We start from the raw sequence: 115,343 nt of genomic DNA on the forward strand, positions 1-115,343 counted from the left end.
AATTTCGCTACCTTAGGACGATTATAGTTATCGCCGGCGTTCGTCAGCGCTTCGGATCAAGGCTTGCACCTCTCCCCTTAACGTTCTGACACTGGCCAGGCATCAGCCCCTATACGTTGCCTTTCGGCTTTGCAGGGACCTAAGTTTTTGGTAAACAGTCACTTGATATCATTCGCTGCGGCCTCCTACGCTCCTCGCTGCCGCTCGAGCTCCGGAGGCCAGGACCCCATTGTTGCACCAGATGGCGCGGGGACTTGGCCTTCGAAGTTCCGAACGTAGTGAGGAACGTAGAAGGCAGGCCATATACCGAAGGTACGGCCGCTTTTTTGCCGAGTTCCTAAACCAGGGTTCTCTCGTTCACCTTGGCGCATTTACGCCGATCCACCTGTGTCGGTTTCCGGTACGGTCACGTCGTGACGTAAGTAGGAGACTTTTCTAGGCGGCGGCTGCAGTATGTCTTGCGGTTGTCTTGCGACTTCCACTTGCCCTTGCGGGGCGCGCGTAACCAAATCACGCACATACCTTGCCACCGCGTCCTCCCCTGAGTAATCACCCCGTGGTGCGGGAATCTTGACCCGCTGCCCATCATCTACGCCTTTCGGCCTCGACTTAGGACCGACTAACCCTGGGACGATTTGCGTTGCCCAGGAAACCTTGGATTTTCGGTGTGCAGGGTTCTCACCTGCATTTGTGTTACTTATACCAACATTCGCACTTCCCAACGCTCCACAGACGTTTCCACGTCTGCTTCGTTGCGGTTGGGAACGCTCCTCTACCACGTCCTCCGACTCGCGTCAGAGGACATCCTCATCTTCGGTAGACCGCTTGAGCCCCGATACATTTTCGGCGCAGAGCAATTCGACGAGTGAGCTATTACGCTTTCTTGAAAGGATGGCTGCTTCTAAGCCAACCTCCTCGTTGTCTGCATCGCGCCACCACCTTTACCACTGAGCGGTCATTTCGGGACCTTAGATGGAGGTCATGGGTTCTTCCCCTTTCGTCCTGTGAAGCTTGGACCTCACGGACTGACTCCTGAGATTGATGTCCTGCGGTATTCGGAGTTTGGTTGGACCATGTAGGCTTTCGCCATCATAATCCATTCAGTAGCTCTACCCCCGCAGGGGAACTCTCAAGGCTAGCCCAAAAGCTATTTCGAGGAGAACCAGCTATCGCCGAGTTCGATTGGAATTTCTCCTCTACCCACAACTCATCCCAGAGTTTTGCACAGCTCACGGGTTCGGTCCTCCTCCCGACTTTCGTCGGGACTCAACCTGGTCATGGGTAGCTCACCCGGCTTCGGGTCTTGTCGATAGAATGTTTAAAAAGTGAAATGCGTCCCGCTTTCGCGGGAAACATTTCAAATTTCAGATCGCGCTTGCGCACTCGCTTTCGCTCTGGCTCCGCCCTTCTCGGGCTTGGCCCACTCCACCGAACAAACTCGTTGGTTCATTCTTCAATAGGCACGCCGTGACCCCGCCGAAGCGAGGCTACGACTGTTTGTAAGCATACGGTTTCAGATACTATTTCATCCCCCTTCCGGGGTGCTTTTCACCTTTCCCTCACGGTACTTGTTCACTATCGGTCACAATGTGTATTTAGCCTTGGGACGGTAGTCGTCCCGGATTCCCGTAGGATTTCACGTGTCCCACGGTACTCGAGAGAAATGTCGTAGAGCTTCATGCGTTTCGTTTACCGGGCTATCACCGTCTATGGCCCGCCGTTCCAGGCGGTTCAACTACGCACAACGAAGAAATGCTCACTGCGCCCGCTTTGCAGCGGACACACCGAGCACCACTCCGCGTGGTCTCTACCTCGGAGTCGTAAGCTCCAAATAACACCATCTCGCAACACCCTTCTGGCAGCCGCTTACGCGTCTCTCCCAGCCTTGCGGCTGAGTGCACCAAAAAGGTTTTGGCTGATCCCGTTTCGCTCGCCACTACTCAGGGAATGACCACAGCGGTATGCACGATTCCGCCAAAGGCGAAACCGAACATACTGCTGCAATATTTATTTCTTTTCCTCTAGGTACTAAGATGTTTCAGTTCCCTAGGTTCGCTCACTGGCCCTATGTATTCAGACCAGCGTCTTTGCCCATACCGGCAAAGGGGTTTCCCCATTCGGACATCTCCGGATCAAAGGTTGCTTGCCACCTCCCCGAAGCTTTTCGCAGGCTGCTACGTCCTTCATCGCCACATTGTACCAAGGCATCCACCGTACGCCCTTGTGCGGCAACCATGGCACGGCTCTTGCCGTTCTCGCATTGCTGCGAGAGTGCCACAGTTGTCATCATCCGCCCCCAGCAACGGTCCGTCACTGGAAGCACTAACTTGCTTACTTACAAAAGATGCACATTCGTTACCACTTTTTTCACTTGCATATGCAATTGTCAACGATCGTGCCATTTGCTGCAGGGGAGAGAGTCGGAAGAAGATTCGGCACTCAGCCTCTGGAGGAAACGAAAATCCCGCTTCTGGCGGGACTACACCGCACGCATAGTCAATGAGTGGTACGGTCTAGCCGCCTTGGGTTTAGGACATTACGTACTGGTTACTCATGCGAGATGGGGTGAAAAACGAAGTTTTACTAGCAAATCGAAGTATAACCAAGACAGCGGTGGGTGTCAAGGGCGGCTGAGGTATGGGTTATGGTGTGGCGGCGAGTATGGTTGGAAGGTGGATAGGGAGCGCGTGATGCAGGGATTTATGACCCGTTTGCATTCTGTGGTTTTTGCGGTAAGGTGGGTGCAAAGAATAAAGAAAAGAGATTTTTTCAACGCTACTCATTGAGGAGGACTATGCCGTCACTCTGGCAGCAGTTCGGGGCACTCGTGCTATTCGTGCCCACGTTCATTGCGGCGATGTACTTTTGCATTGGTTTGGTCTACCTGCCTTTTGGAGTCTGGCAAGCTTTCCGCGCTCCCTTGCGCTTGTGGTACAGCCGGTCCCTAAGTACTTGTCTGTACATTGGCGCAGAATGGACATCGCTGATGATGCTTGCGGCTGTTTGGTACCATCTCTTTTTTGAAAGTTGGGATCCAATACTTACCGTTCCGGCGTACCTAACCCTGCTATGCATGTGGTTGCTGCGTCAACGGTTTCCGATCAACGGATTGGTATCCAGTGCAGCAGAGAGTACCTGAACATTGGTTCGGTAACAATGCAACATACCAACCGTCTGGCACATGCTGGGCGGTTTTTTCGACGAGTAAAAAAGATCCACGGGTATGCATCCAGAGTGAGTTGTATCACTATCATTGACCGGTGATGCCGCGGAGTTTTTCACGCTGAAGTTTGTTTGGAGAATGGGGCTATTGCCGAGAACCAAATGATTGAGGTAAGGTTGGGAAAAGAAATTAAAAAGTTCATTGAAAGGAGTTCATATGTCGTTGATTCCGGGTATTGTTGAGCGTTCCGGCTTAGCGCTATTCCCTAGCAAGACGCATTTGTGGACAATGGGTATTCCACTATGCATTGGAACGTGCTTGGTCAGTTTCTACTTTGCCCATGCAGGCCTTGGTTATGTCGTGCCGTCTACTCGGGTATTGTGCGGGCTTATGGGAGTAAGTATTTTTGCGTACATGTCTGCATGGCTTGCCGGAGTTACATTCTGGCGAGATTCTTTGAGCCGACTTGGGTTCACTCTCTACTGGGCAGCTGCAGCAGGACTTGGCGGAGGGTATGTACTCGGGCCAGTCTATGCATTAGGTGTAGGCTCCATATTTTTTGTGGCCCTGTATGTTATGGAGCACCTCCTCAAGCGATCCGGATTTATTGGCGGTATCTTTGATGGGGTATATAGTGGCTTTAGCATTGCGTTTTCTTTCATAGTCACCTCCGTGGTTCTTAGCCTCATTGTGTACCAGAAGCTAATGCACCCGCTCGCACTTGCTGGTGTCAGTATTTTCATCATTGGCGTGCGAATGCTTGCGAAGAGGTACTATCGAATCACTGATAAAAAACGGAAACACAGAATGGCGCAGACGTTGGGGTACCGATGCGCTTTTCAAGTCGCGCAATCGTCGGTATTTATGGGTTTGGTGGTGCTACTGTTTCTGGATACTACATATTTTGTTCACGGGGTTTTGTTCAGTGCACTATTTTACGTCCTTGAGTTCATTCCTGGTGTGAGAGAGCCAATTGAAATGGAACGTCCACATTCTGATATGGATATTATTGATTAGAACATTTTCCGCCTGGCATACGCTGGGCGGTTTTTTCGACGAGTAAAAAAGATCCACGGGTATGCATTCAGGATGAGTTGTATCACTATCATTGACCGGTGATGCCATGAAGTTTTTAGGCTGAAGTTTGTTTGGAGAATGGGGCTATTGCAAGCGACTAACCGTTTAGGTAAGGTTGGGAAAAGAAATTAAAAAGTTCATTGAAAGGAGTCTTTATGTCATTCGGCATTTCCGGCTTATCCGATCGTTCCGGCGGTTTGCTGCTTTTTCCGAAAAAATTCCACTTATGGTTAGTGGGCATTCTGCTTTGCATTGGGACGTGCTTCGTGAGTCTCTACTTTTGCTATACAGGGGTGACGTACATTCCGGAAGATGTGCGAATCCTTGGCGGGCTTATTGGGGTGAGCATTTTCACCTACCTGACTGCACCGTTGGTGGGTTATATCATGTGGGTGCACCCGCAGACCCGATTGGGTTTCTCTCTGTACTGGGCTTTGATGGCTGGACTTGGAGTCGGATGGGTATTTGGCCCTACTACTGGTCTTGGGGCAGGAGTGATTATGATTGCCGGTCTATACGGTATGGAGCATTTGCTCAGACGGTCTGGGTTTATTGGCGGGATTTTTGATGGTCTGTACGTTGCCTTTGGTATGGCCGCGCTGTATCTTGGTCTGGTATCGATAGTAAGTTTACTGGCCTTTCATCAAGTGTTGCACCCACGAGTCCTGTTGATTGCCTGTGCATTTCGTGTCGTCGCTCGATTATTGGGGAAGATGTTCACACGATTGACCGGTAAGAAGCAGAAGCGAAAATTAGAGGAGACGTGGGGGTACAAGCTTACTCATGAAGTATCTCGAACTGTTGCGTATGCTAGCTTGTCCGTACTTATCTTCGTTGATAAAGGTATATTGCAGAGGGCATCTGTATCGCGCTACTCTTGATGGTTGTTGAGTTCGCACCAACAGTACGAAGACCGATTGAGATTGATGATACGATAATCAATCCACCGAACGATCTTTAGGAATATACCGCCTGGCATACGCTGGGCGGTTTTTTCGACAAGTAAAAAAAGACGCACCCGGTGTGCGTCCTTGAAGTGGAAACTATTTTAGCTTGAGAAGTTCCAGTAGTCGACGTTTGAAATTCTGGAAGGAGGCGTATGGTTTTGGAGCATTGCTTGAGGCATTATTTCGTTCAGCCTGGATGTATGCTCCAAGCCGTTCAAATGCAGCCATAGTCTTTTGAGTTTCGTGATCAATTGCTTGCTGGCAACCGTCACAATGGTCAAGGTGCGTCAGGTACTCTTCTGTCGCATCCCCACTATCGATGAAGCTTTGGAAGTCAGTTTGCCGGTCTGCGCACACACCCTCAGGAAGTGGCAAAGATTCAGCCGGTAGAGAGACGGTAAAGAACCCCAGTCGACGTTGAATTTCTTCACGGAGATTAGACGCCTCCAAATTCCAAGCGGAGAAAGAATCAACGCCTTTTGTTTGTCCAGAATTTCTCTCTAGGCAGGCCTCAAAAGTCGTTAACAATTCCTCATTTTCCATTTGCGTTACATTCTTTTCCATTTTTTTCTCCATTTGTGTACTTTTGTTTTCCTCACCTTAGTTCTACCATTCCTGCTTGTCAATGATACTTGAGGTGGTAGGCTATGAATATGCCGCCGTGGTGAAATTGGTATACACGCAAGGTTTAGGTCCTTGTGGGAGTAATCCCGTGTCGGTTCGAGTCCGACCGGCGGCACCATAGAATACAAAACCACCCCAGCGGGAGCCAGGGCGGTTTTTTCGAAATTCGGAAAAACTTAGGCAGTGACGTTCACCGTGCTCTTCACGACGAAGTTCACGATTGCCCAGGAGATCAGGATGACTACCAAGCCGACAGCGGCGGAGGAGATGATCTTCTTTGCGGTATCCACTTTGTCTTCGTTGCCACCGGCCGTGAGCCAGATGAAGCCGCCGTAGAGAATCATAATGACGGCGATGAGCCCGAGGAGGCCCAAGACAAAGGTAATAATGTTCAGGACAGTCTGCTTCAAATCAGCGGAACCGAGGGTGAGCGTGGCGCCCACGTTTTCAATCGTCAAGGCTGAAGCAGCCAAGGGGAGGGCGAGGACGCCAACGGAGATGACGCCTGCCAGGAGTTTGCGGTTGAGTTTCATTGTTGTACACCTCCTTCCAATTGCATGGAGAATATCCACAGACACTACTTAGAATCTACCAGATTATGGCAGAAATGACAATGAATGTTTGCTATCCGGGCAAGGCGGGACACGGTCGTCATCCGCAGCTGCCTGGCTCTTTGAAGGGGGTCCCCACGGATGTGGCGCAGACCCTGAGCGAGTCTGACGAGTCGAAGGGGAGCACGCATCCGTGGGGCAGAGGGGCAACCTTCCAGAGGGTGGAGTGGGCCCCGAATGCTCCGAGGGGCACACGGAACTCGATGGAAGGATTGACCCGAGAGCCGTCGCGACGGCGCTGTTTTTTCGTGGATAACTAGGCCAAAAATTACTGCGAGGCCATGGTAGCCTAGAAGTGAAATAAACACCGAGGTCGTGCTCATGCGTTCTGGAAAGGCCAGGAGCATACCTCACCCAAACAATACCGTTACCGGACCGTTCTTTGAGAAAGGAGTGAGGTGAAACATTCTGAACGGCTGCGCTAACCACCCATAGTCAACGCACGAAAAAATCGTGCACAAGTGTAACCCAACAACTCCCAGGTCAGAAGGGCCTGGAAGGAGTGTATATGAAGACGAGATTTTTCCTCGTCCTGGCCCTCCTGGCCATTGCCGCTGCATTTTTCGCCCAAGGGTGCAGCAATACGGAGCAACCGGTCCAGCCGGCGCCTGTTCCAAGTTTGGATGAACTTTCTGCGGTGCTTGAGGTTCAACCATATCCATATGGTGAAATCTCAGCTGATTCCGTTCATGCTCTTGGACAAGTTGCTTATCAAGCAGTACTGAGCAGTAAGGGTCAGTCTTCCTCGCAAGCTCTTGCTTCGCCAAACGCCTGCATTTCTCTGAATGTCCCTTATTACAGCCAGCGTGATGGCGCATGGCGTTGGGACAAACTAGGATTTTCGACGAGCTCGACGATTGACCGTTACGGTTGCCATCTTTCCTGCATTTCTATGCTCTACGCGTGGTGGGGAACATGGAACATGAGCCCAAAGAACCTGAACATATGGGCGAAGGATAATGGCGCATTTAGCAATGATCTCATTATTCCTAGCAAGGCGATTCAATATAACGCATGCCGTCAGGTACGGAATATCGCTGCATCCGAGATCTTCTCCTACCTGGCTAACCGAAAGCCTGTTATCGCTCAGACGAGTCAGTACGGTGGGCACTTTGTGCTCATCTACGGTTTTGATGGAACTCGGTTTTGGGTGAAAGACCCATACCAAACCAGTGCCGCGAGTCAGAATCAAGTACTCTCGGGTACTATCTGGTCACTTCGGGTTTACGGAGCGTAAAAGTTCGTTGATCCTCACTTCGATTGAATGGCTCAACTATTCAATCAACATCGGTAGGGGTACGCTTCATAGAGCGTATCCCTACCTAATTTATTATTTACATTTCTCCACAATGAAAAAAGTTATTCCATTTTTGTTTGCAGGCATACTTCTTCTTGGTATTTATTATCTCCTAATAAATCAAAATGCTTTTGAAAGAGAAAATAATAATACGCAGATGACGAATGAGACTACGCAAACAGTATACGAAAATGCAATTGGAAAATTTTTCCTCACTCTTCCTTTCGGATGGAAATCAGAACCATTAGCATTGGCCACAGGTGGGACCATTCAGCAAAATGAATCTAGAGTTGCCTTTACCACCCCAAAATTTTCAACAAAAATACTTCTCTCTTTACAATTCAGCGTTGAGAAATATTCGTCCACAGAGTCTTATGTAAGAGCGCTTCTCGAAAAAAATCGCGCTGATGTACAACGAGGAGATGAGCCGTATGTGTGGGAATATGAAAGTCTAGAGAAACTCCCCTCTACAATTTTTGATGGGCATATCATGCATCGCCTGAAGACACCTGCTGGATATGTATCCCATGTCTATATCCTGCATAAGGATTTGCTATTAGATTTTATGGTTTACCATGAGACTGACCAGCAGATTTTCGATGTTGATAGAACAGATATCCAAATTTCTAGCGGAGTAATCAATTCTCTACAATGGAAGCAATGATAAAAAGTAGTTGAAACGCAAACCGAATACCCGGGTCTTGGAAAGGAGACACCCGCGTATTCGGAGATTTTGTCCGGATAGTCCAAGCAACCTGCGCTGCTTTTCGTACCCAAAAAAGAGTATGAACCCCTACCCATCATTGGTCAAGGGCAATTCTCTCGCCAAATAATCCATGCATTTTAAACCGAAGGGAGGTGATATGCAATGAATCTCAACAAAGCCACAATTCTTGGCAACCTCACGCACGATCCAGAAGTCCGCACTTTTGGAACGGGTCAGTCCGTCACCACCTTCTCGGTGGCAACGAACGCAGCCTGGCGTGATGCGCGGTCCAAGACCCTGAAGCAGAGCACGGAGTTTACCCCCGTGGTTGCCTGGGGCAAGCTTGGCAGCATCGTTGGACAGTACGCCCGTAAGGGTGACCGCTTGTACATCGAAGGTCGCCTGGCTACTCGACAGTGGGAAGGGAAAGACAATGTGAAGCGTTCACGAACGGAAGTGGTTGCGCAGAATGTGATCTTCCTGGGCTCCGCACGGAAAGGCGCGAAGCCCACAGCAGTCAGTGCGACAGAAGCACCGGTGGAGGGCGACCTCTCCCGCGTGCCAGTAGCGGCAGTGTAGGCATTCGTTCTTTACAATTCGCCCTCTTGTCAGCCCGTCGTCTGCACTTCGCGTTCAGGCGGCGGGGAATGAGCGGGTGAAGGGGTGGGGGGGGTAGAAGGTTTGGGTTTTGGTAGAGGTATAGGTAGAAGGTGGTGGTCGGAAGTTTAATAACCATTTCTATGTTAAAAAGTTTTCGAGATCTTGAAGTCTATCAAAATTTATACCAAGCCGGCTTAGCGGTGATTCGAGAAGTGATCCCTGCTTTACCAGCGATGGAGCGGTATGACTTGAGTGATCAACTTCGACGTGCCGCAAAAGCCGCGCCGCGATTAGTAGCAGAAGGTTACGCAAAAAAGCATCAAAAGTTTGGATTCCAAAAGTATCTCGATGACGCAATGGGTGAGTGCAACGAATGTATTGTGTGCCTCGAACAGGCACGGGATTTATACAAAGTGAGTGATTTGACCTGCAAGGATTTAGTAATGATCTATGACAAAAGTGTACGTCAGTTGTACAGACTTTCTGTAGCATGGACCCAGTTCAAACTCCGCAGCCGCCAACCCTAACCCTTTATCCATACCTCTATCTAAAACAAAACCCCCAACCTCACACTGATAATTACTTTATGAGAAAATTCATTATTTTTCACGACCCCTTTCACCGTTAGCCGAACTTGTATCACATATGAAATTCCTCCAATACCTGTGTCTCTGTACCATCATCTTCCAAGTCACATTTCTGGCTCACGCCTCCCCAGCCCCGCACCTCCTCATCAGCGAAATCCAAATCAGTGGCGCGTCTGGGTTCAGCACGGATGAGTTTGTGGAACTGTACAACCCCACGGATGCGGTGATAACCATCACCGGTTGGCAACTGCTGAAGCGAACAGCAACCGGGACAGTTTTCCCACTCGTGGAGCAATTTGAGGCAGCAACTGTACCAGCGCATGGGTATTTCCTCATTGCACATCCAACCGGGTACACCGGTAGCGTTGTACCGGATGCTCGTTATTCCACAGCTAATTCACTTTCATCTGACAACAGCGTGGAGCTCGTGAACCCACTTGGGATTGTTGATCTGGTTGGGTGGGGGACAGCCACGCATATGGAGACTGCACCAGCGCCAACACCGGGGATCGCAAAGAGCATTGAGCGAAAAGCCCTGAGTACCTCCACCAAGGAAACCATGCGGGTGGACGGTGCAGATTCCTTCCGCGGCAATGGTGAGGATACTCAAAATAATAGCTTGGATTTTCTGGGCCGAGATGTGCCGCAACCACAAAGCACTACCAACGAGCTGGAATTTGTGACGGCCCCAGCGCCGGTTGTGCCGTCCGCTCCGCCACCCAGCTCCTCAAACCAGAATACCAATACTGCTCCACCACCAGCGGCACCAATCGTCGCTGCGCCAATCACCGTACCCACGCACGAGGTGCTCATCTCCGAACTCCTGCCTGACCCCAAAGGTATAGATCTCCCCGGGGAGTGGATTGAAATCTACAACCGAAGCACCAGCGTTGTCCCACTGGCCGGTTGGATTTTGGCTGATGCTTCAAAAACCACCTACACGTTTCCCACAAAAGAGTTGAAGCCAGGAAGTTGGCTAGTGGTGCCGCGTACCGACAGTGGTATTGCCTTGAATAACACTGGTGGTGAAACCGTGACACTCACGGCACCTGATGGTATGGTCACCTCCACCGTCAAATGGACGGGCGTGGCTCTTGAAGCGCAGGCGTACGCGTTGGTGGGCGAGGCTTGGATGTGGACCGGGAAAGCTACGCCGGGCGCGGCGAATGTTTTTGCTGATACGAATCAAGCGCCGCGGGTGGCAATTCGGGAAGTGGAGGCCGAAGTGTGGGTTGGGACAGAGGTAAAATTCACTGCCGACGTGAGTGATCCAGATGGGGATGATGTGGAGTCCAGCTGGCAATTTAGCGATGGCGGGAAAGCCACCGGCGCCAAAGTAACCCACGTGTTTCCAAAGTCCGGGATTTTCAGCGTGACGGTGACCGCAAAAGACACCAAGGGGAAGGTGGCAACGGCAAAGGTGCAGGTGAAAGTGCGGGACTACCAGCGGAGCGCGGACATACGGATTGTGCGGCTGTTGCCCAATCCCACAGACGGGGAAGAGTGGGTGGAAATTGAGAACACTGGGACCAAAGCTGTTGATCTGACGGGCTGGGTGCTGCGTTCAAGCACGCGGCAGCTGAAGTTGCAGCTGCTGGTGGCCCCCAAGGCGGTGCTGAAGCTCACAGCCGATGACTTACCTTTTGCCTTGCGCAACGATGGCGGCACCCTGGAACTTGTGGATCCGGATGCAAAGGTGGTCAGCGTTGCTACATACCCCAAAGCCAAACCCGGGGAAGTGCTCACTCGGAATGCGGACGGCGCCTTTGCGTTGGAAGCTGCCGCTACATCCCCGCTGAATACGGGGATCAACGCAAACCAAGCCGCCACTCCGCGGGTAGCAGGGGAGAGTACGAATGGAAACGTCAATGGTAAACCGGTAAACCTTTCTGGCGCATCACCGAAAGGTGGCGTTCCGTCCTGGGTCTGGGCAGTCATTGCTGGGGTTGGTGGGGCAGCCTGGCTTGGGTATGAGCTTGTGCGGCTGTACCAGCGCCGGAAAAAGAGCAAAACCCAGGTTGGTTGACCAAGTGATTCCTTCCTTCTATCATACTTTTACCCCTTATCTTATGTCCCAAGAGAAGCAACCCATCACCCTTGAAGATCTCGCCCGCATGATCAAGATGGAGTTTGACCATAATGGCGAAGAGTTTACTGGTATTCGTCAGCAATTTCATGATCTACATGGTGAAATTCAGGAGCTGAAGGACGGTCAGCATGCAATACTGGTTCGATTGGATAATGTTGCCTATCGTTTTGAAGTTACTGAACTGGAGCGCCGGGTGGGTATTTTGGAAAAGCGAGCCGGCCTCCGGGCGTAGGTATTTCGGAATCCTTGCGGCATACGGTATAGTTACTGCATGAGCCTTGCTGGATATACCGCGAAGCAAACGAAGACCAGTCCAATCATTCTGGTGGTGGAGGATGAGCTTTCAGTTGCCACCAGTTTGTCCGAAGCCCTGGAAGACCGCGGCTACCAGGTGGTGAATGCGAAGGATGGAATTTCCGCGGTTACCACAGCGCGCCAAGTGAAACCCGCGGCGGTGATTTTGGATTTAGGTTTACCCAAGCAGAGCGGGTTGGATGTGCTGGACCGCTTCCGCAATGACAAAGCACTCTTTGCGATTCCCGTGATTGTGCTCTCAGAAGTGGAAAGCAGTGTAGTGCTCCAGCGCTGTACAGAATTGGGTATGTCCTGCTACTTAGCCAAGTCGCACTCCTCCTTACCCAAGGTCTTGGAGAAGCTGGCGAAGATTGTGCCCCCGCCAAAAAAGTAATCACCATGCGCCGGTTTGGCATACTCTGCATCCTCCTCGTTATTGTGGGGTCATTTGGGTTTTCTTTCCTCCGGTACCAGGCGAACCAGGCTGATGCAGATAACTGGTTCAACCTGCATTGGCGGTCATCATTTGCACAGCACATATGGCTCCAAACGGCTTTTGGTTTGCATCGAGATGGTGACAACCGTGCGGCCTACCTTTCGAACAATCGTCCAACACTGCACGTCGTTGTGCACGCGTTGCGGGTAAAGCGCTTACCACCCAGACTCAAAATGAACTCGCTTCCGCACTGACGGTAGCAACGCAGAAGTCTAATGGTGTAACCTTTTCCATTGGGGATGTTGTACCAGCCCAACCCGAAGGTTATTCCCGTGCGCAGATTCGGGCTTTGGCGAGTGTGGAAGGCAACCACGGAGCCGTGCAGGACGCACCTACCGTGCACGTTTTTCTGCTTAATACTTTTTTTGATTCGCCAACGAACATTGGCATGACTGTACGCGAAGACGGCACTGTCCTTTTCTTGGACGCTATAGCAGACCTGGCGCGCAATGATCCCTCAACGACAAACGCCTACATCCTCTCCACCCTCCTCCACGAGTTTGGCCACCAGCTAGGGCTGGAGAATATTACTTCTGCGGACTGCATCATGGCCGCTTCGGTGGAAGAACCCACACCCCTGGAGGGACGTCGCATTGCCACACCCACCGAATATTGCCAACAGGAATTACAGCTGATAGAGGCAACACGACAGATTGTGAAATAACAAAAGCCCCATATGAGAATAGGGGCTTTAGAATGAAAGGACGAGTGAGCTTGAGTGTCGCTATCGAGCGATAACGTTATCAACTGAGAAACGAGTCGCGCCCACAATATGGGCAAATTTTTTTACGGCTGCTTGCAATCCCTCCGTAAGTGTTTTGTTGTAGACACGGCATTCAAGTTTTTGCCCCTCTTGAATGCCACGGGAACCCCCGTACACAATAAACTGCAGCCGCGCATGAACCTTTGGAAAAATTCCAAAGTGTTTTTCATGCACTGCTACACCCCAGAAAGACCGCAATCCTTCATCATCGACATAAAAATTCGCGGAAGAGCTAAATGGACTAACAAAGCGGATGATCGCTTTTTTGCCATTTGTGCAAGCAATATGCACGCGTTGCTCTTCGAGGAATCGGTAAAATGCCAAATTTTTCTTTTTGAGTTGTGCAAGATCAACTCTCGGCTCAATAAACGAGCTGTAGATGAAAAAGATGGAATAAACGAAAGCCGCGAAGAAGAAGATAAAATCCATATTTCCTCCTGATGCAATATTTTAACCACGTATTCTGTTGTAAAAGATGTTCCCCACCTTACTACGTGGGTTCTTGGGTGTCAACCGCAGCGTCGTGCATAGCTTTCTTGTATCTGTAGACAAAAAAAGCTCACTGCACGTGCAGTGAGCTTGCTCACAGTTACTATTCTGCAACTGCAATCACTGTGCCTCCGCAGCGAGAACATGCCCCATCGATCATGGGGTGACCACAGTAGTAGCAAAAACTATCTTCCACAATTCCTCCTTGGAAAAGGGTACTATTTTGAATGCCCCCACTTTACCGTAGGCGTTTCATGATGTCAAACGTTGTCAGTGCAACCTTTCCCAGCTAACCTGTAGGCATGCCCACCCCCACTGTCCTCCTCGTTGACGGCAACGCTATTATCCACCGGAGTTTCCATGCCCTACCGCCGCTGACGGCGAAGGATGGCACCATGGTGAACGCCGTGTACGGTTTTGCCACGGCGCTGCTGAAAGCCTTGAAAGACATCAAGCCCACGCACGTGGCGGTGGCTTTTGATATGAAGGGGCCCACCTTCCGTGACGCTATGTACGATCAGTACAAAGCTACGCGCGTCCAAGCCGCCCAAGAGCTGTACGATCAAATTCCTTTAGCCCATGAGCTCGTGGCGGGTTTTGGTTTTCCCGTTGTGGAAGTCCGAGGCGTGGAAGCGGATGACGTGATTGGCACCCTGAGCCAGCGCTTGGCAAAGGAGAAGGCAAAGGTTGTTATTCTTACCGGTGATATGGATACGATGCAACTGGTCTCGTCGCACGTCTCGGTCTACAGTCTGCGGAAAGGTTTGAATGACACCGTGCTGTACACCCCCAAGCAGGTGGTGGAGCGGTACGGTTTTGGACCTGAGCACATCATTGATTACAAAGCGCTACGCGGCGATCCGTCCGACAACATTCCTGGGGTGAAGGGCGTGGGCGAGAAAACCGCCACGGACCTCATTCTCCGGTTCAAGAATATTGAAGCCATGTACCGGACGTTGGAGCACACACCACAGCAAGCCGCGGATATGTCGGAGAAGCTCAAGCTGAAGTTGATGCAAGAGAAGGACAATGCGTACCTGAGCAAAAAGTTAGCCACAATTAAACTAGATGTGTCCATTCCTTTTGATTTGGATAAGGCAAAGATTCACTCAGCTGATGCCACAAAGCTGCACGAACTTTTCGTGCAATGGGGTTTCAAGAGTTTGGTGGCGAAGATTCCGCAGTTGAGTGGAGAAGGGGAAGCCGTAAGCCTTAAAGCTGTAAGCCGTAGAGACCAAGAGGACGGCGAGGGAAGTCGCCCCACACTATTTGGTGAAAAGAGTGATAAACATTCGTACACGCTGGTGGATGATGAGAAAAGTTTCAAGGTATTTTTGGCTGAGTTGGAGCAGCAAAAGAGCTTTGTCTTTGACACGGAGACCACAAGCTTAAATCCGTACGAAGCAAAACTCCTCGGCATCAGTTTTTCCTGGAAAGCCGGCGCCGCGTCCTATGTTAACGTGCATAAGCATGCGTCTTGGCTGAAAAAACTCAAACCATTTTTTGCTGATTCGAAAGTAGCGAAGTGGGGTCACAACCTGAAGTACGATTCCCAAATTTTGGAACTGGCGGGGCAGGTGGTCACGCCCTTGTCCTTTGATTCGATGCTAGCTAGCTACTTGCTCAATTCCAGTTCCCGGAGCCATAACCTGGATACCTTGGCCTTTGCAGAGTTTGGGCACCAGATGATTCCCATTGAGGAGCTGATTGGGAAGAAGGGGAAGGACCAGGTGACCATGGAGCACGTGGACGTGGAAAAAATCGCGGAGTACTCCGGGGAAGATGCAGACTACACGTACCGGCTGGTCAAGAAGTTCCAACCTCAGCTAAAAGTCGCAAAACTGGAAAAGTTGTTTACCGATATTGAAATGCCGCTCATCCCCGTGCTCAGCCGGATGGAATTGGCTGGGGTGAAGTTGGATACCAAAGTCCTGGCCAAGCTTGGGGCAGAGCTGCACACGTCTATCCGCCGTTTGGAAAAGCAAATACACGGCTACGCAAAGTCAGACTTCAACATTAGTTCCCCGCTGCAGTTGAAGGTTGTCCTGTTTGAAACGCTGAAACTGCCCACGGAAGGCATTAAGAAAACCAAGACCGGCATTTCCACGGCTGTGGATGAATTGGAGAAACTTCAGGGCAAACATCCTATCATTGACGCCATTATGGAGTACCGGGAAGTGACCAAGTTGCTGAATACGTACGTCGAAGCGCTGCCTGAGCTGGTCCAGAAGCAAACCGGGCGGGTGCATACGGATTTCAACCAGACCGTGGCAGCCACGGGCCGGCTCTCCAGCAATAATCCAAACTTGCAGAACATTCCCATTCGTACCGAACTGGGCCGAGAAATCCGCAAGGCCTTCATTGCGGAAAAAGGTTTTCAGCTAGTCTCCGTGGACTACTCGCAGATTGAGCTCCGGGTTGTGGCTAGCTTAGCAAAAGAAGAGAAGATGATTGACGCATTCAAGCATGGGGCAGACATTCACCAAGCCACTGCCGCGGATATCTTTAATATACCGGTGGAGCAAGTGACCAAAGACCAGCGCAGCGCTGCCAAGGAAGTGAACTTCGGCGTGCTGTACGGCATGGGCGCCTGGGGCTTGGCGAGCCGCAAGAAGATTAGCCGCGAGCAGGCGCAGGACTTCATTGAGCGATACTTTGCCAGCCGGCCCAAAGTAGCTAAGTACTTGGAAGAGGTTAAGGAGCAGGCGCGGAAAGTGGGCTACGTGGAAACCTTGTTTGGCCGGCGACGGAATTTGCCTGAACTAAACTCTTCCAACGGCCAGATTCGCAGCCAGGCAGAGCGCATTGCTGTGAACTTGCCGGTGCAGGGGACGGCGGCGGATATTCTGAAGTTGGCCATGATTGCCTGCGATGCGGGTTTACCCAAAGTCAGTCCCAAGGCTCGCATGATTCTCACCGTGCATGACGAACTGGTGTTCGAAGTGCCGGACAAGGATGTGCAAAAAGTGTCCGCCTTCGTGAAGAAAACTATGGAAGGAGTGTACGATCTGGCCGCCCCACTCGTGGCTGACGTGAAGGTTGGGGATAATTGGGGGGAGATGGAGGAGGCTAAGTCGTAGGTAGCTCACCAATGTGGCAGAGCACAGCAAGCTGTGCACCTACATTGAATGCAATAAAGGCGAACTGGGTAGCTTCCTCTGGTTGACTAAATTCTTTGAAGTACTACACTTTCCCTTTACTCGTATTCGCTGACCGGATTTCTTTGTTCGTCACTTTACCATTAACATCCAGGGCGTAGCAGTGCACTTCGCCGGTACCAATTTCCAGGTCGCAGACCTCATCTTCGGTCATACCTTCAACGTGCTTGGCAAGTGCGCGCAGGGAATTCCCGTGCGCGACGATGAGTACGTTGTGCCCAGCCGCGAGTTCCGGGGCAATGTACTCGTCAAAGTACTTTGCCACCCGATCGTACACATCCTTGAGGGTTTCACCCTCAGGAATTTTCACGTCCCAGCCGCGCCGAATGTTTTTGAATTGCTCGTCTCCGACTTCCTCCTTGACCTGCCATTTATTCTTACCGGTGTAGATGCCGTAGTGCCGTTCTTTCAAGGCATGGTGGGAGGTGTGCGGCACATGTTCGATACCCAAAGTTTTCTTCACCTCATGCAGGGTTTGGTGCGCACGGCGTAGATCTGACACGTGAATCCGGTGAATGACAATATCACGCATGGCTTCCGCAGCGGCACGCGCTTCATCACGTCCCTCTGCAATTAAATCAATATCCGTGTGCCCGGTCCACAAACCTTTGGCATTCCATTCAGATTTTCCATGACGGAGGAGAATGAGGTGTGGCATAGGAAGTAATCTTTTCGTTGGCAGTACAGTATTGCATAGGAGGGCAAAAATGCAATCGTCGCAATGTACGTATTATTGGTTAGATCAAAAAAAAGATAGGTTGACATCTCATCCATCTGGTGCTAGAGTGATTTGAAATTACACAAAAAGTTTTGGAGGACAGAAAAATGCGAAGATGGATTGCCGTCGTGGTTCTTCTGATCGTCGCGGGGATCACCGTAGGTATCTCCTTTTACAAACCAAACCCGTTTACGCAGGCGTATGGGACACTCACATTCCCACCTGGAGTGGAAGTTCCCGACACGGAGAAGGCATTTTTTTTGGTTATTGATACGCTACCTAGTCGATATTGTGCGGAGCAACAGAGCGTCTTCATTTTACCCTTGGGAGCTTTCATAACCGATATCATTTCTATGTCCCCCAGGTCTGACCCGCCGGCTATTTCTTGGGCGCAACGAGTAGAAGTGTCTCGGTACCCTGAGGTTCTTCTACCCAGAAATATCGTTTCCCTCATACAGGTGCCTATTATTTCTCGGGTCCAAGAAGAAGCACTTTTTCAAGGAACGGTGACTTGGTTTATCCAAGCAACCCCGTCGTACAAGGCAGTCCTGATGGCTCTCCATCGCTCGAAGGATTACGAACAAGCCCTTTCCGCCGACCTGTAAAAAGGTCGGCTTTTGGTAATAAAAAAGGCGAACTGGGTAAGCACTTTTTTGTAATCAATTGACTTGCAAGGCATAGAGCAGGCTGGTAGGATGCAGCTGCTCTTTGAAAGGAGGAAACATGAGCTGGAATCGACCAGCAGAAATAGTGCTCATTCGACATGGGGAATCGTTACGAAATTTGCTTATGGAAGGGAAGGCCTGCATTCCTAATGAGACTGCGAGGCGGGGACTGGAGGGCTACCATGACCACACTATCCCGCTCACGGCACGTGGGGAAGTGCAGGCGCGTGATGCTGGACCGAAGATCATTGCGGACATTGGACTGCCAGATTGTGTGTACCACTCTGGGTATGTACGCGCCAAGCGAACGTTGGAGGGCATGCTCGAGCATCTCCCTGAGGAGGTTCGATCCAAAATTCGGATCTACTGGAAGTTCGAACTTCGCGAACGAAGTTCCGGCGCACGTTGGCTGATGACGCAGGAGGAGTATGACAAACACTTCCCCTGGGCTGAAGCTCAGTATCGTACTATTGGGCCGTTTCTCTTTCAACCACCTGGTGGTGGGGAGAGTATCGCCGATTTGGTTTGCGGGCGCGTCCATAGCGCCGTTGATACGATTTTTCGAGATCGGCCTGGTCAACGCGTGTGGTTGGTGTGCCACGGCCAAGTCATGCGAGCCGCGCGCGTCCTCTTTGAGCGGACGCCGCTGGAAGCACTTGATGCAGTCATGGCAAGCCATGCACCGAACCTCGGCCTCATCCGCTACGTCTACGAGGAGGGGAGTGAGACGCCCACGCGTACACACCTCTACAGCACGTACACTGATCTTTAAGTTCGTTCTATGGGGCGAGTCGTTATGCGATTCGCCCCCTTTTTTTGTCGAAAGAAAAAAGGCGAACCGGGGTGGGTTCGCCTGACCATGATTCATGCGTGAAGCATGTTCAAAAGCGTATCATTGAAGGAAACTGCCTGATTGATCACGGCCTCGCTTAGACGATAGATCTTCAGTACCTTGCCCTGTAAGTCGTTCAATCCAAAGTCAATGCAGATGTGCGCAACTGAGAAATTCTCAGGGATAGAAGACTCTTTAACGTTTTGTGGATTTGGTAGCTGTAGATGTTTGTAAATGCCTGCAACAATGTGAGTGGCAAATGACTGAGTGCGTTCGCGTCCATCCACTGGTATTTGAATGACCGCTTCTTCTGTTTGCTCTTTCGAAGTTTGATGAATGCAGTGAAGCCAGTACACCTTCGGGCTAAAATAGGTGTTGTCCAAGAAATTCTGGCAGAAATCAGTGTAAGCCCAATGTTTCAGGCGGAGGTCTCGCACCTGAATTTGTGCTGCACTTGGATTAAATTTTCCACGTTGGTCCGCAGCTATGACAAACCACAGCCACGGAAAATCACGGATTAATTCATTTACATTCGAAGCATAATACATGTTTCCTCCTGCGCGTCCGCGCTTTGATCCGTCCGGATCTGGAAGGGGTTGTTTGGTTTTTGCCCAGCTATCTAGCGAGGCAGTTGTCAAAGAATAGTCTAGGTTAGTTTACAGCTCAGTATTTGTCAATGATTGAGAGCATTGTTTTTCCATTGCGCGGGCACAGAGACCCGCGCTAGGTTCTTTTGTTGGTCATTCGATCTTTCGGCTTTACGGCGTACGGCTCTACGGCTATCCTTCCCCCATGGACCTCCTGATTCTTCACGGCGATGACACGTTTTCCTCCCGCCAGCGGCTGCGTACCCTGGTGGCTGGCTTTCAGAAGAAGTACGACCCCACGGGTGGGAACATTGTTCGGTTTTCCCCGCCGTTTGAGCTGGGGCAGATGCGGAACGCCATTGCTCAAGTGGGGATGTTCGCCAAGAAGCGGCTGGTGGTGTTGAACGATTTCTTACGCACAGCATCAGTCGCGGACAGCACGCAGTTCAACTCGTGGTTTGCAGACCCCACCGCGTTCCCAGATGCCGTGGTGATTTGCTGGGAGGGGAAAGATTTGGGAAAGCCCACGGTTCCCAAAAAACCAGCAAAACCCAAGAAGGCTACAGCGAAGAAAGCTCCCCCCAAGGCGCCAACGAAAGTCAGTTGGCCAGAGCACGCCAAGGTGGAACTCTTCTTACCCTTGGCTGAAGCGCAACTGGCTGGGTGGATTCGGAAAGAAGTGCAGCGCTTGGGTGGGCTCATTGAGCCCAATGCAGTGCATTTGCTCATGGCCAATGTTGGGGCTGACCTGTGGCGCTTGTCGAACATCATCGCCCAGTTGGTAGCCGCCGCTGGGAAGGCACCCATTGACGTGCACCTTATCAACCAGTGGACCCAAGCTCCGCATGATGACAACATGTTTCACTTTACGGATGCGCTGGCAGCCCGGAACTTACCAGCTGCACTCAAGCTCATGCACGGGCAAATCCTTTTGGGTGTGCATCCGCTCGTCCTGCACGCCATGCTGGTGCGGCAAATCCGGATTCTGCTGATGGTCGCAGACTGCGTGGAACGGGGGAGTGCTCCAGGCGCCATTGCCGAAGAAACTGACCTTCACCCATTCGTGGCACAGAAAGCCGTGGCCGCGGTTCGGCAATTCCCCAAAGGCCGGTTAGCACAGCTCTTCCAAGACGTAGTGCAGCTGGAAGTCGACATGAAAACCGGGAAGGTAGACCCAGAAATTGGTCTGACACACTTTTTGACCAAAGTCTGCGCGGGGTAGAGAGATTTCCTTGCATACCACAAACGCACCTTGGAGAAGGTGCGTTTGGAATAGATAAAACAACGTAATTACTTCGCTTTGTTCAGCGCTTTCATCAACCGGGACTTCTTGCGGCTGGCGGTGTTCTTCTTGATCACACCTTTGCGAGCCGCCTTGTCCAAGAGCTGAATTGCCGCCAGGACGCTGGCTTTGGATTCAGCGGTTTTGCCCGTAATAGATTTACGTGCAGACTGGACGGCCTGTTTGGTGGTGCGTTTCACGTTGAGGTTCCGGGCGCCCCGGGAAATGGTCTGGCGGACGTGCTTGGCTGACGCTTTCTTGATTGGCATACGAAAGTAAAGTGTAAACGTTGAGGTGACTTTTACGCTACCATGGACAAAAGCCGGGTGCAAGTCTCCGGCTCAGGAAGGCCTTGCTGGCTCGCATCTGCGGCGTATACTTACAGCATAGTTTACCCCCCGTTCTTTTACCCCAAACAGGAGGCTGGTGATGACAGGAAGTTCTCACCCCACAGTCGCGGAGCGTACATTCGCAGACAAATTCATCACTTGCATAGACTGCAAGGAAGAGTTTGCCTTCACCGTATCTGCTCAGGAGTACTTTGCCGAAAAAGGTTTCACAGGAGACCCAAAACGATGCCGCACGTGTTACGCTGCGTACAAACAGCAACACCCGAAGGGAAGCAGCAAAACAATGAAGGGACCATTCACTGTCCCGCCAGGAGGTGAGCACCTTCTGAACCTCGACTTTGAGTAGAAGCCTTCCCCACAGCCTTTTGCCGAGCATTGAAACCCCGCCTTACCGTGGGGTTTTTCTTATAGCTCAACAGCTTTGACGCAAGAAAACCACAGTGGTAAGCTGGCCGCTCAGAAACAGAAAAAAAGTAAATTTACAATAGAACAAAGGAGAATACATGTGTGGCATCCTCTACTTACATGACCCATCAAAAAAGATCCCCGGTTTGGTCATGGCGAAACGTGCGTTTATGGCCTTGGCCATGCAGCAGCACCGTGGATACCAAGGGGGCGGCGTTGGGTATGTTGCTGGTGTTCAGGGTGATCGGAAGCGGGTTTGGCTGGATAAATTTTTTGGTCCTGTGTCATCACAGTACGATACGCATGGCGCAAAAAAAAGTCCGCCTGAACCGTTCTGCGATGGACTTGGGAAGATGGTGCATCGGAATCCCTATAAAGTCATTGGACATGGGCGTTATGCAACCGCCGGACCAGCAGATGACCTCATTCACTACCAACCAAACTTCGTTGAGGATATCATCGACGGTCGGGTTATTTATGCGGCGAATGGTGACATCCCTCGTTTGGACTTCTACCGTGAAGCCCTAGAAGAAGTTGCTGACGACGTGCCTTCGCAGAATGATGGCGACTTTACGCTTCGTCAGATTGCGTACTACCGTCGTAAGGAAGGCTTGTCTTGGGTAGCAGCAATGCAACGTTTTATGCAAGAGATTCCGGGCGCATACTCGGGCATTTTGATGACGAAGAAGCGGACATTTTTCATGCGGGATCCGCATGGCATTCGACCTTTCCTCGTCGGTCGTACAGAAGATGGCATGATCGTTGCCGCCTCCGAGTCTTGCGTTTTTCCCATTCTCAAAGCTTCACTTATCTTCGAAGTAGAACGGGGTTCGATTGTAGAAATTACCGATGATGGCACAATGACAGTCCATGCTTATCCCGGGGTACTTCCAAAGCATTCAGCTCATTGCGTTGTCTGCCTCGCGTACTTTGCACGCCCAGATAGCCACGTTTTCATTGACGGTAAGAACCCTGCTGATGTTCACCAGAAAGGATCGTACGCGTATAGATTTGGAGTGGAGCTTGCAGTTGAACATCCAGTAAAAGCAGACTTTGTTGCATCTATTCGAAATTCTGGTGATCTAGCCACGAAGGGCTACTCAAAAAGATCTGGCCTACCAGATAAAGAGTTACTCATTCGGAATTTTTCCATTCCCCGCACCTTCCTAGCTTCAGAGCAGGAAGAGCGAGAATTTATGGTGATGCTCAAGTTTGGCTTAATGACGGACATGTTTCGGGATGCGGACATGCGTCGGGTTTGCCTGATTGATGACACGATAATCCGTGCCACTACCATGCGCGGGATTGTCTCATTACTTCGTGCTGGAGGCGCAGAAGAAGTGCACATTCGGACCGCTTTTCCGCCAATCACGAATCCTTGTTTCATGGGTATTGCCATGCCTACCCGTGCCGAACTTGTTGCTTCCTCACGAACCATTGAAGAAATTAAAGATTTCATTCAAGCTGACTCCCTGGGGTACCTTTCGATAGATGGCCTCAGTAGAGCTATGGTAGAACGCAATGATAGTTTGCAGAACTATTGCACCGCCTGCTTCACTGGCCACTATCCCATTCCAGTAACTGCGTAGTACATTTCCACGGCCTCTCCCTTGAGAGGTCGTTTTGTTGCAAAGAAAAACCCGAGATATGGTATCTCGGGTTCGTACAAATACTTTCGTCGAGTCAATTTTTGTACGTGTACCAGCGTTTGTACATGTCGGCAAATGTTTTGGTAGCCTGTTCCACATTACTCCAATCGTCCTCGGCGCCATACTTTTCAAAGTAGTCTCGGCTGGCCTTTGCATCACGTTCCACTTCGTAGCACTGGAGTCGCCCGCCGACTGGCATACTCAGCACGCTTGCCGCCACCAGGGAAGAGAGCACTTCTTCTAGCTCAGCTGAAATCACATGTTTGCCTGAACAATCGAAAGTAATGCCAGCGAACATTTCCGGCCACGTGCCAACGAGTTTCCACAGCGCTTCATGCAGATCACGAATGCCAATGCGCTTGGGTCCAGTTTGCTGCTCAGCCCACAGGGTGAGAATGGCCTGAATGTAGTGATAGGGAAAGAGCTGCTGGTTTGTGGTTTTTTCTGTGGTCATGCAACCTCCTCATGGTTTTTTTATTTCTTTCTACTCGAACCCTAGCTAGGGCTGCGCGTCGTGTCAACGTTTGCCCAAAAAAAAGAAGGCCCGAGCCCCTTTGAGGTATGTGTTTTTGAAGTGAACACAATGTCTCCGGTGCTGCAGGCCAATCCGTGGCTGATCGCTCGCGTGGTACTCAAACGTACGATCTTCCTTTTGATAGCTTCAGCCTAGCATGCTTGCAAAACTCCGCAAGTGCCTTGTGAGTTTCAAAAAAATGCCACCGGTGGGGTTCGGTGGCATATGAGAAGAGCTTAGTCTAGTTGTAAATTTGGGAATACGTGCGCAATGAACACGCACACAAGTTTTGGGTCCAGGCGTTCACCTGCCAGTTTTCGCAACTGCGTGACGGCATCCTTGGGGGTTAATTTCTTTTGGTACGTACGTTGTGAGGTCATGGCGTCAAAGGTGTCAGCTATTGCCACAATCCGACCGGCGATGGGAATTTCCTTTCCTGCAAGTCCCCGTGGGTAGCCCTGCATGTTGCCAGCGTGATTACCATCCCATGATTCATGGTGGGAGAAGACACAGTCGTAAATAATTCTTGGGAACTCCACCCCAGATTTTCGAAGGATTTGTTCGCCCTCGTATGGGTGATCTTCAAGATCTCGAATTTGATCAGTCGTTAGGAATCGATTTGGATTGTCTAAAGTTGTTTCTCCAACGGTGATCTTCCCAATGTCATGTAGCAAGGCGCCAATTCGAATGAACTCGATGTCTTCTTTCGATAGCTTGAGTTCTAGCTCTCTGTTTGCCGCTAATGCCAATTTGTAGGCAATGACGCTGATTCGCTGCGAATGTCCCTTGGTGTACGGGTGCATTCTTTCTAAGGCCGCTACCAGGACTCCTGCAGCAATGAGGATGTGTTCTAAGACGTAGCGTTTCTTTTTCAAAGTTCCTCCTGTGTTATTGTTTTCACATCAAAGTAGCACCCAGCTGGGGGAGTGTCAACCCAGCGTTGGTTTTTGGGAAAAAGAAAAACCGCCCCAGGTGGAGCGGCTAAGAGAACTTGGATTTTTGGGACTAGATGATGCAGGTTAATTTTTGATCCTTCTGTTTCGCAAGTTGTTGAAGGGCTTCATACAGTGGTGTCAGCTGCAAACACTTGTCCGGAAACGATTGTTTCGCAACTTTGCCGTTGATCGTAGCAAGTACCGGCTGTAGTTCTTGTGCGCACTCCTGTTCAAAGTCGGCAAAGAATATTTCTGGCTTCCCGTACTTCCGAAAAAGGTCAGCGGCGTCTCCTTCGTACCAAACACTCACGCTGATAGTTTCTCCATCAGAAGTTTGCAGCCGCAGGTAGGCATGTTTTTGTACGTCAAACGGGGATTGAATGTCACTTGTCCACGGAGCAGCAATGAGTGCTTCATACCTACCTAAAGTAAAGGCTTTCGCCGGATCACCGTTTGGTAACACAACCGCACCATCATATGCCGGCATATATACGAATGATGAAATGCTTAGTCCGATGGCGAGTATGAAGCCGCTACATCCAAAAGCTAGTGTGGCAAGTGAATGAGATTCGCCCTTGTCCTCTCGGAGGATGAGCCCTACGACTCCAATCAGGACACCAAGGGCCAAAGGAATTGTCGCCACCATATTCGACACTAACGGCCTGGAGCCTGGTAGCATGATGAGTGCGGCAATGACGAAACAGAGCGCGGCGAAGGTGTACGTTGGCCAGCGACTTGACCGAAAAAATGAAGCAAGATTGGCAAAGGACATATTTCCTCCTAATGTTGAGTTTTTGGTTTCATTTTTTACTTTCACGTCAAAGTAGCACCCGGCTGGGGGAGTGTCAATCTTGTAAAGCAGACTTTACCGTCGGCGTTTGCGCGCCTTTATTTTTGTTGGTGGCTGGTTGCCCTTGAGGAGGGTGATTTGATCCCGCAGGTGCGCGGCTTTTTCAAACTGTAAATTTTGGGCGGCGATTTCCATTTGCTGCTCCAAATCGCGCAGGAGGTGGGGGAGCTCCTCTTTGGGAATGATGCTGGGGTCAAAGTCAGGCCTCTCCGCCTGCTCTGCCAGTTTCTTTCCGGCCAAGCGAGATTCCTTTATTGCTTTGATGATTGATTGGGGAGTGATGCCATGCGCTTGGTTGTACGCCTCCTGAATTTTGCGGCGGCGTTCGGTCTCGGCAATGGCGCGCTGCATGGAGCCGGTCATGCGGTCCGCGTACATTATGACTTGGCCTTCCAGGTGTCGCGCAGCGCGACCCATGGTTTGCATCAGGGCAGTTTCAGAACGGAGGTAGCCTTCCTTATCTGCATCCAGAATGGCCACCAGGCTCACCTCAGGTAAGTCCAAGCCTTCGCGGAGCAAGTTAATACCCACGACCACGTCAAATTCACCTGTTCGCAGGCTCCGCAGAATTTCCAAGCGGTCAAAGGTGTCCACGTCTGAGTGCAGGTACTGGACTTTTATATCCAAGTCTTTCAGGTAATCCGTCAGGTCTTCAGCAATGCGCTTGGTGAGTGTGGTCACCAGCACGCGTTGGTTCTTCTCCGTGCGGAGTTTGATTTGCTCCACTAGGTCATCCACCTGATCCTTGGTGGGCTTCACCGTCACTTTGGGATCCAGCAAGCCCGTGGGCCGGATGAGCTGCTCCGCCACCTGCTTGCTGTGGGTTTTTTCGTACACGGCTGGGGTGGCAGAAACGTAGATGGCTTGGTTGATTTTTTGCTCGAATTCCGGGAAGGTGAGCGGCCGGTTGTCGTAGGCCGCGGGGAGGCGGAAGCCATAGTCAATCAACGAGGTCTTCCGGGATTTGTCACCTTCGTACATGCCGCCAATTTGCGGCACGGTCATGTGGGACTCGTCAATGACCAGGAGGAAATCTTTGGGGAAGAAGTCAATGAGCGTGTACGGCGGGGTGCCGGGTTTGCGACCGTCAAAGTACCGCGAGTAGTTTTCAATGCCGCTGGTGAAACCCGTGGTGCGGATCATCTCAATGTCAAAGCGGGAGCGTTGCTCCATGCGTTCGGCTTCCAGGGGTTTGTCATGCGCCTTGAACCAGGCCACGCGCTCTTTGGCGTCACGTTCCATTTGCTTCAGAGCATCCTCGGTGCCGCTGGGATCGGTCACGTACTGCGTCGCAGGGTAAATGTCCACGGTTTCCATCATCGATGCATTTTTGCCGGTGAGCGCGTCCACTTCCTCAATCTTCTCCACGGTATCACCAAAGAAGTGCACGCGGATGAGTCGGTCTTCGCTGAAGGTGGGGAAGATTTCCAGGGTCTCACCCAGGACGCGGAAGGAGCCGCGCCAGAGGTCCATTTGCTTCCGGTCAAACTGCATTTTGATGAGCTTGTCCAAGATTTTTTTCCGGGGGAGGTTTTGGCCTTGCCGAATAGTGGTCACCCCGCTCTTGTACGACTCGGGTGAACCCAGGCCGTAGATGCAGGACACCGAGGCGACGATAATGACATCACGGCGCGAGAGAATGGCCTGGGTGGAGGCGTGGCGGAGCCGGTCAATTTCCTCGTTGATGTTCGTCTCTTTTTCAATGTACGTGTCGGACTTGGCAATGTACGCCTCAGGTTGGTAGTAGTCGTAGTAGGAGACGAAGTAGTGCACGGCGTTCTCCGGGAAGAAGTCCGCAAACTCGCTGGCCAGCTGCGCGGCCAAAGTTTTGTTATGGGAAATGACCAAGGTGGGCCGCTGCACCTGCTGGATGACGTTGGCTATGGTAAAGGTTTTGCCCGAGCCCGTTACACCCAGCAGGGTTTGGTCGTGGTAGCCTTTTTCCAAGCCAGCAACCAGCTTTTTTATTGCTGCGGGTTGGTCGCCGGTTGGCTTGAAGGGGGAGCGGAGGGTGAAGGGCATATGGAGTTCACTGAGTATACCTGTGACCACCCATTGTCTCAAGCATGAAAAAGCCGCTCACATGGGTGAGCGGCTTGAAGGTGCAATTACATAAACGGAGTAAAGTACTGCAGGAAAGAATTCTCAAAAACCTTCAGAAAGTGTTCTCGGACATTTGCGTTGTCCTCGGAGAGGGCTGTTAATTCTTTCACAATGTGCAGTTGGACATACTCCTGGAGCGTCTTCGTACCCGCCGTGTCAGCTCGGATCCAATCTTCATGACTAAGATTGAAAATGAGTATTCCACCCTGAATGCGGGTTCTCCATTTAAAACCCGTTTTCTCGGTAGCTTCCTCGTACGTAACCGTGAGGCCAAATTGACCTTGGATCAAATGGCGCGGTCGCCCACTTGGATGCTTCACAGAACTGTGTGGAAGTTTCGTGCGTTCTTGCGTCGGCGACGAGTGCTTTCGATCTTGGTTCTGCGTTTTTCGACGTTCCCGAACTTCTGCAATAGTGGGCAGGGTTCGGAAGCGTTCGGGGGTTCGTTCACCGGCGCTGGCAGCAGTGTGATTACTGGATACCAGACCGACCAATTGATGGAGCCTACCTTGCAAGCTAAGCTGTGGGTGCTCTTTGAAGAATTTATCCAGCTGTTCAACAGTGCCACGGATAATGTCCGCATACTTTTTGAACCGACTGGTGTCCTTCAGTTCTTCCAAGTACAGAATCAGCGATTCCTCTTGGTAGGTAAGAATCGCCTCTGCCAGGGCATCATATAGCTCATCTTCAGCCATGCGTGAACGATCACTCACAAGGTTCCCCCAATTAATTCGGAAGTACCCTTGGAAGTGTCCGCTGCCAAGAATTGCCCGCGCGTCCTTCCATAAACCTCGCATGTTCTGCAGGTCAAAAGGCCAGTTGTTGCACTCCACAATGAGTTTTGGACTTTTAACCGGCTGGATTGTTGTGTAGAGTTCGATGTCGACATCCCCAAAGGTTGTCTTGATCGTTTCCACTTTTTGCTTGGTCCCAGGAAACTCTCGGGCTTTTGCCTGTACACGCTGGGGCTCCTCCCGGTTCGCAGAAAAAAGGATTTGAATCACCACATTTCGTCTCCGAATCGCTGTGGCAAATTTCTCACCCACTGTATCCGCAATTTCCTGGATATCCTGCAGTTCACGTATGGCGCTGGAACTCAGGCCTTTCAGCAGTACTCTGGTTGTCGCCTTGAATTTTACGTACTCATGATTAACACCAAAACCCGGCTCCTCATGAACGAAACCCATCTTTGGTGCTTCATTTTCACGAAGCTCGGATTTCTTCAGCTTCATGGTGAAGTAGCCACTGCCTTTGATTTTCAACGGCCGAGTGGTGAAGTTGTATTCCTCAGCGATGCTTAGGCCGGCCAGTTTTGCAATACCTTTCTGACCAATTTTGTCTGCACGTCCACGCTTGGTTGACGTACCTACATTTGACCACAGGTTTTGCATTTCCTGAAAGGTCGTCCCATAACCATCATCGAAGGCTAGGAGGGTTTCCTTGGCCTTATTGATGCTGATGAGAATTCGAGTGGCTCCTTCATCCACGGCATTCTGCACCAGTTCAACGATGACATCTTCAGCACTCTTGTGCGCATGCGCCAACTCCCAGAGTACATTGCCGGTATGCACATGGATGCCGAAAGTTCCTGTGCGTTGCTGCGGGTTGGTTTTAGTTACCATGCGTTCCTCCTTGGAGCTTTTCTAGTTCTCCATCTTCAAGGAGTTTCTGCAACGTCGTTTCAGAAGAAAGTGCCCGAGTGGCCACAGAAAGTTGGAAGAGTTGATCCGATCCAACTTTTTTCCGGATGGCAGCCCGAAGGCGCCCAGCCGGTGACGTGACAATTGCAATGAGATCTGGCAGAATTGCCGGAATCAGGTGACCCACCCGATCCGCAGCAACATCCATACTATCTATTTTTCCAGGCTGCTCTTCAATCGGTGAAGCTAGGAGTTTCTGCTTCACTTCCTTGGTTAAGAAACCTTGGAAAAGTTCATGGGGTATGAGCTTGTAGAGCGCATCCCGGTGCACCATTTTTGACGGTACCGTTATCCCATGCCACCAGTCATACACAGTGGCTCGCGGGAAACCAAAGCGGGCTGCAAATTCTACCAAAGATGAGATCCCTTTACTTTCCGCGAAGTTTCGAAGGAGTTGGCTGCAGAGTGTGACCCGCTGCTGCTTCGCTGTCTCTTTCATGGCCTACCCTCTTTTCTTTAATTGATGTTTTTTGCCCCAGCGGTAAAGACGCGAGAGCTGTGACTGATGCACGTTCTTTCCCGTTAGCTCAAGAATGACTCTCTGGAGGTCTGGCCAGGAGTACGTTTTCTTGAGTTTCAGAATGAGGTTCGCCAACGTCATGCCGCGTTTTTCCAGAGTGATGTCGTTTGCGTCTTTGAGTTTACCAGTCGCGAAAGGATATGCTGCAGTTTTGGCGACATCCCTTTTGGAATGGTGGCGTTTCGGTGACTGATTGGTGTTGTCAACTGGGATGGATAAAAATTTCATCCAGTTGCTGAGGGTGCGTTGTGCATTCTTGCGTTTCAGCAGCTTTGGGTACTTCCGGCTGAGGGCCAGCGCGGCTTTTCCCTGGGAACCCTTCTTAGCGTACATGTCCGAAATGATTTTTCGGGCAGCAGCTTCGCCACCAACCGCATCGCAAAACGTTTTCAGATTGCCAACGAGCGTTTTGGATTCCTTCGATGGTGCAGGCGGCATGGCCTGTGGGGTAGGCGGTTTCTTGGTTTCTCCCCGTGGGGTCACATCTTGAATGGGCCAGCCAAAGGTGCGGGCGGAGACAACAATCCAAACGGCAAATTGGCGCGCAGCCTCAATGAGCTTGAGCGCCAGCTCGCCAGTAGTGCCTTTGCCCAGCTGTTCAGTAACAACTCCTGCGTTCAGACTGAGGATAGCTTTCGTTACCACTCTCGATCGATCAGCTTGCGCTAAGAAACCGAGGAGTTGCGGATGCTTTTTGAGGTATGCCAGCCACTCGTTGTCGGTGAGCTGTTCATTCTTCACCAGGTGAAGTTGCTGCATTAATAGGGTTACATATTCATTCATGATTCATGTCCTTACTTCTTTTGGCAGATAGCGTTGAACGCCTCTACACCGTAATCACGTTTAATGGTCGCCAGCCAGCGAGTGGCTTTGGCGAGCGTGGAATCACCGGTAATTTGCTTGGCCAGGTCGAATGCGGCCGTAGGGCTGCTCGTCTCCTGCACAATGCGAACAAGATCATCACGTGCGAGCGCAATGCTTGCCCGTGCTGTGAGCTCGCCTAAAGGGCGAGGTGGATTTCTCCTCATAGCGTGGGTCTCTCTTTCTCCGTTTTGTCAACGGGCTTGGTTTTCCTATGCTGTTCTCGTTTCGTCTTTGAGAAACAACATCCAGACACCTTATGGGAAAACTCTGGGGCTGTCAATGTTGCTTGACAAAGTCCATATTTGTGGTACGCTCACGGACTAAAAATACAAACTCAAAACCGCGGAGGATGAGTGTTCGATCTCACCGCATATTTGCTCCTTCCAGATTGGCAGTTTGTCATCATCATCAATCAGCTCGTAGAGTTGCCTTTTTGGAGGATTGTCATGAGCCAGATCCTGGGGGTGCCAGATTGGTGCATCGTGTATCCTGCAGTCGTCCTTCATTCTGGTTTGTGGCTCACATTGAAAATTAGCCTCGTGCATGGGGTAACCGTCATTGTGCAAAAGCAGAAGGCACGACGCCAGCATCGGCTTGCAGAAAGCCAAATGGTTGGAGTTTGGCCGCCGACCTTACCCCGACGCATTTTTCAGATGTCTGGACGCGCACTCAAATACCTCACTCATCAGATGTATGAGGGTGCTCGGCAAATGGCTCATGGGAAAGTCGTTACGCCAGTTTTTCTGCTCTGGTTGGCAGCGGTGCCATTTATGCAAAAGGTCGGCATAGCCATTGTGGGGATAAGTTGGATCAGATTTGGTTGGCGTGGCGCTGTCGCACTTTTCTTTGGAACAGTGTTGCAAGTGGTTCCTTTTTGCTTCCTCTATACCCTCTATGGGAAGGAGACCGCAGAACGGTTCATCATGTGGGCAATGATTTCTCTGGGCATCATCATGCTGTTTGGCTGGTTGCGGAAGAATGGAAGACGTTCCTTATGAAAACCGATACTGTCAAAAGTGTCGGTTTTTCATACTTACGAATAAAGTTACGAATTACGAAAAGAGACTACAAAATTACGAAATACGAATGAGGATTGAGAGGACAGGGAACGAAGAATAAGGAACCAGAATGGTGGCGGGAAATTACGAATGGATGGGTAGAGGTATAGAGGCTTGTTAGGTTAAAAGGTGAGGGCGTGGGTTGAAGAAATGGCGCGCCTTCCTTCTATACCGTATACCCTAATGAGCATCCATGTCTTTGCCTCACCCGCATTCGTTCCTCAGATCCCATACATCTACTGCCAACTGAGTACTCTAGTCGTAAGATATAAAAATCCCCAAAGACCTCTAAAGCTTTACCGCTCTACGGCTTACCCCGACGATCCCGCTGCGGGATGTCGGGGCTCCGACCGCAGCGTCGGAGTAGCTCTATACCTTTATACCTTCCTACTTCCCCGCTATACTATTCCCATGATCGCTTTTCTTCGTGGCACGGTTGCAAGTATTACAGTGAAATCTATTGTCCTGGATATCCATGGCGTGGGGTATCAAGTTTTTGTGACGCCCAAAGTGTTGGGTCAGGTGGAGGTGGGGCAGGAGCAGACCTTCCACACCTACCACAATGTGCGGGAGGATGGGGAAGAGCTTTACGGCTTTTTGGCCATGGACGAGCGGGATATGTTTGAGCAGCTTCTACGGGTGAACGGGGTAGGCCCCAAGTCAGCCCTGGGCGTGCTTTCCCGCGCGACTGTTCAAGATATTCTCCAAGCCATTACGAATGAAGAGACTAGTCTGCTCACCAAAGTCTCGGGCATTGGCGCCAAGACGGCGGAACGTATTGTGCGCGAACTAGCTGGCAAAGTTGCGGCTCCCACGGTCGCAGGGAAAACCTCGGTGCAGTCTGATGACGCAGATACCCTGGCTGCCTTGGAGCAACTTGGCTACTCCGCGGCGGAAGCGCGGAAAGCCTTGAGCCAAGTTGAGGCTAGCATTACCAAACCCGCCGAGCGCATTCGGGCCGTGCTCCGCAATCGAGGGAGCCGCGTATGACCGTGCAGGAATGGACTGACCAACAATCCTGGGAACAGTTTTTGGACACGCAGCCGCACGCGTCGTTCCAGCAGCGGTGGGCGTGGGGTGCTTTTCGGGAAAAAATTGGCACCGTCGTTTCCCGATACGCCGCAGTAGAGGGCGACAAGCTCATTGGTGTGGTGCAGGTACTAGCAGACCAGTGGCGCTTTGGTTTGGTGACGCATACGGTGTTCAGTGGGCCAGTGGCTACTACACCAGAGGCATACCAGAAGTTGCTGGCACATGTGGCGGAGGTCGCGCAGAAACAACGTGTGCTCTTTGCGCACGTAGAATCGCCGGCCTTGCTCAGTGACCATGCAGCGCAGGACACCGCAACCAAACTTGGTTTCCGTCTGGCAAAGGCCTTGCAGCCCACGGACACCCAACTCCTTGATCTGACCCATGCCGAAGCGCAGCTGCTCCAGGGCATGCATGAGAAAACTCGGTACAACATTCGCTTAGCGGAGAAACGGGGAGTCCACGTTACGGTGCACGCTGGTGCTACTGCCCGTGATGCCGCGCAGACCTTTGCGGATATCCAAAAGCAAACCACGACGCGAGATCGGTTTTCTGCACATGGCGCGGCATACTACCAAGCCATGGTTGAGTATTTACCAACGGGGATGGTGAAAATCTACGTGGCCATGTACGAAGGGCAGCCGATAGCCGCAAACCTCATTATCCACTCTGGTGATACCGCCACCTACCTGCACGGGGCCTCTGCAGATGCCCATCGGAATGTGATGGCACCGCACCTCCTGCAATGGCGGCAGATTGTGGACGCTAAACTGGCTGGACTGCACTGGTATGACTTCTTTGGCATTGAGACCCCGGAACGCCCCCGCCAGAGTCGGGCCGGCGCCAGTTGGGCTGGGATTACCCGCTTCAAACTGGGGTTTGGTGGACAGACTGTGTCCTCCGCCAACGCGGTGGAGTTGCCAGTTCGAAAAGGTTGGTATAGGATTCTGAACATTCGCCGCTCATTACGCTAATCCATATGGAAGGTGAACCCCAACCGGAGCCAGGCTCATTGCTACGGGTTGAACTCAGTGAAGATAATAAGATTCTTCACAAGCAGTGTTCGTGTGGTGAGGAATTCAGTACTGCCATCCCTCGAAAGTTTTTCAAGCACCCAAATGATACTTCGCTAGAGCTGGCAAAGAGTGGTGGTGCAATTTCTGGTTTTCCAAGCATCAGCGCAGATGCCCTCCAAGCGCGGATTGAGAAAGTTGAGTGTGGCGTGAAAGAACGCCACCCCGAAGCCTAATTATTCTTTTTCTATGATCGACACCGTTGTCATTTCCGCCGCGGGGAAAGGCACCCGCATGAAGGAACTTGCCAAAGACAAACCCAAGCACATGATTGAAGTGAATGGGAAACCTTTCCTGTGGTACCTCTTGGAAAACCTCCGTGCGGTTGGGTACGAGAAGATTGTGGTGGTGGTTGGCCACCTGAGCCAGCACATTGAGCAATTTGCTGAATCGTACCCGCATCCAATTACCATCGTGAATCAGTATGCGGTCATGGGGGAAGACGTGTACGGTACAGCGGTGCCCGTCCTCGCTGCGGAAAAAGCGGTGAACGGAAAGCCGTTTTGTGCGCTGTACGGTGATAACCTGTACTCAGTTCGTGACCTCAAGTCTATGATCCATGAGGATGGGTTCTGCTACGTGGGCGGCCTGCCGCATGATGATTGGCAGAAGTACGGCGTGCTCATTCCCGGGGAAAATGATCAGTTGAAGGAAATTATAGAAAAACCTGATCACGATGTTGGCTCTACGCTCATTAACACTGGGCTCTTTACCTTCACGCACGACATTTTTGACGCGTGCCGCCGGGTAAAGCCAACGCCGCCGAAGAATGAACTGTACCTCACCGATGCGGTCACGGAGCTGGCCAAGGCGGGCAAGTTCCGCATCCAGCGCATCCAAGACTACTGGAAAGACTTTGGCTCACCAGAAGATGTGGGCACGGTGAGCTCATTCCTCCAACAACGAACATGAGTAGCCTCGTTGAATCATTCTCAGGGATCCGTGGCACGTGGGGTGAGAGCTTCACCCCAGAGGTCTGTCGGCGGTACGGTTACGCCTTTGGCCAAATGCTTCTGGCCAAACATGCTGATGCAAACGTGGTGATTGGCCGAGATACGCGGCCATCCGGACCTGGCGTGTTTGCTGCTTTGGTGCAGGGTTTGGCAGCGGCTGGGGTACGGCGGGTCATTGATCTGGGCATTAGCTCCACACCCATGACCGAGCACGGAGTACGGCACTTCCGCGCAGCTGGTGGAGTTATCCTCACTGCTTCCCACAACCAGCCAGAAGATAATGGCTTGAAGTTTTTGCAAGCCACGGGTGGCATTCTCTCTGCCGGTGACGCCGCCATCCTCATCCACGAAGCAGGCAGCGAAGAAGTGCTGGCTGTGAGCGAAGCCATGGAGGGCGCCACAGCCTCCGTTGGGTTGGAAATTATTGATGGTCAGCAAGAAGCCATGGATGCGTACCTCCAGTTTGTGCTGGATTCGTCTGGCTGTACTCCTGCCCACGTCCAAAAGGCAAAAGTGAAAGTGCTGCTGGATATCAATGGCGGGGCAAACGGCGAAGTTGCACCAGCGTTGGCCAAGAAACTCGGATTAGATGTTGTCGTGAAAGGTCAGGAGCCAGGAATTTTTTGGCGTTTGGTGGAACCGAAGGCAGAATCCCTTGCGCCCCTTGCTACCGAGTTACACGAGGGTATGTTCGCCTGTGCGTTTGACTGCGATGCTGACCGCATGGAAATCGTCCTGCCGACTTCAAGCCAATTTGCCTTACAGTATGGCCCATTGGTCTCTGGCCAGTACGTCGTTGGTCTGGTTGTGCAGGCAATCCTCAGTATCGATCCAAAGGCAAAGGAGCATCCGGTGATTACCAATGATGCGACGAGTCAGATGGTGAAGCGCATTGCCGAACATGCTGGGACAACGGTGGAAGAAGTGGAGGTTGGGGAAACGAATGTTGTGTCCATGATGCACGAGCGGGGGAGCAAGGTCGGTGGTGAAGGATCTAATGGTGGCAGCATTGTGGCTCCTGGGCAGTGCCGTGACGGCTTGCAGGCGCTCGCTGTTATCATTCGGTATCTGGCTGAGCACCAGACAACTTTGGATGAGACTTTACTCCACTTACCACATTTCCACACCGTGGCGGTCAAGGCGCAATGCCTGGGGAGCCAGCAAGCCCGGGCGCGGCAGGGGATGATCGAGCACTATCGCGTCGCGGGCGCGCGGGTAACGACCACTGGCGGACAGGACGGCGGGGTGAAGGCATGGGTCCACTCTGATGCTTGGGTTTGGTGGCGTGCCTCCAAGACTGAAGCCGGCGTCTTCCGCATCATCGCGGACGCCAAAGACCGGCACACCGCAGAGCAGCTGCTGAAAGAAGCTAATGAGGTCTTTGCTCGGGTGAGTAAAGTGTAGGAGAAGCCATAGGCCGTAAAGCCATAAAGCCGTAAGCCAATGCAACTACCCAGAGCGGCCTTTCTAGGCCGCGATATTTGGAGCACGTCTCTCCGATAAGGGTTCCTCCCGCACTCCAGAGAACGTGTTGGTCCTGGGTAGAACAAGTATCTTCCACACTCCTTCATCTTGCCCCCAAGCGTGTGCCGTGCTACCTTTTTTGCGCATCTGTTTGCGCCCGTAGCTCAATGGATAGAGCGTTGGCCTCCCTCCGGGCCGGAGGCCGAAGCCAAAAATTAGTATGTTTTACGTCTATCTTTTACGAAGTAAGAAGGATCAGTCATACTATATTGGACAAACTGAAGATGTGGATGCAAGACTGCAACGCCATAACAATGGCTATGTTTCTTCAACACGTAGAAGAGTTCCTTGGGTACTAGTAGGATTTGAGACATACCCAACTCGATCAGCAGCTCGGTGGAGAGAGTTTGAATTGAAAAACTCTTCAGTGAAAAGAAGGGAGTTTATCAAAAACGTTCGAATAGGTCCCCATAGCTCAACGGATAGAGCGTAGGCCTCCGAAGCCTGAGATTGAGGTTCAATTCCTCATGGGGACACCAATGAGCTTTTGTTTCCACGTTAGATTTCTAGCCTCCGGAAGATTTTTTTGCGTATAAAAAAAGCTGCCGAAGGGATTCGGCAGCTAGATGATTAATCGTCAACGAGCATTTCGTTAAATTGCTTCACAATAAGCGGTGCCAGAGAAAGCTGCTCGATTTTGTCGGTGCGCTTTTCCCACGGCAGGTAAATGGAGTCAGTCGTGTAGATTTTTGATATGATCTCCGCCCGATTGAGCGTCTGAATTGCACCTCCGGCCAGCACGCCATGGGTGGCCATGACGATAATATTCTCTCCGCCAACTTTCCGCACCTCTCGTTCGGTAGCTGCAATCGTGCCGGCAGTGCTGATTTCATCTTCTCGGATAATTGCGGTAATACCCCGCAAGCTGCCTTGGATACCATGTGACTCCGAAATATCATGCTCCGGCCGACTTTTGATCAGCGAGATCATTGGAATGCCTAGAGTTTTGGCAAAAGCTTCAGTGGTTTTCGATCTGCCTTTATCCGGACTCAAAGCCCGAACGTTGCTGAGGTCTCGATCTCTCAGCACATCCACGAAGAGTGGATTTGCATCAATGACCCAGGTGCGCAAACCTGCATCTTGGAAGTACTGAACATTCTTTGGTGAATGCGGGTCGCAGAGCATCACGTCGGTTGCACCAGCAGCTGCAAGTAATTTAGCCACGAGCTCCGCAGTAACTGCTTCGCCACCATCCTTGTCTCGCTCCTGCCGTCGGAAACCCATGAAGGGCATGACCGCAATGAGTCGCGAAGGATTGTACCGTTTGACAGCACTAACAATCGCAAAGAGATCAAAGTACGTCTTCGGAGCGTACTCACCAGTCGATTGCACCACCGCACACGGTTGACCCACTATCACAGCAGGGTGGGTAATCTTGTACCATGGCTCAGAATCTGCAAACTCTCGTATACCCACCTCACTGAGGGGTTGTCCAAGTAGTTCACAGACTCCTCGTGCCATTTTATGACTCGCTCGACCGCAAAAAATGAGTGGTTTTACCATTACACTTCTCCTATTTGGAATGTACGTTTCTGTGTTAGCCTCTTACCCTAGCTCCTTCGGGCGGAATTCGTCAACCACCCCTTGACGCTCAGCCGCAGGGCTTTATACTTTACTCTCCGTTTCTTAAAAATTCGCTTTAACGCTTGCTGAGTATTCGGCTGATGCGGTGCGATGCTAACTCCGCCCCCTCGACTTGCCCTCTCGATTGTCCTCGAGGGCTTCGCTCGGGACGGAGAACCCCGAACCTATGAATCAGGGTCCGTTAGGTTCATCAAGCGCAACAAAGGAGGGCACGCACATGCCCCACACGTCTGTCGCCGAAGCCCCAGTGGTTGCTGCCACTGCCGAATCGGCAATTCCCTTCGGTTCGCACCTCACCCTGGATGGGTACGGGTGCAGTGAGGAGAAGCTCGCAGACATGGACCTCGTGTTTGAGGTTCTGGAACGCTTGCCTGGGCACCTGGGCATGCACAAGATCATTACGCCGTACGTGGTGAAGGCCGCCGGCAACGATAAGAAGGATCCGGGTGGCTACTCAGGGTTCGTCATGATTGCGGAGAGTCACATCTCCATTCATACCTTCCCCAAGAAGCGGTTCGTCTCCATTGATGTGTACACCTGCCAAGGGGATCTGGACACGGCCAAGGCGAAAGCTTTTTTCCAAGAGGCTTTCCAGATTGAAGAGTTTGAAGAGCATCGGATTACCCGCGGCACGAAGTACGACATCTACCCACTCTAGTCTGAGTCCAATGCAGCTCCTCAATGGAGCTGTTTTTGGTTGCTGAACTGTGCCAGACGCGGTACGCTGCAGGTAGCGCATTAACCCCCAAACCTATGCCAACCATCCATAATCACACTGTTGACGGCGACACCGAAGCCCTGCGGGCGTTTCGGCAGCTTGATGAAGACGAAGCAAAGGTACTTTTGGAATATGTAAAACGACATGACGAAGCGGATTTTGAAACCACGGTGAATGGGAAGCGGATGAACTTCAAACTCATCCGGGAGTCAGACGGCACGTACCATGTGGAAAATGAAGGGAAGGAAAAGTCTTCCAGTGGTTGGTTTTAAGGTATGATGCAACGCTTTGGTCCTTGGACGCGACTTTCATCAAAGGTGAAGTATAAGAATTCTTGGATAAGCATCCAAGAAGATAGAGTTATTCAACCGGATGGCAGTAAAGGAGTCTATGCGTATCTGAGAAAAGTTCCTGGAATTTTTGTTGTGGCTTTCACTGGTACGGAAGTCTACCTACTCCGCCAATTCCGATACGTCCTAAGGAAGTCTATTTATGAAATACCAGCAGGCACTGTAAACTCAAAGAATTTTTTGCAGGTTGCAAAACGAGAATTATTTGAGGAAACTGGAATGCATGCAAAGCAGTGGACTCGCCTCGGGAAGCACTACATTGCCCCTGGGCATGAGTCGACGTGTATTATCACGTATCTAGCTGAAGGGCTTGATGAAAAATCGGTAAGTATTGATGGGCAAGAAGGCGACGAAAGCATCCAAGCGGTTATGAAAGTGTCGTTACCAAAGCTCTGGAAAATGATCCATGAGGGGAAAATTGAGTGCGGATTAACCTTAGCTGCATTGAATTACTTTTTTTCCTACCTCCGTGTCGTCAGAAAGCAAAAAATATGAAATTTTTTACCAAACTCCACAAAGACTTAGCTCGCCAACGTCGTTTGCGGGAGCAAACCTTTGGCATTACTCGCCAAGCGCAGCAAGCAGCCAAGCTCGCTATCTTCGCCGTGCATCGGGACAACCCCAAAGAAGCGGAAGAGTTTTTGACCCGTGCCCAGAAGCAACTGGCAGGTGTGCAGCATAATTTGCGCAAAGAACCCCGTGCGCTCAACGACGGAAATCTCCTTGCTGCCTTGGAAGAGTTTGGCGAAGCCTGGCTCACTTTCATGTTCACCCAGAATAAGAAGTTAGCGTTCCCCAAGAAGCCCGTCCTAGCGGCTGATCAGCAAGTTGGAGCGGCAGCGGATTTTACTGGCGAGTTAGTCCGGCGCGTTGTGCTGGCCGCGACTGATGGAGACCGGAAAACCGTGGACCGGGCATACAAGACTGTCCGGGAAGTGGTTGACCATCTGGCCAAGGCTGATCTCACCGGCCACCTGCGCCAAAAGTTTGACGAAGCCAAACGGAACCTGAAGCGCCTGGAAGAAATTCGATACGATTTGAAAGTGCGGGGGAGATAGAAGCAGGGGTGGAGGGTTTTGGTGTGGCGGCGAGTATGGATGGAGGGTGTGGATTGAGGGTAAGAGCAAGAAGTCCGTTTTTTGTCATTGCGAGCTCCAGCAGGAGCGTGGCAATCCCGCAGTAGTATGGGATCAAGTTTTTTTGCCGATAAAAAAACCGGACTCCCTGGGGAATCCGGTTGTCGGTGCTATTACTTTACTACTGCCAGGACGAGGTCGCCATCGCGCTCGATGAGCACGCCGTGCGGGTGCTCGGTCCAGGCATCCCACGGACCATCGTAAACGATTTTCTCATCAAGGGTTTGAAAGACTTTACCCTCAAGAGTGATGATTTGCCCTCCCTGCGTAACGAACCAAACCGTTGGAGATGTTGTGCTTTTTTGTAGCACATTGCTCCCGGTCCATTCCCATAGTCCGTCTGTTTCTGCGGTGTAGAAAACGCACGATTTTGATGTGCGCCAGTGCATCAGTCCGCGTTTTTGCAAACACCCAGGGAAATGCTTTTGCTGCCCAATAATTTTGAGCATTGTACCACATTGCACAATGCAACCAAGATTATTTACTGACCAGGCATCGAATGGTTCGTTCACAATGACCTGTTCAGTGGATTTGGTTATTCGGACTATCTCATTTCCATATCGAATGTAGATGGTCTTCCTCCATTCCTGCACTTCAAAGGGGTCAGTTTTACTGACAGCCGCACGGAGTGGATGCAATGTGCCATTGCACTCGAAAATATTTCGAAGATTATTCATGCTTTTGGCAAAGAGTGCCGTCTGTCCGAATGGGAAGAAGTTTTCACACGTCCCTGTGAAAACCGGATGTTTCACATTGTCATTCCAGAAGATTTCTCTTCCGCATTGCACCAGGACGCCGTGCAATCCTGGGACATGCGCATCGGATGCTTCACCTTGGTACAGAATAATGCGGTCACCAGTTTTGGCAGCAGCTAATAAATCTTCGTAGGCCACCTCCCTATTTGCTTGGGGGTGGTATCTTTTGTAAAGATGCATTCTTTTCCTCCTTGGTTTGTTCATCTGGTTTTCCGCTTACCTTACGGAAATGGCGCTCTGTCGTCAAGTATAAAAAACCGGACTCCCTGGGGAATCCGGTTATATGAACGTTCAATACAACGCGCTATGGAATAAGTTGGAAGAGCGTATCACCGGCCTCAATAATTAGGCCGTAATCATTCTCCTCGAACCTTTCACAGGGACCCGCGTATACATAGCGTATCCCGTTATGGATGCCATCTTCACGCTTGCTATAGCGTGATGGCGATGACTCGGTGAAAGGAAAACTTTGCATACGGCCTGAAGATGTATCTACAAGCCAGGATGTTTTTTTGCCCTCATGCGTTTGCGTGAAGGCAATTGTGTTCGTTCCAACAGTGGAAAAGTTATCACACTTGCCTCCAGGTAGGACGCAGCACTTTTTGCCGTTCAGTAGTAAGTCCTGACCCTGGAAGTCCAACACTCCCAGCGTTATTGCCAACCAATCATCTGTAGCCTCGAAGGTCCCAATTTCTTGGTGGTGGACGGTCAATGAAAATGGCGCTTTTCCAGAAACAATGTGGCGGCAGAATGTATTCCCGCGTCGAGTCAGAATTCCATTTGGAAGTGCCTGCCATCCTTCGATAGTCTGGATGAGGTGTGGCACTTCGCCAGGCAGCGCAGGGCTGCCGTCTTTTCGAAAGTACAAATCACGGTCAGGATCTTGGTCTTCCGGCTCAGTGAGGATGTACTGGCCATTCTGAATGATTTGGCCATGGTCCACCACCACGAAACCAAAGTCGTTTGTATGCCAGCTGTCACGTGAATACACAGACTGCCGAAAAACATTTCCACGTTCATCCGTGACCATTGCACCATTGAGAAAGTACCATACGTCTTTCTCGAAGTCTGTTCCTTCCACAACGACTCCGCCGGGGAATGCTCTCCAGTCCAACCCTGCTTCGCAGTACTCTGCATTCCCATTAGGATGAACAGGGATGATGTCTCCACTCCTAGCTTCCTGGAGAAGTTCATGGAATGGACCAATCTTTTTCAACGTACAGAGAAATAAATCGTTCATTTTTTACCTCCTCAAGGTATTTTTCGTTTTCACCTGACCCTACCAAAGTGGGTATAAGATGTCAACAAGAAAAAAACCGGACTCCCTGGGGGAATCCGGTTGTATTCGGTCAAAATCTGTCATCACCGAATAATAATGAGCAGTGTCTCTTTCCCGCGGTTAATCAGTACGCCCTTAGGATGTTCCCTTGGCACGTCGCCACATTTTGGGGAAAAACCATTTAGCAGTAATTCGTCATTCCAGAAGAGATTACTGCCAATGAGATACACGTTTCCTCCAGGCAGGAGGGTATAGTTATCAACCGGTGCTTCATGAATGATTTGAGAACCATTTTTCAAGACGCGGCCGTCCGGCAAAGAAATTCCTATGCCAGAAGAAAAACGTCGCCAATTTTTCATTTCTCCTTCGTATAGTGTGGTAGAAAAGTTCAGTATGAGTCGTTTGTACGCACTGTGCAGTATTCCAGGATACTCCACGACAACACCATCTGGATGCAGATCCCAGTCAATGCGGACATCACGAACCCCCCGGCTGTTAAGAATATCAAGTTCTACATAATCACCCAGTGGCATTTCAGCTATGGGCACCTCATCATTTAGGAGAAATTGGTTTCCTCGCCGAATGATAATTTCACCCTCGTACGTTACCTTATAGCTATCGTGAAAATGCAAAAAGGGTACGCGTGTGTCATTCATGAAATAGGAATCCCCAACAGAAGTTAGGCGCCATCCGCCAAAGCTACGCCGTACGAATCCGGGAATAGGCTGACTTTCGTCACCATTGATTGCCCAGTAAAAATTACGTTCTAGGCCAATGCAGGTGTATACACCCGCATCTGCTGGGTAAGTACAGGCGCGATATTCCTCGTCGAGGAGAATGCAATCAAACGGCTCAGCTTCCTGAATAGCTCGTGGGATATCGGCCTTTGCATACTTTTGTACTTTTGCAACGAGCATTTTTTTCCTTTCATTTTTAGCATTTTTAACTTTTTACAGTATCAAAAGTAGAGATCTTGTCAAGTATAAAAAAACCGGACTCCCTGGGGAATCCGGTTGCATTGAATGAGTGGTCTATCGATAGTCAACGAGCTGGAAGATCAATCCGTTTGCCTCGATGATGAGACCGTAGGCATTTGGTTCGAATCGGACGCATGCTCCGTTGAACACTTTCCGATTACTACAGTAAATACCATCCTCGCGTTGGTCGTACAGTTGGATGTTTGGTGATTGTTTGTAGACATCGATACTTTTCGTTCTTGCGCTAATGTGCCAATACTCTTTGAGTTCATCGTAACGTCGAGTGAAGCATACAGCTACGCCACCATCAGTTCGGAAGTCCCTACACTCACCGTCTGGCAGTACGCATAATCTTTCCCCATTCAGGAAAAGACACCCCTCCCGTACGTCAAGGACCCCAAGATCCGTGCCTATCCAATCGTGCGTTACTTCGAATTCCCCCAGAACTTTGTGATCAACCTCTAGTTCATTTGGCCAAGTCCCGACGAACGTGTGTTGGGTAAAAGTACGGCCTTTTCGGGTTATGAAACCATAGGGGAATGCCTGCCATGCCGGAACAATCCTAATTATTTCCGGCCGCTCACTGGTATCTGGGGTGCCGTCCTTATGCGTTGCAATTTCAGCATCTGGATCGAAATCTTTGCAGATTACCAGGCCGGCATTTTGAAGTAGTAGCCCACCAATGCAGACGTAGAAGCCATAGTGATTCGTCCCCCAAGAGTCTATAGTGCCATACATTGTTGGCCTATATGGATTTTCAGGTGACTCGCAAACAAGTTCACCGTTTATGTGGAACCAACTATCCTGGTCATCATTCTCCTCCACGACGACCACACCATCATTGAAAGCTTTCCATGTCGGCATATCCACGCTATCGAATTTTGGCGTGGGGAAGACCGTAATCATATCTCCAGGTTTCGCCTGGGAGATAAGCTCATCAAATGATCCAAATTTTTTCAACGTACTCAACAGTAGATTTGTCATATTTCCTCCATAGCGTTTGTTTTTGATTTTCACGTGACAGTAGAACATTTCTTGAAATGCGTCAAGCATAAACCGTCTCTACTTGTCAGTCGTGCGTTATTTATCGTCCGTTGTTTGCTACACTACTCCTACCTATGTCCACTGTGATTCTCCACCGCCGGCCAGCCAAGGACCTTAAAATTGACTACGCCAAAGAGCTAAATGCTGAGCAATTTGTCGTGGTGGAAAATGGCGATGGACATGTGCTGGTTTTAGCCGGTGCCGGGTCGGGTAAGACGCGGACCATTGTCTACCGCGTGGCCTGGCTCCTGGAGCATGGCATTAGCCCAGACCGGATTTTGCTGGTCACGTTTACCAACAAAGCCGCTCGGGAAATGCTCACCCGCATTCAAGAGCGCTTGGGCGGCGTTCCGAGTCCCATTTGGGGTGGGACGTTCCACCACGTGGCCAACCGGATTCTGCGCCGCTACGCCGACCGGGTGGGCCGCACCCCCAGCTTTAGCATTCTGGACCAGGAAGACAGCCGGAGTCTGATCAACGCGTGCATTGCAGATTTAAATATTGATACCAAGCAGCGACGCTTTCCCACGGCGAATGTTTTGAAGAACCTCATTTCCTTTTCGCGAAACACACGGCAGGATATTGCCGACATTGCTGTAGAGAAACTGCCCAACGCGCATGCAATTGTGGACCAAGTGGTCGGCGTGGCTCGGCGGTACGCCGAGCGGAAGGCGAAGCAGAACCTCATGGACTTCGATGACCTGCTCGTCCTCATGGTGGAGCTTCTGGCCAACCATGCCGATGTCCGCACCAAGCTCCAAGAGCAGTTCCAGTACGTCCTGGTAGACGAATTTCAAGATACGAACTCTTTACAAGGCGAGCTAGTGCGCAATCTTGCCAGCAAGCACGGGAATTTGCTGGTCGTGGGGGATGACAGCCAGAGCATTTACGCCTTCCGCGGCGCAGACATAAGTAATATTTTGCAGTTCCCCAAGACCTTTCCCGAAACCAAGCAGTTTCGCCTGGAGTCCAATTACCGTTCCACCCCGCAGATCCTCAAATTGGCCAACGCAGTTATCCGGCACAACCTTGAGCAGTTCCCCAAAGAGCTCCATGCCATGCGCCCAGCCGGGGATTTGCCGCAGCTCATTCCCTGCCGGGATGATGGGCAGGAAGCCACGTTCATTGCTCAGCGCATTTTAGAATTGCAAACGAACGGCACTGCGTTTCGCGAGATGGCCGTGCTCGTGCGCGCGATTAGCCACACCCAAGCTTTGGAATTTGAGCTCGCCCAGCGGGACATTCCATACATTGTGCGTGGCGGCTTGCGGTTCTTTGAGCGCGCGCACATCAAGGACGTGCTGGCCTACGTGAAGTTCATTGCCAACCCAGCAGATGAAGTTGCGTGGTTACGCGCCACCACCTTACACGTCGGTGTTGGACCCAAGACCGCGGGAGAACTTTTCAACCGCGTGCAGAGCTTGGGATCGGATACTGATCTGAAGACCATCAATTTTGTGTCGTTGGTGGACAAGCGGGGGATGAAGGGGATAGCCATGTTCCAGGCGGTGATTCGGAAGATGTTGGACACCGGAGTCATGGATGAAAAAAAGGAAAAAGTAGTGTACCTTCCGCAGGAGCTCATTCGTGTTGTGGCAACCGGGGAGTACATTGATTACCTGCGCACGCAGTACCCAGATGCGGATGAGCGTTTGCAGGACTTGGAACAGCTGGCCTTGTTTGCCAGCAAGTACAAATCCCTTAGCTCATTTCTGTCCGACGTGAGTTTGCAAGAAGCGTTCAGCGTGGGTGCGGTGAGCAGCGAGAATGATGACGCCATTGTGCTGTCCACCATCCACCAAGCCAAAGGCTTGGAATGGGAAGCAGTTTTTGTCCCTCGTCTGGTGGAAGGGAGCTTCCCCAATGGACGCGCCACGGAGGAGCGAAACGGCATTGAAGAAGAGCGACGGCTATTCTACGTGGCCACCACGCGGGCCAAGACCCACTTAGCGTTGTCCTACCCATTGGTCATCAATCCCACGGGCGCCATGCTCCTCACCCGGCCATCACGTTTCTTGGACGAAATTCCATCCAACGCCCTGGATCGGGTTGAGCTGCAGGAAGAAGGATTGGGGAATTGGGACGGGAGCGAAAGAATCATTCAGATATAACACCAAGTTTGATTTGCATGTCCCTCCCCCGGTTCCACGAAGATAGCTATGGACATTTTGTAACGACGAAGACCTTCCAAAGTCAGCGGCTATTTACTGATCCAAAAAATTGTCAGATGGTCTTAGATAATTTGGAATTTTACCGTCAGCAATTACACTTCGACGTGTTGGGGTACTGCCTCATGCCAGACCATTTCCATATGATTGTGTGGTGGGATGTGGATGCACACCCAAAGCTGACCATTGGGAAAATTATGCAAGGCATCAAGAGCCACTCGGCGAAGGAGATTGTTACCTACCACCAACTGGGTAGGCGAGGTCCCTTGACCTCGCCTGGTGGAAAACGCCCGGGTCAAGGGACCCGGGCTACCCACCCAGGGGTATATCCCAAGCGTCGAATGAGTGTACAGACCACCCGCATCTGGCAACCCTCCTTCTACGACTTTAACATCCATTCCGATAACAAACTCCGCCAGAAGCTCGCCTACATCCACAATAACCCGGTCACCGCAGGGCTTTGTAAAAACCCTGAAGACTGGCCGTGGTCATCCTACCGGCAGGTAGAGCTGGGTGAGCAAAGCAAAGAGGTTGCAATCACTACCTGGTAACAAAAAAAGACCAGCCTTGGTGGCTGGTCAAATAGGCTTACTGTACGTACGGTCGAGGGTCTTTTAAGAAACGACCGCTCCTACCCACCGCAATGTACTGCGGGATCTGGGAACCCTGTTCGTAATCACGCCGCTCGGCCAGAATGACGAAATGCAAGGTGTCCATGGAGTAGCGATAGTACGAGGTGTCCAAGTCGTCCTCCGGGTACATTGCTGGCAAATTTTCGTTCCAGCGACCTTCCCGGCAAAAGTGACTTTCCTGGTTGATCATGAGTTGCAGCAAGGTGCGTTTGGCGATTCCAGCTTGCTTTTCTTGAAGCGCATTCTCATCGGAACTTGTAGTTATTCCTATGAGGGAGGCGATCATAATGAACGAGATTGTGAACAGCATGATTTTCATTTTGGTCATTCCTGTCATGTTTCCTCCAAAGTATGATTTCATTTTCGTGTCACCATAGCCATGGTCAGGGGTATTGTCAAGCGCATAACAAAAACCAGCCTCATGGGAGACTGGTCAAAAAATTCTAAGGAACAAATCGCTCGGGTTGCAATCCAGGGAGCCGAGACGTTGCTAAACTGATTGCGTCTAGGCTGCGTTGGAGGTGGTCGTACTCTGGATGTACGCCCTTACTTTCATCGTAGGCGAGTGAAAATTCGTGTTGCACGCGTGCGGAGAAGTTTTCTGGATTGCCATACTTTTCGTATAGGGAACTTGCTGGGGAGATCGTTTTCCAGACAATTGCCGATGGAAAGGTATGCGCCATATCCGGGCACGTGGTGGTGATGCTGTCTGGGTACTCTAGGTAGGAGTCTGAAAAGGGACGGAGGAAGCTTCGTTCGACAATTTTTCCATTGGCATTTTGAACAAGCATCTTTTCCGGTTTCACCTTCAAGCTTATATACGTTCCGAAAACCAAAAAGAAAAGGAACATTGTTAGAGCAAAGGCGTGCGCTCGTAAAGGCGCTGGGTTGGAACTGTTTCTTGCTATGAAGCACACCGCACTCCAAATGAGGATTAGTAGACTCGTGAAGAGCTGAGTATAGCCAGGAGACGTTCGCCCAATCGAAATTGCCCAGCCGCCAATAAGTAGATTTAGTACACATATGACGAGGAACATCCAAATCGCGTACCAGGTCATTTTTTTCAGGTTCATTTTTCCTCCAAATTTTCAAGGCTCATTCAATTTCAAGACACCGTAACAAAACAACTAGACAGTGTCAATAGCAAAGCCCCTCCATTCGTCGTCCGTTGTCTGTTGTCCGTTGTTTACTAAAAACCAGCCCTCGGCAGAAGGCTGGTCATAAGTACTACAGGATCTCGTACCACGATTTCCCAATTTCTCTTTGGTAGATTGTCAGTTTATCCAGGATAAACGTCTCTTGGAAAGGTTCAGTCTGAAGCTCTGTCATTACCCGTTCTAGCTCGGGATTCGGAATGCCGCGGGCAATGGAAATATGGAAAACAATTTTTTTCCTTTCCAGTGGCTCACGAAGTTGGGACAGGTCTTCCTTCAACACCCGCAGTAATTCCTCAAGATCCGGGCTGAAAATTTTCAGGCAGGCGACATTCTCTTTTTGGTTCTGGAAAGAACTGTAGCCCTGGATTTTTATCCGAGCCTCCAACAAAGAGCCTGCTTGATTTAAGACACTCGCCTTTGTGCTAAAGCCAGGCACCTGAAACGGCGGGACAATGGTGATATGCGGTGGCAGCATTTGCTTCCGAAACTGCCACCGAGCTTGCATCATCGCAATGCGGCTTTTCAGCGGCTCTGGGACAAGGCCGACAATCAGGTATTCGTAGATCATGGCGTATTCCTTATGGGAAGAACATTTTTCCAATACATTTTTTAGGTAGTGAGCGTAGCAAATGTGCAGTCGGGGGTCAATGGTACGGCCTACACAAAAATATGTATGTGTTTAAATGAAAAAGCTCAGCTGCGGTGTTGCAACTGAGCTAAGGGTTCAATTTTATTCTTGAGCTTGGAATGCCCAGTGCACCCAGGCAATCGGCACATCTGCTTGTTTTGCTAATTCTTCAACACTCATATTGAGTTGCAGACGACACTGGTTTGCCTCGCGTATATCACCGTCATCCCAGCGTCGCTGTACTGGTGATTCGGCGTACGCCCGACGGAGCGCGTGGACAGCCCCATTTTGCCAGCCTTGCCTCCGGAGTTCTTCCAAGTCCTCGCGACTAGTCCCTAACCAGTGCAGAAAGCCCGGGATCGTGTCACGCGCAATGAGGTATCCAACTGTACTTTCAACAGAAAAAGAATCTACTCGTTCCAAGGCTCTTTCATAGCTATGCCGTAAATCGTAGAGGAAGCAAGAATCTTCCACCATCTGGAGCTGTGTGAGGGTTGGTTCCAGACCGCCAAACAAGCACCCATCTTTCTGCATGGCTTGTCGGAGTCGTTTCGTTAATGCACGCGCATCGGAGCAAGCCCACTCGTCACTGTAGTCTAAAGTTTTAAGTGTTTGCCACAGCCGCTGTGCGTCGTATGATTCTGACAGGCAAATGAGCGAGTCAACGTGCAGTGAGTCAGGACCGAAACTTTCTCCCAGCATAGTGACTTTTAAGAATCGAAGGGAATCCAGAGCCTGCCGACGAATGAGGTCCTCTTGGTAGCTTTGTTCCATTGATTGCATTCGACTTGTGTATGCCTGAGAAACCTCACGTTTTTTCTGCGCTACCGGATCCATTTTTTGCTTCTCGCAATACACCAGCAGCGACGACAAAATGACAATGAACAATAGGCGGACAGCCCAATAATGTCTACTCAACATTTCACCCTCCAGTCAATTTTGAATAAGCTTTTTTAAAATTCACCCAACCTTACCAACCTGCCCTGAGGTTGTCAAATGGAGTGAAAATGTATTTTTTAATCTCCGGGCATGGCAGCTCAGACCCAGGAGGAGTACAATACCTCCGCATGCCCAAAGACCTCTTTGACCACAAACTGGAAATGGATGTTGCCCAGCACGCTCCGCTGGCGGATCGTTTGCGTCCCAGTAAATTAGACGACTTTGTTGGCCAGGAGGAAATCGTGGGTGAAGGGAAGCTGCTTCGCAAAGCCATTGCCAACGATGAGCTCTTCTCCATGATTTTTTGGGGACCGCCGGGCAGTGGGAAAACCACTCTGGCGCGGATCATCGCCCAGCTCACCAAGTCGTACTTTGTGCAAATGTCCGCGGTGACCAGCGGCATTGCGGATTTACGTAAGGTTGTGGAATATGCCAAAGAGCGTCGCAAGCTACACGGAACCCGCACTATTTTGTTTGTCGATGAAATTCATCGGTGGAACAAAGCCCAGCAAGATGCGTTCTTGCCACACGTAGAAGATGGGACAGTGGTTTTGATTGGCGCTACAACCGAGAATCCTTCCTTTGAAATTATTAGTCCGCTCCTCTCCCGAACACGCGTTTTCGTAATGAAACGCTTGGGCATTCCCGAGCTTTCAAAAATTGTGAAGCGCGCACTATCCGATAAAGATCGCGGTTTGGGCAAACACAAAGTTGCGATTGCAGCCAAGGCTTTGGATTTGCTGCTCAGTGCGGGGAATGGCGACGCACGAACTGTACTCAATGCTTTGGAAATCGCAACGAAAGCAGCCAAGGCGGACAGCAAAGGGAAGAAGCATGTGGGTCTACCGGACATGGAAGACGCACTCCAACATAAAGCGCTGCAGTACGACAAACATGGGGAGGAGCACTACAATGTCATATCCGCGTTCATCAAATCCATGCGTGGGTCAGATCCAGATGCCGCGCTCTACTGGTTGCACCGCATGGTGGAAGCCGGTGAGGACCCGGAGTTCATTGCTCGGCGCATGGTGGTCTTCGCCTCCGAAGACGTTGGCTTGGCTGACCCAAATGCGCTTACCGTGGCCATTAATGTGATGCAGGCCGTAAAGCTGATTGGTTACCCAGAGTGTCAGATCAACCTTTCTCACGGCTGTGTGTACTTGGCCAACGCGCCAAAAGATAACTCGACGTACAAGGGTATGCTCGCAGCCAAGCAGGACGTGAAGGAGAGCATGAACGAGCCAGTGCCGCTGCACTTACGTAATGCGGTTACCGATCTGATGAAAGATTTAGATTATGGGAAGGATTACAAGTACTCGCATGACTTCGCAGCTGAAGAGGGGAAGCAAGACTATTTGCCCAAGAAGTTGAAGGGGAAGAAGTACTGGGAGAAGAAGGTATAGAGCCGCCTGCCCACCGAAGCTTCTGAGCGAAGGAGGGTAAGGCCATAGAGTCGTAAGTAAATACAATGCACCCAAGCAGCACGTTCTCTAACGTGCGGTGTTTGTTCGTTGTTTACAAAAAAACCAGCCTCCGGTGAAAGAGGCTGGCAGATGAACGTGCTGTATCGTTGCAATTAATGGTGACAGTGCTTAGTTTTTGATGTGAATTCCTGCTTTCGTGGGAATGGTCGGATATCATCCTTTTCTGCATAGGTGAGGATGCGTTCGATTTCACCCTCTACCTTTTCTGCAGTTGGGAATGAACAAACCTTCCGTGGAACACCGATAACCGGGAGCTTGTACTGAGCATGTTTCCTCGCCGCCGCCGCAGTCCGCCGCACGCGCGGGACATGGTACCAGGTTGTGACAACCAGGATGCGCCAATGGTCAATTATTTGTCGTAAATCATGGGCACCGTTGAACATATACGGGATTTTGTTGAAAGCTTCAAATTGCGTTTTGGTGTTGGCAGCCCCGCGCTTCCCACAGTCAAGGAGAATAATATTCGTTGCTGGCCAACCGGTCTGAAGTGTCACTTCAACCATCATTGGCAGCTGCTCGGTCTCACCGTTGAGAATGAGTAGGTAACCCTCTTCTTGAATCACTTTGGCAGTTATTTGCCGATTTGGTTTGCCCGCTTTACGCAGGTAAGACTTTAGGAGTTGATGGAGGAGCCAAACTGTCCATTCAACTCGGACGATATTTTCCTCCGTCTTTTCTAGCACTCGTTGCTTTGATCCGACTTCCTGCAGTGGCTTTGGCGGAGCAGAAAGCACCATCGCAGCTTTAACTGTATCAGAGAGAAGATCAAATTCTTCTTCCGTAAGCGCTTGGTTTTCCACAGCTACAAATTCCTCTAGCAGCACTTCCCGCGTCAACACTCGTTTTGTCAATGACAACCTCCTTCTAGGTTTTGCGTTTTTGTTCCAGCCACCGTATCATGTATCTTGTAGTTCGTCAATTGTGTTAGGGGCGGGCTGCATTAGACATTAAAAAAATATTAGCACAATAAAAAAACCAGCCTCGGTGAGGAGACTGGTATAAAGGACAAAATATGTAGCTATCCGGTGAAGGTCAGAAGACCCAGTTCCCGGAGCGCAGCGTAGCCAGTATCCCGGCCACCTGCTTCGTTATCGTACGAATTCGCGAGAAAGATCCAGTACTCAGCGAGCGGCATCAGCACAGGCTGCAGCTGTTCATTGCTATCCAAATGCATGGAGGTAATGATTGGCTCGTCGTTAGGACCGTACGCGGGGGTGCCAAGGAAGGGGAAGAAACGTTCGGTACTTTTTCGACCACTCAGACCCAAACCATTCGGGCTGGAGAGGGGAGTAACAGACGTGAGTTGCACGCCGGTTTCCTGTTGGGTTTCCCGCAAGGCACAGTCTGCCATAGACTCGCCTTTCTCTGGTATGCCCGCGGGTGGGGTGAGGGACACCTGCTCGAAACCGTGTTTGAATTCGCCGGTGAGGAGCACGTAGGATTCCTCGGGCGCGCGTAAGAGAATAAACGTACACGCCCAGTTCTTCGCTCTGGTTCGGCACCAAAGGTCAGAACCTCCATCCAGCGTGACCACCTCGATTTTTGGTGCGTAGGCAAGTTGCTTGCGCTGGTTCGGCAGTAGTTCCTCGGGATTGAGCGTTTCTAGGGGCTGGATATTGGTAACCAGCTTCTGCTGAATGCCAAGGGTTTGCAGCACCTCGTAAACGTTCGTGGCAGTGACGATGGGGAAGCCCCACCGCATTGGGATTGTAGCTGTTTCCACGGGAAGCAGCCTTTCCACTAGCACGGCTAGTGGCTAACAGGTTAGCGATACCTCTCGAGCTCGTGTTCCCCAACCTAGGGCGAGCACAAGAGTTTGTGAAGTGTTCTACGTGCTTATGCGTGGATGGGCAATCGGTTCAGGTACAGCAGCGCGCGGAGGGTTACCCCAACGGCACACTCTTCGTACGCCTGCCCGTTGCGAATGAGCATCAGCCACTCCGATACGGGCATGACCACTGCCTTAAGGAGGCCACGTGACTCGAGTTTCGATATCTTGCGCACAATGGGCAGCTTGGGAATACCCAGAAATGGGTAGTACCCCTGTGTCAGCTGTCGCGTGGAGACCCCAACGAGTTGCTGGCTCAGGGGAATGACGCGCTCGAGCTCAATACCTACTTCCTGGCGCAGAGTTCGTACAGCGCACGCCGCAAATGGGTCATCGCTTGCACAATCATCTGGAGTCGGTACGCCTGAGGGAGGCGAAATGCTCACCGCTTCAATGCCCTGTTTCCACTCACACACCAGGAGTACCAGATCATCAGTGCCATGGGGATTCGGCAATAGGGTGAAAGTGGTTTGCCAATTCCTCCCCGTCGCCCGGAACGCTACGTAGCGTTGTCCGTTATTCGGTTTGCAGAAGATGACTGCTTGGCTCTTGGGTGCGAATTGACCTAAGTCACGACGTTCGGCTGCCGAAAGATTTCGTTCGGCGTACTCCGGCAAGGGGATAGGCCCCTCGACGGTTTTCCATGGCACAATGCCGCTCTCCTGCAGAACTTCGTAGACGTTGTTCGCGCAGACGAGTGGGAACCCGTAGGCCTGTTCTTGGGGTGTCAAGGTATCTCCTTTTGCCTATTCTTTTTTTGCTTTTTTATTCCAATCACCGTATCATATATTTAGCAATTCGTCAACCCATCAGGAGGGGACTATGCCCAAACACCCAAAGAAAGTCTTTGAAGAAAAAATGACCGTTGGTGACCGGATTGCCGCAATCATTGCGCGGTTTACCGGTAACATGGCCTTCGTCTGGTGGCATGCGTTTTTGTTCGTCCTGTGGATTGGGTTGAACATTGCAGCAGGTGAGCTGGCTTGGGATCCGTACCCATTTAACTTTCTCACCATGGTGGTTTCGTTGGAAGCAATTTTCCTCTCCACCTTTGTTTTGATTGCGCAAAACCGAGAATCACGGAAAAATGAAATTCGGGAACAGCTGGACTACGAAGTGAACGTCAAAGCGGAAAAAGAAATCCAAGAAATAAAAAAATTACTGCAACTACTCAGCCGTACCAAGCGCAAGTAAGGGATAGCGGCGTGGTTGACGGCACAGGTTTTTTCTGCTATACTGCATGCAGAATGGAAAAACAAAAAGCCACACGCACAGTGCTGCTGAGCCTGGGACTTCTCGTCGCCGGGTGGTTTTTGTTTCACGCACCTGCAGCATTTGCTCTGGACACGGCAGGTGTCTACGCACCAAAAGTTGGCGGTAATGTTCTAGATCAACCTATGCTGGTGGCTGGCATTGCGCCGGTGAACAGCACGGTGTTCGTTTTTGTTGACGGGAAACTCTTGGGTGCCACCAAGACTGTGAAACCCAAAACGAAGAAAGCCACGACAGCAGCATTCTCCTTTACCTATAAGAAGCGGATTGGCGTAGGGAACCACACGTTGCAAACGCAGGTGGTTCGTGGGAAGGAAAAAAGTGATTGGACTCGGCAAACATTTATTGTGCCCAAAAACTGGCCCCGCAAACTTGATGGCATGATGGTGGCCACCCAGTACTGGAACCAGTTGCCCTACGGCATCATGATTGAAAATACTCCGGCGGCACGACCGCAAGCCGGGATGAGCCAAGCATCCGTGGTGTATGAAACCTTGGCCGAAGGCGGCGTCACGCGTTTCCTGGCAATTTTTCCCCAGGCTGTGCGGCCGAAGTCCGTTGGTCCTGTACGATCCAGCCGTCCGTACTACGTGGACTGGGCTAAAGAATACGACGCAATCTACATGCATGCAGGCGGCAGCCGAGATGCCTTAAATGAAATTGGCGCATTGAAAGTTCGCTCCTTTGACGGGTTGACGCGCAAGGGTGCGCCATACGTGACGCGGAAGTGCTACGGTGTGCACTGCTTGTTTACTGATGCTTCACGTTTGCTCAAGTTGGTACAGAATAACAAGCTTACGAACGTGAATGCAATTTCTACCGGGAGCTTATTCAAGAGTGATTTCACCTTCGCGCAGCGGCCCAATCATAAAAAAACTATTTCTATTGATTTCAATGGCCGAACCTACCGGGTGGACTGGACGTACGACCGCAAGACCAACCGGTACTACCGAAAGAACGGTGGCGTGGTAGCGAAAGATCGGAATACTGGCAAGCAAATCAACGCCGCAAACATTTTGGTGCAAAGGGTACCCAAGGAAAAAGTGCTTGATCGCAAGGGTCGCATTAGTTTGAAGTTGACTGGGAAGGGTGATGCGACATTATTCCGTGATGGCCAATCCATTGCTATGCGTTGGGAGAAGAAGAACGCCAGTGCCAAAACGCGGTTCTTCGTCAAGAGTTCAGGGAAGGAAGTGGAATTCAACCGCGGTGCCACGTGGATTGAGGTTGTGCCTGGCACGCGGAAGGTAACGTATAAGTAGAATGTTTCAGGTGTTTCCAAAATTGAAGGCAGAACTATTTATTTTTTACGCAACACTATCGATAGCGGCAGCGCTTGATTTTTTACTTATCAAGTACTTGCATGAGGATACCTCTCTCGGACTAGGAGGTATAGGTGAAGTCATGTTTCTGTTCGTCATCATTTGCCTAGAGGTAGTTGGCTTTTTGCTCCTCTATCGTAAAAAAATCGGTGGATTTGTATTACTTGTAGTCGCAAATTTATTTCGTGCTTTTGGATTATCAGAAGCTATTCGGTTCCTTGCAACTGGGTCAACGAAAGGGGAAACCTCAGCTGTGCTCGTGGGGCATGTGGGATCGATAGCCGTTTTTATCCTCATTATTTTGCTTGCCTTATTACTGAGAGATGAAAATGTCAACAAACCGAAAGACAAAAAACCATTGCATATTCCTCAGCGTTTAGCATTTTCTGCATTTAGCCGACTCACACAAAGGTTCATTGTCTATACAGGGCTTGTCCTACTGATAATCGACTGTATCCAAGTCTGGTCATTTTTCACTTTTGTTGATCCGCCTGGGTGGAACCCGGCTATCATTTTTGTAGCAGTAATTTTACAAATAGTTGGCGTACTACTTTTCTTTTATATTCAAGCATACATTGGCCTATCCATACTTGCTATCGGGCACTTTTTTCTACTTTTCTTCCTTGGCACATCAGCAAACCATGTACTTATTGGTGATCAGTACGCGACAACGCCCGTTGTATCAACCTTTTTTAATCTTGTATGGCTAGCAATACTTATCATTATTCCTGTTATCGGAAAGAATTTTTCAAATGAAGCAAGAAAGATTGCTGAAAGCAATGCAAAAGATTCTTCCATGATTGCAAATGTATGAAAAAAATATTTTTCATCATTCTTCCACTTGTTTTCATTCTCTCCGCCTGCACACTTGGAGATAAAGTGACGAATACGGTGAACGAAGTGGAAAATGATACGGGGACGCTCGTCAACAAAGCAACCGGCGTGACCGACCTGGCTACCAAAGCCGCAGCAGATTTGGCGTTTGCCAAAGCCCGGGCAACGCAGTTCTACTCATCTCTGAAAGCGCAGGGCGAAGACCTTACCAATGGCCCTTGTCTTTCTGATAGCCTGACCACCGGCTGGGTAGCAGATGTGGTGCACAATCCGCGGGAAGCAGTGGATGATCTGCCTGCAAACCAGTGCCCAAGCTTTGTGAATGGAACTGCAAAGCACTTTGTGGAATTGGATCTCAACGGGAATTTTGTTCGGGCAAAGTAGTTATCCACAGTCAGACCTGAGCACCTAATAGTTATGAGGTGTTTCTTTGGCATTTTCTCTTGTGCTTACCGATATAGCTGCTATACTAGAGACATGAAAGATCCCTTACGGATCAATTAAAAAAACATTGGTCAGTTAACTAGCCCTTTCGATAAATTTGCGCCCAATCACACATGTGATTGGGCTCTTTCTTTGTGCTAGGGTTATGGATATGACGTACCACCCCTTAACTATGTTGCGCATTGCCCGCTTTGCTTTTGCAGCGTGGCTGCTGGTGGAAATCCTCAGCTGGGCCGGTATTCTCCCGTTAACCCTGGAATTTACCTGGCTAGGCTTAGTCCTGACCGCATCCCTGGCGTGGCTGGCATTGGAAGTCATTTCTTGGCGACTGCGGAAGGTTGGCGCGGGTAACCTCTGGGGTTGGACCTTCCTTGCTGCACTCATCAGCCAGTGCACCGATGCCTTGGGGGACATTCTCCGCTTGTACGGTACACAGGCCTGGTATGATCAGGCTGCACATTTTGTAGGTGGCGCAGTTGTTGCCTTAGTGTTCTACAACATTTTTCACAACTTGCAGGGACACGGGAGCATGCGTTTGCCACCAAGCTGGATGTCTGCTTTTTCCATTTTCAGTGCCATGGCCATTGGCTCACTCTACGAATTGGAAGAGTACGGTGAAGACGTGCTGTTCCATAGCAACCGGCTAGGCAGTGCCTTTGATACAGGGAACGATATGTTCTTTAATACCATTGGTGCTGTTGTGCTGGTCGTCTGTCTGGTGTACTTCCGGCGAAAACGCGTATGAGAATGCAGATGCTCAAAAACTTTGTTCCCTCACGAGCAGTGATTGTCTACCATAGCCTCATTGCCAGAGTTGCAGCAGTGCGCGCTGGCCGACCGTCCAGAAAATTGCTGGTCATTGGAGTGACTGGGACGAAAGGGAAGTCCACAACCGTGGCCATGCTGGCGCACACGCTCACCGTGCTTGGGGAGCGAGTGGCTTTTTCTTCCACTGTGCAGTGGGGGATGCTGGGGAAGACCTGGCCCAACCGAAGCAAGATGACCATGCCGGGTCGGGGCGAGCTCCAGCGGTTCTTGCAACGTGCAGTGCGGGCAGGGTGCACGGCCGTGGTGCTGGAAGTTTCTTCCGAGGGTTTGCGCCAAGGCCGGCACCTTGGCATTGCGTTTGATGGCGCGGTATTTCTCAACCTCACACCCGAGCACATTGAAGCGCATGGCAGTTTTCGAAACTACCGCCATGCCAAAGAGCGCGTCTTCGCCAGCCTGAACCGCTCCTGGCGAAAAAAGCTTAATGGGAAATCAATTCCCACGGTCATCGCCGCTAATGTAGACGACCCAAACGCCTTTCACTTCCTGCGGCACGCTGCTGATCAGTACGTCGCGTGGTCTGTGCAGGGGACGGATGTGCGTACCCTGCCACGTCTCCAGGTGATGCAGGCAACCGATGTCATTGCTGATGCGCAGGGTTGTTCATTCCATTGCGGGGCTGCCGTAGTTCGCTTCCCTTTGCTGGGTATGCACAATGTGAGTAATGCCATGGGAGTTGTCAGCATCCTGCAGGGTTTTGGGTACGATATCAGCGCAATAGGAAAAGCACTTTCCTCTTTCACTGGTGTGCCTGGCCGTATGGAAGAAGTCCAGCTGAATGCGCCCTTCCGTGTGTTTGTTGATTACGCGCATGAGCCAGCGAGTTTGCAAGCTGCGTACGCGGCGGCACGACTTTTACAACCGAAGCGATTACTCGTCCTCCTTGGAAGCCAGGGTGGGGGACGAGACGTTGCGAAGCGGAGTGTGATGGGTGCGCTGGCCGCAGAACATGCTGACGTCGTCGTGGTTACGAATGAAGATCCGTACGATGAGCAACCGGAAAAAATAATTGCCGATGTTGCTGATGCCGCAGCGTCCGTTGGCAAAGCAATTGTGTACCGCATCACTGATCGTCGAGAAGCAATTCTTCGTATGCTCCAACTAGCAAAACCCGGTGACGTACTCCTCCTCACGGGCAAAGGTGGGGAAGAAGTGATGGCTGTCGCTGGTGGGAAACTGGTTCCCTGGGATGACCGAAGGGTAATACACGAAGAGTTTGAGAATCTAGCAAAACGCGCAAATTGAACCTAGGAATCTTCGCAAAGACCCTATAAATACAGGGGAATATCTTTGTCGGAAGTTATCCACACCCTCGTCCACACCCCCACCCTTGACAAGCAAGGGGTTTTTCTCGTACATTCCATTTATCCACATCTTGCTCTCCCCACACTTTTGTGTTGGGGGTATTGAGCCGCCCCCCAGATAATGACGGGGCAGAAGAAGCCACCAATGGCGCAATCATAAAAAACGTCGTAACGGATATAGCTTTCCGGAATTCGCATTGAACGGAAAGGCATTTTTGTAGTCTGCTCCGGCACCGCTTGACGGCCCTTGCATTCTCCGCATCCCTTCCTTCCACTTTTTCGTTTTTTCTTCCCAACGTTTCCCCCCACACGTATGTCGAAGAAGCGCCACTACATTCGCCACGAAGGTTCACAGACCCATGCCAACCGGCAGACCTTCACCGACCTCCACGCCGCCATTGCGCTGCCGGATCTCATTGAGATTCAGAAGCGGAGTTACCAATGGTTCTTTGAGGAAGGTCTGAAGGAGCTGTTTGATGAAATTTCGCCCATCCGCGATTTCATCGGCCGGGATTTGGAACTTTCCTTCCAGAGTTACTACCTGGATGAGCCGCGTTTCGACGAGCTCACCGCCAAGGCGAAGAATGTCACCTTTGAATCACCGCTCCGCGTTTCCACCAAGCTGATTAACAAGAAGACCGGGGAAATTAAAGAGCAGGAAATTTACCTGGGTGACTTTCCGCTGATGACCGAGCGGGGGACGTTCATCATTAACGGCATTGAGCGCGTGGTGGTAAGCCAGCTGATTCGTTCCGCCGGTGTGTTCTTCACGTCCGAGTTTATCCGCGGCCGCCGCTACTACGGGGCGAAGATCATTCCCAACCGTGGCGCCTGGCTGGAATTTGAAACGGATGCCCAGGATGTCATGTGGGTGAAAATTGACCGCAAGCGCAAAGCGCCCGTCACCGCCCTGCTGCGCGCGTTTGGCTTTGGGATGAACGAAGAGCTTATTGACTTGTTCAAGGATATTGATACGAACCCTGACCATCGCTTCTTGGACGCCACCATTACCAAAGATCCCAGTCGCACAGAAGCAGATGGGTTGAAGGAAGTGTACAAGCGCATTCGCCCAGGCGATTTGGCTACCACGGACAACGCCCGGGAACTCATTACCAAGATGTTTTTCAGCTTTGACCGGTACGACTTTGGTCGGGTGGGGCGCTACAAGCTGAACCAGCGCTTCAACTTCAACTTTGCGAATGATAAGGAGCACCGCGTGCTGCAGAAGGATGACCTGGTGGCTATCCTCCGCGAAATCATTCACCTGAACAATACCCAGAAGGATGCGGACGACATTGACCACCTGGGCAATCGCCGCGTCCGGGCGATTGGCGAACTCGTCCAGAATAAATTCCGCGTGGGGCTGTCCCGCATGGAGCGTATTATCAAAGATCGCATGTCCACCTTGGACATTACGACCATTACCCCAAACCAGCTGATCAATGCGCGGCCGATCATTGGGTCCATTAAAGAATTCTTCATGTCCTCGCAGCTCTCGCAGTTCATGGACCAGACCAATCCGCTGGCAGAACTGGAGCACAAGCGTCGGCTCTCCGCCATGGGGCCCGGTGGGTTGTCCCGCGAGCGTGCCGGGTTTGACGTTCGCGACGTGCACCGCACACACTATGGCCGCATTTGCCCCATTGCCACCCCCGAAGGTCCAAACATTGGTTTGGTCGGCCACCTCTCCAGCTACGCGCGGGTGAATGACTTTGGTTTCATTGAAACCCCATTCCGCAAAGTCATTAACACCGTTCCCAATGATGGGAAGGCAGCCGTGGGTGAAATTGCCCGTGAAGCGGTAGAAGGCATTGTGAAAGCCGGCGACAAGATTTCTGACACGCAGGCAAAAGCTCTGGCGAAGACCACAGCGGAAACCATTTTGGTGAAAGGCCGGGTAACCAAAGACGTACAGTACTTGGATGCCTTTACCGAAGAGCGACACGTCACCGCTGCAGCCACCACGCCCATTGGCGAAGATGGCTACTTCCTGACCGAGCGCACGGAAATCCGCATGCACGGTGAACCGACCACCGGGTCAACGGACAAGATTGACTACCTGGATGTGGCGCCAAACCAAATTATTTCCATTGCCACTTCCCTCATTCCGTTCGTGGAGCATGATGACGCGGCTCGCGCCTTGATGGGCACGAACATGCAACGCCAGTCCGTTTCCTTGGTGAAGCCCTCCGCGCCTTTCGTGGGCACCGGCGTGGAAGCCCGCGCTGCTCAAGACTCCGGTCAGGTGGTGCTGGCCAAGCAGGCAGGTGTGGTGACCGCTGTGGATGCCAACCATGTGGAAGTCCTGGAAGATGATGGCACGCTTCGCTCGTACCGGTTGGGCAAGTTCGTCCGGTCCAATGCTTCAACTTCCATGAACCAGAAGCCCATTGTGGACAAGCACCAGAAGGTAGCAGCTGGCGATGTGCTGGCAGACGGTGCAGCCACGGACCGCGGTGAATTGGCCTTGGGGCAGAATATGGTGGTGGCCTTCATTCCGTGGGAAGGTGGCAACTACGAAGACGCTGTGCTCATTTCCGAGCGCGTGGTGCAGCAGGATCGGTACACCTCCATTCACATTGAAGACTTTGTCATTGACGTGCGCGACACCAAGCTGGGGCCTGAAGTGGTAACCCGCGACATTCCCAACATTGGGGAAGAGAAGTTGCGGAACTTGGATGAAGAGGGGATTGTCCGCATTGGCGCGCAAGTGTCATCCGGTGATATCCTGGTGGGCAAAATTACGCCCAAAGGTGAAACCGAACTCTCTGCAGAAGAGAAGTTGCTTCGCGCCATCTTCGGCGAAAAAGCCAAAGACGTGAAGGACAGCTCCCTCTACCTGGAGCATGGCGAGCACGGCAAAGTGGTGGACATTAAAATTTTCTCCCGCGAGAAGGGTGACAAGCTCCCCTCCGGCGTCATTAAGAGCATCCAAGTGTCGGTGGCACAGCTCCGCAAAATCCAGGTGGGTGACAAGATGGCCGGACGGCACGGGAACAAGGGCGTCATTTCCCGCATCGTGGCCGTGGAAGATATGCCTGCCTTGCCGGATGGCACACCCGTTGACATTATTCTCAACCCGCTGGGTGTGGCCTCTCGTATGAACATTGGCCAGATTATGGAAGTACACTTGGGGATGGCCGCCAAGACCTTAGGCTACCGCGTGGTCAGCCCGCCCTTGGATGGTGTACCCGAAGATGTCATTCGCCAGCAGCTGACCAAAGCTGGGTTGCCCACCACCGGCAAAGTCCGTTTAGTGGACGGCCGCACGGGTGAAGAGTTTGAACAAGCCGTGACCGTGGGCGTGATGTACATGATGAAGCTCATCCACATGGTGGAAGACAAAATCCACCAGCGTTCCATTGGGCCATACTCCTTGGTGACGCAGCAGCCATTGGGCGGCAAAGCCCAGTTTGGTGGCCAGCGCTTTGGAGAAATGGAAGTGTGGGCACTGCAAGCCTACGGTGCTGCACACATGCTGCAGGAAATGCTCACCATCAAGTCTGATGACGTGGTGGGTCGCAGCAAAGCCTACGAGTCCATTATCAAAGGTGAGCCTATTCAGAAGCTGAACATTCCCGAAGCCTTCAATGTGCTGGTGCGGGAACTCAAAGGTCTGTGCTTGGACGTGGAACTTCTGGGTGCGCAAACTGCGCCCTTGGAAGAAGCCGTGCCTGTGCTACCTGATCCCACGCTCGTCCCGCCGCCAACGTCTCCGGACGCCTAACCGCCACGACCATGCCCGAAGACACACTCACCCTCAAAGATTTTTCCGCCATTCGCCTGCGCTTAGCATCGCCCGATGCGATTAAGCGTTGGTCGTACGGCGAGGTGACCAAGCCAGAAACCATTAACTACCGCACGCAAAAGCCGGAGAAGTCCGGGCTGTTTGCGGAAGAAATTTTTGGCCCCACCAAGGACTGGGAATGCTACTGCGGCAAGTACAAGCGCATTCGATACAAAGGTATTGTCTGCGACAAGTGCGGCGTGGAAGTGACGCGCGCCTTAGTCCGCCGTGAGCGCATGGGTCACATTGAGCTGGCTGCTCCGGTTTCCCACATCTGGTTCCTGCGCGGCGTGCCGTCCAAGATTGGCCTGTGCTTAGACCTGTCTGTCCAGGATTTGGAAAAGGTCATGTACTTTGCGGCATTTGTGATTACCGCGGTGGACGAACCCCTGCGCGTGGACACGCTGGCGCAAATTGAAGCCGAACTGGAAACCAAGCGAAAGATGATTGAGAGTGAAGCCCAGCGCGTGGCCGCCGACATTCAAGCCAAGAAAGCCCGGGATCTGGAAGCCGCCAAAGCCAATGCTGACAAAATTGCCAAAGCCGAAGCCGCGGCAACGGATGCGCTGGCTGCCAATGCCGCCCGTAAGGCTGAGCGGCAGGATGCCTTGGACAACGCCGCAACCGTGGCGAAGAAAGAGCTGCAGACCCTGCACCCCAAGCAGATTATTTCTGAACAGCAGTACCATGATCTGAGCTTGAAGTACGGCCACGTGTTTGAAGCGGGGATTGGTGCGGAAGCCATTCGGCTCCTGCTCCAGCAAATGCGCTTGGAAGATGTAATTAAAGCCTTGCAGGAAGAGCACGCCACCGGTTCGGAAGCCAAGCAGCGCAAAGCGATTCGTCGCTTGAAAGTCCTGAAGAGCATGCTGGTGAACCAGCTCCGGCCTGAGTGGATGATTCTCACCTCGCTGCCCGTCATTCCACCTGACCTGCGCCCAATGGTGCAGCTGGACGGTGGCCGGTTTGCCGCGTCAGATTTGAACGACCTGTACCGTCGCGTCATCAACCGGAACAACCGCCTGAAGCGCTTGCTGGAACTCAATGCTCCAGAAGTGATTACCCGCAACGAGAAGCGCATGTTGCAAGAAGCAGTGGACGCGCTCATTGATAACGGCGCTCGCCACGGCAAGACCGTGACTGCAGCCACAGGCCAGAAGCGCCAGCTGAAGTCCATTGCGGACATGCTGAAGGGGAAGCAGGGCCGGTTCCGCCAGAACCTGCTGGGCAAACGCGTGGACTACTCTGGCCGCTCGGTCATTGTGGTGGGTTCGCATTTGCACTTGCACCAGTGCGGTCTGCCCAAGCGCATGGCCTTGGAGCTCTTCAAACCTTTTGTTATTGCCCAGCTCATTAAGCGGGAGTACGTGCACAACGTGCGCAGCGCCAACCGCTTCATTGAGAGTGACCGCAGTGAAGTCTGGGACATTCTGGAAGAAATCACCAAGAACTCCCACGTACTGCTGAACCGCGCACCAACCCTGCACCGCTTGGGTATTCAGGCCTTCCAACCCGTGCTCATCGAAGGCAAAGCTATCCAGCTTCACCCTATGGTGTGTACGGCGTTCAACGCTGACTTCGACGGTGACCAAATGGCTGTGCACGTGCCGTTGACCGAAGCTGCGAAGAAGGAAGCTGCTGAGCTCATGCTCTCCACTAAGAACTTGCTGAAACCAGCAACCGGCACGCCGGTGGTCACGCCATCCCAGGACATTGTGCTGGGCTGCTTCTACCTCACCATGTTGCGCCCGCAGGAGAAACCCAAGAATTTCATGTCTCCGGATGAAGCCTACCTGGCTTTTGGGAATGGGCGCATTCCGCTGCAGGAAGAGATTCACGTCCGCATGGGTGCTGAGCGCATTGCCACCACCGTCGGCCGGCTCATTTTCAACGGCGTGATGCCCGAAGGTTGGCCGTACGTGAACCAGCACTTGGATAAGAAGCGCTTGTCCATCATGGTTGGTGAATTCATTCAGAAGGCAGGCATGGAGCGCACGGTCCGCGTCATTGATGAATTGAAGAACCTGGCTTTCACCCACCTGACCAAATCCGGCATTAGCTGGGGCATGGACGATCTCACCATTCCAAAAGAGAAAGCCGAAATTCTGAAGGTTGCGGACGAAAAAGTATTAGAACTCACACAGCACTACGAAATGGGTTTGCTGACGGATGATGAACGGCATAACCGCATTATTGAAGTGTGGGACCAGGCCAAGGGTCAAATTCAGAAAGCCTGTAAGGCAACGTTGGATAGCTTTGGTCCAGTCTTCAGCATGATTGAATCTGGCGCGCGTGGCTCTTGGGGTCAGACCACCCAGATGATGGGTATGAAAGGTTTGGTGACCAACCCAGCCGGTGACATTATTGAACTGCCAGTGCGCGGGAGCTTCAAAGAAGGCTTTGACGTGCTGGAGTACTTCATCTCCACCCACGGTGCGCGTAAGGGTTTGTCTGACACCGCCCTCCGCACGGCCAACGCTGGCTACCTCACCCGTCGTCTCATTGACGTCGCCCAGGACATTGTCATTGCCGAGGACCAGTGTGAAGACGAGGACGGCATGGTGCTGTACAAGGCTGACTCCGATGTGCTGGGTGAAACCGTGGCACAGCGCGCCTTGGGTCGCACCAGCTTGCAACGCGTGTCTGATCCGGAAACACGAAAAGTGATTGTGCAGAAGAACGCCTTGATCACTGAAGACATTCTCCCAGTGCTGGAGAAGCTAGATTTGGCTGAACTCCGCATTCGCTCCGTGCTCACCTGCAAAGCCAAGCGCGGCTTGTGCGCTGCATGCTACGGGTATGACCTGGGGTACAACCGCTTGGTGGCCAAGGGGATTGCCGTGGGGATCATTGCCGCCCAGTCCATTGGTGAACCTGGCACCCAGCTGACCATGCGGACCTTCCACACTGGGGGTGTAGCCGGGCATGACATTACCCAAGGTCTGCCACGCGTGGAAGAACTCTTTGAAGCTCGGCCGGTGAAGAAGCCCGCAATTTTGGCAGGCATCGCCGGAACGCTTTCCATTGCCGAGGGTGAAAAAGGTGAAAAGATTTTGCGGATTCATGGTCGCGGTCAAGCTGCAGACACCTACCCACTGAAGCGCGGCTTCAAAGCCGTGGTGGCGGACGGTGCAACCGTGGAAGCCGGGGCTACCTTGGCAGAATCGAAGGGCAAGGATCCAGTTGTTGCCACGGACGGTGGCATTGTGAAGCTGGGCGGTGCAACCGTGGTGAACATTCACCGGGAGAAGGACACCGTGGAAGAGAGCGTGGTGCTTCCTGGCGATACGATCCTGGTGAAAGATGGTGACTTGGTGAACCCAGGCCAGCAACTCACCGAAGGCAGCTTGGACATCCACCAGCTCTTCCGCCTGCAAGGTGAACGCGCGGTGCAGGACTACCTCATTAAGGAAACCCAGTTCATCTACTCGTCCCAAGGGCAGAAATTGAATGCCAAGCACATTGAAGTCATTGTGCGGCAAATGTTCTCCCGCGTGGCCGTGGCTGACGCTGGTTCCACCGAGCTCATTGCCGGGGAAATTATTGAGCGCAACCAGTTTGACGCCGCCAATGTGAAAGCCACGGCGAAGAATAAGACTTTGGCCAAGGGCGAAGTGCTGCTGTACGGCATCACCAAAGCCTCGCTTTCCATTGATAGCTTCCTCTCCGCCGCGTCCTTCCAAGAAACTGCCCGCGTGCTCATTGACGCCGCAGTTTCCGGGAAGATTGACAAGCTCCGCGGTCTGAAGGAGAACGTCATCATCGGTAAGCTCATCCCCGCTGGAACCGGGTTCCGGCCGGACGATGTTCGCTAAAGCCTATTCAAAAAAGTAGACTCCCAAGCCCCGGCTCTCTAGCCGGGGCTTTTGGATACGACGGAGTTACGCATTTGACAAATCCTGCCCTCGCGCTAAAGTAAGGCATTCTTTGACAAACATTTGAGCGGAGCTTGAAGTGCCTGAATGTGGGCATTGCAAACTCTTCTCAAATCATCACATTCACGAGAAGCGTCTCCGGCCACGAGCAGTGGCAACAAATCTCAGTTTCGGGCTTTCAGCCTGAAAGGAGTGACAATGAGTAAGTATGGAAAGTACAGGGGGAATGACATTGAAGCGGTCTTCAACATGCTCGGCGGTGAAGCAGTTGTTGACGCTATGCTGCAAGGTACAAAGCAGGCAAGGATTGAAGATGTCATTCTGACGCTCTTCGATAGGCATGGTCGCGGCATTCCAAGGGGTCTGCAATCATCGGTCTGCGACGAAAGTCGGTTATTCCATTTGCAGATACCAGGGATGGATTTTGGAAAATTATTGGAACGCCTGACCGCTGTGTTCCCGGAAGGTACCGTCTTCTCTACTGTGCAGGAACTTCAAGATGAAGTCCAAGAGATTCTGGCGATCATTACTACTGATCCACAATTGAAGAATTGCCTAGGTCGTACATGGTTTCCGTTGACTCTACCAAAGATTGAGGCTGGTGATTACGGCACGATATTGGAAACAACTTTTGTCGCCGCGGTTGAGAAGGCGTACCTCAAGGCATTTCCCGACCGGTCATTCATAAACCATTGCAAGGGCGAGCTTGGTGATCAAGTGAGCATTGTGCATCCAAGTCACAAGTGCTTGGTGGCAAAAATGCAAAAAGGGCCAGTAGCCGGCATCTTTCTCCCGAATTCTTTGCAGGGGTTTTCCATTCCGGCAGATAGAGAGTTTGCCGATCAGCTACCAGAAATTTTCCATCTTGCTGGCGGCTACGATTTCTGCACTGCCATGGCCGGGTACCCTGAGGTTCTTGCTCGGAATTTTTTTGTTCCAGGTTATGATATGGCAGGGGTTAAGTGGCAGTCCGAGGGCTATTCGCTGTATCTCGGAGCCAGCGATGACGGTCTTGGGTTCGGCGGCAAATTTCTGGGCGCCTGTGTTCAAGACTCGGGTGGGCTATTCATTGCCCGGTAGAGATTTCTCATTGCACCTTCAATACTCCCAAGGTGGCGTACATCCGTATGCCACCTTTTTTCATACTCAAAACTCGTCAAAAAGCCAGAAAAATGGTAAACTTCCATTTACGATATGGCGCAACGACCGAAATCATCAGACCACGCTGCCCGTCCGGATGCGGAGGAGCAGGAAGCTTTGGCTCCTGTCCGAACCCAGCGGCAAAATAGCGGAACCAGGAATCGTTCTGCCCGGGTGGAGCGGCAGACCCACGCACCCTTGAAGCCAGAGACGCGGCAAGGAGTGGCAATCACCATTCTCATCGCGGTTGGCGCGCTGAGTGTTCTGAGTCTCTTTGGCATTGCTGGGGGTTTTGGGAAAGGCTTTGATAGCATCCTCCGCTGGCTCTTTGGCTGGGCGCGGTTTGCATTCCCGGTGGTCTTGGGTGTGTGGGTCAGCTTTTTGTTCCGGCCACAGAAGTTTTCACTTCGCCCGGCGAATTACGTTGGGCTGGTCGTGGCGTGGTTTGGGTTTGCCGGTTTGCTGCAGCTCACTATCCCAGTGGTGGAAATGGGGGAGCGAATTGGCGACGGCAGCGGTGGCGGGGCTTTTGGTCTGGCACTGGCCTGGCCATTGGTTTCTGCCATGGGGATTTTTGCCAGCGCCATCGTCCTCCTCGCCCTTCTGCTCGTTGGGCTCTTGGTCATGCTCGATGTGTCTTTGAACACCCTGGCAGAGCGCGGGAATATTTTCCGCCGGCTGCGCTACCAGTGGCTGGCTATGACGCACAATCTTCGGGCTGCACAGCGCGTGGAAGAGGTAGCGCCCCCGCCAATGGAAACCGCTGACGAAGATGAAGAAGAGATTCCCCCGGAAGAGGATTTGGGCTTTTCCTCACGCGACGTTGGTGCAGCGGATGCACCGGCGCCTGCTGAACCCAAGAAACCCCGCGTTCGCCGGCACATCACCTTCCCCATAGATTTGCTTGATGCCACGCCCAGCAAGCCCACCAGTGGCGACATTCGGACGAACACAGAGCGCATTCAAAAAACCTTTGCCAACTTTGGCATTGCGGTGGAAATGGGTGATGTGAACGTTGGTCCAACCGTCACGCAGTTCACCATGAAGCCCGCTGACGGCGTGAAGCTCACCTCCATTACTTCACTCTCGAACGACTTAGCCCTGGCTTTGGCCGCTCATCCCATACGCATTGAGGCGCCCATTCCTGGCAAGTCCTTGGTAGGCATTGAAGTGCCAAACCAATCCTCGGCCATTGTCCGCTTGCACGATCTCCTGAACTCCAAAGCCTATAGCCAGCGGCAGTCACCGTTGAGCGTCGCTATTGGGAAGAGCGTGAACGGCGATTCGTTCATTGCGGACGTGGATAAGATGCCCCACCTACTCATCGCTGGTGCCACGGGGTCTGGAAAATCCGTCTGCATCAACACTGTCCTCCTCTCTTTGCTCTACGCCAACGGACCCGATGACCTGAAGCTCATCCTGGTTGACCCCAAGCGGGTGGAGCTCACCAACTACAATGGCATTCCGCATCTCCTAACCCCGGTCATTACCGAAGTGCCCAAGACGATCAATGCCTTGCGCTGGGTGGTGGGGGAAATGGATCGGCGTTTCCAGTTGCTCTCCACGGTGGGCAAGCGCAACATTCAAGCGTACAATGCGCAAAACCCTGACCCCCTGCCATATCTGGTGGTGGTCATTGATGAGCTAGCAGACCTTATGGCCGTGGCTGCACGGGAAGTGGAAGCGGCCATCATCCGCCTGGCGCAAATGGCCCGCGCCGTGGGTATTCACCTTATCGTGGCGACCCAGCGTCCTTCGGTGGATGTCATCACTGGGTTAATTAAAGCGAACATTACCAACCGCATTGCCTTCACCGTTGCATCAGCCATTGACTCCCGCACTATTCTGGACTCACCTGGAGCTGAAAAATTACTGGGTCGTGGTGACATGCTCTTCAGCTCGCCAGAGCTGAGCAAACCCAAGCGTTTGCAAGGTTGCTTTGTGGCGGATGTGGAAATTGAACGGGTGGTGAAAGCGCTGAAAGTGCAAGCGCAACCTGAGTACAATGCAGATATTGTGGAAAAACCCCATGGTCTCATTGGGGGCAGCAATGGCATGGCCGCACCTGAGGATGAAGCAGACGGGAGCGATGATGAATTACTGGAAGAAGCGAAGGCGGTTATCATCCGCGCGCAGAAAGCTTCTGCCTCCTTGCTCCAGCGCCGTTTGCGCGTTGGGTATGCCCGCGCTGCCCGCTTGCTGGACTTGCTGGAAGAGCAGGGTGTGATTGGCCCGGGTGAAGGTGCCAAGCCCCGTGAGGTACGCGTGCAGGCGGATCCCAACGAAGGTATTCCCATTCCAGACAACGATCTGGAGGATGACCACGATGTGCTTCCGCCGCAGAATCAGCCACCGGTGGCATGAGTGACACGCAGCCGCAAGGGAGCAGTGGGAAGCAGAAATCGTTTCACCGGCGTGCGTTACCCAATGACACCTTAGGTGAAGCACTCCGCAGCGTCCGGGAGGACGCGGGTTTGAGCGTGGAAGCACTTGGCCAGCAGGCAGGAGTCCAAGCCAAGTACATTGTGGCTATTGAGGCCGGACGGTACGATCAAACGCCTGGACCTGTGTACCTTCGTGGTTTCTTACGACAGATTGCGGCGGCACTGGATGTTTCGGTGGAAAGTGTGTTGGCTCGTTTTGAAGCTGAACCGCGCGGGTACGTGCCCACCGCACAGTCTGCAGCCAAAGGCTTTGCCCAGCAACAGGCCGCCACTGATGCGCAAACGCAGCGTATGCATCCACGGTCTGCCCGTTGGCTCATCGCTGGTGGAATCTTAGTCCTGGCTGTGGTGTACTTTGCCATTTCTATCCTGGGCATTGTATTGCCCCCACCCCTGACCGTCACTGAGCCAAGTGCAGACATCATTGTGAACTCTCCGCAGGTTACTGTGGTGGGACAGAGCGCCGCAGAAGTGACCGTGGAAGTGAATGGGAAGCCAGTGTCCGTGGATGCGCGCGGCGGTTTTCGGGAAGCTGTGGATTTGCAGGCCGGGGTGAATACCTTGACCATTACCGCCCGAAAAAAGCGCAGCCGTCCGGCCACAGTGACCCGCCGTATTCTCGTCCAGGTTCCGGCTGTGGTACAATAGGCGAGCTCCGGAAACGGGGCCTGACAGGGCGAATCTCACCATTTATTGAGTTATTTTTCTCCTATGGCAAAAGCAAAAAACACTACTCCAGCAGCCCCGTCTCTGGATGCCCGGCACAAGGCCGCGCAGGAAGCAATTAGCCAGATTCAGGACCGTTTTGGCGAGGGCTCCATTATGACCCTGGCCAAGCAAACCGTGCAGCGTGTGGAAGCCATTCCCACTGGCTGCTTGTCCTTGGACCTCGCCCTGGGCGTGGGCGGCGTGCCCCGCGGTCGGGTCATTGAAATTTTCGGTCCGGAAGCTTCCGGGAAAACCACCCTCACCCTGCACATCATTGCCGAAGTGCAGAAGGAGAAGGGGATTGCCGCATTCGTGGACGCAGAGCATGCTCTGGACCCGGACTACGCACGCAAGGTTGGTGTGAATGTGGATGAGCTGCTCATCTCCCAGCCAGACAACGGCGAGCAAGCTTTGGAAATTGTGGAAACCCTGGTTCGCAGCAATGGCGTGGACGTCATTGTGGTGGACTCGGTGGCGGCGCTCACCCCCAAGGCGGAAATTGAAGGCGAGATGGGGGACAGCCACATGGGTTTGCAAGCCCGGCTCATGAGCCAGGCCCTGCGGAAGCTCACCGCCATTATTGCCAAGACGAAGACCGTGGTCATCTTCATCAACCAGACCCGCATGAAGATCGGCATCATGTTCGGCAACCCGGAGACAACTACCGGCGGCATGGCCTTGAAGTTCTACTCCTCGGTACGCATTGACGTGCGCCGCATTGCCCAGCTGAAGAGCGGGGAAGCCATTGTGGGCAACCGCGTGAAGTCCAAGATCGTCAAGAACAAAGTTGCTCCGCCCTTCCGCGTGGCCGAGTTTGACATTATGTACGCCGAAGGTATTTCCGCCAGCGGTGACCTCATTGACCTGGGCCTGGCTCAAGGTGTACTAGAGAAGTCCGGCAACACCGTGAGTTTTGGCGAGCAGAAGCTGGGCGTGGGTCGCGAACAGAGTAAGACTTTCCTCCGGGAAAACCCCAAAGTTGCTGCAGACCTCCGCGCCGCAATCCTCAAGCGGGTGAAAGAGAAGGAAGCGGAAGAGAAGGTAGGGAAGCCGAGTTAAGAACTTTGAAAGAGGAACTGAGAACCAGAAGAGCTCCGCAGGTGCGGGGCTTTTTGGCACTATGCTTGACATATTTTCGATTATTTGTTACATTTCTTGGTCAAGAAATAGTAGAAATATTTTAACTCAAAATGTGGATCCAACCTTGATCGTTGGATAAGAAATTGGAGGAAAACTTTGAAAGATTTGGATCATGCCATCATCGTGAAGTTAAATGGCAGAGAAACTGACACGTTGGTGACCGAAGCACAAATACGTGAAGCAGGTGAAAAAATTCGTGCTGAGCTTGTAAAATTATCCCTGCCAAGCTGGTACATTGAAAAGCTTATTACGATTAATGCAAAAAAGGTTGCTCAAAGCCTCGATGAGGTATTCCAGGGTTGCGTTGGGATGTTTAATGAAGTTATCGTCCGAAAGGTGAAGGTAGATCGGAACCGCACTTCAGAACAGGTGTTGGCAGCCACTGGTAAGCGAGTTACGATTGCTGGCAATATGCCAAATGGCGCAGGAGAAGAAGTTGATGTTTTTTTCTTCCCCATAACTAAAAGTCCTGACAAATATACTATTTATTGGGGTCTGAAGCTACATGGTCTGAAAGCTGATCCCTATGCAGTAGCTCAAGTCAATATCGACGATCCAGAATTTGCCACCACGCATCCCAATGGAACTCTCTGGGAACGCAATCCAAATAGCGGTAGCAATTCAGACTGGAGCCACCTACAAGTAACGGCTGAATTCGTTGAAGTCAGCATCAGCTGGCAACGTTGGCACGGTGAATGGTGGATCGGTGGTGTCCTCGCCTAATGCTCATTCAATTTGACGGTAGTAAAGTCCCCGCATCATCACTGGTGCGGGGCTCTTCTGTATCCACGATGTAGATTAACGCGATGCTGAGGTAACGTGCTTTACGTCTGCATCATCAAGCACGTGCTTTGTATGGAGAACGTCCATGAGCATCTCAATCTTGCGATCTGGTCTGCGGTTCAGTACAACCAGGTCTCCGCGGAGGTCGGCGAGTTTGTCGTCAAGGTAATCCTTGGTCACCATTCGGGTTTCGAATTGTCCGAGTTGGTGTTTCAGAGCATTCTTGGTTACCATGTTTGCCCGCAACGACTGTAACTCGTGCTGCACTGGGATTAGCTGTTCTGCCAGATGGGTTTTTGTTACCATCTGCCGTTCAGTTATATCCGCTAAGCTGTGGACAGCTTCCAGAACATCTTGGATTGTGGGTTCAGATTCTTTAGGCATAAATAGGTGCGAAATGAGTGAGAATCCGCCTCTTGTCGGATTCCCAGCATAGCGCGGCTTTTGGGTGCGTGCAAGTTTGGGGTGCGGGGTATGATATTGACGTTTCTTTTGCTTCACATTAAGGTAAGAGACCTACACGACCTTTGAAAAACCTCCTGCCATAGCTGAAAGTCCCTGCATTTTTCTGGGGGTTTCCAGCTGTGGCATGCGAAACATACCACCCAGCCGGCCCGTTTCTGATTCTGGCAAGGTGCCTGAACAGAGAATGAGCTGCAACGCAGAAAGGAGCGATGACGATGCGCAAAACATCGATCACGCCTCAGCAACTTGATCAGTTTCGTCAGTTAGGCGAGGCTCGATTGAAAAAGATGGGTATCACCAGCGAAGAGTTCCAATTGGCAGTTATTGCCCAAGGTGGTGTCTACCAAGATAAGTTGGAGGAGATCATTCGGGAAATGATAAAATTCCATCAACGTTCCATCGAGCCGCACATCCTTGCCCGCAAGACCTTTGACCCCGAGCAGTTCATCGGGGAAGGTTGGACGATTGACGAGCGGATCGGTAAGCGATCTGATGGCAACCTGGACGCCGGGCAGATTACACGAAAGGATTATTCCACATCCGATGTATCGTACATCAACGGCGAAGAACGCTTGCAATGCATCAAGATCACTCCGGATGACATTCAACTGGATGGCGAGGATTTCCTCGCTCTCTATGAGGAAAAAGATCAGTTGACTTTGCGATGGCTCTACGAAACCAAGGGTTTCGAATGGCTTTCCTTCTGGGGAATTATTCTGCGTGACCCAGAAGGCAACCGTAAGGTCCTGTACCTGTACCGGGACGTCGGCGGTTCCTGGGTCTGGCGCTGTCTCTGGGTCGACATCGACGATTGGTATTCCAGCATTCCTTCGGCTGTGCTCGCAAGCCCGCTCGCCGAAGCCAAAGCGTAGGCGAATCAGCAGGCATATTGTTCTACTTTGGCGCTTTGACTTAGACACTTGGTCTTTCGTAAAATCCCCGCATCATCACTGGTGCGGGGCTTTTTTACAAACCAAAAGCCGAGGCATGAAAGCCTCGACTACCCAGCTCATTCTTCATAGCGACTTCAGTCGCGTAAGGAAAGGAATGTCTAACCGCACTTCCGCCAAAGGCGGATCCGGCTTCGCCGGAAAAGTGCGTTTGAAGGTTTTAGATTAAAGTCCGTTGGAAGTTTACTCCCCAGCCCGTGCCGTGTACTCGCCCGTCTCGGTGCTGACCATGATTCGTTCCCCAGATTTGATGAAGAGGGGAGCTTTGACTTGCAGGCCGTTGTCCAAGGTGATGGTCTTGGCGGTGTTGGTGGCGGTGTCCCCGCGCACGGCGTCAGGTGAGTCTGTCACGGTGTACTCAATTTTTTTGGGTAATTGAATGGTGACGGGCTTGCTCTCAAACTGCAGCACGTCCACCACCAAACCCTCTTTTAGGTACTTCACCTGGTCACCCAGTTGCTCGGTGGTCAGGAAGAACTGGTCGTAGGTCTCCTGGTCCATAAAGTAGTGCTCCGTGTCCTGGGCGTACAGGTAGCTGGCTTTGGTGCGGGATAAATCTGCCTCCGGGATTTTGTCCCCAGGTTTGAAGGTTTGCTCCAGCACCCGGCCGGAAATAAGGTTCTTCAGCTTCGTCCGCATCACCGGTTTGCGTTGCGCTGTGCGCATGAAGTCAGACCACAGTACCACGTAGGGCTCGTTGTCGATGGTGATGGCGACCCCAATGCGGAGGTCATTCATGGTGAGGACGGACATAGGTTACGAATTACGAAATAAAGATACGAATATACGAATTACGAATGGGGGGGGGGAGGATGAGGAACGAAGAAGAGAGAACCAGATAAACCAAGCCTGGATCTCAATTGCGCCTTCCATCATCACCTTATAACCATACTCGCCGCCACACCCAAACCCTCAACCTCTTACCGCGGCGTATACGGCACGAGCGCCATGAAGCGTGCGCGCTTGATTGCTTCTGCCGTCATCCGTTGGTGGCGCATGCACAGACCCGTGCGGCGGCGGGGGAGAATCTTGCTGTAGGAGGAGATGAACTTCTGGTAGCCACGGGGATCTTTGTAATCCAAGGAGGTATTGCCCAAGACGCAGAAGTGGCACTGCTTGGGTGGCGGGGGGAGCGTGGCTTGTTTTTGACGTTGTTGGCGCATACAGGGAGCAGGGGAGGACTAGAATGGAATATCTTCGACGTTCACTTCGGGTTCTGCGTCTGCAGGAGCCGGGGTGTCCGTGGGGGCTGGGGCGTCAGCTGTTGGTGCAGCAGCGCGTTGGCCAGGGCGATCTAGCATGATGAGGTTTTCGGCCACAATTTCCGTACGATACTTCTTCTGGCCAGAGGGGTCATCCCAGGAGCGGGTCTGCAACCGGCCTTCCACAAAGACTTTGGAACCCTTCTTGACGTACTGGCCAATAATTTCCGCCAGCTTGCGCCAGGCAACCACGCTGTGGAATTCCACTTGCTCTTTCTTCTGCCCGGCCGTGTCGGTCCAGGTGCGGTTGGTGGCAACGCTGAAGAGGGCAACCTGCTGGCCGCCGCCGGTGGTGCGCACGTCGGGGTCGCGGGTGATGTTCCCAATGATCATGACCTTGTTGAGGTTCATCATATGTTCGTACGGGTAAGATGGAGTGTGGGAATGGAAAATTACTTGACGGCGTCCTCGTCCAGGATCTCGTCAATCTTCTTGTCCAACTCATCCAGGGAGAGGGGGGCAGCATCCACAGCCGTCCGCTTGGGGGTGGCAGTTTCTGCCAGGCGGTCTGCAGCTTCCCGGGTTTGCCGAGCTTGCGCGTCTTCGCGGGCTTTGCGGGCTTGGATTTTCTCTTGGATCCGGGCTTCTTCTTCCAGTTCTTTGGCAGTCTTCAGCTTGGTTTGGATGGGCAAGAACCGAATGACTTCGTCCACCAACTTCAATTTTCCCGTGAAGCCATTGAAGGCTGCGGGTTCCAGGTTGAAGTCCAGGTCCACGTAGGTGCCGGTTTTGTGCTTGCCAATGGGGTAGGCGAGCTTGCGCTTGCCAATGACGTGGCTGTTCAGAACCTCGCCTCCAGCTGCGGTCACCAGGTCGCGAATTGTTCCCAAGACGCCATCAGCTGCTTCAGGGGCAACTTGGGAGCCAACGATGGCGAGTAGGTCGTAGTGTTTTGTAGCCATGGAAAAAATGCCAAAAAATGTGTACCCACCGTACCACGTGGGGGGAAGGGAGTCAAGGGAATGGGACTGGCAAAGCACCGGAATCCATCAAATAGCCCCAGGTAGGCGGCTTTTGCTTTACGCCCTAGACCCGCAACCGCTACACTGCACCTATGCACACTGGAGATTGGATTGCCTGTTTTGGCCGCGAACCCTCACTTTCGGCCTGGGAACTGTACCGCGTTACCGGGCAGGATTTTGGCACATTGCACAAGGAAGTGGCTGTCCTGCCGCCTATGCCTGGACATAGCTTGGTGCAGCTCCAGCAGCGCTGTGGGGGGCTGGTGAAGGTTGGGGAGGTCTTGGGCATAGCGCCTGACTTGGTGAGTCTCCACGCCACCCTGGTGCAGGCATGGCCGCAGTTGGTCCCGGCTGGGAGTACGGCCCGGGTCCACTTTGGGGTGAGTGTGTACGGTGCTGGCGGCGCGACGTTGCCACAGGTTCGAAAAGAAGCGAAGAACCTGGCGCAGGGTTTGAAGCGAGAGCTGGTGGAACGGGGTCGGTCTGCGCGGTTGGTCATTGCCAAAGAACCAGTCTTGCCAGCAGCAGCACTGATCCAGGGAAAAATCTTGGAACGGGGATTTGAAATTCTCATCCTCACCACCCCAGATGGTTTGGTCTGGGGGAAGACCGTGGCCGTGCAAGATATTAGCGGGTATGGCAACCGAGACGTGGGCCGGCCGCGGCGGGATGCAACGTCCGGCATGCTGCCGCCCAAGCTGGCGCAGATTATGGTGAACCTCACTGCGCCCCGGCCACAGGCAACGTTGCTGGATCCGTTTTGCGGTTCTGGCACGATTCTGCAAGAAGCTGCACTCTTGGGGGTGGAGCACATCGTTGGTTCGGACATGAGTGACAAAGCTGTGCAAGATTCCACGGTGAACATTGCCTGGTTGCAAGAGCACAGCCAGGTCACGAAAGACATCCGCGTCTTCCGGGCTGATGCTGCAGAAATTGCCAAGCATGTGAAACCAAACTCCATTGAGACCATTGCAACTGAGCCGTACTTGGGTCCACCCCAACGAGGTGTGCCGCGCGGCAGAGTTCTCCTGCCACTCATCTCCGCACTCAGCCGGCAGTACGAGCAGTGGCTGCAGGCCATGGCCGACGTATTACAACCGGGTGGTCGTTTAGCCATGGTCTGGCCTTTCTTTCAGGTGGAAAAGCAGGGGTACTTTTTGCAAGTGCAAGACGCAGCAAAGAACGCTGGTTTCCAGGTCATACAGCCGCCAACCTGGATGCTGGAGCAACCCTGGTTCCGCTCCACGCCGCGCGGCACTGTGCTGTACTCTCGACCTGACCAAGTAGTGGGCCGGGAAATTGCCTTACTGGAAAAACATGCGTAGCAAATGGTTCGGGGTGCTTGTCATCTTCGGCCTCACCTTTCCGGGTTTTGCCCACGCCAGCGCAACTTTGGTTTTTAGTGGTGACGTAATGCTGGGTCGATCAGTCCGCGATCAAATCAACCGTCGCGGTGGTGGAAATGGCGCCTGGGTAACGGCGAATCTTGCCAAAGTTTTTCGGCAAGCTGATTTGGCATTTGTCAATTTGGAGTCGCCGTTCCTCGCGGGCTCAGCTTCCAGCCAGGAAATGATTTTCCGCGCTGACCCAAAGCACGTCACCGCGCTCACGGGCGCGGGTATTGACGTGGTTTCCTTTGCGAATAACCACAGCCGGAACCAGGGGAGCGCAGGCATTCAAGCCACGGTTGATCTGCTGCAGAAAAACCGGATCCTCGTTGCTGGCGCCGGCAGTACGTCAAAAGTCGCCTACGCGCCCCGCTTCTTCCAGGCTGGCGCAGTTCCGGTTGCGGTCTTGGCGTACACGTATGGCGAACGAGTGCTGACGACGAATATCCAGAAAACAACCATTGCTAATGTGGATATCTGGTTAATGCAAGCAGAGGTGAAGAAGGTGCGTGCCACAGGCAGGTTTGTGGTGGTGTCATTGCATGCGGGGAATGAGTACACCGTGGTACCAAACTCGCTGCAGAAGACTTTTGCCCATGCCGCTGTGGATGCAGGCGCCGATCTGGTCATTGGCCATCACCCGCACTGGGTGCAGCCCGTGGAAAAGTACAAAGGCAAGCACATTCTGTACTCCTTGGGGAATCTGGTTTTTGATCAAACGTGGTCGAAGAATACCCAGGAAGGTGCGGTGGCGCGGGTAACGGTGTCTGACCGGCGTCAGGTGACGCTAGAGGTGTTGCCAGTGAAAATCGAACGCACCAGCCAGCCGCGGTTCATGTCGGCTAGTGAGGCAAAACCGGTACTGCAGCGGATGCTGGTCCCGATCAGTGGGAAATTGTGAGCGAAGAAAAAGCGCTGACCTTTCAATCAGCGCTAGGAATCGTAGAGTTACCACCGAGCAGTAATGAAATATGTCCCCGACTCATGGCTTTTTCTGTTTGCGTTTGGCACGCAGGGCGTGAGGAGCTGAATTTCGGTAGTGAGATTGAGGATTTTACAAACGGTGTAGATCTCAAAACTACGGAAATCCTTCAGCCAACTTGGATTGAAAATGTGCTTTGCTCCCTGCTTCTCGTTCGGAGGGACTGAGTAGTCACTTGAGGTTAGCTCCATTACGAGCATTCGATCGATCCCGGCTTGTGCAAGGTACTGGACTATCCCAGGAAGTTTTTTTGCGAATTCATGAAACGGCATGAATCGATGTTGGCCAACTGCACGTTGTAGGTCGGTCACGCCATGATCAGTATTTTCGCAACAGTGGAAACCTGGTTGCGGTAGAAAGTAGTGCTGCTGTTTGCAGCCCGGGCATTGGATTGTCAAACATTCGACAATGGACAATCCCACACAGAAAGCCGAAGTGTGAACATCTTTTTGGTCGGTTTCCGTAATTTTGTACGTGTACCCAGATACCGGACAGTGGAAAGTTTTGCCCAGAAGTTCCTTAAAGTGTGTTGGGAATTGGTGTTTAAAGGTTTCGTCAACAATAGCACGCATGGAAACTCCTTTTTATTGCGTTTGTTCATGTACGTTTGTAGTTTCTTACCCTATCAGCACAATTTCCACTCGTCAAGAAAGGCGCTTTGTGGATAAAAAAAGCGCCGACCTTTCAATCAGCGCTTATATATGGTTGCCCGTGACAAGGTCATCAGTGAGAGGGGATTAGCCTCTCGTAGATGGGATCACCTCCTTTACCGTAATGACCTGTACGGATGCAATCGGCTCAAAAGAATGCTTTCGAATCACTATAGCCTCCTGATGCTTCACACCCAGCACCTGGGGTTTTGAGGTTGCGTACCATGGTGTCGTTTTGGGTAACGAACCGTTTCGTCTTCAGTATAACGAAAAAACCTACACCCAGGGAAGAACTGGGTCAAGGTTTTGGATGTCGATAGGAGTATGGAGGGCAGGTAGAGTTGGAAGGTTAGCAGAGATGCTAATTTTCCCCTCCTTTCCAAGGAGCCGTCTGCGGCGGGTGCGAGCGAGTGCAGCACCCCCAGGTTAGGGGTGGTTCTGCTCTCCTTCTTTGTCATTCTGAGCCTCACTGCAGTGGGGCGAAGAATCTCCGTGGTTGGTTACAGTCTTCAGAGATCCTTCGAAGACTCAGGATGACAAAAAGCACCAAAGATCTCTACAGCTTTATGGCTCTACCCCGACGATCCCACTGCGGGATGTCGGGGCGGGTGGCTTTCTGGCTTCTTCCTACACTCCGACGCGGAAATGCGCCACGTCGCCATCGCGCATGACGTACTCTTTGCCTTCAATGCGCAGCAAGCCTTTGTCTCGGCAGCCAGACTCGCCGTACTGCACCAGATCTTTCCAATCCATTACCTCCGCACGGATGAATGCACTTTCAAAATCGGAGTGGATAACCCCCGCCGCTTCTGGTGCCAGCGCACCTTGGCGGACAGTCCAGGCTTTGGTTTCCATTTCTCCAGAGGTGAAGAAGGTGAGCAGCCCCAGGGTGTGATACGCCTTCTTTATCAACCGGTTCAAGCCGGGTTCAGTGAGGCCTAAGTCTTTCAGGTACGCGTCAGCTTCCTCCGTTGTGAGCTCTGCAAGTTCTGCTTCAATTTTTGCTGAGATGACCAGCACATCCTCCACGTTGAATTTGTTCGCCTCGGCAAACTGTTTCTGAAGAGTGTCCGCATTTTTTAATTCTGCTTCATCGGCGTTGATGACGTAGAGTACAGGTTTGCCAGACAAGAGCTGTAACTCCTTGATAAGCGGTCCCAAATCAGCATCTTCTCGAAACGTGCGAGCCGGGGTGCCAGCCGCCAACGCCTGTTCCAGTTTTTCCAAATGGGGGAGCTGTGCCACGCTGAGTTTATCTCCCGACTTCACTTTCCCCCGTGCTGTCTCCACCCGTTTCTTCACTGCCTCCAAATCCGCCAGAGCAAGCTCAGTGTCAATGGTAGCCACATCTTCAATCGGATTGACCCGGTTATCCACATGGATGACGTCGGGATCGGTAAAAGACCGAACCACGTGGGCAATGGCCGCCACCTCTCGAATGTTCGCCAAAAACTTGTTGCCCAAGCCTTCACCCTTGTGCGCGTCTTTCACTAAACCAGCAATGTCTACGAATTCAATAATCGTGGGCACAATTTTGCCCGACGCGCTGACCTTGGCCATGGGCGCCAGGCGTTCATCCGGCACTTCCACCACGCCCACGTTGGGATCTATGGTGGTAAAGGGGTAGTTTTCCGCGGGCACAGCCTTCTTCGTAAGGGCGCGGAATAAACTGGATTTTCCGACGTTGGGGAGACCAACAATTCCTATTTGGAGTGACATGTTGTGGATACTACCAGGCTTCTGCACTTTCTCCTAGTCAGGTATACTATAGGCATATGTTTGAGAACATCCCATCGCCTTCGGGTTCTCCAAATCCAATTCCACCAACGCCACCCCCGCAGCCCTGGGCGCAACCCACGGGTGGGGTACCGCAACCTGCAATGCCACCAGCACCAGTCCAGCCAATGCAGGATGGGAAAGACTGGGGACCGTTGAAGCCAATACGGAAAGTGCCCAAGCCTGGCGAAGAGCGCATGCAGTCCACACTGGCGGTTGCAACCATGCCCCAGGTGGCGGATGTGGAAACCAAAACGAAGCTCGGTTTAATCTTAGGGCTGGTTGGCCTTGTCGTCATCATTGGTGGTGGCACGGCAGCCTTTGTATTCTTTGGGAAGAAGACGGATGACTCGAAGCTGAACGATAACGCGAACAGCGTGGCTGTGCTGAGCAATGCCAACACGAACCGGTCAGTTTTCCCAGAGGGGAACAGCAATGTGAACCAGGCGGTGAATCAGAATGTAAATACTGCCGGAAATGTAAACACGGTAGGGAACGTCAATGCAGCGGGGAATGTGAATCAGGCTATTGTTCCAACTACTGCTGACACGGATAAGGATGGCATTTTTGATCAAGACGAGCTGTACTTGGGTACAGACCCGGCCAAAACTGATACGGATGGCGATGGGTACTCTGACAGCAGTGAGCTACGTAAGGGGTATTCTCCTGTGAGTACTGCAGAGCTCACAGTTGCGAACTACCACACCTACTGTACGGCGATGGTGGGTGGTGATGTCCCATTTGCTACTTGGACTAGCTCGGAAAGAGAAACGTACTGTACGAACTCGGAGACAGCGACGAGCCGGCTCCTTCCTCAGCAAAGATCATTAGATACCGCTGCCTTCACGCAGCTGGTTGGCGACGAAATAAACACGACAAAAACTTTTTGCACGGAACTCTTCTCCCAAGTCACCAATGAGCAAGAGACAAAGGCAAAAAACTGTGTCTTTAGTCTCAGTAGTAGTTTTGCGGTTTTCTTTCAGCTCCCAGCCTCTTAATTCTCAGCTAGTCGCAGAGTTCGCTCCAGCAGCATCGCCACGGTCACGGGCCCAACGCCGCCAGGTACGGGTGTTAGCCAGCCGGGCTGATTTGCCATACTCGCTGCGTCCACATCGCCCACCACTTTCCCGTCTACACGGTTAAACCCCACGTCAACAATAATGACGTCTGGTTTGGTATGTTCAGCTTTGAGGAAACCAGCTTTGCCAAGGGCAATGACAATGAGGTCGGCGTCTTTTGTTGCTTGGGCAAAGTCACGGAAGGGGGGGTAGAGCAAGGTCACGTCCAAACCTGCACGGGTGAGCAGCATGGCCATGGGTTCGGCGAAGATGGGGCCATTTGCCAGCACCACCGCTTTTTTTCCGTCTAGAGGTACGCCGGGAACTTGTGCCAAAGCCAAGACACCTTCGCACAAGCCAGGAGCCAGTGCACCCGGCACATTCTGCTTGTAGCGTTCCAGGTTGGTTTTGTGAAAGCCGTCTGCGTCTTTTGCGGGATCAATGGCGGAAACCACCGTGTCAGCATTCAGCTGGTTTGGCAGCGGGAGCTGGACAATCATGCCACTGATAGCTGCGTTGGCATTGAGTGCTTGGATTTTTTGCACCACCGTTGCTTCATCCACTGTTGCGGGAAAGCGGTGTACTTCGGCATGGATGCCAACCTGTGCAGCAGCTTCTTCTTTGAGGCGAACGTAGGTGACGGAAGCTGGGTCGTCACCAACCAAAACAATTGCTAAGCCAGGTCGGGTGCTGCTTGCGGCGCAGTGTGTCTTCACACTGCTGAGTATGCTATTAGCTAATGCACGACCGTCAATCTTCTGCATGAGTTACGAATTACGAATAGATACTACGAAAATACGAATTACGAAAAGGATATGTATGTAGAGAAGAGGAATTTTGATGGAGGGGGTCGCCACCCACCCACCTTCGCCGAAGCGGCTTCGCGCAGGCAGGTATCGGTATACGGCATCGTCAATCGCGTAACGTACCGAGTACCGGATCCGAAGCCTTACTTACGATACAGGCTGCGACACCGTCCTACGTTAGCCGAGTTTATTTCTTGGGGAAAGAACTTCGCTGTTCCACAATCTCCCTCTCAGCGTACCACATTTGGCGCAATTCACCGGCAAGGTAGAAGGAGCCGGTGATGAGTATGGCATCAGCCGGTGTGGCTGAACGGCGGGCTGAACGAAATGCCTGCAGGGAGGTGTGGTGCATGGAGGTTCGTTTTTTCGTTCCTAATGCTCGGAGTGCATTTGCTAATTCTCGCGGTTGGAGTGCTGGGGGATAGGGCTGACTAGATGCCGTGCAAAACCAGCCTGTCACTATGGGCAGCAGCGGCCGGAGGATACGCTGAGGTTTTTTGTGCGCGGTAATGCCAATGATGCATTTGACCTTTCGTATTCCTTGGGTGCGGAGGGCGGCTACCAGAGCCTGGGCTTTCAGCTGGTTATGACTCCCGTCAATGATGACCGGCAAGCGGTCAGGCATGCGTTCCACTCGAGCCGGGAGACGGAGGTGGCGCAAGGTTGTCTGGATCACCTCAGGCTTGAGTTGTAAGAACTGGCAGGCAGCCTGGATGATTGCTGCATCTAGTTGGCTTGCTGGGCCCCGGAGAGTGCCAACCTGCAGTTTTGTCGAAGGACGCACCACGGTCACTTTTGCCCGCGCCTGCCTAGCCTGCTGTTGAATGATGCCCAACAGTTTTGGTTCAGTCACGCCGGTGATTACCGTACAGCCAGGTTTGATGATTCCGGCTTTTGCGCGGGTGATAGCTTTTCGCGTCCGGCCCAGGATCCGTTCATGGTCCATGCCAATAGCAGTGATGATTGCTAGCTTCGGCGGGCGGATGATATTCGTAGGGTCATTTTTCCCGCCCGCGGCCACTTCAATGACCGCCCACTGGATTTTGCGTTTCTGGAAGATGAGTAAAGCCATGGCAAACAGCGCTTCAAAGTGTGAAGGCTGGAATTTTTTTGCAAGTGTACGAATTGCCTTCTGCACTTTCGCAAACGCCCAGAGAAAATCTTGCACCGATGTTAGTTTGGCGCCGACGGTTATACGTTCCAGGGTGGTGGTCACGTGTGGAGAGGTGAATGTGCCAACGCGTTCTCCTGCAGCGTGCAAGGCTGCGGCAATACCCGCGACCACCGTGCCTTTGCCCGCTGTCCCGGTCACGTGGACGTACCGGAACCCTCGCTCCGGATTTCCAAGCAGGTCAAGCAGTGCCTGGGTCCGCTGCAGACCCAAGGCAGGATCCACGCTTCGGGGCATAAAAACCTGCTGTGGCAAAGCCTCCAGGAATTTCTGGCTGCGTCGGTAGGCGTGAAAGTGAGCAGGGGAGAGTGCCATAGGGTAAAGAAGAGAGCCGCTTGAAGTTTAATCAGAGCGGCTCTGGGAAGCAAGGTGCTTGCGAAGGAAGGCCAGGAATTCCCTGGGCGTCGAAAAGCTCAGCAGCGTGTCCGGTAGTACCACAACGGTTACTTGATGGACATTGGGCAAGAGTCTGCGAATGGCCATCACCGGGTGGACAAGGTTAGCTATAGGAATCTCCGTTACTTTTTTGGAGCCATTCCCGGCATGCATGCAGCTCGTTGGGCTGGTGGCTAGTGCCACGTGGCCAATCCCCTCGGGGAAATCCTTGTGTCGCCACGCACGTGGCCCAGACGTGAACAGTAAGTCGCCGGCCTGGGGTTCGGTCACCGCTACTCCTGCTTCAATCTGCAAATGCGTGTAGCGTTCCAAAAAAATGCCCGCATGGGCGTACACGATTTTTGTGAGGCTGGAGCAATCAAAGGCGGTAGGTGCCAAGGCAATTGCCGCACCTAAACGGCTGGGTGTATCCAGAAATGTTCTGGCTACCTGCATCAGGTCATGCGTAACCAGTCGGCAGCTGAGATCGCCGAAGATTTTTTCCACAACCACTAGGGGTAATGGCGATGACCGACTGAGCTCCTGCAGCGCGGTTGGAATGTCCAAGGCAAGGAAGCCTAAGGTCGGATGAACGTCGCGGAGTTGCACAGGCACTCCTTTCTGGTTGCAAGGTTCAGGGTTTATTCTGGGGCTACTGTAGCGGAGTGTAGGCGAGTCGGCAAGGATCGGGGTATGGAAGCTAGTTAGGGTTTTGAAGGAGGGCATTTGTATACTTTTTACCTATATCCTTCCATCCAACAACCATTCTAGCGTCAAAACCTAAACCTAATTAATCTAGCAACGTCTTCCACCCCTTCATCCGCACCACGTACGCGGCACGGGTGATGAAGTACGCCAGCACCGGATCTTCTACCTTACCAGTCATGGCCAGTTCCTCGGCTTTGGCTAAGGGCATTGGTACTGGCCGAATGTCTTCCCCCGGGTCACCCGGAAGTTTGGATGGTGTAAGACCAGTGGCGATGAAAGCCATTATTGGCCAGTGCTTGTGCCGCGGGGAGCGGTAGAAGAGCTTGAGCTTCTTAGCCTTGAACCCGGCTTCTTGCTGCAGTTCAAGTTGCGCAGCTTGCTTGGGTGTGTAGCCCTTGTCCACTTTGCCAACCACCAGGTGCCAGATGTGCCGCCGGGCAAGCTCTTTGTATTCCCGAGTCATTACCAGCCGGCGTTTGGCATCAAACGCTAGAACTACGGCCGTGGGGACGCGGTGTAGGTACTCAAAGGTTTTCTTCTGGCCATCCGGCAGCGTCGCAGTTGTGTGGCTGATGTTGTAGATGATTCCCTTGAAGACCATGCGGTGCTTGCCCAGGGTGGTATGTTTACGTGTCATAATTGTAGTGTACGCATTCCTTGACAGGCGCACAACTCAGGCGTAAGGTCGAGGCAGAAAATCGTCTCTTTACAGAGGAGGAAACGTGAAAACCGTAGTAATGGAGCAGCTTGACGGAAGATCGCAAACTCTGGATCTGCCTGAACTCACTGATGAGCAGCTGCATGATTTAGCCGACGCCCTGGAGATTTTGCGGGGCAATTGTTCTATGAGCCCTCGAAAGTTACAAGGCGAGCATGCTCGTATTGCCTCGTTGGTGCTTCGGGGGATGCCATTTGACCAGCTGATTGACCAACTCCATGGCCAGCCTACAGGAAGGCGAGACGTTCGGTGGGATATTATCAGAATGCCAGATCAATTCTTTTGGCGATTTATGCTTCTTGCATATGAAGTCGCTCAAGATAGTACCATTTGCTTGAAGTCCTTAGAACGCGTGGTAAAAGACTTCGGGCTTTCATCGTAGGATGTCAAACGAATTTTGATCATTAGAAAGCCGTCTCTCTCGAGACGGTTTTTTTCATCCAAGATACCAAATTAGTACAGCGGATGTGCCTGAGTCAAACTCTTCACCTGCACCCGCGCAGCATCTAAGACTGCTGTATCACCAGGATGTTTGAGGACGTTCACCATGACCTCGCCAATGATTTTCATGTCAGCTTCGGTAAAGCCACGCGTGGTAAGCGCGGGTGTGCCCAGGCGAATTCCAGATGGGTCCAGCGGTTTGCGGGTGTCGTAGGGGATGAGGTTGGCGTTGAGGGTAATGCCAACCGTGTCCAGCAAACGCTCAGCTTCTTTGCCGGTAATGTTGTACGGTGAAACATCCGCCAGAATCAGGTGGTTGTCCGTGCCGCCGGTAATCAGTCGGAGACCAGCACTGGTAAGCGCTTCGGCTAGCACTTGGGCATTTTTTACAATCTGTTTTCCGTACTCCATGAAGCTGGGTTGGCTGGCTTCCAGTAAGGCTACGGCAATAGCCGCGGTTTGATGATTGTGTGGTCCACCTTGCAGGCCGGGGATAATGGCTGAGTCAATTTTTTGGGCTAGGTTTTTCTTTGCCTCAGGCCGGAGGCGATCCGCCACCTTAGGCACCAGGATCATTGCTCCGCGTGGACCGCGGAGGGTTTTGTGCGTGGTGGTCATGACCACATCGGTATACGGAACAGGGGAGGGATGGACGCCAGCGACGACCAAACCGCTGATGTGGGAAATGTCCGCGACCAAGTACGCGCCCACTTCGTCGGCAATTTTGCGAAACGCAGCAAAGTCAATAATCCGTGGATAGGCGGTGGCGCCGCACATGATGAGCTTTGGCTTCACTTCCACGGCTTTGGCGCGGATGGCATCGTAGTCCAAGCGATGCGTTTCCGGATGGACGCCGTACCCTGCGCTGTGGAAGAATTTTCCAGAAACATTGAGCTTGTACCCATGCGTCAGGTGCCCGCCCTGCGCCAGGTCCATACCAAGAATGGTGTCCCCGGGCTCCAGCAAGGCAAAGTAAATGGCCAAGTTCGCCGGCGAACCAGAGTAAGGTTGGACATTCACGTGCTCCACGCCAAAGAGTTTCTTCGCACGTTCCCGTGCAAGTTCCTCTACTTGGTCAATGACCTGGTTGCCGCCATAGTACCTGCGGCCAGGGTAGCCCTCGCTGTACTTGTTGGTCAGGACTGAGCCCATGGCTTCCATCACTGCTTGGCTGGTGAAGTTTTCCGATGGAATCATTTCCAAACCCTCGCGTTGGCGGGCGAGTTCCTGCTGGATGAGTTCAGCAATCGCGGGGTCGGTTTGTTGGAGGGTGGACATACAGGGAGTGTAGCGGGTTTATTATCGTATTGACAACAGGGGATAGTGCGCTAAGGTACGGGTAAACTCGAAAACAAAAACTTATAGCAGAGGAGGAAAATGTACCTTACGGAAATTCCAGAAATGCTTTTTCGTGCCTTTGGGCAGAAACCGGTGCAACGTGAGGGGAAAGCGGTGGCTCAGCTTGTACATGGGTCAGTGATCGTCCTGAGGCTGGCAGCTGAAGAAAATCAGGTCAGTGTCTATCCCAATGAGCGGCTGGCGCTGAACACAGATGACGAAGATCATCCCGATTTTACCCTCAGCGCGGTTGAACTCATGACCAAGAATTTTCATTCCAAATTTGGTAATGAAGTGCAGACACGAATTATCCACCGACTTCGAGACAGCGAGAGTTTGCTGCGAAACCCAAACGGCGTGACGGTGTATAAGATTCTGGCGCGGGCGGCGGAACTTGCCTGTGGATCCGGCTGCCTGACCCAAGCGTGGTGGAAAGATTTTCCCAAGCAGAAGTGGGATTTTCCGGCTAGTCCATGGGAGCAATTCTACCTTCGTTCGGCAGAGCACATTCCAACCCAAGAAAAGTAAAACAGTATCCTGGTCACAATGGCCAGGATTTTTTTTCGAATAGAAAAACGCGCACTCGTGGGTTACGATGGTGCGCGTTGGGGGTCAAGAGCGTTTTACATTGTCTGCAATGAGCTGGTTGATGTTTGCGTGTACAGCCGATCGAGCGGCAGCGATAGCACTGAGAATTGCTTTGGGCGTGGATTTGCCGTGGGCAATAATGACGGTGCCCTGAATACCCAAGAGGGGAGCGCCGCCATACTTCTCAACGTCGAAGGTTCGTTTGAGGGCTCCGATCGTTGGTCCCAGGAAGACTCCTTTGGCGAGTAAGGCGAAGCCCTGTTGGTCGAGTCTGCCACGACGAAGAATTTTCTTTACAATCGCATTGAGGGCTGGCAGGAAACTCTCCGCTAGTTTAAGCAAGATGTTTCCGGTAAATCCATCGGTAACCATGACATCGGCTTTGCCCCACAGAATATCACTCCCTTCAAGATTTCCGATGAACCGATGCTCATTGTGCGTCGTCATCGCTTGCAGCAGTTCGTGGGCCTTCCGAGTAGCGTCGTTTCCTTTGGCAGGTTCTTCTCCAATGCTGATGAGCGCAATCCGAGGGGTTTTAATTCCGAGGATATGCTGGGCGTAGATACTACCCATCATCCCGAAGTCGGCAAGCTGCTGGGGCGTGCAATCAACACTGGCGCCAACATCGAGAATGACACAGGGCCCCTCCACAGTTGGCATGGTGACTGCAATGGCGGGACGCTCAATGCCAGGCAATGGTCGGAGCGTTACTACAGCCAAAGCCATGACCGCCGCAGTATTGCCCGCACTAATGAAAGCCTGGGATTGTCCCAGGGTTTGCTGCTCGAGTCCAAGCATGATGGACGATCGGCGTTTCCGCCTGGCGCTTTCCAGTTTTTCGTCCATCGCGATAACCTCGGATGCATCGCAGATATGCAATCGAAGATTCGAATATGTTTTACCCTTGAGGTACTCCTGAATGACTCCGCTGTCGCCAATAAGATTGATAGAGAAGTCCTGAGGCAGTTCCTGTAAGGCAAGCAGCGCGCCATCTATTGGGACGTCAGGGAAGCTGTCGCCACCCATAGCATCAACGGTAATAATCATGCGTTCTCCTATCGAACATTGTGAAACTTCAATTTTTGGAGTGTGAAAAGTAACCTCCTTTTGGTGTTGGAGGCATTTTGGCACACCTGTGCCAGGGGTCAAGCTGGCCTACGGCTGCAATCCAACCTGCCGCATGACTTCCTGCAGAGTTTGCTCTGCGACCTTTGCAGCCTGGGCATTGCCTTTTGCCAGGGTTGCGACCAGTTTTTTTGGTTGAGCCAAGAGGGCTGTGCGTTCCTCGCGGAAATGCCCAAAAGTGCGGTCTAGCACGCCAGCCAGTTCGCTCTTCAAATCCGAGTAGCGGATGGTGCCCGCAGCTTCTTCACGCTTGAAGTGCTTGGTAGCAGTAGCGTCAAATTGGTCCAGGATAGTCAGGAGATTTTCCACTCCAGGGTTTGCTTCGCCGCCTTTGGTGGCTGTCACTGCTCGGGCAAGTTTCTTGGTGATCGTCTCAGGCTCATCTGACAGGTTTATGACATGCTGGTCACCCAAGGACTTGCTCATTTTTTTGGTTGGCTCCAACAAGCTCATCACTTTCGGGGTAGGCGTCAGAATTACCTTTGGCTCTGGGAAAGTTTCGCCAAACCGAGTATTGAATTTCCGTGCGAGGGTGCGGGTGAGCTCCACGTGCTGCACCTGGTCTTGGCCCACGGGCACGCCAAAGGGTTTGTACAGCAGAATGTCGGCAACCTGCAGCACTGGGTAGGTGAAGAGGCCCACGTTCACGTTTTCTTTCTGCCGAGCAGCCTTGTCCTTGTACTGGGTCATGCGCTCCAGCTCGCCCATGGGGGTGAGGGTATTGAAAATCCAAGCCAGCTGGCTATGGGCCGGAATGGCAGACTGCAGGAAGATGGTGGAGAGCTTGGGGTTTAGCCCTAGTGCCAGGAAGGTTGCGGCCACTTCCAAAATGTCTTGGGTTTTTTGCTTGGGGTCAAAATTCTCCGTGAGGGAGTGCAGGTCAGCAATGAAGAAGAAGCAGTCGTACTTGCCGCTGTCCTGTAGGTCAACGAAGTTCTTCAAAGCGCCCAGGTAATTTCCCAGGTGGAGCTTGCCAGTAGGCTGGATGCCAGAAATGATGCGCGGTTTGGACATGAGGGTAGTATACCTACCTATTGACATAACTGCCAACCTGTGGTAGTATAATTTGTTTCATAGCACCTTAAAAATTACTTGCAAAACCTAGGTAGTCATAGCCAAAAGTGACCGAAGGTCATCCTCTGGTCCCGCTCTACAGCGGGATGAATTCCGCGATAGAGTCCATTCTCGGTATTTTCTGGCTATGACTACTCACAGTGAGTATTTGAGCATTTACATAAACCAAGAAGGAGGATGTCGCCATGTCAGATAACATGCCCCCATCCACAGATACACCGATAACTAGCGAACAGATTGACCGGCTCTATGAACGGTTTGTCGCCGGTCTGAAGAGTGGGATCGCGAAGTACGTCCATGAGAGCGAAGGTACTGCGTTGGTTGACGAGTTCGTTGCTCTAGTGGGCCGACGTGTCGAAGCGCGTATGCACGTCGCGAATATGCGTATTGAACTAGATGTGCTTAGTCGCCGACCCTTTGACCCCGTACAGTTCCTCGGGAATAACTGGCGTATCGTCGACCGGATCGGAAAGCGTGGCGGTGACAGTTTGCGTGCTAGCGACATTGTCAGTAAGGTCTATTTACACGAAGGCGAGACCAGTATCAATGGAGGAGAGCTCCCCAATCGTATCAAGGCTAACCCTGATGATGTACAGCTTGATGCCGAAGACTTTCTTGCCCTCTGGCAGGAAAACGGTCATAAGATGCTGAATACGCTCTATGAGACAAAGGGTATAACCTGGTTGTCATTCTGGGGAACCATTCTGAAGTCTATGGGCAGACGTTACGTTCTCTATCTGGGTCGGCACGACTACGGTTCCTGGTTTTGGAGCTTTGCTTTCATTGACGCCGACGACTGGGATGCCGATCATCCCGCGGGTGTGTACAAAAGAAGTTCTTTGGGCTGAATCTCAAAATCCTGCATCTTGATTTCGTTACAAACGAATGATGGATGCAGGGTTTTTTTGTCCAATGAATGATGGCAATAAGTATATTTTCCGCCTCCCCCAACGGCATTATCGGGGTAGGGACGTAGAGACTTATTCATAAAACCCAGAGCGGCTTTTCTAAGCCGCGGTGGTTTGTTGGTGACGAACGGGCGGGAGGATCTCCGAAGAGTGTAACCTCCCACGGAGATTCTAAGTCCCACTACTGTGGGACTTAGAATGACAGTAAAGGGATAATCCAAAACCCCCGCCTCAGGTGTGGGGCGGGGGAGCGAGTTATGTAGATCTTCGCTTACTGCGTTTTCACACTCACAGTGCCGGAACAACCATCTGGGTTCACCACTTTCATGGTGTAGGCCTTGTTTTTGGTAAGCAGCGTTCCATTGAGCGTAGCGGTGATTTGTCCGCTATTTTTGAATTTAACAGCCGTTGGCACGCCGCCAATACTCACGACCACGTTCCGGTCAAAGTTTTTACCCGTGATTGTCAGTACAGCCTTCGCGTTTGTCGTTGCAAGTTTCCCAGTGACTTTCAGAGAGGCTGGTTTGAGAACCTTGAGACGCACTGCGGTGCCAGCAATGCTAATGCGTGCGCTGCTCTCATTGAGACTGGTGGGGGTAAATTTTCCCTTGCTAAAGCCGTAGACCTTTAGGCTGTTCTTCCCTCGGTTCTGTACCAGGACGGTGAGGCTGGCAACACCCGCCTGCTGCGCTTCCAGCGTGGTGACCCGAACCGTACTGTTCGATTTTGCGCCAGTGTCTACGGCGTATGATGCAAATTTTTTCATTGCATCAAAGACGAGCACTTTGTTCTTCCCTGTTGACTGACTGGTCACAATATCACTCTTGCCGTCTTTGGTGATATCCGCCAACAGTAGATTAATGGCGCCATTGTTCTTAAACGGGGCTAGCGTTTTGTACAACTTTCCACTGAGGGTGAATACTTTCACGCTGCTCGTGCCTTTCTTCAGATTCTCACTTGGGGAGACGAAGATGAGCTGACCTGTTTTCCCACCAAAGTTCGTGGTTGCAACATTCAGCGCAGTCCCAGCAAAGGCGGTAATGGTCTTTGCTTTCTTGCCTGTCCCAATGGTGAATTTCCCTTTGTTCTTCCCGGTGCCCACGCTCACCGCAGTGTTGGCTTTCGCTTTCCCGTTGGAGGTTGGGCTCCACTTGGAGAAGTGGTCACTGGTGACGGTCAACGTGTTATTCGTAGCATCTTGCGTGGCATTTGATGGGGTTTTCCACGTATTCGTGGTGTCGTCAAAGTAGCGGGGGAGTAAGGCGCTTTCATCAACGCCCGCACCCTCCAGCATTTTGTCCGTGTACTTGAAGGTGATCGTGACGTTCGAATTGAACTTCGTGATCTCCGCCCCGGTTGTAGCATTCGTCGCTTTGAAGTCGTACCCGTACCAGGCGGGTTTCGCATCTGCCTGGCTCATCAAATTGGCTGTTGGCGTTGCCGTGATGGTGACATTCCCACTCGTCGCGAAGGCAGAAGCGCCAGCGACCACGGTGGTACCATCTTCCAGGGTCATGGAGAATGCTTGGGTCGCATCTGTGGTTTGTGAAACTGGATTGGGGATGCGGAAGTTCGCATTCTTTGACAGGACGAAGTTCTGCGTAATGGCTTTTTGCGTGCCGTCGACGACAATGGTCACCTCTTCGCTGCGGAAGAAGTCATTGCCAGCCGGAGCATCACAGCCAATGTGCCACACACCCTTGGAAACGTTGATTTCGTACTTCCCAGCTTGGACTTGCCCACCGGAGAAGTTCCCAGATTCCTCCCAGCCGTGGCACCAACCAAACTGGCCACCCCCCACAACCTTCCCGGTGATTTTGGCGTCTGCTTGGCGGAGGGCGAAGGTGAGATTCGCAGTTCTCGCACTCCCGCGGAAATCAACCGTTTGCGCTTGGGCAGGCATCCAGGGCGAACCCGGCGGGGGATTCACGCGTACTTCGTACAGGTGCCCGCTTAGAGTCGAAAGCGTCGCAACGCCTTTCGCATTCGTCATGGTGTTCGTGTGCAGGACGTTTTTAAAGTCCTCTGGTTTTGGCCCACTTCCCATGACTTGATTTCCTTGATCAGTGCTTTCACCTTTCACTTTGCCCTTAAAGAAAGACGCACCGGTGAGACCGCTTTCCCCACCAGCTGGCGGAGCGAAATCTCTACACATTTTTTCATTTTCCGGTTTTGAGCAGACCGCCTTGCACTCCGCTTCGGATTTGCAACCACCGGGGCCGGTCTGCGGGCCACTTGGGCCTTTGTCTGGTCCTTTAAATTTTCCACACTCCGCTTGGTTCGTCGGCACCATGCAAAATTTCACACAGCTACCCACGTTTTTGCAACCACCTGGGCCAGTGGAAATGTCAGGCAGCTTCATTGCCTCACACTTCTTAATTTGCGCTGCGTCCTTCTTTTGGTAGGCTTTCATGCACACCTCAAATGCATCACCTTCTTTCCCATTCTTGTCCTTAAACTGGGCAGCGCCAAGATCCTTCGGGCCGTTGTTGGAACCACCTTGGTCTCCGGGTTTCCCAAAGAGTTCAATTTCGTTTCCCGCGTCAGCAAATGCCTGCACAGGGGCGCCGGTGGGATCTACCACAGAAATGTTGATTTTTGCATCACCAACCAGAGCGGTAATGTTCTTCACCACATTCTCACCTGCGTGCACTTCAACCTTGTCTTGGCCTTGGTTCGTGTTCAGCAAGCCCGTACCGTCACTGAAGTGGTAGTTAAACTGGTAGGTACCAGCCACCACTGAGACTTTGTAACTGCAATCCGACATGAATTGCACGCCTCGGCCGCCTTTTTCCGTGCTATTCACAAAGATATCGCCGAAGCTGAACTGACCAGCCGGTGGGGTGCAGGTCGTTAGCGGAATGCCATTCTGGTCCACCAGCGCGCCGTAGATGGAGGAGTTGTTCTTGACGACCCGAAGCGTTGCGGTGCTTGTGCTGTCTGCAACCACGGAGACGGTCGTGGCTTCTGCCATGGAGTACTCAGCCTCGGGTGGCAGGTTAATACCTAGTTTGACCAAGGAGAAGACGGAGGACGGCATTTTAATGGTTGCGTGCCCATCTTGCATCAGCGGGCCGCCAAAGTTCTGGCCAGGGCCAAATTGGTCCTCACCGGCTTTTTGTGCGTACACGTAGCCATTCAGGCCGGTCGCCAAGGTGCCGTCTTCCTTCATCACGCTCACGAGGATAGTGGCATCGGCTTTTACGATTGTAATGTCGCCAAAGCCAAATGCGGAGGTGTCGGTATCGAGTGTCGTCTCCAGAGGCTTCCCATTGTAGACGTAGGATGGTAAACCAGCATCTTCAGGTCGCTGGTAATTGTCCACGTTCAAATTGCAGCGCCCGGCAAGGATTGCAAGATCAAAGGTGCCATCCGCACCTGAGGTGGCATTGCCGTTGACCCCCGGCTGTGGGCCATTCTGGGCTCCAGACGCACCCGGAGTCATGCAGAATGCATTCATACGAATTCCCGAGACAGGCGTACCACTTCCATCAATCAGCCGACCGGTGAGATGCGCGGTCTTTGCTTTCACCACGAAGTTTGCGGTGATGGTTTGGCCATCAGCAATGACCACTGCGGTTTGCGGGGCAGACAAGGTTTGATCTGGGCTCCAGAAGCCAAGGTTAAAAGATCCCGCTGGTACGCGCATGGTGTAGCTGCCGTCCGTCACGCGGGCATTGCCACCTCCACCCGGGCCGCTCGTTGACCAAGCGTTGATATTTGCATCCGTAATCGCTACCCCGTCCTTCGTGACGGATCCGGTGATTGTGGCCGTTGCTTTGGTCACTTGGAAATTGAGTGTACGACTTTCTGTTGTTGCATCAGCACTGAATGCAATATCCGGGATTTGCTCATTGAACGTCCAGTCAGTAGCGGAGTTTGTGTCAAAGTTTGCCCCGTACAATGATCCTGCAGGCAGGAAGACACTAAAATTTCCGGAAGCGTCGGTTGTGGCGTCGCCACCCCCAAAACCCGTTTGGGTTTTTGGCCAGAAGTGCAGTAGTGCACCGGCAACTGGGGTGGTGGTTCCTTTGTACACCACCGTTCCGGTAATGTTCTTTGGTCGTTCTTCGGCTCGGGCGGAAAAGGTGTTGAAGACATTTCCCCCCAGCGGACCAGCGAGGGTGATGAGCACTGTCAGCATACCTACGCTGGCACGGACTATCCGAAACGTTGACTTCTTCATACAGAAGGAAGAGTTAAGGAGAAACGAAAAACCGACCGCCGACAAACGATCGGAAAAAAAGTGAAGAAATTTGGGCGAAGTCACTCATGGAGTAGCCGACAAGCAAACGACCTTGAGGACTGAAAAGTGATTATACTATACCAAACTCCTACCTGAGTAGGCAAATGAAGGATCAAGACTATCCGAAACCTCAACCTTCTGCGTTGTCAGTTGTTCGTCGTGCGTTGTCTGTTGTTTACCCTACACGTCCAGAATCACTGGGATAATCATGGGCCGGCGTTCGGTCTTCTGGAAGAGGAAGGTGCCCAGGCCATCGCGGAGGCGGGTACTCAGGTAGCCTTCGTTCACCCCCGTGCGTTTGTCAACGTCTTTCAGCAGCGCGTGAACTTTCTTCTTTATCTCTTCCAGGAGGCGGGTGTTGGTCTTGGCGTACACAAACCCATGGGTGATGATGTGCAGGTCGTTGACCAGCTTCCCAGTTGTTCGTTCCACTTTGGCAATGACCACCACCATGCCGTCACTGGCCAGGGTTTGGCGGTCACTGAGCACAACGTTGGATACGTCACCGACACCCAGTCCATCCACAAATACGTAGTCGGTCCGCACTTTCTGGGGGTAGAGTTTGGGCTTGCCGTGGGTGAACTCCAAGACGTTGCCGTTGTCCAGCACAAAACTTTTGTCTTTTGGAAAACCTTCTCGAAGTGCCAGCTTCTGTGCTTCTTTCAGGAAGTAGTGGTTGGCGTAGACGGGTAAGAAGAAGGTGGGCCGGATTTGCTTCAGCACGGCCATCATATCCGTGGCGGTGCTGTGGCCAGACGTGTGCACGTCCATGATGTCGCTATGAATGACATTATCCGTGAGTCGGTAGAGGTTGTCCTTCAAGCGCTGGATCGTCCGCTCGTTCCCCGGGATGACCGAGGAAGAGAAGACAATGGTATCCGTCTTTCGGATTTTCACCGTGCGGTGGTCGCCATTCACAATCCGGGACAGGGCAGCATTACTCTCGCCTTGCGCGCCGGTGCAGAGAATGATGACGCGACGGTCGGGGTAGTCATGAATGCGGTCAATGGGAATCAGCAATTCTTTCCGCATCTGGATGTACCCAAGCTGCTTGGCGATTTCCACATTGGTTTTCATACTGAATCCATCCAAGGCAACTTTCTTGCCCAGTTTTTGGGCAAACTCCAGGAGGTGCTTGATGCGCTCCAGCTGGCTGGAGAAGGTGCCAATGATCAACCGGCCTGGTGCCTCGCGTACGAGTTTTTCCAAATTGGCGTACATCACCCGTTCTGGCACGCGCTCTTTGGTGCTCATGGAACCCAAGGATTCCAACATGAGAATGGACGGCTTGGGTACGTTGCGGAGTTGGGTGTACTCAATGCTCTGCCGACCCACTGGGTCTTTCTCGTACGTCCAGTCACCTGGGTGGATGACGGAGCCGTGTGGGGTTTGGATCACCACGCCCACTGCGTCCATGATGGAGTGGTCGACGGGGAAGAAGCTAATCTGGAAAGCGCCCAGCCGCAGCCGGTCTGTCACTTTCTTAATGACAATGGTGCGCAAATTCTTTGCTGCGCCTTTCTGGTAGTCCTCCACGCGGTGCTTGATCATCGCCAAGGTGAGCGGGCGGCCAGCAATTTGCGGGTAGCCCAGCTGCTCCAGCAGAATGGCGGAGGCGCCAATGTGGTCCAGGTGGCCGTGGCTGAAAATCACCCCGCGGATGCGGCGCTCTTTACCTTTCAGGTAGGAGAGGTTGGGAATGATGTAATCCACCCCGGGCATGTCCTCCTCCGGGAACTGCACGCCCATGTCCAAGATAATGATGTCATTTCCGTATTCGAAGATGGTGCAGTTGCGTCCCACTTCTTCGTTGCCGCCAATGGGAATAATCCGCAGGCAGTCCTTGGGCGGGAGGTTGAGCGAGGGTTCTGGCCGCACGAAGCGGCGGGTTGGTGTTGGTCGTTGTCGTCTATTTTTTGCCATGTTGTTTGATAATTGAGATTCGAGAGTTGCAGGCATTGCCTACAGTAAAAAGTGAGATTAGTGGTGAACGTAATTGAGGTTACCGAAGAAGGTTACAGGTTTTGCATTCCCGGATCCCCGTTGAGCGGAAGCACAGCCCGCTCTGGGGCGAGCACTGAACACTATCTTGGGGTCCCCACAGACGTGGCGCGCAACCATGTCTTCATGGTGAGCACGCGTCTGTGGACCGGTGTGCCAGTCTTTTGTCCCACAAAGTTGTGAATTCAGATGGCTCGCCAGCCGTAGCCCGAGAACAAACGTCGTGTCCTCCTACGCTCGGAAGCTTCGGAGGACAGCCTTCGCCCTCGTCAAAGCCCGAGGGCGAAGGCTGGTGCCGGAGAGAGGACTTGAACCTCCATGGGATTGCTCCCACACGGCTCTGAACCGTGCGTGTATACCAATTTCACCACTCCGGCGTATGGTTCGCCATTTCTTATAAACGGCGGCTAACGAATGACGTGCCCCGCAGAACGCAGGGGAAAGCACTGATACTACCAGGGAAAAGGTACTTTGTCAAGCCTTCATGCTGGTATTGTACCGTGAGGCTGGGGACTTACCTAGTAGCAAGTATTTGCTACACGATAGAAGGTTTCGTTTTCGGTAGCGGTATTGATGGAGGGGCGAGGCATGCTCGAAGACGTGCATTGCTTCCTATCATATTGCTCACAACTTCTATCAATACCTCCATCCCAACCAATACCTTCAATCCAAAACCCCTGCTAGGGGCTCCACTTCCACACTCGATGCGTTTCCACGTACCACTCGGTAGCGTTGGTGAAACGCTGGCCACCCGCAAGAATCGTTGGCGTTTCCAAGGTGGAGATACGCTTCTTGGTTACCAGGTTCGCCAGGGGCTGGTAGAGGAAAATTGCCGGCGCTTCTCGGCTCACAATGGACTGCACCGTGCTATACGCTTTCGCTCGGTCCGCAGCGGTGACATTTGCTTTCCGTGCGTTGGTGAGTGCCTCATCTAAGTCTTTGCTGTAGAAACTGGTTAGGTTCAGCCCTGGATCAAAACTTTGTGTGGAATGCCAGAATGGGTAGAGATCCAAACTGCCGTCGTACCGGTCAGCATAGAGGAGTGCAGAAAAATTTCGTTCTTTCACAATCTCTTTCCCAAGGGTATTGGGGTCAACTACATCCACCGTGGCAACGGCGCCAATATTTTTCCACGCATTGACAATGCCATCAGCCGCGGCTTTATATTCCTCAACGTCTGGCACGGTTAGCGCAAAACGGAGCTCAACGTCTTTTTTCTTCCGTACCTCACCCTCCAATTTCCATCCTGCATCGTCAAGCCGCTTCGCTGCCCCCGCCACATCAGCAGTGCGGACAGCTGGGTTGGGGTCAGCACCCGGCATGCCAAACAGTACTGGCCCAACAATGACTTGCGCATTATCCCCCCGGGCAGTTTGCAGTACGGTTTTTGGGTCAACCACATCCCGGAGCGCGGTACGAACGGCTTGCTCGGTGAAAAGCGCTTTCTTGAGGTTGAAGAAAACAGCAACAACTTGCGGAAGGGGGAGAGGGGTGAAATGTACCCCACGGATTTTTTGGGCTCGGGCAAGCGCATCAGTATTCACTAGGCGAACCCCGTCCGCCTCACCGTTAGAAAGGACGTCCACCGCACCTTCGCTATCAGCCACGAAGCGAATTTTCAAAGTATGCAGCAACGCTGGGGTTGCAGCATCGGGAAAGCGTTCCAGTGTTAAACCCCGAATATCACCGCTCAATTCTTTTTTCCGGAATTCTTTAAACTTGAAAGGCCCATTGCCGATAGGTTTCAGGTTATAATCCGTGGTGCTCATAGAGGCCGGTGGGATGTCCCCCCAAATGTGTGCCGGGAGAATGCCCACAGTCAAGAGTTCGTGCAGTCGTGGCGATGCGGTTTCCAAGGTGAGGGTGACCGTCCGATCATCAGCTGTCGCAACCTGCATGCCTCGGAAGAGGGTGTACCTTGGGCTGGCCACGTTGGGGTTTTGGATGGTCTCAATGGTGAAGCGCACGTCATCCGTGGTGAGCGCTGTGCCATCATGCCAGTGGAGATTTTGGCGGAGCAGAATGGTAACCGTCTTTCCATCAGGCGCTTCAGTTACTTTTTCGGCGAGATCATTCACGTACTCACCATTCGGGTTCTGCCGAAGCACACCGCTGAAGAGCAACGGTGTAAGCGCCAAATCGGTGTCGCTGCTTGCTAGTACTGGATTCAAATAGCGTGGTGTACCCATGACTGCCTCGGTGTAGGTGCCGCCAATGGTGGGCTCGGGTATCCAGTGTCGGTTGATGTAGCGCCCAACTAAAATAGCAGCCGAACCGAAGAGGAAGAGAATAGCAATCCGAAGCACCCACGCTTCTTTGGGCTTGAGGTAGCGGAATAAATAGGTGAATTGGCTCCAGGTTGGCAAACGAGAATGGTTCAAGTGCTGTACCAGGGCATGATCCGCGTCAACCGAAACTGCCGGCGCAGGGGTTGCCCGGTTCCGGAAATGATCCGTAAGATTTTTTCTGACGCGCGACAGCGAAGAGAGGGGATTGCGCACAAATCTACGTTAGACCGACTGCGTTCTGAGGATGAGCGTAGCAATTGCCGCCCCTGCGAAGAGCGTAGCCAGAACAATGGTTGCAATGAAAAGGACACGCTCTGCACCGCGCTTCGTTTGGTACACATTTCCCTCACCACCAAAAGCCGCGCCCAGGCCACTGCCCTTGCTTTGGAGGATGATTGTCACAGTGAGGAGAACCGCGGTGACCAGCACCACAATACTCAAGATCTTTTCCCAATTCATACGTGGATTTGAGTGTACGAATTTTACCTGTACTTGTCAAGGCGAGCCTATCATCGTACCCTAGAGAGAGAATCGAAACTAAGCCAAAAAGGTATGTATAAACCCACTGGGTTCATCGCCCTCCCCACCCTGGGTCTGCTCATTCTTGTAGCAGCCGGCATTGCTTTTGCCTCCTGGTGGTTTGCGGGCAGGGAAGAAGCAGTAGCGCCAACCATTTCCAATTTTACGGAGTGCGCGGCAGCCGGGAATCCAGTGATGGAAAGTTACCCCCGCCAGTGTAATGCGAATGGCCAGAATTTTGTGGAGGTGATTGTGAATACGAATGCAGTGGTGAATGAGAATGTGCCCGGCGAAGCCGGGTCCGGCTCCGCCGGAAATGTTGGAGTGAACAGTAATACCAACGCTGCGACGAACACGAATGTCGCGGTGAATGGAAATACAAATATTGTTGCAGATCCAACCGCGGGGTGGAAGACGTACACGAGTACGACGCACGGTTTTTCGCTGAAATACCCAACAACAATGCGTGTCTTGGAAGTGAACGAAACGAATGGGATTATTCTTCGTGTTGGGGTCGCTGGTAGTTCTAATGGAGATAATATTTTAATTTATAATAAAAGTGCTAATTCTGGTATACCGTATAGTACGGTTAAAACTGGGAATGGTAGAACGTTTGTCATTTCCCATGTTGGAACTGAGGCTGATCTAATCCTCTCCACCTTCACTATCCTTGATGCGACTAAAAATTGGAACGAGTTTACAAATAAACCCTGGGGTTTTTCCTTCAAGTACCCGAAAGAGTGGAAAGTATTGCAAAATTCTATCCAGGCAATTGATACAATGGGGCTGCCGGAAAACGTACTGAAGATCGGGGCAAGTCCACGGCCTATATTCGTATTGTATGTCGATCCAATGGGTTGGGGGGTTGGAAATGTGCACTATGCAATGACGGTAAAAAAGCAAAACGACAAATTTATCATTGTTGAAGGAAAACCTACTGGTGCAAAAACAGGGGAATTTGGGTTAAGTGAATACTATTCAGTAAGTGTCAGGCAAGAAAATGCAGAAAATCCTCGAATATACATTAGCTTTCATTCAGCAATAAAAGCTGAAGAATCTGCTGAATTTAATTCCTTGGTAAGACAAATTATTTCAACCTTTACTTTCACAAAGTAAGTATATGCATAACCACCCCAAAGGTTTTCTCCCCATCGCGGTGGTCCTGGTTGCAGTTGTTGCCGCACTGGTTGTTGCCGGTGCGTCGTACTGGTACACCAAGGATAAAGCTGAGGAAGTAGTGAATACCAATACTGCCGTCCTTACCAATACGAACACGGTGAATGAGAATGTGAATGTTGCAGTGAATAGCAACGTCAATGCGACGAACACGAATGCGGCCGTGAATAACAACACGAATGCCGCTAACGGAACAAGTAAAACGTATACGTCAGCTACACGGGGTATCTCTTTCACCTACGCGCCAACATACGCTGACTACAAGATTTTAGTGAAAGAAACTTCAAGTATGCTCTATGTCTACACTGAGGACATGAAACCCGAAGCCGGTCAGTTTGTTCAGTGGTTTACAAAAACAGCGTCGACCCCACTGAAGTCCGCAATTGAGCAACAGTTTTTGAAAGGCTACTCGTCCGCAGATTGCTTCGTTATCACGCCTGATACATACTCTGCTTCCAAGATGGGGTCAGGTTGGAACACTGCACGCATTGCGTACCCGCCCGCAGCGGTTAACGCGGAAAATCCATGGGTCGGCGCTGAGAAGTGTCCAAAGGTATATACTGCGAGTAATGGTCTAAGTTACTTTGCGGAGGACAAGGATGATCCAACAAAGTTTTTCTTCTTTAGTATTGGGCAGTACATGATCCCCGCTGGGTCCGCCACGGTTGGTGAAAAAGGCTGGGAGGAAACGGTCACAATTGATCCAACGGTGGGGTGGAAGACGTATACGAATATGTCCTACGGGTACTCAATAAAATACCCAGCTGACTGGATTTTGGATATAGCATCAATTAGCTCTGGGGATTTGTATATTCTCACTAAGGAACGACAAGAAAAGTTAGACGCGAAAAAAATGATTAGAGTTATGGACATTGGGGTCAAGGTATACACATCGGCATCAGACTTACCAAACAATTCAGTAAAGAAGCTAGGCTTTGAGGATTGGATTGATCAAGAGGCTGACTCATATGGTTTTATCAAACGCAAATCGATCACCCTGGATGGGGTTGTAGGCTATCAAGGCGTAGGCTCTGGTGATGGTGCTTCGTACCTAATTTTTATACAAAAAAGCGGGAGGATATATGAAATCCAGACCGGTGATACGCAATCTCCTTCACAAATTGAGCAGCTGGTGATAAATTCATTTATTTTTACGGAGTAGGCGCTTTCTCCGCTTAGCGTGTAGTCGCACAATCTGAAAGACTCGTTTACCATGCACAGCCATGGCGGGTTTTTTCTTTTTCTCGCGGCGTTTTACCTTCAGGTCAAGTTTTCGTTCTTCAAGGGTAGGCATATGCATTATTCCCTAAGCGCAGGCCGCTGTGCCTGCGCGCGGGCAGGGACGCCCGCGCTGGGAAAATTATAGTTTCTCCCTGATGACTTTGAACAGTGCGGGTCCCACGGCTTGTCGCAACTCCTCATCCGTCGCGCGGCGTACCCCGGCCACCGAACCAAAGGTTTGCAAAAGTTTTTTCTTCATCACTGGGCCAATACCAGGAATCGTATCCAAGGCTGATTGGATGCTTGCCTTCCGGTGCTTCCCGCGGTACCCGGCAATGGTGAAGCGATGGGCTTCGTCGCGGATGCGTTCAATGAGGAACAAGCCGTCGGACGGATTTTGCAAACGGATGGTTGGCGCATCTGGCCGGAAAATCTTTTCTCGTTCGCCTTGCTGGGGTTCGCGGGCGTGGCCGCCTTTGGCTAGTGCAACGATTGGCACGGTAACGTCTTTTGGAATCACTTTTCGCGCCACGCTCAGCTGACCTGCGCCGCCATCGAGAATGAGTAAATCAGCCGTAGGCCAGGCAGCTGTAGGCCGTACGTTGAATGTATCTTGCTTATGGCTTACGGCTGTAGAGCTTATGGCTTCAGCATGTCCAAACCTTCGTTGTAAGACTTCAGCTAACATGGCTGGATCATTCGACCCTTGCACCGTCTTGATGGTGAAGCGGCGGTAGGCTTTCTTCTCTGGCCGGCCATCCACGAAGACCACCATGCCGCCCACGGCGTGCTCACCTTGGACATTGGCAATGTCGTAGGCCTCAATGCGGTGCGGGATTTCTGGTAAGTCCAGAGCCTTTGTCAACTCGCGCAAGCCTTTCAGCAGCCGAGTATCATCTCGTTCAAAGCTGGCTTTCTGTTGGCGTAAAAATTCTTGGGCATTGAGGTTGCTCACGGCCAAGAGTTTCTTTACCCTGCCGCGCTGGGGGATGAAAGGTTCGGCGCTGGTGACATTGTGGAACGCCTTGGACAGTTTCAGTGGAAAGGGGAGTGCCAAGCGTGCCGGCGGGTCTGTCACCTGGGTGTAGAATTGTTCCAGGAAACTGGCCAAGACATTTTCCGGTGTTTCATCCAGGACATGCTGGAGCAAGACCACCTGCTTATCGATCATTTTCCCATTGCGAATGATCAAGCGATTGGTGGCGGCCAGCCCGCCTTCGGCGGCGTAGCCAATCACATCCACATTTTCTCGGCTCAGCAGAATGGCGTGCTGCCGTTCCATAATCTTGTGGATGGCGCGGAGTCGGTCCCGTGCCAAAGCCGCGCGTTCAAATTGCTTTGCCGCACTAGCTTTCGTCATCTGGCTTTGAAGTTGCTTTTCAATCTCCTTCGTCTGGCCACCCAAAAAGCGCATGAGCTGTTGAATAACTTCTCGGTACCGAGCCTTGCTGGCTTCATTTGTCCCATGCCCCAAGCAGCGGTGGAGGTGGAATTCAAAGCAAGGTTTCTCCGGCGAGTTGGTACAATTTTTGTACGGGAATACTTTTTTGAGGAGCTTCAGGGTTTCATACACCGCACCCGCAGACATGTATGGCCCGTAGTACCGACTGCCGTCTTTGCTCAACCGGCGTACGGTGGTGACTGAAGGAAATTGTTCCGCTAAAGCAATTTTAATGTGCAAAAAGTTTTTATCATCCCGCATCACAATGTTGTACGGCGGGTGGAGCTGCTTGATGCGCGTGGTTTCCAGCATCAGGGCTTCTAATTCGCTGCTGGTCACAATCGTGTCTAGCTTCGCAATCTTGCTCACCATAATCCGTTTTGCCTGCGACAAGCTGGACTTCTTGCTGAAGTATGAGCCAACCCGTGATTTCAGGCTGGTGGCTTTGCCCACGTATAAAATTTCGCCCTTCTCGTCAGAAAAGGTATAGACGCCGGGCTTGGCCGGTAGGACTTGCAGTTGGCGTTTCAGAGCAGGGGACATGAGGGGAGTATAGCAAGCTGCGAAAAGGGTTTGGGTGGTGGTGTGGCGGCGAGTATGGGTATGGTATAAGGTTGGAGGTTTTCCAAATCGCTCCACCCTTTAACCCCACTCGCTGCCACACCTAAACCCCCACCGCTCCATAGCCCTTGACCTCCCTTGACACGCCGTGTATACTGCTCCCACTCTGCTGCACCTGTGCAGCGTCGCTCAACCAACCACCCCATTCTATGGCCGATGTCATCAAGATCCGCGGTGCTCGGGTGCATAATCTAAAGAATGTTTCCCTGGATATCCCACGGAACGCCTTTGTGGTTTTTACCGGTCTATCCGGTTCCGGTAAATCCTCACTGGCGTTTGACACGATTTACGCCGAAGGCCAGCGCCGGTACGTGGAATCCCTGTCCGCGTACGCGCGGCAGTTCTTGGGGCTCATGGACAAGCCAGATGTAGACCAAATTGACGGTTTGTCACCCGCAATTTCCATTGACCAAAAATCCACGTCCCACAATCCACGTTCCACCGTGGGCACGGTGACGGAAGTGTACGACTACCTACGCCTGCTCTACGCCCGCGTGGGTGTGCCGCACTGTCCTACCTGTGGCCGGAAAGTGCAGCGGCAAACTACGGAGCAAATTCGGAATCAGGTACTGAGCAGCCCTAAAGGGACGCCCATTCTCGTCTTGGCGCCCATGGTGCGGGACATGAAAGGGGAGCACAAGCACGTGTTTGCGGATGTGCGCAAAGCAGGGTTTGTCCGCGTGCGTTTGGATAACGTGGTGGTCTCCCTGGATGAGGCTGAGCAGGTTGAACTCAACAAGCACAAGAAGCACAGCATTGAAATTGTCATTGACCGGCTGACCATTGAGCCCGATATGGACAAGCAGCGGTTAACTGAATCGTTGGAAACTGCTGGACGCTTGGGCAAAGGCTTGATTGTGGTGGCGAAAGGAGCCCCTGGCACTGATCCAACGAGAAAAGCAAAAGACAGCCTGTTCAGCCAGCACTTCGTCTGCCCGCACGACGGCACCAACCTGCCGCCGGTGGAGCCCCGCAATTTTTCTTTCAACAATCCACACGGTGCGTGTGCGGAGTGTACGGGTTTGGGCACGAAGTTGGAAATTGATCCGCAGCTCGTCATCCCAAATCCAAAACTCTCCATTGCCGAAGGCGCCATTCGCCCGTGGTCCCGTACTGCTTCCAACCAAACCTGGTACACCAGGATTTTGGACGCGGTGCTGGCTAACCTGGGTACCTCTGGCCGCATTCCGGTGAAAGATCTGCCCAAGAAAGTGCTGGACGTGGTACTGCATGGCGCAGGCGACAAAGAGTTTGACGTGAACAACCCCACCGGCCAAGGCAAGGTGAAAGCCTTCATGACCACGTATGAAGGAGTTATTCCAAACCTCATGCGCCGGTACCGGGAAACCGATTCAGACTACATCCGTTCGGAAATCGAACGCTACATGCGCGTGTGGCCCTGCCCCACCTGCAAAGGCCGCCGCTTGAAGCAAGAAGTGCTGGGCGTGCTCATTCAGGACAAAAATATTTCTGAAATCACCTCACTGACTGTAGAAAAAGCCAGCGCCTTCTTCGCGAGCTTAGCCAAGCCCAAAGTGCTCAGCGACCGGGACATGATTATTGCCAAGCAAATTCTCAAAGAGATTCGCGCGCGCTTGGGTTTCCTGAGCAACGTGGGTTTGGACTACCTCACCCTGGATCGTGCTGCCTCCACCCTCTCCGGTGGGGAAGCACAGCGCATTCGCTTAGCCACGCAAATTGGGTCGTCCCTGGTGGGGGTGCTGTACATTCTGGATGAGCCATCCATTGGTTTGCACCAGAAGGACAATGCGAAGCTCATTTCCACTTTGCAGACGTTGCGAGATTTGGGGAACACGGTTTTGGTGGTGGAGCATGATGAAGAAACCATTGAAGCCGCAGACTACGTGGTGGACATTGGGCCCGGCGCAGGGGAGCACGGAGGTACCGTGGTCGCTGCTGGGACACCTGCCGAGATTAAGAAGAACAAGCATTCCTTAACCGGGCAGTACCTCTCGGGCAAGAAATTCATTCCTATTCCCAAGGTGTCCCGGAAAGGGAATGGGAAGTTCATCACCATCAAAGGCGCCAAGGAATTCAACTTGCAAAACCTTACGGTGCACATCCCACTTGGCACTTTCGTCTGCGTCACGGGTGTGTCTGGTTCTGGGAAGTCAACGCTCATCACCGACATTCTCTCCCGCGCGCTGGGCCAGCACTTCTACAATGCCAAAGACATGCCAGGGGCGCACGACACCATCACCGGCATTGATCATTTAGACAAGGTCATTACCATTGACCAGTCACCCATTGGCCGCACGCCGCGTTCGAATCCAGCCACCTACACGGGCGTGTTCACTCCCATTCGCGATCTGTTCACCCAAATTCCAGAAGCGAAAGTCCGCGGGTTTGGTCCAGGTCGCTTCTCCTTCAACGTTCCGGGTGGCCGCTGCGAAGCCTGCCAAGGTGACGGCCTGGTGCGCATTGAAATGCACTTCCTGCCAGACGTGTACGTGGAGTGCGAAGAGTGTCATGGCAAGCGCTACACCAGCCAGGTGCTGGAAATTCTCTACAAGGGCAAGAACATTGCCGACGTGCTGAGCATGACCGTGGAAGAAGCCTTGCAATTTTTCCGGCACATTCCCGCCATAAAAGGAAAATTGCAGACGCTGATGGAAGTGGGTCTGGGCTATGTGCACCTGGGTCAATCCGCCACTACCCTCTCCGGCGGGGAAGCGCAGCGCGTGAAATTGGCCACCGAACTTTCTCGGCGCGCCACCGGGCGGACGCTGTACATTCTGGATGAGCCAACCACTGGTCTGCACGTGGACGATGTTGCTCGTCTACTCGCTGTATTGAATCAGCTTGTTGAAAAAGGAAATACCGTATTAGTCATTGAGCACAACCTGGACGTCATTAAGAGCGCCGACTGGGTTATTGATCTGGGTCCAGGCGGTGGCGACAAAGGCGGCAAGCTCGTCGCCGCAGGCACGCCCCGACAAGTCGCGAAAGTGAAAGCCAGTGCGACAGCGCAGGCCTTGAAGGCGGTACTGGAGAAGTAAGTATGTTGTGAAAAAGAAAGCCCCGACCTGGTGAGAGGCCGGGGACTTAGGGCAATAGCGCTTTAAGAGCTCGCTTCACTGCGATAGCAGCATTGTAAGGAAAGTGCTTATTTCGCTCTGCTAATTTTCGGTCAATCGCCTCTTGAATGTCTTGGCGATAGATCTTGAATTTTTTTGAGCCATTAAACGACAAATTTACTGAACTTTTGCTGCACGAGTTCACAACGATGACACATTTTGCCCCCTTATGGTCAATAGTTGTTTGCTCACCAGGCTTGACGGTGAGATTGAGGGGCATGTTGTGCCTCCGTTGAAGTAAGAACCAGGTTGGTGTGGATTTTTGGGAAACTTGTTTGAGTTCGGGGAGTATACCAGGAGTTGGGGGAATGTCAAGGATGCAGTTACGAAATACGAATATGGTTACGAATTACGAAATAAAGATACGAAACTACGAATGTACGAATGGGGAGGGAATGGGAATACGGTGTGCAAGATTGTGCAACGTTTCCCTCGCCCTTTGAGGGAGAGGGAACAAGGGAGAGGGGGAGGCGGTTTGGGTGTGGCGGCGAGTGGGGTTATAGGGTATAGGCGTAGGTTGGTCCAAAGACCATTTTCCAAACCATCTACCCTAACGAGCCTCCATACCCTTCACCCCTGCCCCTGCTTCAAGGTAGGATACCAGCATGACCCCTGTGGAAACCGCCATCCTCCGAACCCTTGCCTACTTCGACATTTTTTCCTACCCGCTGACCAGTTGGGAGCTGTGGAAGTGGGGGATTGGTGAGTTAGGGAAAGGTTTGGATTTTTCTCAGTTGCAACAAGCTTTCCGAAACAGTCCAATACTTCAATCCAAAATTGGTCACCAGCACGGTTTTTTCTTTCTTCAGGGTCATGAGGAAATTATTGCCACGCGCCAAGCGCGGTACCGGTTGGCGTTACTCAAAGCCAAACGTGCCAGGCGGATTGTCCGCACGCTGGTGCGATTTCCATTCATCCAAGCTGTTGCATTGTGCAACTCCATGGGTTTGGCCAACGCTCGGCCGGAGAGCGACTTGGATCTTTTCATTCTCTGTAAACCCGGCCATGTGTGGCTGGTGCGCTTTTTCACCACGGCCTACGCGCGGCTCCGAAACATTCGGCCCCAGCCAGAGCATCGAGAAGATACCGTGTGCCTATCTTTCTTTTTGAGCACGGACCAACTATCGTTGCAGCCATACCTGTTGCCGGACGATCCATACTTTACTATGTGGCTGGCAACCTTGGTGCCGCTGCATGACCCAGCCGGATACTTCCCCCGGCTCTGGCAGGCAAACCCCTGGTGCGCGGAAAAGCTCCCGCACGCTCAGCCACGCGCGCTCGCGCCGCAGCGGGCTGTGTCCACCAGTTGGGTGGCCCGCGTGCTGGCGCCCGTCGTAGGTTGGCACTGGGTGGAACGTCTGGTTGCAAAAATCCAACGTCGCATTCTCCCTGCACACCTCAAAGCACTGGCAAATCAGGACACGCGGGTGGTGATGAATAACCACATCCTCAAGTTTCATGACAACGACCGACGGGCGCAGTATGCGCAAGCATACCGCGAGCGCGCTGCCTCGGTTGGTGCGCCACTATGAAACGCCTGGCCGCCATTGTTGGTTGGGGAGTTTGCCTGTACGTTTTCCTCTTGCCATGGCAAACCCGCTGGATTGCAGTGGCTGGGCAGTTGGGCAGTGGTACGTCTGAATTCCTCAGCGTCAGTGTGTACGCCACCGATCTCCTGCTTGTTGCGCTCTTTCTCGTCGGCGCGTACATCACTCTCTCCCCACGTTGGGGTGACCGGCGCGTGCTTGCCGGGATTCTGGCCTTTGCTCTGGTGGTGGTTGGTTCTGCGGTCATGGCGAATCGGACCGAACTGGTGGTCACGAGTTGGCGCCTGCTGCTCATTGGCGTGCTGCTGTACTGGATGGTGCAGCAAGCCTGGGTGTCACGTCAGCACCTAGTCATCGCCTTTGTGGCTGGCGCCACGCTCCAGGCTGGTTTTGGCCTAGTGCAGTTTTTCTCGCAAATCACCCCGGCACTAAGTTGGCTCGGGCTGGCCGCACATGACCCAGGGATGTTAGGCACATCCGTGGTGGAAGCCGGGGGCGAGCGGTGGCTGCGGGCGTACGGCAGCTTGCCCCACCCAAATATTCTTGGGGGTTACCTGGCCGTCGGCTTGCTCATGGCTTTTGGTTTGTACCTGCAGCGGTACCAGCACGTTCGGGAAGGGTTTCAATTGTGGAAGCGAGAGAATATTCACCGCTACCTGGAAGGGAAACGTTGGTACTGGAAGCAGGCGCTGCATATTCTCATCCTTTTACTGGCCTCCACCATCCTCGTACTAGGGTTACTGCTGACGTTCTCACGCTCAGCTTGGATTGGCTTTGCCGTCGCCTGGGTACTCACCCTTGGCATTCTGCACCAGCTTCGGTGGCCCTGGGGACAGTGGCTGTGGTTCAAGTGGTCCGTGGTCATGGGCTGCATTGCCGTAGTTCTCATTACTGTCCTCCCACAGCCTTTCCTCACCCGCGCTACAGGCGAAGGTCGGCTGGAAGCACAGTCCGTGGATGTTCGGGAACAACTTATCACTGACGCACGAACCCTTCTCGCAAAACATCCGTTGCGTGGCGTTGGGTATGGCAATGCCGTGGCCGCTACGTACGACCAAATCAACCGTACTCGGGCAGTGACCGCCTACCAGCCAGTGCACAATATGTACCTGCTCAGTTTAGTTGAGCTCGGCACCATTGGCGGCCTGGTCTTCTTCGCGCTCATTGTCCTCATTGGCCGAGCCGGGGTGGAGACACTGGTTCGGGGTCGGTCAGCTTTTGCGCTTATGAGTCTCAGCGCATTTGTCTGCCTGCTCATCGTTGGTTTATTCGACCACTATCTCTGGACATTATCAGCGGGGGTAGGGCTCTGGTGGCTGGTGGCGGGGTTGGTGGGGAGGGGAGAAAGAGAGCAATAAAGCTATAGAGTGGTAGAGCTATAGAGATCCTGGAAGCCTGCAACTAGCTATTATTGCGAGAAACGAATCCTTGAGTGACGTGGCCTGTCTGCCGACGAGGCAGGCAATCTTGCTGTAATACGGAATCAAGTTGACGGTCTGTGCTCTTTTTTTCTGTCATCCTGAATTATATGACCTGTCCGCCGAAGCAGCAGCGTAGGTGGAATGATCCCCAGACGATGTATCAACTTCGGAGATTCTTCGAAGACTCAGAATGACAGAGGGAGGGGCGAGGAGTAGCGGGGAGGCACAGCAATGCATGCTTGATTACTCAGGGAGTTTTTTCATCTCCTGCACTCGTTTATGAATTTGGTAAATTTTCCACCACCGATGCAAGGCAATTCCTGACCAGAAAATTTCCACTGACCCCAGGAGCCAAGCCTGCGTCAGGAGGCCGTAGATGCCACTGGCCAGGCACGCGGCAGCAAAACCCAACACCCAGTTGGGATGTCTGCGTTCCATGGCGTAGGTGAAGAGCATGGTCAGCACGGCGACAATGCCGAAAGCGGTGAGGAGATCCATGCACCAAGTATCATGGGTTTTTCACACATAGGCAAGCTGGGGCTGGCTCTTGACACCCCGTTTTTCCCTGCTACAATCAGGAGTACAGCGGTTTAGCACTCTCATGGTCGAAGTGCTAAAACTGGTTACGAAATACGAAATTTCGTACGAAAATACGAATTACGAACCCATTTACCAGCTAGTTGCAAGAGTAGTTGAAACCGTTCGTATTTCGTACTTTCGTAGCATTTCATTCGTAATTCGTAATACTTATGCAGCTCAAACCCCTGGGCGACAGAATTGTGGTGAAGCCCGCCACGCAGGAAGAAGTGACCAAGTCCGGTATCGTGCTCCCAGACACCGTGGATAAGGAGAAGAAGGAGCAAGGTGAAATTATCGCCATTGGCTCCGGTGAAAAGATTGCCAAGCTCAACCTCAAGGTTGGCGACATTGTGCTTTTTGGCAAGTACTCTGGCGATGAAGTAGATGTGGAAGACACAGAGTACAAAATCCTCAAGGACGAAGACGTCCTGGCAATTCTCCTCAAGTAATTATTTACCCGTACGCATATGGCAAAGCAAATTCTCTTCGATGAACAAGCACGCGCCCAGCTGAAGAAGGGCGTGGACAAATTAGCAAACGCGGTGAAAATCACCCTGGGACCCAAAGGTCGCAACGTGGTTTTGGACAAGGGCTATGGCAGCCCAACGATCACCAATGACGGGGTGACTATTGCCAAGGAAATTGAATTAGAAGATAAGTTTGAGAACGTGGGTGCGCAGCTGGTGCAGGAAGTTGCGTCCAAGACGAATGACGTGGCAGGTGACGGCACAACGACTGCGACGCTCCTCGCCCAGCGGATGATCACCGATGGTTTGCGCGTGGTGGCCGCCGGTACCAACCCCATGGTCATGCGCCACGGGATTGAGAAAGGCGTGAAGGCTGTGGTAGACGAGCTCCACAAGATTTCCAAGCCGGTGAAGAGCACGGAAGAGGTGGCGCAGGTTGCCTCCATTTCCGCAGCTGATCCAGAAGTGGGGAAGCTCATTGCTGAGGTAATGGAAAAAGTTGGGAAGGACGGCGTAGTAACAGTGGAAGAATCCCAGACCTTTGGCCTCAGTAAGGACGTGGTGGAAGGTATGCAGTTTGACCGCGGCTACGTGTCACCCTACATGATCAACAATGCCGAGCGCATGGAAGCCGTATACGAAGACCCGCACATCCTCATTACGGATAAGAAAATTTCCGCACTCAGCGACGTGCTGCCACTCCTGGAGAAAATTGCCCAAACTGGTAAGAAAGAGTTGGTCATCATTGCGGACGATGTGGAAGGCGAAGCGCTCGCCACGTTCGTCGTCAACAAGATTCGCGGAACGTTCCACGTGCTGGCCGTCAAAGCCCCTGGCTTTGGTGACCGCCGCAAGGAAATGCTGCAAGACCTGGCTGTGCTCACCGGTGGCCGCGTGGTCAGCGAAGACATTGGTTTGAAGCTGGAAAATGCTGGCTTGGATGTCCTGGGCAGCGCACGCAAAGTCATTGCCTCCAAGGAAAACACCACAGTGGTGGAAGGCAAAGGTGATAAGAAGATGATTGAAGAGCGCATTAGCCAAATCCGTGCAGAATTGAAGACGACCACCAGCGACTTTGACAAGGAGAAGTTGCAGGAGCGGCTGGGCAAGCTCGCCGGCGGTGTGGCGGTCATTAAAGTTGGTGCAGCTACGGAAACGGAAATGAAAGAGAAGAAGCACCGCATTGAAGATGCCTTGCACGCTACCCGCGCAGCTGTGGAGGAGGGGATTGTCCCTGGCGGTGGTGTGGCCCTCATTCGCGCCGCTCACGTGCTGGAAAATTTGCAGGTGACCGGTGATGAAAAAGTCGGCGTGGACATTCTCCTGCGCGCTCTGTCTGAACCCGTGCGCCAGATTGCGACCAACGCTGGCAAAGACGGCTCCGTGATTGCCGAAGAAGTGAAAAAGCTGAAAGGCAGCCACGGCTACAACGCAGCTGATGACAAGTACGAAGACTTGGTCGCCGCCGGGATTGTGGACCCAACCAAAGTGACGCGCTCGGCCTTGCAGAACGCGGCCTCGATTGCTGCAATGCTCCTCACCACCGAGGCTGTGGTAACCGACCTCCCAGAGAAGAAGGGCGAAGGCGCGCCAGGAGGTATGCCAGGAATGGGTGGGATGGGCGGCATGGGCGGCGGGATGGGAGATTACTAGAAGAGAGCCGTAAAGCCTTAAAGCCGTAGAGCTGTAAGACTTTGATAAAAAAATTCCCCAAGCGCACCTTCTCCAAGGTGCGCTTTTGGGTATGTTTGACTTTGAGAAAGAAAGTTTTATACTTGAACCGAAGGAGAGGATATGAAAAAAATTGATCCGTTTCTTGAGTTTGCCGATCCAGATTAGGATTCAGTTGCACGGTAAGGCTTTCACCGGAGGGGACGTGGGCTAGCTATCAGCCTACGCATCACGGGCGATCCATTGTGGATCGCCCACTTTTTTTGACACTGGCGGGGGAAGAGCATAAGCTAGGAGCAAGAGAAAACCGTGCAACCAAGGAGGAAAAATGGCCTGGCATGTTGATTCAGAGGTACAACAGGCACTCGTGAAGTTGAATGATGCGCTGTGCACCTTTGAGCGAAATACTTGCAGGAGGTATACGTTGGTGCTCATTCCCCATGCAGCAGATGAGCTGTGCCATGTATCACTCAGCGGGAAACCGATTTCTGAGGATTCCCAGCTCAAACCAGACGAGGCAGTTGCTATTGCCATAGCAGAGCGTGGGCACTAAGTCAGCCAAAATACTAGTTTTTTCCAGGTCAGCAATGGCCTGGATTTTTTTGGCAAAATGAAAACCGCACCGATGGAAATCCATGGTGCGGGAAAATGCGTGTGAATGTACTTTACTTTTTGGAAGCTTTGCAGGCTTCCAAGGCCACTTTCAGACCAGGCAACTGCTCATGAATGAACGGCTGCGGCAGGTCATCAACATTGTAGAATGTGCCTTCATATGGCACCGATTCATCCAGCACACCCAGGTGGATGTTCTGCTGAATCTTCCCACGGTTGCCGAAGTCAGTGAAGAGCTCACCGACCATAACAGGCTTGCCGATCAATGCCCCTTTGATTTCTGTCCTAATGATGCGGGCGATCGCATCATCAATTGATGTATCGGTTTCCCGATACGTCGTGCCTGGGTAGTGCCAGGCAGACGGCCAATCCGGGTCACTGTCTGGGCGTTGGCTCAGGAGCACCTCAATGCTCTCGCCGTTTTCTCTCAGCACTATCAGCTCATAGGCTGGGCTGGGCATCTTGTTACTCAACGCCCGAAAAACCAGATACGGTTTTGGGCTGGGCATGCGGTTCAGTAGTTCGATAATCAACCGACTATCGTCTTCTGTCCATTCGAACATCGTACCTCCTAAGGTTTGGATTCAAGTTGTAAAGGTTTTACTGCATATTGACTGC

108 protein-coding genes, 3 tRNA genes and 1 rRNA gene are annotated in these 115,343 nt (G+C 52.2%); 62 read left to right on the plus strand and 50 right to left on the minus strand.

What is annotated here, in order from left to right; all coding sequences use genetic code 11:
- Positions 1-2,235: ribosomal RNA gene (locus WCV85_00005) — 23S ribosomal RNA — on the minus strand; the annotation flags it as partial.
- A 559-nt stretch (positions 2,236-2,794) separates the two neighbouring features.
- Here WCV85_00005 and WCV85_00010 point away from each other — a divergent pair.
- From WCV85_00010 to WCV85_00020, 3 genes are all read left to right on the plus strand, one after another.
- Positions 2,795-3,139 (plus strand): hypothetical protein, encoded by a 345-nt coding sequence (locus WCV85_00010; GenBank protein MFA6473240.1) that lies wholly within the window; start codon positions 2,795-2,797, stop codon positions 3,137-3,139.
- A 240-nt stretch (positions 3,140-3,379) separates the two neighbouring features.
- Positions 3,380-4,180: a hypothetical protein gene (locus WCV85_00015; protein ID MFA6473241.1), complete on the plus strand. Its 801-nt coding sequence runs from the start codon at positions 3,380-3,382 to the stop codon at positions 4,178-4,180.
- Between the two features lie 215 nt (positions 4,181-4,395).
- Positions 4,396-5,121 carry a hypothetical protein gene (locus WCV85_00020; protein ID MFA6473242.1) on the plus strand — a complete coding sequence of 242 codons (726 nt, stop codon included), beginning with the start codon at positions 4,396-4,398 and terminating at the stop codon, positions 5,119-5,121.
- Positions 5,122-5,283: 162 nt separating this feature from the next.
- Here the strand turns inward: WCV85_00020 and WCV85_00025 are convergent, their stop codons facing one another.
- A complete protein-coding gene (locus WCV85_00025; protein ID MFA6473243.1) occupies positions 5,284-5,751 on the minus strand; it encodes a hypothetical protein in 468 nt (155 codons plus the stop codon).
- Between the two features lie 91 nt (positions 5,752-5,842).
- On the opposite strand from WCV85_00025, the gene WCV85_00030 reads away from it, so the two are divergent.
- Positions 5,843-5,929 (plus strand) — tRNA-Leu (locus WCV85_00030).
- A gap of 58 nt (positions 5,930-5,987) precedes the next feature.
- Here the strand turns inward: WCV85_00030 and WCV85_00035 are convergent.
- Positions 5,988-6,344 carry a hypothetical protein gene (locus WCV85_00035; protein ID MFA6473244.1) on the minus strand — a complete coding sequence of 119 codons (357 nt, stop codon included), beginning with the start codon at positions 6,342-6,344 and terminating at the stop codon, positions 5,988-5,990.
- 586 nt (positions 6,345-6,930) lie between these two features.
- Between WCV85_00035 and WCV85_00040 the strand changes: the two genes are divergently transcribed.
- From WCV85_00040 to WCV85_00080, 9 genes are all read left to right on the plus strand, one after another.
- A complete protein-coding gene (locus WCV85_00040; GenBank protein MFA6473245.1) occupies positions 6,931-7,659 on the plus strand; it encodes a C39 family peptidase in 729 nt (242 codons plus the stop codon).
- Positions 7,660-7,771: 112 nt separating this feature from the next.
- Positions 7,772-8,383, plus strand: a complete 612-nt coding sequence (locus WCV85_00045) for a hypothetical protein (GenBank protein ID MFA6473246.1) — start codon at positions 7,772-7,774, stop codon at positions 8,381-8,383.
- 204 nt (positions 8,384-8,587) lie between these two features.
- Positions 8,588-9,004, plus strand: a complete 417-nt coding sequence (ssb, locus tag WCV85_00050; protein ID MFA6473247.1) for a single-stranded DNA-binding protein — start codon at positions 8,588-8,590, stop codon at positions 9,002-9,004.
- Between the two features lie 161 nt (positions 9,005-9,165).
- Entirely contained in the window at positions 9,166-9,552 is a 387-nt protein-coding gene (locus WCV85_00055) for a four helix bundle protein (protein ID MFA6473248.1), read from the plus strand.
- A gap of 118 nt (positions 9,553-9,670) precedes the next feature.
- On the plus strand, positions 9,671-11,638 hold the full coding sequence (locus WCV85_00060; GenBank protein ID MFA6473249.1) for a lamin tail domain-containing protein: 1,968 nt from the start codon (positions 9,671-9,673) through the stop codon (positions 11,636-11,638).
- Positions 11,639-11,681: 43 nt separating this feature from the next.
- On the plus strand, positions 11,682-11,933 hold the full coding sequence (locus tag WCV85_00065) for a hypothetical protein (GenBank protein ID MFA6473250.1): 252 nt from the start codon (positions 11,682-11,684) through the stop codon (positions 11,931-11,933).
- A gap of 39 nt (positions 11,934-11,972) precedes the next feature.
- Positions 11,973-12,389, plus strand: coding sequence for a response regulator (locus WCV85_00070; protein ID MFA6473251.1), 417 nt, complete (start codon positions 11,973-11,975; stop codon positions 12,387-12,389).
- Between the two features lie 5 nt (positions 12,390-12,394).
- The gene (locus tag WCV85_00075; protein MFA6473252.1) at positions 12,395-12,685 is read left to right on the plus strand and encodes a hypothetical protein; all 291 of its coding nucleotides are present in this window, start codon (positions 12,395-12,397) and stop codon (positions 12,683-12,685) included.
- Between the two features lie 125 nt (positions 12,686-12,810).
- Positions 12,811-13,155, plus strand: coding sequence for a hypothetical protein (locus WCV85_00080; GenBank protein ID MFA6473253.1), 345 nt, complete (start codon positions 12,811-12,813; stop codon positions 13,153-13,155).
- A gap of 60 nt (positions 13,156-13,215) precedes the next feature.
- Here the strand turns inward: WCV85_00080 and WCV85_00085 are convergent, their stop codons facing one another.
- Positions 13,216-13,683, minus strand: a complete 468-nt coding sequence (locus WCV85_00085; protein ID MFA6473254.1) for a hypothetical protein — start codon at positions 13,681-13,683, stop codon at positions 13,216-13,218.
- Between the two features lie 362 nt (positions 13,684-14,045).
- Between WCV85_00085 and polA the strand changes: the two genes are divergently transcribed.
- Positions 14,046-16,823 (plus strand): DNA polymerase I, encoded by a 2,778-nt coding sequence (gene polA, locus WCV85_00090; protein ID MFA6473255.1) that lies wholly within the window; start codon positions 14,046-14,048, stop codon positions 16,821-16,823.
- Between the two features lie 103 nt (positions 16,824-16,926).
- Here polA and WCV85_00095 read toward each other — a convergent pair whose 3' ends face one another.
- On the minus strand, positions 16,927-17,559 hold the full coding sequence (locus WCV85_00095; protein ID MFA6473256.1) for a 2,3-bisphosphoglycerate-dependent phosphoglycerate mutase: 633 nt from the start codon (positions 17,557-17,559) through the stop codon (positions 16,927-16,929).
- A 167-nt stretch (positions 17,560-17,726) separates the two neighbouring features.
- Between WCV85_00095 and WCV85_00100 the strand changes: the two genes are divergently transcribed.
- Positions 17,727-18,224, plus strand: coding sequence for a hypothetical protein (locus WCV85_00100; protein ID MFA6473257.1), 498 nt, complete (start codon positions 17,727-17,729; stop codon positions 18,222-18,224).
- A gap of 118 nt (positions 18,225-18,342) precedes the next feature.
- Entirely contained in the window at positions 18,343-19,056 is a 714-nt protein-coding gene (locus WCV85_00105; protein MFA6473258.1) for a histidine phosphatase family protein, read from the plus strand.
- 92 nt (positions 19,057-19,148) lie between these two features.
- On the opposite strand, the gene WCV85_00110 is transcribed toward WCV85_00105, so the two are convergent.
- Positions 19,149-19,664: a hypothetical protein gene (locus WCV85_00110; GenBank protein MFA6473259.1), complete on the minus strand. Its 516-nt coding sequence runs from the start codon at positions 19,662-19,664 to the stop codon at positions 19,149-19,151.
- Positions 19,665-19,908: 244 nt separating this feature from the next.
- On the opposite strand from WCV85_00110, the gene holA reads away from it, so the two are divergent.
- A complete protein-coding gene (gene holA, locus WCV85_00115) occupies positions 19,909-20,925 on the plus strand; it encodes a DNA polymerase III subunit delta (GenBank protein ID MFA6473260.1) in 1,017 nt (338 codons plus the stop codon).
- A gap of 68 nt (positions 20,926-20,993) precedes the next feature.
- Here holA and rpsT read toward each other — a convergent pair whose 3' ends face one another.
- Positions 20,994-21,254, minus strand: coding sequence for a 30S ribosomal protein S20 (gene rpsT / locus WCV85_00120; protein MFA6473261.1), 261 nt, complete (start codon positions 21,252-21,254; stop codon positions 20,994-20,996).
- A 160-nt stretch (positions 21,255-21,414) separates the two neighbouring features.
- On the opposite strand from rpsT, the gene WCV85_00125 reads away from it, so the two are divergent.
- Together WCV85_00125 and WCV85_00130 are read left to right on the plus strand one after the other, a co-directional pair.
- On the plus strand, positions 21,415-21,681 hold the full coding sequence (locus WCV85_00125; protein ID MFA6473262.1) for a zinc-ribbon domain-containing protein: 267 nt from the start codon (positions 21,415-21,417) through the stop codon (positions 21,679-21,681).
- Positions 21,682-21,838: 157 nt separating this feature from the next.
- Positions 21,839-23,329, plus strand: a complete 1,491-nt coding sequence (locus WCV85_00130; protein MFA6473263.1) for a hypothetical protein — start codon at positions 21,839-21,841, stop codon at positions 23,327-23,329.
- A gap of 94 nt (positions 23,330-23,423) precedes the next feature.
- Here WCV85_00130 and WCV85_00135 read toward each other — a convergent pair whose 3' ends face one another.
- The 8 genes from WCV85_00135 to WCV85_00170 all read right to left on the minus strand — a co-directional run bounded on the left by WCV85_00135 (position 23,424) and on the right by WCV85_00170 (position 31,039).
- Positions 23,424-23,843, minus strand: coding sequence for a hypothetical protein (locus WCV85_00135; protein ID MFA6473264.1), 420 nt, complete (start codon positions 23,841-23,843; stop codon positions 23,424-23,426).
- Between the two features lie 296 nt (positions 23,844-24,139).
- Positions 24,140-24,778 carry an HD domain-containing phosphohydrolase gene (locus WCV85_00140; protein ID MFA6473265.1) on the minus strand — a complete coding sequence of 213 codons (639 nt, stop codon included), beginning with the start codon at positions 24,776-24,778 and terminating at the stop codon, positions 24,140-24,142.
- 130 nt (positions 24,779-24,908) lie between these two features.
- Positions 24,909-25,610 carry a hypothetical protein gene (locus WCV85_00145; protein MFA6473266.1) on the minus strand — a complete coding sequence of 234 codons (702 nt, stop codon included), beginning with the start codon at positions 25,608-25,610 and terminating at the stop codon, positions 24,909-24,911.
- Positions 25,611-25,703: 93 nt separating this feature from the next.
- The gene (gene uvrB / locus WCV85_00150; GenBank protein ID MFA6473267.1) at positions 25,704-27,710 is read right to left on the minus strand and encodes an excinuclease ABC subunit UvrB; all 2,007 of its coding nucleotides are present in this window, start codon (positions 27,708-27,710) and stop codon (positions 25,704-25,706) included.
- 86 nt (positions 27,711-27,796) lie between these two features.
- On the minus strand, positions 27,797-29,413 hold the full coding sequence (locus WCV85_00155) for an ATP-binding protein (protein MFA6473268.1): 1,617 nt from the start codon (positions 29,411-29,413) through the stop codon (positions 27,797-27,799).
- Positions 29,403-29,930 (minus strand): hypothetical protein, encoded by a 528-nt coding sequence (locus WCV85_00160; GenBank protein ID MFA6473269.1) that lies wholly within the window; start codon positions 29,928-29,930, stop codon positions 29,403-29,405. The genes WCV85_00155 and WCV85_00160 overlap by 11 nt, the downstream gene beginning before the upstream one ends.
- A gap of 3 nt (positions 29,931-29,933) precedes the next feature.
- Positions 29,934-30,794, minus strand: coding sequence for a hypothetical protein (locus WCV85_00165; GenBank protein ID MFA6473270.1), 861 nt, complete (start codon positions 30,792-30,794; stop codon positions 29,934-29,936).
- A gap of 11 nt (positions 30,795-30,805) precedes the next feature.
- Positions 30,806-31,039, minus strand: a complete 234-nt coding sequence (locus WCV85_00170; protein MFA6473271.1) for a hypothetical protein — start codon at positions 31,037-31,039, stop codon at positions 30,806-30,808.
- Between the two features lie 189 nt (positions 31,040-31,228).
- On the opposite strand from WCV85_00170, the gene WCV85_00175 reads away from it, so the two are divergent.
- The 8 genes from WCV85_00175 (at position 31,229) to WCV85_00210 (ending at position 36,991) form a co-directional block, all read left to right on the plus strand.
- A complete protein-coding gene (locus WCV85_00175) occupies positions 31,229-31,873 on the plus strand; it encodes a hypothetical protein (GenBank protein MFA6473272.1) in 645 nt (214 codons plus the stop codon).
- Between the two features lie 471 nt (positions 31,874-32,344).
- Entirely contained in the window at positions 32,345-32,923 is a 579-nt protein-coding gene (gene ruvA / locus WCV85_00180) for a Holliday junction branch migration protein RuvA (GenBank protein MFA6473273.1), read from the plus strand.
- Positions 32,920-33,936 carry a peptidoglycan bridge formation glycyltransferase FemA/FemB family protein gene (locus WCV85_00185; GenBank protein MFA6473274.1) on the plus strand — a complete coding sequence of 339 codons (1,017 nt, stop codon included), beginning with the start codon at positions 32,920-32,922 and terminating at the stop codon, positions 33,934-33,936. Before ruvA ends, WCV85_00185 begins: the two co-directional genes overlap by 4 nt.
- Positions 33,937-33,941: 5 nt before the next feature.
- On the plus strand, positions 33,942-34,211 hold the full coding sequence (locus WCV85_00190) for a hypothetical protein (protein ID MFA6473275.1): 270 nt from the start codon (positions 33,942-33,944) through the stop codon (positions 34,209-34,211).
- Between the two features lie 13 nt (positions 34,212-34,224).
- A complete protein-coding gene (locus WCV85_00195; GenBank protein ID MFA6473276.1) occupies positions 34,225-34,947 on the plus strand; it encodes a nucleotidyltransferase family protein in 723 nt (240 codons plus the stop codon).
- Positions 34,944-36,392 (plus strand): hypothetical protein, encoded by a 1,449-nt coding sequence (locus WCV85_00200; protein MFA6473277.1) that lies wholly within the window; start codon positions 34,944-34,946, stop codon positions 36,390-36,392. The genes WCV85_00195 and WCV85_00200 overlap by 4 nt, the downstream gene beginning before the upstream one ends.
- Positions 36,393-36,672: 280 nt before the next feature.
- Entirely contained in the window at positions 36,673-36,945 is a 273-nt protein-coding gene (locus WCV85_00205) for a GIY-YIG nuclease family protein (GenBank protein MFA6473278.1), read from the plus strand.
- Positions 36,917-36,991, plus strand: a tRNA-Arg gene (locus tag WCV85_00210). The genes WCV85_00205 and WCV85_00210 overlap by 29 nt, the downstream gene beginning before the upstream one ends.
- Before the next feature lie 91 nt (positions 36,992-37,082).
- Here the strand turns inward: WCV85_00210 and prs are convergent.
- Positions 37,083-38,015, minus strand: coding sequence for a ribose-phosphate diphosphokinase (prs, locus tag WCV85_00215; protein MFA6473279.1), 933 nt, complete (start codon positions 38,013-38,015; stop codon positions 37,083-37,085).
- A gap of 298 nt (positions 38,016-38,313) precedes the next feature.
- Between prs and speD the strand changes: the two genes are divergently transcribed.
- The 4 genes from speD to WCV85_00235 all read left to right on the plus strand — a co-directional run bounded on the left by speD (position 38,314) and on the right by WCV85_00235 (position 40,222).
- Positions 38,314-38,754 (plus strand): adenosylmethionine decarboxylase, encoded by a 441-nt coding sequence (gene speD, locus WCV85_00220; GenBank protein ID MFA6473280.1) that lies wholly within the window; start codon positions 38,314-38,316, stop codon positions 38,752-38,754.
- Between the two features lie 95 nt (positions 38,755-38,849).
- Positions 38,850-39,086 (plus strand): hypothetical protein, encoded by a 237-nt coding sequence (locus WCV85_00225; GenBank protein MFA6473281.1) that lies wholly within the window; start codon positions 38,850-38,852, stop codon positions 39,084-39,086.
- A 3-nt stretch (positions 39,087-39,089) separates the two neighbouring features.
- The gene (locus WCV85_00230) at positions 39,090-39,659 is read left to right on the plus strand and encodes an NUDIX hydrolase (GenBank protein ID MFA6473282.1); all 570 of its coding nucleotides are present in this window, start codon (positions 39,090-39,092) and stop codon (positions 39,657-39,659) included.
- Positions 39,656-40,222, plus strand: coding sequence for a hypothetical protein (locus WCV85_00235; protein MFA6473283.1), 567 nt, complete (start codon positions 39,656-39,658; stop codon positions 40,220-40,222). Before WCV85_00230 ends, WCV85_00235 begins: the two co-directional genes overlap by 4 nt.
- A 191-nt stretch (positions 40,223-40,413) precedes the next feature.
- Here the strand turns inward: WCV85_00235 and WCV85_00240 are convergent, their stop codons facing one another.
- From WCV85_00240 to WCV85_00255, 4 genes are all read right to left on the minus strand, one after another.
- A complete protein-coding gene (locus tag WCV85_00240) occupies positions 40,414-41,235 on the minus strand; it encodes a hypothetical protein (GenBank protein ID MFA6473284.1) in 822 nt (273 codons plus the stop codon).
- 124 nt (positions 41,236-41,359) lie between these two features.
- On the minus strand, positions 41,360-42,295 hold the full coding sequence (locus tag WCV85_00245) for a hypothetical protein (GenBank protein ID MFA6473285.1): 936 nt from the start codon (positions 42,293-42,295) through the stop codon (positions 41,360-41,362).
- A 122-nt stretch (positions 42,296-42,417) separates the two neighbouring features.
- Entirely contained in the window at positions 42,418-43,251 is an 834-nt protein-coding gene (locus tag WCV85_00250; protein MFA6473286.1) for a hypothetical protein, read from the minus strand.
- Between the two features lie 114 nt (positions 43,252-43,365).
- A complete protein-coding gene (locus WCV85_00255; protein MFA6473287.1) occupies positions 43,366-44,295 on the minus strand; it encodes a hypothetical protein in 930 nt (309 codons plus the stop codon).
- A gap of 134 nt (positions 44,296-44,429) precedes the next feature.
- On the opposite strand from WCV85_00255, the gene WCV85_00260 reads away from it, so the two are divergent.
- Together WCV85_00260 and WCV85_00265 are read left to right on the plus strand one after the other, a co-directional pair.
- A complete protein-coding gene (locus WCV85_00260; protein ID MFA6473288.1) occupies positions 44,430-46,466 on the plus strand; it encodes an ATP-dependent helicase in 2,037 nt (678 codons plus the stop codon).
- 17 nt (positions 46,467-46,483) lie between these two features.
- Positions 46,484-47,074 carry a transposase gene (locus tag WCV85_00265; GenBank protein ID MFA6473289.1) on the plus strand — a complete coding sequence of 197 codons (591 nt, stop codon included), beginning with the start codon at positions 46,484-46,486 and terminating at the stop codon, positions 47,072-47,074.
- Positions 47,075-47,111: 37 nt separating this feature from the next.
- Here the strand turns inward: WCV85_00265 and WCV85_00270 are convergent, their stop codons facing one another.
- From WCV85_00270 to WCV85_00285, 4 genes are all read right to left on the minus strand, one after another.
- Entirely contained in the window at positions 47,112-47,483 is a 372-nt protein-coding gene (locus WCV85_00270) for a hypothetical protein (protein ID MFA6473290.1), read from the minus strand.
- Positions 47,484-47,598: 115 nt separating this feature from the next.
- Positions 47,599-48,228: a hypothetical protein gene (locus WCV85_00275; protein ID MFA6473291.1), complete on the minus strand. Its 630-nt coding sequence runs from the start codon at positions 48,226-48,228 to the stop codon at positions 47,599-47,601.
- A gap of 154 nt (positions 48,229-48,382) precedes the next feature.
- Entirely contained in the window at positions 48,383-48,880 is a 498-nt protein-coding gene (locus tag WCV85_00280; GenBank protein MFA6473292.1) for a 2'-5' RNA ligase family protein, read from the minus strand.
- 162 nt (positions 48,881-49,042) lie between these two features.
- Positions 49,043-49,861: a hypothetical protein gene (locus tag WCV85_00285; GenBank protein ID MFA6473293.1), complete on the minus strand. Its 819-nt coding sequence runs from the start codon at positions 49,859-49,861 to the stop codon at positions 49,043-49,045.
- A 146-nt stretch (positions 49,862-50,007) separates the two neighbouring features.
- Between WCV85_00285 and WCV85_00290 the strand changes: the two genes are divergently transcribed.
- A complete protein-coding gene (locus WCV85_00290; GenBank protein ID MFA6473294.1) occupies positions 50,008-51,282 on the plus strand; it encodes a replication-associated recombination protein A in 1,275 nt (424 codons plus the stop codon).
- A gap of 173 nt (positions 51,283-51,455) precedes the next feature.
- Here WCV85_00290 and WCV85_00295 read toward each other — a convergent pair whose 3' ends face one another.
- The 3 genes from WCV85_00295 to WCV85_00305 form a co-directional block, all read right to left on the minus strand.
- Entirely contained in the window at positions 51,456-52,214 is a 759-nt protein-coding gene (locus tag WCV85_00295; GenBank protein ID MFA6473295.1) for an ElyC/SanA/YdcF family protein, read from the minus strand.
- A gap of 167 nt (positions 52,215-52,381) precedes the next feature.
- Positions 52,382-53,086, minus strand: a complete 705-nt coding sequence (locus tag WCV85_00300) for an NUDIX domain-containing protein (protein ID MFA6473296.1) — start codon at positions 53,084-53,086, stop codon at positions 52,382-52,384.
- A 113-nt stretch (positions 53,087-53,199) separates the two neighbouring features.
- Positions 53,200-53,922: a hypothetical protein gene (locus WCV85_00305; protein MFA6473297.1), complete on the minus strand. Its 723-nt coding sequence runs from the start codon at positions 53,920-53,922 to the stop codon at positions 53,200-53,202.
- Positions 53,923-54,013: 91 nt separating this feature from the next.
- Here WCV85_00305 and WCV85_00310 point away from each other — a divergent pair, with 91 nt between their 5' ends.
- From WCV85_00310 to WCV85_00370, 13 genes are all read left to right on the plus strand, one after another.
- Positions 54,014-54,385 carry a DUF1003 domain-containing protein gene (locus WCV85_00310; protein ID MFA6473298.1) on the plus strand — a complete coding sequence of 124 codons (372 nt, stop codon included), beginning with the start codon at positions 54,014-54,016 and terminating at the stop codon, positions 54,383-54,385.
- Positions 54,386-54,438: 53 nt separating this feature from the next.
- The gene (locus WCV85_00315) at positions 54,439-55,725 is read left to right on the plus strand and encodes a DUF3048 domain-containing protein (protein ID MFA6473299.1); all 1,287 of its coding nucleotides are present in this window, start codon (positions 54,439-54,441) and stop codon (positions 55,723-55,725) included.
- A gap of 1 nt (position 55,726) precedes the next feature.
- On the plus strand, positions 55,727-56,599 hold the full coding sequence (locus WCV85_00320; protein ID MFA6473300.1) for a hypothetical protein: 873 nt from the start codon (positions 55,727-55,729) through the stop codon (positions 56,597-56,599).
- Positions 56,596-57,003, plus strand: coding sequence for a hypothetical protein (locus tag WCV85_00325; protein ID MFA6473301.1), 408 nt, complete (start codon positions 56,596-56,598; stop codon positions 57,001-57,003). The genes WCV85_00320 and WCV85_00325 overlap by 4 nt, the downstream gene beginning before the upstream one ends.
- Positions 57,004-57,235: 232 nt before the next feature.
- Positions 57,236-57,808, plus strand: a complete 573-nt coding sequence (locus WCV85_00330) for a DUF2238 domain-containing protein (GenBank protein ID MFA6473302.1) — start codon at positions 57,236-57,238, stop codon at positions 57,806-57,808.
- Positions 57,809-57,816: 8 nt separating this feature from the next.
- Positions 57,817-59,136, plus strand: a complete 1,320-nt coding sequence (murE, locus tag WCV85_00335) for a UDP-N-acetylmuramyl-tripeptide synthetase (GenBank protein MFA6473303.1) — start codon at positions 57,817-57,819, stop codon at positions 59,134-59,136.
- A gap of 372 nt (positions 59,137-59,508) precedes the next feature.
- On the plus strand, positions 59,509-62,922 hold the full coding sequence (locus tag WCV85_00340) for a DNA-directed RNA polymerase subunit beta (protein ID MFA6473304.1): 3,414 nt from the start codon (positions 59,509-59,511) through the stop codon (positions 62,920-62,922).
- 11 nt (positions 62,923-62,933) lie between these two features.
- On the plus strand, positions 62,934-66,797 hold the full coding sequence (gene rpoC / locus WCV85_00345; GenBank protein ID MFA6473305.1) for a DNA-directed RNA polymerase subunit beta': 3,864 nt from the start codon (positions 62,934-62,936) through the stop codon (positions 66,795-66,797).
- 258 nt (positions 66,798-67,055) lie between these two features.
- On the plus strand, positions 67,056-67,937 hold the full coding sequence (locus WCV85_00350; protein ID MFA6473306.1) for a hypothetical protein: 882 nt from the start codon (positions 67,056-67,058) through the stop codon (positions 67,935-67,937).
- A 114-nt stretch (positions 67,938-68,051) separates the two neighbouring features.
- Complete coding sequence (locus WCV85_00355) at positions 68,052-70,361, plus strand: DNA translocase FtsK (protein MFA6473307.1); 2,310 nt, start codon at positions 68,052-68,054, stop codon at positions 70,359-70,361.
- Complete coding sequence (locus WCV85_00360; protein ID MFA6473308.1) at positions 70,358-71,089, plus strand: helix-turn-helix domain-containing protein; 732 nt, start codon at positions 70,358-70,360, stop codon at positions 71,087-71,089. The genes WCV85_00355 and WCV85_00360 overlap by 4 nt, the downstream gene beginning before the upstream one ends.
- A 63-nt stretch (positions 71,090-71,152) precedes the next feature.
- On the plus strand, positions 71,153-72,208 hold the full coding sequence (recA, locus tag WCV85_00365) for a recombinase RecA (protein ID MFA6473309.1): 1,056 nt from the start codon (positions 71,153-71,155) through the stop codon (positions 72,206-72,208).
- Between the two features lie 177 nt (positions 72,209-72,385).
- Positions 72,386-73,012: a hypothetical protein gene (locus tag WCV85_00370; protein MFA6473310.1), complete on the plus strand. Its 627-nt coding sequence runs from the start codon at positions 72,386-72,388 to the stop codon at positions 73,010-73,012.
- A 75-nt stretch (positions 73,013-73,087) separates the two neighbouring features.
- Here WCV85_00370 and WCV85_00375 read toward each other — a convergent pair whose 3' ends face one another.
- Positions 73,088-73,456: a hypothetical protein gene (locus tag WCV85_00375; GenBank protein MFA6473311.1), complete on the minus strand. Its 369-nt coding sequence runs from the start codon at positions 73,454-73,456 to the stop codon at positions 73,088-73,090.
- Positions 73,457-73,752: 296 nt separating this feature from the next.
- Between WCV85_00375 and WCV85_00380 the strand changes: the two genes are divergently transcribed.
- On the plus strand, positions 73,753-74,409 hold the full coding sequence (locus tag WCV85_00380) for a hypothetical protein (GenBank protein MFA6473312.1): 657 nt from the start codon (positions 73,753-73,755) through the stop codon (positions 74,407-74,409).
- 261 nt (positions 74,410-74,670) lie between these two features.
- Here WCV85_00380 and efp read toward each other — a convergent pair whose 3' ends face one another.
- The 4 genes from efp to rpsF form a co-directional block, all read right to left on the minus strand.
- Positions 74,671-75,240 (minus strand): elongation factor P, encoded by a 570-nt coding sequence (gene efp / locus WCV85_00385; GenBank protein MFA6473313.1) that lies wholly within the window; start codon positions 75,238-75,240, stop codon positions 74,671-74,673.
- Positions 75,241-75,407: 167 nt separating this feature from the next.
- Entirely contained in the window at positions 75,408-75,650 is a 243-nt protein-coding gene (gene rpsR, locus WCV85_00390) for a 30S ribosomal protein S18 (GenBank protein ID MFA6473314.1), read from the minus strand.
- An 18-nt stretch (positions 75,651-75,668) separates the two neighbouring features.
- Positions 75,669-76,103: a single-stranded DNA-binding protein gene (locus WCV85_00395; GenBank protein MFA6473315.1), complete on the minus strand. Its 435-nt coding sequence runs from the start codon at positions 76,101-76,103 to the stop codon at positions 75,669-75,671.
- A 38-nt stretch (positions 76,104-76,141) separates the two neighbouring features.
- Entirely contained in the window at positions 76,142-76,651 is a 510-nt protein-coding gene (gene rpsF, locus WCV85_00400) for a 30S ribosomal protein S6 (protein ID MFA6473316.1), read from the minus strand.
- Positions 76,652-76,803: 152 nt separating this feature from the next.
- Between rpsF and WCV85_00405 the strand changes: the two genes are divergently transcribed.
- Both WCV85_00405 and WCV85_00410 read left to right on the plus strand, forming a co-directional pair.
- Entirely contained in the window at positions 76,804-78,036 is a 1,233-nt protein-coding gene (locus tag WCV85_00405; protein MFA6473317.1) for a methyltransferase domain-containing protein, read from the plus strand.
- Positions 78,029-79,000 carry a CapA family protein gene (locus WCV85_00410; GenBank protein MFA6473318.1) on the plus strand — a complete coding sequence of 324 codons (972 nt, stop codon included), beginning with the start codon at positions 78,029-78,031 and terminating at the stop codon, positions 78,998-79,000. The genes WCV85_00405 and WCV85_00410 overlap by 8 nt, the downstream gene beginning before the upstream one ends.
- Positions 79,001-79,047: 47 nt before the next feature.
- On the opposite strand, the gene WCV85_00415 is transcribed toward WCV85_00410, so the two are convergent.
- Positions 79,048-79,653 carry a hypothetical protein gene (locus tag WCV85_00415; protein ID MFA6473319.1) on the minus strand — a complete coding sequence of 202 codons (606 nt, stop codon included), beginning with the start codon at positions 79,651-79,653 and terminating at the stop codon, positions 79,048-79,050.
- Between the two features lie 705 nt (positions 79,654-80,358).
- Positions 80,359-81,450 carry a redox-regulated ATPase YchF gene (gene ychF, locus WCV85_00420; protein ID MFA6473320.1) on the minus strand — a complete coding sequence of 364 codons (1,092 nt, stop codon included), beginning with the start codon at positions 81,448-81,450 and terminating at the stop codon, positions 80,359-80,361.
- A gap of 56 nt (positions 81,451-81,506) precedes the next feature.
- Here ychF and WCV85_00425 point away from each other — a divergent pair, with 56 nt between their 5' ends.
- On the plus strand, positions 81,507-82,505 hold the full coding sequence (locus WCV85_00425) for a hypothetical protein (GenBank protein ID MFA6473321.1): 999 nt from the start codon (positions 81,507-81,509) through the stop codon (positions 82,503-82,505).
- Here the strand turns inward: WCV85_00425 and WCV85_00430 are convergent.
- From WCV85_00430 to WCV85_00445, 4 genes are all read right to left on the minus strand, one after another.
- The gene (locus WCV85_00430; protein MFA6473322.1) at positions 82,502-83,329 is read right to left on the minus strand and encodes a bifunctional 5,10-methylenetetrahydrofolate dehydrogenase/5,10-methenyltetrahydrofolate cyclohydrolase; all 828 of its coding nucleotides are present in this window, start codon (positions 83,327-83,329) and stop codon (positions 82,502-82,504) included. The two genes, WCV85_00425 and WCV85_00430, sit on opposite strands and share 4 nt — an antisense overlap.
- 229 nt (positions 83,330-83,558) lie before the next feature.
- Positions 83,559-84,779 carry a Mur ligase family protein gene (locus WCV85_00435; GenBank protein ID MFA6473323.1) on the minus strand — a complete coding sequence of 407 codons (1,221 nt, stop codon included), beginning with the start codon at positions 84,777-84,779 and terminating at the stop codon, positions 83,559-83,561.
- Positions 84,780-84,884: 105 nt separating this feature from the next.
- Positions 84,885-85,526 carry an NlpC/P60 family protein gene (locus tag WCV85_00440; protein MFA6473324.1) on the minus strand — a complete coding sequence of 214 codons (642 nt, stop codon included), beginning with the start codon at positions 85,524-85,526 and terminating at the stop codon, positions 84,885-84,887.
- A gap of 181 nt (positions 85,527-85,707) precedes the next feature.
- Complete coding sequence (locus WCV85_00445) at positions 85,708-86,262, minus strand: NUDIX hydrolase (protein MFA6473325.1); 555 nt, start codon at positions 86,260-86,262, stop codon at positions 85,708-85,710.
- A gap of 85 nt (positions 86,263-86,347) precedes the next feature.
- On the opposite strand from WCV85_00445, the gene WCV85_00450 reads away from it, so the two are divergent.
- Positions 86,348-86,725, plus strand: a complete 378-nt coding sequence (locus tag WCV85_00450) for a hypothetical protein (GenBank protein ID MFA6473326.1) — start codon at positions 86,348-86,350, stop codon at positions 86,723-86,725.
- 71 nt (positions 86,726-86,796) lie between these two features.
- Here the strand turns inward: WCV85_00450 and glyA are convergent, their stop codons facing one another.
- Complete coding sequence (gene glyA, locus WCV85_00455) at positions 86,797-88,062, minus strand: serine hydroxymethyltransferase (protein MFA6473327.1); 1,266 nt, start codon at positions 88,060-88,062, stop codon at positions 86,797-86,799.
- A 99-nt stretch (positions 88,063-88,161) separates the two neighbouring features.
- Between glyA and WCV85_00460 the strand changes: the two genes are divergently transcribed.
- The gene (locus WCV85_00460) at positions 88,162-88,650 is read left to right on the plus strand and encodes a hypothetical protein (GenBank protein ID MFA6473328.1); all 489 of its coding nucleotides are present in this window, start codon (positions 88,162-88,164) and stop codon (positions 88,648-88,650) included.
- Positions 88,651-88,734: 84 nt separating this feature from the next.
- Here the strand turns inward: WCV85_00460 and plsX are convergent, their stop codons facing one another.
- Together plsX and trpS are read right to left on the minus strand one after the other, a co-directional pair.
- On the minus strand, positions 88,735-89,757 hold the full coding sequence (gene plsX / locus WCV85_00465; GenBank protein MFA6473329.1) for a phosphate acyltransferase PlsX: 1,023 nt from the start codon (positions 89,755-89,757) through the stop codon (positions 88,735-88,737).
- Positions 89,758-89,865: 108 nt separating this feature from the next.
- Positions 89,866-90,849, minus strand: a complete 984-nt coding sequence (trpS, locus tag WCV85_00470) for a tryptophan--tRNA ligase (GenBank protein MFA6473330.1) — start codon at positions 90,847-90,849, stop codon at positions 89,866-89,868.
- Between the two features lie 245 nt (positions 90,850-91,094).
- Between trpS and WCV85_00475 the strand changes: the two genes are divergently transcribed.
- Entirely contained in the window at positions 91,095-91,757 is a 663-nt protein-coding gene (locus tag WCV85_00475) for a hypothetical protein (GenBank protein MFA6473331.1), read from the plus strand.
- A 331-nt stretch (positions 91,758-92,088) separates the two neighbouring features.
- Here the strand turns inward: WCV85_00475 and WCV85_00480 are convergent, their stop codons facing one another.
- The 5 genes from WCV85_00480 to secG all read right to left on the minus strand — a co-directional run bounded on the left by WCV85_00480 (position 92,089) and on the right by secG (position 100,811).
- Complete coding sequence (locus WCV85_00480; GenBank protein MFA6473332.1) at positions 92,089-96,003, minus strand: IPT/TIG domain-containing protein; 3,915 nt, start codon at positions 96,001-96,003, stop codon at positions 92,089-92,091.
- Positions 96,004-96,243: 240 nt separating this feature from the next.
- The gene (locus WCV85_00485; protein ID MFA6473333.1) at positions 96,244-97,986 is read right to left on the minus strand and encodes a ribonuclease J; all 1,743 of its coding nucleotides are present in this window, start codon (positions 97,984-97,986) and stop codon (positions 96,244-96,246) included.
- A gap of 368 nt (positions 97,987-98,354) precedes the next feature.
- Positions 98,355-98,441, minus strand: a tRNA-Leu gene (locus WCV85_00490).
- Positions 98,442-98,744: 303 nt separating this feature from the next.
- A complete protein-coding gene (locus WCV85_00495) occupies positions 98,745-100,565 on the minus strand; it encodes a peptide ABC transporter substrate-binding protein (GenBank protein ID MFA6473334.1) in 1,821 nt (606 codons plus the stop codon).
- 9 nt (positions 100,566-100,574) lie between these two features.
- Positions 100,575-100,811 carry a preprotein translocase subunit SecG gene (gene secG / locus WCV85_00500; protein ID MFA6473335.1) on the minus strand — a complete coding sequence of 79 codons (237 nt, stop codon included), beginning with the start codon at positions 100,809-100,811 and terminating at the stop codon, positions 100,575-100,577.
- Positions 100,812-100,904: 93 nt separating this feature from the next.
- Here secG and WCV85_00505 point away from each other — a divergent pair, with 93 nt between their 5' ends.
- Positions 100,905-101,987 carry a hypothetical protein gene (locus WCV85_00505; protein ID MFA6473336.1) on the plus strand — a complete coding sequence of 361 codons (1,083 nt, stop codon included), beginning with the start codon at positions 100,905-100,907 and terminating at the stop codon, positions 101,985-101,987.
- Between the two features lie 4 nt (positions 101,988-101,991).
- A complete protein-coding gene (locus WCV85_00510) occupies positions 101,992-103,209 on the plus strand; it encodes a PsbP-related protein (GenBank protein ID MFA6473337.1) in 1,218 nt (405 codons plus the stop codon).
- Between the two features lie 198 nt (positions 103,210-103,407).
- Here WCV85_00510 and uvrC read toward each other — a convergent pair whose 3' ends face one another.
- Entirely contained in the window at positions 103,408-105,252 is a 1,845-nt protein-coding gene (gene uvrC / locus WCV85_00515) for an excinuclease ABC subunit UvrC (GenBank protein MFA6473338.1), read from the minus strand.
- Positions 105,253-105,479: 227 nt separating this feature from the next.
- On the opposite strand from uvrC, the gene uvrA reads away from it, so the two are divergent.
- Positions 105,480-108,350 (plus strand): excinuclease ABC subunit UvrA, encoded by a 2,871-nt coding sequence (uvrA, locus tag WCV85_00520; GenBank protein ID MFA6473339.1) that lies wholly within the window; start codon positions 105,480-105,482, stop codon positions 108,348-108,350.
- A 46-nt stretch (positions 108,351-108,396) separates the two neighbouring features.
- On the opposite strand, the gene WCV85_00525 is transcribed toward uvrA, so the two are convergent.
- A complete protein-coding gene (locus tag WCV85_00525; protein MFA6473340.1) occupies positions 108,397-108,648 on the minus strand; it encodes a hypothetical protein in 252 nt (83 codons plus the stop codon).
- Positions 108,649-109,033: 385 nt separating this feature from the next.
- On the opposite strand from WCV85_00525, the gene WCV85_00530 reads away from it, so the two are divergent.
- Positions 109,034-109,960 carry a hypothetical protein gene (locus tag WCV85_00530; GenBank protein ID MFA6473341.1) on the plus strand — a complete coding sequence of 309 codons (927 nt, stop codon included), beginning with the start codon at positions 109,034-109,036 and terminating at the stop codon, positions 109,958-109,960.
- A complete protein-coding gene (locus WCV85_00535) occupies positions 109,957-111,333 on the plus strand; it encodes an O-antigen ligase family protein (protein MFA6473342.1) in 1,377 nt (458 codons plus the stop codon). The genes WCV85_00530 and WCV85_00535 overlap by 4 nt, the downstream gene beginning before the upstream one ends.
- A gap of 306 nt (positions 111,334-111,639) precedes the next feature.
- Here the strand turns inward: WCV85_00535 and WCV85_00540 are convergent, their stop codons facing one another.
- Positions 111,640-111,894: a hypothetical protein gene (locus tag WCV85_00540; GenBank protein ID MFA6473343.1), complete on the minus strand. Its 255-nt coding sequence runs from the start codon at positions 111,892-111,894 to the stop codon at positions 111,640-111,642.
- A 251-nt stretch (positions 111,895-112,145) separates the two neighbouring features.
- Between WCV85_00540 and WCV85_00545 the strand changes: the two genes are divergently transcribed.
- The 3 genes from WCV85_00545 to WCV85_00555 all read left to right on the plus strand — a co-directional run bounded on the left by WCV85_00545 (position 112,146) and on the right by WCV85_00555 (position 114,666).
- On the plus strand, positions 112,146-112,424 hold the full coding sequence (locus WCV85_00545; protein ID MFA6473344.1) for a co-chaperone GroES: 279 nt from the start codon (positions 112,146-112,148) through the stop codon (positions 112,422-112,424).
- 18 nt (positions 112,425-112,442) lie between these two features.
- Entirely contained in the window at positions 112,443-114,095 is a 1,653-nt protein-coding gene (gene groL / locus WCV85_00550; protein ID MFA6473345.1) for a chaperonin GroEL, read from the plus strand.
- A gap of 346 nt (positions 114,096-114,441) precedes the next feature.
- Positions 114,442-114,666, plus strand: a complete 225-nt coding sequence (locus tag WCV85_00555; protein MFA6473346.1) for a hypothetical protein — start codon at positions 114,442-114,444, stop codon at positions 114,664-114,666.
- Positions 114,667-114,778: 112 nt separating this feature from the next.
- Here WCV85_00555 and WCV85_00560 read toward each other — a convergent pair whose 3' ends face one another.
- Positions 114,779-115,288: a hypothetical protein gene (locus tag WCV85_00560; GenBank protein ID MFA6473347.1), complete on the minus strand. Its 510-nt coding sequence runs from the start codon at positions 115,286-115,288 to the stop codon at positions 114,779-114,781.
- Between the last annotated feature and the right edge of the window lie 55 nt (positions 115,289-115,343).

It is taken from the genome of Patescibacteria group bacterium, assembly GCA_041665345.1.
In the GTDB taxonomy this organism is placed as follows: Bacteria; Patescibacteriota; Patescibacteriia; order PEXW01; family PEXW01; genus JBAYJA01.

Bases quoted from the DNA above. Each gene is read 5' to 3' on its own strand.
- WCV85_00310 (MFA6473298.1), top strand. From the start codon at position 54,014: ATGCCCAAACACCCAAAGAAAGTCTTTGAAGAAAAAATGACCGTTGGT.
- WCV85_00265 (MFA6473289.1), top strand. From the start codon at position 46,484: ATGTCCCTCCCCCGGTTCCACGAAGATAGCTATGGACATTTTGTAACG.
- WCV85_00110 (MFA6473259.1), bottom strand. From the start codon at position 19,664: ATGTATTATGCTTCGAATGTAAATGAATTAATCCGTGATTTTCCGTGG.
- glyA (MFA6473327.1), bottom strand. From the start codon at position 88,062: ATGTCCACCCTCCAACAAACCGACCCCGCGATTGCTGAACTCATCCAG.
- WCV85_00195 (MFA6473276.1), top strand. From the start codon at position 34,225: ATGATCGACACCGTTGTCATTTCCGCCGCGGGGAAAGGCACCCGCATG.
- WCV85_00375 (MFA6473311.1), bottom strand. From the start codon at position 73,456: ATGCCTAAAGAATCTGAACCCACAATCCAAGATGTTCTGGAAGCTGTC.
- ychF (MFA6473320.1), bottom strand. From the start codon at position 81,450: ATGTCACTCCAAATAGGAATTGTTGGTCTCCCCAACGTCGGAAAATCC.
- secG (MFA6473335.1), bottom strand. From the start codon at position 100,811: ATGAATTGGGAAAAGATCTTGAGTATTGTGGTGCTGGTCACCGCGGTT.
- WCV85_00200 (MFA6473277.1), top strand. From the start codon at position 34,944: ATGAGTAGCCTCGTTGAATCATTCTCAGGGATCCGTGGCACGTGGGGT.
- WCV85_00350 (MFA6473306.1), top strand. From the start codon at position 67,056: ATGAGTAAGTATGGAAAGTACAGGGGGAATGACATTGAAGCGGTCTTC.
- uvrB (MFA6473267.1), bottom strand. From the start codon at position 27,710: ATGCCCTTCACCCTCCGCTCCCCCTTCAAGCCAACCGGCGACCAACCC.
- WCV85_00395 (MFA6473315.1), bottom strand. From the start codon at position 76,103: ATGATGAACCTCAACAAGGTCATGATCATTGGGAACATCACCCGCGAC.
- WCV85_00070 (MFA6473251.1), top strand. From the start codon at position 11,973: ATGAGCCTTGCTGGATATACCGCGAAGCAAACGAAGACCAGTCCAATC.
- WCV85_00025 (MFA6473243.1), bottom strand. From the start codon at position 5,751: ATGGAAAAGAATGTAACGCAAATGGAAAATGAGGAATTGTTAACGACT.
- WCV85_00020 (MFA6473242.1), top strand. From the start codon at position 4,396: ATGTCATTCGGCATTTCCGGCTTATCCGATCGTTCCGGCGGTTTGCTG.
- WCV85_00445 (MFA6473325.1), bottom strand. From the start codon at position 86,262: ATGACACGTAAACATACCACCCTGGGCAAGCACCGCATGGTCTTCAAG.
- WCV85_00075 (MFA6473252.1), top strand. From the start codon at position 12,395: ATGCGCCGGTTTGGCATACTCTGCATCCTCCTCGTTATTGTGGGGTCA.
- WCV85_00255 (MFA6473287.1), bottom strand. From the start codon at position 44,295: ATGACAAATCTACTGTTGAGTACGTTGAAAAAATTTGGATCATTTGAT.
- prs (MFA6473279.1), bottom strand. From the start codon at position 38,015: ATGGTAAAACCACTCATTTTTTGCGGTCGAGCGAGTCATAAAATGGCA.
- WCV85_00545 (MFA6473344.1), top strand. From the start codon at position 112,146: ATGCAGCTCAAACCCCTGGGCGACAGAATTGTGGTGAAGCCCGCCACG.
- WCV85_00095 (MFA6473256.1), bottom strand. From the start codon at position 17,559: ATGCCACACCTCATTCTCCTCCGTCATGGAAAATCTGAATGGAATGCC.
- WCV85_00415 (MFA6473319.1), bottom strand. From the start codon at position 79,653: ATGCGTGCTATTGTTGACGAAACCTTTAAACACCAATTCCCAACACAC.
- WCV85_00525 (MFA6473340.1), bottom strand. From the start codon at position 108,648: ATGCCCCTCAATCTCACCGTCAAGCCTGGTGAGCAAACAACTATTGAC.
- WCV85_00230 (MFA6473282.1), top strand. From the start codon at position 39,090: ATGATGCAACGCTTTGGTCCTTGGACGCGACTTTCATCAAAGGTGAAG.
- murE (MFA6473303.1), top strand. From the start codon at position 57,817: ATGCTCAAAAACTTTGTTCCCTCACGAGCAGTGATTGTCTACCATAGC.
- WCV85_00270 (MFA6473290.1), bottom strand. From the start codon at position 47,483: ATGACCAAAATGAAAATCATGCTGTTCACAATCTCGTTCATTATGATC.
- WCV85_00190 (MFA6473275.1), top strand. From the start codon at position 33,942: ATGGAAGGTGAACCCCAACCGGAGCCAGGCTCATTGCTACGGGTTGAA.
- WCV85_00410 (MFA6473318.1), top strand. From the start codon at position 78,029: ATGCGTAGCAAATGGTTCGGGGTGCTTGTCATCTTCGGCCTCACCTTT.
- WCV85_00555 (MFA6473346.1), top strand. From the start codon at position 114,442: ATGGCCTGGCATGTTGATTCAGAGGTACAACAGGCACTCGTGAAGTTG.
- WCV85_00425 (MFA6473321.1), top strand. From the start codon at position 81,507: ATGTTTGAGAACATCCCATCGCCTTCGGGTTCTCCAAATCCAATTCCA.
- WCV85_00275 (MFA6473291.1), bottom strand. From the start codon at position 48,228: ATGAACCTGAAAAAAATGACCTGGTACGCGATTTGGATGTTCCTCGTC.
- WCV85_00475 (MFA6473331.1), top strand. From the start codon at position 91,095: ATGTCAGATAACATGCCCCCATCCACAGATACACCGATAACTAGCGAA.
- WCV85_00560 (MFA6473347.1), bottom strand. From the start codon at position 115,288: ATGTTCGAATGGACAGAAGACGATAGTCGGTTGATTATCGAACTACTG.
- WCV85_00130 (MFA6473263.1), top strand. From the start codon at position 21,839: ATGTGTGGCATCCTCTACTTACATGACCCATCAAAAAAGATCCCCGGT.
- rpsF (MFA6473316.1), bottom strand. From the start codon at position 76,651: ATGGCTACAAAACACTACGACCTACTCGCCATCGTTGGCTCCCAAGTT.
- WCV85_00125 (MFA6473262.1), top strand. From the start codon at position 21,415: ATGACAGGAAGTTCTCACCCCACAGTCGCGGAGCGTACATTCGCAGAC.
- trpS (MFA6473330.1), bottom strand. From the start codon at position 90,849: ATGTCCAAACCGCGCATCATTTCTGGCATCCAGCCTACTGGCAAGCTC.
- WCV85_00290 (MFA6473294.1), top strand. From the start codon at position 50,008: ATGCCCAAAGACCTCTTTGACCACAAACTGGAAATGGATGTTGCCCAG.
- recA (MFA6473309.1), top strand. From the start codon at position 71,153: ATGGCAAAAGCAAAAAACACTACTCCAGCAGCCCCGTCTCTGGATGCC.
- WCV85_00280 (MFA6473292.1), bottom strand. From the start codon at position 48,880: ATGATCTACGAATACCTGATTGTCGGCCTTGTCCCAGAGCCGCTGAAA.
- holA (MFA6473260.1), top strand. From the start codon at position 19,909: ATGGACCTCCTGATTCTTCACGGCGATGACACGTTTTCCTCCCGCCAG.
- WCV85_00160 (MFA6473269.1), bottom strand. From the start codon at position 29,930: ATGAAAGAGACAGCGAAGCAGCAGCGGGTCACACTCTGCAGCCAACTC.
- WCV85_00225 (MFA6473281.1), top strand. From the start codon at position 38,850: ATGCCAACCATCCATAATCACACTGTTGACGGCGACACCGAAGCCCTG.
- efp (MFA6473313.1), bottom strand. From the start codon at position 75,240: ATGTCCGTCCTCACCATGAATGACCTCCGCATTGGGGTCGCCATCACC.
- WCV85_00045 (MFA6473246.1), top strand. From the start codon at position 7,772: ATGAAAAAAGTTATTCCATTTTTGTTTGCAGGCATACTTCTTCTTGGT.
- WCV85_00145 (MFA6473266.1), bottom strand. From the start codon at position 25,610: ATGTCCTTTGCCAATCTTGCTTCATTTTTTCGGTCAAGTCGCTGGCCA.
- rpsT (MFA6473261.1), bottom strand. From the start codon at position 21,254: ATGCCAATCAAGAAAGCGTCAGCCAAGCACGTCCGCCAGACCATTTCC.
- WCV85_00035 (MFA6473244.1), bottom strand. From the start codon at position 6,344: ATGAAACTCAACCGCAAACTCCTGGCAGGCGTCATCTCCGTTGGCGTC.
- WCV85_00530 (MFA6473341.1), top strand. From the start codon at position 109,034: ATGACCCCTGTGGAAACCGCCATCCTCCGAACCCTTGCCTACTTCGAC.
- uvrC (MFA6473338.1), bottom strand. From the start codon at position 105,252: ATGTCCCCTGCTCTGAAACGCCAACTGCAAGTCCTACCGGCCAAGCCC.
- WCV85_00380 (MFA6473312.1), top strand. From the start codon at position 73,753: ATGCGCAAAACATCGATCACGCCTCAGCAACTTGATCAGTTTCGTCAG.
- WCV85_00480 (MFA6473332.1), bottom strand. From the start codon at position 96,003: ATGAAGAAGTCAACGTTTCGGATAGTCCGTGCCAGCGTAGGTATGCTG.
- WCV85_00245 (MFA6473285.1), bottom strand. From the start codon at position 42,295: ATGAACGATTTATTTCTCTGTACGTTGAAAAAGATTGGTCCATTCCAT.
- WCV85_00510 (MFA6473337.1), top strand. From the start codon at position 101,992: ATGCATAACCACCCCAAAGGTTTTCTCCCCATCGCGGTGGTCCTGGTT.
- WCV85_00155 (MFA6473268.1), bottom strand. From the start codon at position 29,413: ATGGTAACTAAAACCAACCCGCAGCAACGCACAGGAACTTTCGGCATC.
- WCV85_00205 (MFA6473278.1), top strand. From the start codon at position 36,673: ATGTTTTACGTCTATCTTTTACGAAGTAAGAAGGATCAGTCATACTAT.
- WCV85_00065 (MFA6473250.1), top strand. From the start codon at position 11,682: ATGTCCCAAGAGAAGCAACCCATCACCCTTGAAGATCTCGCCCGCATG.
- speD (MFA6473280.1), top strand. From the start codon at position 38,314: ATGCCCCACACGTCTGTCGCCGAAGCCCCAGTGGTTGCTGCCACTGCC.
- plsX (MFA6473329.1), bottom strand. From the start codon at position 89,757: ATGATTATTACCGTTGATGCTATGGGTGGCGACAGCTTCCCTGACGTC.
- WCV85_00435 (MFA6473323.1), bottom strand. From the start codon at position 84,779: ATGCCCCGAAGCGTGGATCCTGCCTTGGGTCTGCAGCGGACCCAGGCA.
- WCV85_00085 (MFA6473254.1), bottom strand. From the start codon at position 13,683: ATGGATTTTATCTTCTTCTTCGCGGCTTTCGTTTATTCCATCTTTTTC.
- WCV85_00060 (MFA6473249.1), top strand. From the start codon at position 9,671: ATGAAATTCCTCCAATACCTGTGTCTCTGTACCATCATCTTCCAAGTC.
- rpoC (MFA6473305.1), top strand. From the start codon at position 62,934: ATGCCCGAAGACACACTCACCCTCAAAGATTTTTCCGCCATTCGCCTG.
- WCV85_00235 (MFA6473283.1), top strand. From the start codon at position 39,656: ATGAAATTTTTTACCAAACTCCACAAAGACTTAGCTCGCCAACGTCGT.
- WCV85_00405 (MFA6473317.1), top strand. From the start codon at position 76,804: ATGCACACTGGAGATTGGATTGCCTGTTTTGGCCGCGAACCCTCACTT.
- WCV85_00185 (MFA6473274.1), top strand. From the start codon at position 32,920: ATGACCGTGCAGGAATGGACTGACCAACAATCCTGGGAACAGTTTTTG.
- ruvA (MFA6473273.1), top strand. From the start codon at position 32,345: ATGATCGCTTTTCTTCGTGGCACGGTTGCAAGTATTACAGTGAAATCT.
- WCV85_00460 (MFA6473328.1), top strand. From the start codon at position 88,162: ATGTACCTTACGGAAATTCCAGAAATGCTTTTTCGTGCCTTTGGGCAG.
- WCV85_00240 (MFA6473284.1), bottom strand. From the start codon at position 41,235: ATGCATCTTTACAAAAGATACCACCCCCAAGCAAATAGGGAGGTGGCC.
- WCV85_00360 (MFA6473308.1), top strand. From the start codon at position 70,358: ATGAGTGACACGCAGCCGCAAGGGAGCAGTGGGAAGCAGAAATCGTTT.
- WCV85_00355 (MFA6473307.1), top strand. From the start codon at position 68,052: ATGGCGCAACGACCGAAATCATCAGACCACGCTGCCCGTCCGGATGCG.
- WCV85_00485 (MFA6473333.1), bottom strand. From the start codon at position 97,986: ATGGCAAAAAATAGACGACAACGACCAACACCAACCCGCCGCTTCGTG.
- groL (MFA6473345.1), top strand. From the start codon at position 112,443: ATGGCAAAGCAAATTCTCTTCGATGAACAAGCACGCGCCCAGCTGAAG.
- WCV85_00260 (MFA6473288.1), top strand. From the start codon at position 44,430: ATGTCCACTGTGATTCTCCACCGCCGGCCAGCCAAGGACCTTAAAATT.
- WCV85_00055 (MFA6473248.1), top strand. From the start codon at position 9,166: ATGTTAAAAAGTTTTCGAGATCTTGAAGTCTATCAAAATTTATACCAA.
- ssb (MFA6473247.1), top strand. From the start codon at position 8,588: ATGAATCTCAACAAAGCCACAATTCTTGGCAACCTCACGCACGATCCA.
- WCV85_00535 (MFA6473342.1), top strand. From the start codon at position 109,957: ATGAAACGCCTGGCCGCCATTGTTGGTTGGGGAGTTTGCCTGTACGTT.
- WCV85_00015 (MFA6473241.1), top strand. From the start codon at position 3,380: ATGTCGTTGATTCCGGGTATTGTTGAGCGTTCCGGCTTAGCGCTATTC.
- WCV85_00135 (MFA6473264.1), bottom strand. From the start codon at position 23,843: ATGACCACAGAAAAAACCACAAACCAGCAGCTCTTTCCCTATCACTAC.
- WCV85_00325 (MFA6473301.1), top strand. From the start codon at position 56,596: ATGAAAAAAATATTTTTCATCATTCTTCCACTTGTTTTCATTCTCTCC.
- WCV85_00250 (MFA6473286.1), bottom strand. From the start codon at position 43,251: ATGCTCGTTGCAAAAGTACAAAAGTATGCAAAGGCCGATATCCCACGA.
- uvrA (MFA6473339.1), top strand. From the start codon at position 105,480: ATGGCCGATGTCATCAAGATCCGCGGTGCTCGGGTGCATAATCTAAAG.
- WCV85_00315 (MFA6473299.1), top strand. From the start codon at position 54,439: ATGGAAAAACAAAAAGCCACACGCACAGTGCTGCTGAGCCTGGGACTT.
- WCV85_00165 (MFA6473270.1), bottom strand. From the start codon at position 30,794: ATGAATGAATATGTAACCCTATTAATGCAGCAACTTCACCTGGTGAAG.
- WCV85_00330 (MFA6473302.1), top strand. From the start codon at position 57,236: ATGTTGCGCATTGCCCGCTTTGCTTTTGCAGCGTGGCTGCTGGTGGAA.
- WCV85_00105 (MFA6473258.1), top strand. From the start codon at position 18,343: ATGAGCTGGAATCGACCAGCAGAAATAGTGCTCATTCGACATGGGGAA.
- WCV85_00340 (MFA6473304.1), top strand. From the start codon at position 59,509: ATGTCGAAGAAGCGCCACTACATTCGCCACGAAGGTTCACAGACCCAT.
- WCV85_00100 (MFA6473257.1), top strand. From the start codon at position 17,727: ATGCGAAGATGGATTGCCGTCGTGGTTCTTCTGATCGTCGCGGGGATC.
- WCV85_00320 (MFA6473300.1), top strand. From the start codon at position 55,727: ATGTTTCAGGTGTTTCCAAAATTGAAGGCAGAACTATTTATTTTTTAC.
- WCV85_00285 (MFA6473293.1), bottom strand. From the start codon at position 49,861: ATGTTGAGTAGACATTATTGGGCTGTCCGCCTATTGTTCATTGTCATT.
- WCV85_00040 (MFA6473245.1), top strand. From the start codon at position 6,931: ATGAAGACGAGATTTTTCCTCGTCCTGGCCCTCCTGGCCATTGCCGCT.
- WCV85_00505 (MFA6473336.1), top strand. From the start codon at position 100,905: ATGTATAAACCCACTGGGTTCATCGCCCTCCCCACCCTGGGTCTGCTC.
- WCV85_00430 (MFA6473322.1), bottom strand. From the start codon at position 83,329: ATGCAGAAGATTGACGGTCGTGCATTAGCTAATAGCATACTCAGCAGT.
- polA (MFA6473255.1), top strand. From the start codon at position 14,046: ATGCCCACCCCCACTGTCCTCCTCGTTGACGGCAACGCTATTATCCAC.
- WCV85_00170 (MFA6473271.1), bottom strand. From the start codon at position 31,039: ATGAGGAGAAATCCACCTCGCCCTTTAGGCGAGCTCACAGCACGGGCA.
- WCV85_00540 (MFA6473343.1), bottom strand. From the start codon at position 111,894: ATGGATCTCCTCACCGCTTTCGGCATTGTCGCCGTGCTGACCATGCTC.
- WCV85_00010 (MFA6473240.1), top strand. From the start codon at position 2,795: ATGCCGTCACTCTGGCAGCAGTTCGGGGCACTCGTGCTATTCGTGCCC.
- rpsR (MFA6473314.1), bottom strand. From the start codon at position 75,650: ATGCGCCAACAACGTCAAAAACAAGCCACGCTCCCCCCGCCACCCAAG.